General features: G+C 68.4%; 105 protein-coding genes, 1 tRNA gene and 2 pseudogenes (2 of these 108 only partly in view). 65 read left to right on the top strand and 43 right to left on the bottom strand.

Annotated elements, in window-relative coordinates; translation table 11 throughout:
• The 6 genes from QUE68_RS02755 to QUE68_RS02780 all read left to right on the top strand — a co-directional run.
• Nucleotides 1–893, top strand: partial view of a TadA family conjugal transfer-associated ATPase gene (locus tag QUE68_RS02755; RefSeq protein ID WP_284224405.1) — the 3' portion only. Its footprint begins 274 nt before the window's first position; only the last 893 of its 1,167 coding nucleotides appear in the window; its start codon lies beyond the left edge, outside the window; its stop codon occupies nucleotides 891–893.
• Nucleotides 890–1,660, top strand: coding sequence for a type II secretion system F family protein (locus tag QUE68_RS02760; RefSeq protein WP_284224406.1), 771 nt, complete (start codon nucleotides 890–892; stop codon nucleotides 1,658–1,660). The genes QUE68_RS02755 and QUE68_RS02760 overlap by 4 nt, the downstream gene beginning before the upstream one ends.
• On the top strand, nucleotides 1,657–2,229 hold the full coding sequence (locus tag QUE68_RS02765) for a type II secretion system F family protein (protein WP_284232447.1): 573 nt from the start codon (nucleotides 1,657–1,659) through the stop codon (nucleotides 2,227–2,229). Before QUE68_RS02760 ends, QUE68_RS02765 begins: the two co-directional genes overlap by 4 nt.
• A 107-nt stretch (nucleotides 2,230–2,336) precedes the next feature.
• A complete protein-coding gene (locus QUE68_RS02770) occupies nucleotides 2,337–2,504 on the top strand; it encodes a DUF4244 domain-containing protein (protein ID WP_454786207.1) in 168 nt (55 codons plus the stop codon).
• Nucleotides 2,505–2,584: 80 nt separating this feature from the next.
• Nucleotides 2,585–2,836: a TadE family type IV pilus minor pilin gene (locus QUE68_RS02775; RefSeq protein ID WP_284224409.1), complete on the top strand. Its 252-nt coding sequence runs from the start codon at nucleotides 2,585–2,587 to the stop codon at nucleotides 2,834–2,836.
• A 16-nt stretch (nucleotides 2,837–2,852) separates the two neighbouring features.
• Nucleotides 2,853–3,167: an Rv3654c family TadE-like protein gene (locus QUE68_RS02780; protein ID WP_286275124.1), complete on the top strand. Its 315-nt coding sequence runs from the start codon at nucleotides 2,853–2,855 to the stop codon at nucleotides 3,165–3,167.
• Here QUE68_RS02780 and QUE68_RS02785 read toward each other — a convergent pair whose 3' ends face one another.
• Both QUE68_RS02785 and QUE68_RS02790 read right to left on the bottom strand, forming a co-directional pair.
• Nucleotides 3,168–4,226, bottom strand: a complete 1,059-nt coding sequence (locus QUE68_RS02785) for a PAS domain-containing protein (protein ID WP_284224411.1) — start codon at nucleotides 4,224–4,226, stop codon at nucleotides 3,168–3,170.
• Between the two features lie 252 nt (nucleotides 4,227–4,478).
• Nucleotides 4,479–6,806, bottom strand: coding sequence for a DEAD/DEAH box helicase (locus tag QUE68_RS02790; RefSeq protein ID WP_286275727.1), 2,328 nt, complete (start codon nucleotides 6,804–6,806; stop codon nucleotides 4,479–4,481).
• Nucleotides 6,807–7,004: 198 nt separating this feature from the next.
• Here QUE68_RS02790 and QUE68_RS02795 point away from each other — a divergent pair, with 198 nt between their 5' ends.
• The gene (locus tag QUE68_RS02795; RefSeq protein WP_286275125.1) at nucleotides 7,005–7,595 is read left to right on the top strand and encodes a hypothetical protein; all 591 of its coding nucleotides are present in this window, start codon (nucleotides 7,005–7,007) and stop codon (nucleotides 7,593–7,595) included.
• Nucleotides 7,596–7,728: 133 nt separating this feature from the next.
• On the top strand, nucleotides 7,729–10,548 hold the full coding sequence (gene topA / locus QUE68_RS02800) for a type I DNA topoisomerase (protein WP_286275126.1): 2,820 nt from the start codon (nucleotides 7,729–7,731) through the stop codon (nucleotides 10,546–10,548).
• Here topA and QUE68_RS02805 read toward each other — a convergent pair.
• Complete coding sequence (locus QUE68_RS02805; RefSeq protein WP_284224415.1) at nucleotides 10,545–12,143, bottom strand: adenylate/guanylate cyclase domain-containing protein; 1,599 nt, start codon at nucleotides 12,141–12,143, stop codon at nucleotides 10,545–10,547. The two genes, topA and QUE68_RS02805, sit on opposite strands and share 4 nt — an antisense overlap.
• Nucleotides 12,144–12,236: 93 nt before the next feature.
• Here QUE68_RS02805 and QUE68_RS02810 point away from each other — a divergent pair, with 93 nt between their 5' ends.
• Both QUE68_RS02810 and QUE68_RS02815 read left to right on the top strand, forming a co-directional pair.
• Complete coding sequence (locus tag QUE68_RS02810) at nucleotides 12,237–13,457, top strand: DNA polymerase III subunit delta' (protein WP_286275127.1); 1,221 nt, start codon at nucleotides 12,237–12,239, stop codon at nucleotides 13,455–13,457.
• A gap of 72 nt (nucleotides 13,458–13,529) precedes the next feature.
• Nucleotides 13,530–13,605 (top strand) — tRNA-Thr (locus QUE68_RS02815).
• Nucleotides 13,606–13,614: 9 nt separating this feature from the next.
• Here the strand turns inward: QUE68_RS02815 and QUE68_RS02820 are convergent.
• Together QUE68_RS02820 and QUE68_RS02825 are read right to left on the bottom strand one after the other, a co-directional pair.
• Entirely contained in the window at nucleotides 13,615–13,995 is a 381-nt protein-coding gene (locus tag QUE68_RS02820) for a carboxymuconolactone decarboxylase family protein (RefSeq protein ID WP_286275128.1), read from the bottom strand.
• 10 nt (nucleotides 13,996–14,005) lie between these two features.
• On the bottom strand, nucleotides 14,006–15,916 hold the full coding sequence (locus QUE68_RS02825) for a hypothetical protein (protein WP_286275129.1): 1,911 nt from the start codon (nucleotides 15,914–15,916) through the stop codon (nucleotides 14,006–14,008).
• On the opposite strand from QUE68_RS02825, the gene QUE68_RS02830 reads away from it, so the two are divergent.
• Nucleotides 15,882–16,829, top strand: a complete 948-nt coding sequence (locus QUE68_RS02830) for an NAD-dependent epimerase/dehydratase family protein (protein WP_286275130.1) — start codon at nucleotides 15,882–15,884, stop codon at nucleotides 16,827–16,829. The two genes, QUE68_RS02825 and QUE68_RS02830, sit on opposite strands and share 35 nt — an antisense overlap.
• Nucleotides 16,830–16,877: 48 nt before the next feature.
• Here QUE68_RS02830 and QUE68_RS02835 read toward each other — a convergent pair whose 3' ends face one another.
• Genes QUE68_RS02835 through QUE68_RS02855 form a run of 5 tightly spaced genes read right to left on the bottom strand, consistent with a single transcriptional unit; the run spans nucleotide 16,878 to nucleotide 24,470 of the window.
• Nucleotides 16,878–17,219 (bottom strand): DUF2304 domain-containing protein, encoded by a 342-nt coding sequence (locus QUE68_RS02835; protein ID WP_286275131.1) that lies wholly within the window; start codon nucleotides 17,217–17,219, stop codon nucleotides 16,878–16,880.
• Complete coding sequence (locus QUE68_RS02840; RefSeq protein WP_286275728.1) at nucleotides 17,216–17,905, bottom strand: glycosyltransferase family 2 protein; 690 nt, start codon at nucleotides 17,903–17,905, stop codon at nucleotides 17,216–17,218. The genes QUE68_RS02835 and QUE68_RS02840 overlap by 4 nt, the downstream gene beginning before the upstream one ends.
• 36 nt (nucleotides 17,906–17,941) lie before the next feature.
• On the bottom strand, nucleotides 17,942–19,237 hold the full coding sequence (locus QUE68_RS02845; RefSeq protein ID WP_286275132.1) for a hypothetical protein: 1,296 nt from the start codon (nucleotides 19,235–19,237) through the stop codon (nucleotides 17,942–17,944).
• A complete protein-coding gene (locus QUE68_RS02850) occupies nucleotides 19,204–20,547 on the bottom strand; it encodes a M1 family metallopeptidase (RefSeq protein ID WP_286275133.1) in 1,344 nt (447 codons plus the stop codon). Before QUE68_RS02850 ends, QUE68_RS02845 begins: the two co-directional genes overlap by 34 nt.
• On the bottom strand, nucleotides 20,544–24,470 hold the full coding sequence (locus tag QUE68_RS02855) for a Pls/PosA family non-ribosomal peptide synthetase (RefSeq protein ID WP_286275134.1): 3,927 nt from the start codon (nucleotides 24,468–24,470) through the stop codon (nucleotides 20,544–20,546). Before QUE68_RS02855 ends, QUE68_RS02850 begins: the two co-directional genes overlap by 4 nt.
• A gap of 113 nt (nucleotides 24,471–24,583) precedes the next feature.
• On the opposite strand from QUE68_RS02855, the gene QUE68_RS02860 reads away from it, so the two are divergent.
• From QUE68_RS02860 to lhgO, 3 genes are all read left to right on the top strand, one after another.
• The gene (locus QUE68_RS02860) at nucleotides 24,584–24,979 is read left to right on the top strand and encodes a hypothetical protein (protein ID WP_286275135.1); all 396 of its coding nucleotides are present in this window, start codon (nucleotides 24,584–24,586) and stop codon (nucleotides 24,977–24,979) included.
• Between the two features lie 526 nt (nucleotides 24,980–25,505).
• A complete protein-coding gene (locus QUE68_RS02865; protein WP_286275136.1) occupies nucleotides 25,506–26,804 on the top strand; it encodes an acyltransferase family protein in 1,299 nt (432 codons plus the stop codon).
• 31 nt (nucleotides 26,805–26,835) lie between these two features.
• Nucleotides 26,836–28,047 carry an L-2-hydroxyglutarate oxidase gene (gene lhgO / locus QUE68_RS02870; RefSeq protein ID WP_286275137.1) on the top strand — a complete coding sequence of 404 codons (1,212 nt, stop codon included), beginning with the start codon at nucleotides 26,836–26,838 and terminating at the stop codon, nucleotides 28,045–28,047.
• On the opposite strand, the gene QUE68_RS02875 is transcribed toward lhgO, so the two are convergent.
• From QUE68_RS02875 to QUE68_RS02890, 4 genes are all read right to left on the bottom strand, one after another.
• The gene (locus QUE68_RS02875; protein WP_286275138.1) at nucleotides 28,029–29,177 is read right to left on the bottom strand and encodes a serine hydrolase domain-containing protein; all 1,149 of its coding nucleotides are present in this window, start codon (nucleotides 29,175–29,177) and stop codon (nucleotides 28,029–28,031) included. The genes lhgO and QUE68_RS02875 overlap by 19 nt on opposite strands.
• 41 nt (nucleotides 29,178–29,218) lie before the next feature.
• Complete coding sequence (gene alc / locus QUE68_RS02880; RefSeq protein WP_286275139.1) at nucleotides 29,219–30,253, bottom strand: allantoicase; 1,035 nt, start codon at nucleotides 30,251–30,253, stop codon at nucleotides 29,219–29,221.
• Between the two features lie 29 nt (nucleotides 30,254–30,282).
• Nucleotides 30,283–30,804, bottom strand: a complete 522-nt coding sequence (locus tag QUE68_RS02885) for a 2-oxo-4-hydroxy-4-carboxy-5-ureidoimidazoline decarboxylase (protein WP_284232469.1) — start codon at nucleotides 30,802–30,804, stop codon at nucleotides 30,283–30,285.
• Nucleotides 30,805–30,905: 101 nt separating this feature from the next.
• Nucleotides 30,906–31,394, bottom strand: a complete 489-nt coding sequence (locus QUE68_RS02890; protein WP_284232471.1) for an inorganic diphosphatase — start codon at nucleotides 31,392–31,394, stop codon at nucleotides 30,906–30,908.
• A 138-nt stretch (nucleotides 31,395–31,532) separates the two neighbouring features.
• Between QUE68_RS02890 and dacB the strand changes: the two genes are divergently transcribed.
• The 5 genes from dacB to QUE68_RS02915 are packed head-to-tail and all read left to right on the top strand — an operon-like array spanning nucleotide 31,533 to nucleotide 37,851.
• Nucleotides 31,533–32,939 carry a D-alanyl-D-alanine carboxypeptidase/D-alanyl-D-alanine endopeptidase gene (dacB, locus tag QUE68_RS02895; RefSeq protein ID WP_284232474.1) on the top strand — a complete coding sequence of 469 codons (1,407 nt, stop codon included), beginning with the start codon at nucleotides 31,533–31,535 and terminating at the stop codon, nucleotides 32,937–32,939.
• A complete protein-coding gene (locus QUE68_RS02900; protein ID WP_286275140.1) occupies nucleotides 32,936–33,997 on the top strand; it encodes a zinc-dependent metalloprotease in 1,062 nt (353 codons plus the stop codon). Before dacB ends, QUE68_RS02900 begins: the two co-directional genes overlap by 4 nt.
• Entirely contained in the window at nucleotides 33,976–34,938 is a 963-nt protein-coding gene (gene tilS, locus QUE68_RS02905; RefSeq protein ID WP_284232477.1) for a tRNA lysidine(34) synthetase TilS, read from the top strand. The genes QUE68_RS02900 and tilS overlap by 22 nt, the downstream gene beginning before the upstream one ends.
• A gap of 20 nt (nucleotides 34,939–34,958) precedes the next feature.
• Nucleotides 34,959–35,585 (top strand): hypoxanthine phosphoribosyltransferase, encoded by a 627-nt coding sequence (gene hpt, locus QUE68_RS02910; RefSeq protein WP_284224435.1) that lies wholly within the window; start codon nucleotides 34,959–34,961, stop codon nucleotides 35,583–35,585.
• Between the two features lie 31 nt (nucleotides 35,586–35,616).
• A complete protein-coding gene (locus QUE68_RS02915) occupies nucleotides 35,617–37,851 on the top strand; it encodes a molybdopterin-dependent oxidoreductase (RefSeq protein WP_284224437.1) in 2,235 nt (744 codons plus the stop codon).
• Nucleotide 37,852: 1 nt separating this feature from the next.
• Here the strand turns inward: QUE68_RS02915 and QUE68_RS02920 are convergent, their stop codons facing one another.
• Entirely contained in the window at nucleotides 37,853–38,602 is a 750-nt protein-coding gene (locus tag QUE68_RS02920; RefSeq protein WP_284224438.1) for an SIMPL domain-containing protein, read from the bottom strand.
• A gap of 10 nt (nucleotides 38,603–38,612) precedes the next feature.
• Nucleotides 38,613–39,587 (bottom strand): alpha/beta fold hydrolase, encoded by a 975-nt coding sequence (locus QUE68_RS02925; RefSeq protein WP_284224439.1) that lies wholly within the window; start codon nucleotides 39,585–39,587, stop codon nucleotides 38,613–38,615.
• Between the two features lie 136 nt (nucleotides 39,588–39,723).
• Between QUE68_RS02925 and ftsH the strand changes: the two genes are divergently transcribed.
• The 24 genes from ftsH (at nucleotide 39,724) to QUE68_RS03045 (ending at nucleotide 68,047) form a co-directional block, all read left to right on the top strand.
• On the top strand, nucleotides 39,724–42,078 hold the full coding sequence (ftsH, locus tag QUE68_RS02930) for an ATP-dependent zinc metalloprotease FtsH (protein WP_286275141.1): 2,355 nt from the start codon (nucleotides 39,724–39,726) through the stop codon (nucleotides 42,076–42,078).
• Nucleotides 42,079–42,095: 17 nt separating this feature from the next.
• Complete coding sequence (gene folE, locus QUE68_RS02935) at nucleotides 42,096–42,698, top strand: GTP cyclohydrolase I FolE (RefSeq protein ID WP_284224441.1); 603 nt, start codon at nucleotides 42,096–42,098, stop codon at nucleotides 42,696–42,698.
• Nucleotides 42,695–43,576 (top strand): dihydropteroate synthase, encoded by an 882-nt coding sequence (gene folP, locus QUE68_RS02940; protein WP_284224442.1) that lies wholly within the window; start codon nucleotides 42,695–42,697, stop codon nucleotides 43,574–43,576. The genes folE and folP overlap by 4 nt, the downstream gene beginning before the upstream one ends.
• Nucleotides 43,569–43,949: a dihydroneopterin aldolase gene (gene folB / locus QUE68_RS02945; RefSeq protein ID WP_284224443.1), complete on the top strand. Its 381-nt coding sequence runs from the start codon at nucleotides 43,569–43,571 to the stop codon at nucleotides 43,947–43,949. The genes folP and folB overlap by 8 nt, the downstream gene beginning before the upstream one ends.
• Nucleotides 43,946–44,461 (top strand): 2-amino-4-hydroxy-6-hydroxymethyldihydropteridine diphosphokinase, encoded by a 516-nt coding sequence (gene folK / locus QUE68_RS02950; protein WP_284224444.1) that lies wholly within the window; start codon nucleotides 43,946–43,948, stop codon nucleotides 44,459–44,461. Before folB ends, folK begins: the two co-directional genes overlap by 4 nt.
• Nucleotides 44,461–44,937 carry a DUF3180 domain-containing protein gene (locus tag QUE68_RS02955; RefSeq protein ID WP_284224445.1) on the top strand — a complete coding sequence of 159 codons (477 nt, stop codon included), beginning with the start codon at nucleotides 44,461–44,463 and terminating at the stop codon, nucleotides 44,935–44,937. The genes folK and QUE68_RS02955 overlap by 1 nt, the downstream gene beginning before the upstream one ends.
• 68 nt (nucleotides 44,938–45,005) lie before the next feature.
• A complete protein-coding gene (locus QUE68_RS02960) occupies nucleotides 45,006–46,400 on the top strand; it encodes a DUF6779 domain-containing protein (RefSeq protein ID WP_284224446.1) in 1,395 nt (464 codons plus the stop codon).
• 78 nt (nucleotides 46,401–46,478) lie between these two features.
• Nucleotides 46,479–47,438, top strand: coding sequence for a Rossmann-like and DUF2520 domain-containing protein (locus QUE68_RS02965; protein WP_284224447.1), 960 nt, complete (start codon nucleotides 46,479–46,481; stop codon nucleotides 47,436–47,438).
• A complete protein-coding gene (gene panC / locus QUE68_RS02970; protein ID WP_284224448.1) occupies nucleotides 47,435–48,379 on the top strand; it encodes a pantoate--beta-alanine ligase in 945 nt (314 codons plus the stop codon). The genes QUE68_RS02965 and panC overlap by 4 nt, the downstream gene beginning before the upstream one ends.
• A gap of 4 nt (nucleotides 48,380–48,383) precedes the next feature.
• Complete coding sequence (locus QUE68_RS02975) at nucleotides 48,384–49,172, top strand: type III pantothenate kinase (protein WP_284232479.1); 789 nt, start codon at nucleotides 48,384–48,386, stop codon at nucleotides 49,170–49,172.
• 93 nt (nucleotides 49,173–49,265) lie between these two features.
• A complete protein-coding gene (locus QUE68_RS02980) occupies nucleotides 49,266–51,749 on the top strand; it encodes a GcvT family protein (RefSeq protein ID WP_286275142.1) in 2,484 nt (827 codons plus the stop codon).
• Nucleotides 51,746–52,879, top strand: coding sequence for an N-methyl-L-tryptophan oxidase (gene solA / locus QUE68_RS02985; RefSeq protein WP_284232481.1), 1,134 nt, complete (start codon nucleotides 51,746–51,748; stop codon nucleotides 52,877–52,879). Before QUE68_RS02980 ends, solA begins: the two co-directional genes overlap by 4 nt.
• Complete coding sequence (locus QUE68_RS02990) at nucleotides 52,876–54,093, top strand: aromatic ring-hydroxylating oxygenase subunit alpha (protein WP_286275143.1); 1,218 nt, start codon at nucleotides 52,876–52,878, stop codon at nucleotides 54,091–54,093. The genes solA and QUE68_RS02990 overlap by 4 nt, the downstream gene beginning before the upstream one ends.
• 3 nt (nucleotides 54,094–54,096) lie before the next feature.
• Nucleotides 54,097–55,590, top strand: a complete 1,494-nt coding sequence (locus QUE68_RS02995; protein ID WP_284232485.1) for an aldehyde dehydrogenase family protein — start codon at nucleotides 54,097–54,099, stop codon at nucleotides 55,588–55,590.
• 36 nt (nucleotides 55,591–55,626) lie between these two features.
• On the top strand, nucleotides 55,627–57,189 hold the full coding sequence (locus tag QUE68_RS03000; protein ID WP_284232487.1) for an APC family permease: 1,563 nt from the start codon (nucleotides 55,627–55,629) through the stop codon (nucleotides 57,187–57,189).
• Entirely contained in the window at nucleotides 57,182–58,759 is a 1,578-nt protein-coding gene (locus QUE68_RS03005; RefSeq protein WP_286275144.1) for a GMC family oxidoreductase, read from the top strand. Before QUE68_RS03000 ends, QUE68_RS03005 begins: the two co-directional genes overlap by 8 nt.
• Nucleotides 58,760–58,794: 35 nt before the next feature.
• Nucleotides 58,795–60,585 (top strand): putative nucleotidyltransferase substrate binding domain-containing protein, encoded by a 1,791-nt coding sequence (locus tag QUE68_RS03010; RefSeq protein ID WP_286275729.1) that lies wholly within the window; start codon nucleotides 58,795–58,797, stop codon nucleotides 60,583–60,585.
• Between the two features lie 10 nt (nucleotides 60,586–60,595).
• The gene (locus QUE68_RS03015; protein ID WP_284232491.1) at nucleotides 60,596–61,405 is read left to right on the top strand and encodes an IclR family transcriptional regulator; all 810 of its coding nucleotides are present in this window, start codon (nucleotides 60,596–60,598) and stop codon (nucleotides 61,403–61,405) included.
• Nucleotides 61,406–61,455: 50 nt separating this feature from the next.
• On the top strand, nucleotides 61,456–62,964 hold the full coding sequence (gene lysS, locus QUE68_RS03020) for a lysine--tRNA ligase (RefSeq protein WP_284232492.1): 1,509 nt from the start codon (nucleotides 61,456–61,458) through the stop codon (nucleotides 62,962–62,964).
• Between the two features lie 111 nt (nucleotides 62,965–63,075).
• A complete protein-coding gene (lsr2, locus tag QUE68_RS03025) occupies nucleotides 63,076–63,417 on the top strand; it encodes a histone-like nucleoid-structuring protein Lsr2 (RefSeq protein WP_284224458.1) in 342 nt (113 codons plus the stop codon).
• A gap of 263 nt (nucleotides 63,418–63,680) precedes the next feature.
• Nucleotides 63,681–66,227, top strand: coding sequence for an ATP-dependent protease ATP-binding subunit ClpC (gene clpC1, locus QUE68_RS03030; protein WP_284232494.1), 2,547 nt, complete (start codon nucleotides 63,681–63,683; stop codon nucleotides 66,225–66,227).
• Nucleotides 66,228–66,450: 223 nt separating this feature from the next.
• Nucleotides 66,451–66,666 carry a CbtB domain-containing protein gene (locus tag QUE68_RS03035; protein ID WP_284224460.1) on the top strand — a complete coding sequence of 72 codons (216 nt, stop codon included), beginning with the start codon at nucleotides 66,451–66,453 and terminating at the stop codon, nucleotides 66,664–66,666.
• Nucleotides 66,667–66,688: 22 nt separating this feature from the next.
• Nucleotides 66,689–67,489, top strand: coding sequence for a CbtA family protein (locus QUE68_RS03040; protein ID WP_284232496.1), 801 nt, complete (start codon nucleotides 66,689–66,691; stop codon nucleotides 67,487–67,489).
• 6 nt (nucleotides 67,490–67,495) lie between these two features.
• A complete protein-coding gene (locus tag QUE68_RS03045) occupies nucleotides 67,496–68,047 on the top strand; it encodes a histidine phosphatase family protein (protein ID WP_284224462.1) in 552 nt (183 codons plus the stop codon).
• Between the two features lie 4 nt (nucleotides 68,048–68,051).
• Here QUE68_RS03045 and QUE68_RS03050 read toward each other — a convergent pair whose 3' ends face one another.
• Nucleotides 68,052–69,413, bottom strand: a complete 1,362-nt coding sequence (locus QUE68_RS03050; protein WP_454786416.1) for a serine hydrolase — start codon at nucleotides 69,411–69,413, stop codon at nucleotides 68,052–68,054.
• A 20-nt stretch (nucleotides 69,414–69,433) separates the two neighbouring features.
• Nucleotides 69,434–69,745 (bottom strand): mycobilin-forming heme oxygenase MhuD, encoded by a 312-nt coding sequence (mhuD, locus tag QUE68_RS03055; protein ID WP_284224464.1) that lies wholly within the window; start codon nucleotides 69,743–69,745, stop codon nucleotides 69,434–69,436.
• A gap of 69 nt (nucleotides 69,746–69,814) precedes the next feature.
• Between mhuD and QUE68_RS03060 the strand changes: the two genes are divergently transcribed.
• Nucleotides 69,815–70,585, top strand: coding sequence for an alpha/beta fold hydrolase (locus QUE68_RS03060; RefSeq protein ID WP_284232501.1), 771 nt, complete (start codon nucleotides 69,815–69,817; stop codon nucleotides 70,583–70,585).
• Here the strand turns inward: QUE68_RS03060 and QUE68_RS03065 are convergent.
• The gene (locus tag QUE68_RS03065; RefSeq protein ID WP_284232504.1) at nucleotides 70,559–70,780 is read right to left on the bottom strand and encodes a hypothetical protein; all 222 of its coding nucleotides are present in this window, start codon (nucleotides 70,778–70,780) and stop codon (nucleotides 70,559–70,561) included. The two genes, QUE68_RS03060 and QUE68_RS03065, sit on opposite strands and share 27 nt — an antisense overlap.
• A 71-nt stretch (nucleotides 70,781–70,851) precedes the next feature.
• Between QUE68_RS03065 and QUE68_RS03070 the strand changes: the two genes are divergently transcribed.
• A complete protein-coding gene (locus QUE68_RS03070; RefSeq protein ID WP_284232506.1) occupies nucleotides 70,852–71,820 on the top strand; it encodes a helix-turn-helix domain-containing protein in 969 nt (322 codons plus the stop codon).
• A 9-nt stretch (nucleotides 71,821–71,829) separates the two neighbouring features.
• Here the strand turns inward: QUE68_RS03070 and QUE68_RS03075 are convergent, their stop codons facing one another.
• The gene (locus tag QUE68_RS03075; protein WP_284232508.1) at nucleotides 71,830–73,179 is read right to left on the bottom strand and encodes an adenylate/guanylate cyclase domain-containing protein; all 1,350 of its coding nucleotides are present in this window, start codon (nucleotides 73,177–73,179) and stop codon (nucleotides 71,830–71,832) included.
• A gap of 9 nt (nucleotides 73,180–73,188) precedes the next feature.
• Entirely contained in the window at nucleotides 73,189–74,085 is an 897-nt protein-coding gene (locus QUE68_RS03080; RefSeq protein WP_284230621.1) for an HhH-GPD family protein, read from the bottom strand.
• Between the two features lie 28 nt (nucleotides 74,086–74,113).
• Here QUE68_RS03080 and QUE68_RS03085 point away from each other — a divergent pair, with 28 nt between their 5' ends.
• The 3 genes and pseudogenes from QUE68_RS03085 to QUE68_RS03095 all read left to right on the top strand — a co-directional run.
• Nucleotides 74,114–74,734 (top strand): carbonic anhydrase, encoded by a 621-nt coding sequence (locus tag QUE68_RS03085; RefSeq protein WP_284224469.1) that lies wholly within the window; start codon nucleotides 74,114–74,116, stop codon nucleotides 74,732–74,734.
• Between the two features lie 59 nt (nucleotides 74,735–74,793).
• Nucleotides 74,794–75,582 carry a hypothetical protein gene (locus QUE68_RS03090; RefSeq protein WP_284224470.1) on the top strand — a complete coding sequence of 263 codons (789 nt, stop codon included), beginning with the start codon at nucleotides 74,794–74,796 and terminating at the stop codon, nucleotides 75,580–75,582.
• A gap of 69 nt (nucleotides 75,583–75,651) precedes the next feature.
• Nucleotides 75,652–76,073: pseudogene (locus tag QUE68_RS03095) on the top strand (MFS transporter); the annotation flags it as partial.
• Nucleotides 76,074–76,088: 15 nt separating this feature from the next.
• Here the strand turns inward: QUE68_RS03095 and disA are convergent.
• From disA to QUE68_RS03110, 3 genes are read right to left on the bottom strand one after another with little or no spacing between them, the layout of a single operon-like run.
• Nucleotides 76,089–77,207: a DNA integrity scanning diadenylate cyclase DisA gene (gene disA / locus QUE68_RS03100; RefSeq protein WP_284230624.1), complete on the bottom strand. Its 1,119-nt coding sequence runs from the start codon at nucleotides 77,205–77,207 to the stop codon at nucleotides 76,089–76,091.
• On the bottom strand, nucleotides 77,198–78,607 hold the full coding sequence (gene radA / locus QUE68_RS03105; RefSeq protein ID WP_284224471.1) for a DNA repair protein RadA: 1,410 nt from the start codon (nucleotides 78,605–78,607) through the stop codon (nucleotides 77,198–77,200). Before radA ends, disA begins: the two co-directional genes overlap by 10 nt.
• Before the next feature lie 45 nt (nucleotides 78,608–78,652).
• Nucleotides 78,653–79,246 (bottom strand): hypothetical protein, encoded by a 594-nt coding sequence (locus QUE68_RS03110; RefSeq protein WP_284224472.1) that lies wholly within the window; start codon nucleotides 79,244–79,246, stop codon nucleotides 78,653–78,655.
• 306 nt (nucleotides 79,247–79,552) lie between these two features.
• On the opposite strand from QUE68_RS03110, the gene carD reads away from it, so the two are divergent.
• The 4 genes from carD to rlmB all read left to right on the top strand — a co-directional run bounded on the left by carD (nucleotide 79,553) and on the right by rlmB (nucleotide 83,002).
• Nucleotides 79,553–80,041 (top strand): RNA polymerase-binding transcription factor CarD, encoded by a 489-nt coding sequence (carD, locus tag QUE68_RS03115; protein WP_284224473.1) that lies wholly within the window; start codon nucleotides 79,553–79,555, stop codon nucleotides 80,039–80,041.
• Between the two features lie 44 nt (nucleotides 80,042–80,085).
• On the top strand, nucleotides 80,086–80,601 hold the full coding sequence (gene ispF / locus QUE68_RS03120) for a 2-C-methyl-D-erythritol 2,4-cyclodiphosphate synthase (protein ID WP_284224474.1): 516 nt from the start codon (nucleotides 80,086–80,088) through the stop codon (nucleotides 80,599–80,601).
• Between the two features lie 62 nt (nucleotides 80,602–80,663).
• Entirely contained in the window at nucleotides 80,664–82,061 is a 1,398-nt protein-coding gene (gene cysS, locus QUE68_RS03125; RefSeq protein ID WP_286275730.1) for a cysteine--tRNA ligase, read from the top strand.
• Between the two features lie 2 nt (nucleotides 82,062–82,063).
• Complete coding sequence (gene rlmB / locus QUE68_RS03130; protein ID WP_284224476.1) at nucleotides 82,064–83,002, top strand: 23S rRNA (guanosine(2251)-2'-O)-methyltransferase RlmB; 939 nt, start codon at nucleotides 82,064–82,066, stop codon at nucleotides 83,000–83,002.
• Between the two features lie 82 nt (nucleotides 83,003–83,084).
• Here the strand turns inward: rlmB and QUE68_RS03135 are convergent, their stop codons facing one another.
• From QUE68_RS03135 to bluB, 4 genes are read right to left on the bottom strand one after another with little or no spacing between them, the layout of a single operon-like run.
• Nucleotides 83,085–84,323, bottom strand: coding sequence for an SLC13 family permease (locus QUE68_RS03135; RefSeq protein ID WP_286275732.1), 1,239 nt, complete (start codon nucleotides 84,321–84,323; stop codon nucleotides 83,085–83,087).
• Nucleotides 84,320–85,240, bottom strand: a complete 921-nt coding sequence (locus tag QUE68_RS03140) for an MBL fold metallo-hydrolase (RefSeq protein ID WP_284224478.1) — start codon at nucleotides 85,238–85,240, stop codon at nucleotides 84,320–84,322. The genes QUE68_RS03135 and QUE68_RS03140 overlap by 4 nt, the downstream gene beginning before the upstream one ends.
• Nucleotides 85,240–86,004 (bottom strand): LamB/YcsF family protein, encoded by a 765-nt coding sequence (locus QUE68_RS03145; protein ID WP_284224479.1) that lies wholly within the window; start codon nucleotides 86,002–86,004, stop codon nucleotides 85,240–85,242. The genes QUE68_RS03140 and QUE68_RS03145 overlap by 1 nt, the downstream gene beginning before the upstream one ends.
• A complete protein-coding gene (bluB, locus tag QUE68_RS03150) occupies nucleotides 85,992–86,678 on the bottom strand; it encodes a 5,6-dimethylbenzimidazole synthase (RefSeq protein WP_454786210.1) in 687 nt (228 codons plus the stop codon). Before bluB ends, QUE68_RS03145 begins: the two co-directional genes overlap by 13 nt.
• A gap of 18 nt (nucleotides 86,679–86,696) precedes the next feature.
• Here bluB and QUE68_RS03155 point away from each other — a divergent pair, with 18 nt between their 5' ends.
• Complete coding sequence (locus QUE68_RS03155) at nucleotides 86,697–87,518, top strand: sulfurtransferase (RefSeq protein WP_284224480.1); 822 nt, start codon at nucleotides 86,697–86,699, stop codon at nucleotides 87,516–87,518.
• Here QUE68_RS03155 and QUE68_RS03160 read toward each other — a convergent pair.
• From QUE68_RS03160 to QUE68_RS03170, 3 genes are read right to left on the bottom strand one after another with little or no spacing between them, the layout of a single operon-like run.
• Entirely contained in the window at nucleotides 87,505–88,365 is an 861-nt protein-coding gene (locus QUE68_RS03160; RefSeq protein ID WP_284224481.1) for a metal ABC transporter permease, read from the bottom strand. The genes QUE68_RS03155 and QUE68_RS03160 overlap by 14 nt on opposite strands.
• The gene (locus QUE68_RS03165; protein ID WP_286275145.1) at nucleotides 88,358–89,164 is read right to left on the bottom strand and encodes a metal ABC transporter ATP-binding protein; all 807 of its coding nucleotides are present in this window, start codon (nucleotides 89,162–89,164) and stop codon (nucleotides 88,358–88,360) included. Before QUE68_RS03165 ends, QUE68_RS03160 begins: the two co-directional genes overlap by 8 nt.
• Before the next feature lie 9 nt (nucleotides 89,165–89,173).
• Nucleotides 89,174–90,097 carry a metal ABC transporter solute-binding protein, Zn/Mn family gene (locus QUE68_RS03170; protein WP_284224483.1) on the bottom strand — a complete coding sequence of 308 codons (924 nt, stop codon included), beginning with the start codon at nucleotides 90,095–90,097 and terminating at the stop codon, nucleotides 89,174–89,176.
• 252 nt (nucleotides 90,098–90,349) lie between these two features.
• Here QUE68_RS03170 and QUE68_RS03175 point away from each other — a divergent pair, with 252 nt between their 5' ends.
• Both QUE68_RS03175 and QUE68_RS03180 read left to right on the top strand, forming a co-directional pair.
• The gene (locus QUE68_RS03175) at nucleotides 90,350–90,556 is read left to right on the top strand and encodes a hypothetical protein (RefSeq protein ID WP_284224484.1); all 207 of its coding nucleotides are present in this window, start codon (nucleotides 90,350–90,352) and stop codon (nucleotides 90,554–90,556) included.
• Between the two features lie 22 nt (nucleotides 90,557–90,578).
• Entirely contained in the window at nucleotides 90,579–91,679 is a 1,101-nt protein-coding gene (locus QUE68_RS03180) for a LacI family DNA-binding transcriptional regulator (RefSeq protein ID WP_284224485.1), read from the top strand.
• Between the two features lie 58 nt (nucleotides 91,680–91,737).
• Here the strand turns inward: QUE68_RS03180 and otsB are convergent, their stop codons facing one another.
• Nucleotides 91,738–92,493 carry a trehalose-phosphatase gene (gene otsB, locus QUE68_RS03185; RefSeq protein WP_284224486.1) on the bottom strand — a complete coding sequence of 252 codons (756 nt, stop codon included), beginning with the start codon at nucleotides 92,491–92,493 and terminating at the stop codon, nucleotides 91,738–91,740.
• A 30-nt stretch (nucleotides 92,494–92,523) separates the two neighbouring features.
• Nucleotides 92,524–93,210 (bottom strand): cholesterol catabolism transcriptional regulator KstR, encoded by a 687-nt coding sequence (kstR, locus tag QUE68_RS03190; RefSeq protein ID WP_284224487.1) that lies wholly within the window; start codon nucleotides 93,208–93,210, stop codon nucleotides 92,524–92,526.
• Between the two features lie 199 nt (nucleotides 93,211–93,409).
• Here kstR and QUE68_RS03195 point away from each other — a divergent pair, with 199 nt between their 5' ends.
• Complete coding sequence (locus QUE68_RS03195) at nucleotides 93,410–95,545, top strand: acyl-CoA dehydrogenase (RefSeq protein WP_286275146.1); 2,136 nt, start codon at nucleotides 93,410–93,412, stop codon at nucleotides 95,543–95,545.
• On the opposite strand, the gene msrB is transcribed toward QUE68_RS03195, so the two are convergent.
• The gene (msrB, locus tag QUE68_RS03200) at nucleotides 95,542–96,051 is read right to left on the bottom strand and encodes a peptide-methionine (R)-S-oxide reductase MsrB (protein ID WP_284232518.1); all 510 of its coding nucleotides are present in this window, start codon (nucleotides 96,049–96,051) and stop codon (nucleotides 95,542–95,544) included. The genes QUE68_RS03195 and msrB overlap by 4 nt on opposite strands.
• A 113-nt stretch (nucleotides 96,052–96,164) precedes the next feature.
• On the opposite strand from msrB, the gene msrA reads away from it, so the two are divergent.
• Entirely contained in the window at nucleotides 96,165–96,911 is a 747-nt protein-coding gene (msrA, locus tag QUE68_RS03205) for a peptide-methionine (S)-S-oxide reductase MsrA (protein WP_284224490.1), read from the top strand.
• 27 nt (nucleotides 96,912–96,938) lie between these two features.
• Here msrA and QUE68_RS03210 read toward each other — a convergent pair whose 3' ends face one another.
• Nucleotides 96,939–97,487 carry a hypothetical protein gene (locus tag QUE68_RS03210; RefSeq protein WP_284224491.1) on the bottom strand — a complete coding sequence of 183 codons (549 nt, stop codon included), beginning with the start codon at nucleotides 97,485–97,487 and terminating at the stop codon, nucleotides 96,939–96,941.
• Between the two features lie 42 nt (nucleotides 97,488–97,529).
• Nucleotides 97,530–98,588 (bottom strand): ferredoxin--NADP reductase, encoded by a 1,059-nt coding sequence (locus tag QUE68_RS03215; RefSeq protein WP_284224492.1) that lies wholly within the window; start codon nucleotides 98,586–98,588, stop codon nucleotides 97,530–97,532.
• 179 nt (nucleotides 98,589–98,767) lie between these two features.
• Here QUE68_RS03215 and hsaA point away from each other — a divergent pair, with 179 nt between their 5' ends.
• From hsaA to hsaB, 4 genes are read left to right on the top strand one after another with little or no spacing between them, the layout of a single operon-like run.
• Nucleotides 98,768–99,952 carry a 3-hydroxy-9,10-secoandrosta-1,3,5(10)-triene-9,17-dione monooxygenase oxygenase subunit gene (gene hsaA, locus QUE68_RS03220; protein WP_284224493.1) on the top strand — a complete coding sequence of 395 codons (1,185 nt, stop codon included), beginning with the start codon at nucleotides 98,768–98,770 and terminating at the stop codon, nucleotides 99,950–99,952.
• Nucleotides 99,952–100,854: a 4,5:9,10-diseco-3-hydroxy-5,9,17-trioxoandrosta-1(10),2-diene-4-oate hydrolase gene (hsaD, locus tag QUE68_RS03225; protein ID WP_284224494.1), complete on the top strand. Its 903-nt coding sequence runs from the start codon at nucleotides 99,952–99,954 to the stop codon at nucleotides 100,852–100,854. The genes hsaA and hsaD overlap by 1 nt, the downstream gene beginning before the upstream one ends.
• Nucleotides 100,851–101,750, top strand: a complete 900-nt coding sequence (gene hsaC, locus QUE68_RS03230) for an iron-dependent extradiol dioxygenase HsaC (RefSeq protein WP_284224495.1) — start codon at nucleotides 100,851–100,853, stop codon at nucleotides 101,748–101,750. The genes hsaD and hsaC overlap by 4 nt, the downstream gene beginning before the upstream one ends.
• A gap of 10 nt (nucleotides 101,751–101,760) precedes the next feature.
• Nucleotides 101,761–102,324 carry a 3-hydroxy-9,10-secoandrosta-1,3,5(10)-triene-9,17-dione monooxygenase reductase subunit gene (gene hsaB, locus QUE68_RS03235; protein WP_284224496.1) on the top strand — a complete coding sequence of 188 codons (564 nt, stop codon included), beginning with the start codon at nucleotides 101,761–101,763 and terminating at the stop codon, nucleotides 102,322–102,324.
• An 82-nt stretch (nucleotides 102,325–102,406) separates the two neighbouring features.
• Here hsaB and QUE68_RS03240 read toward each other — a convergent pair whose 3' ends face one another.
• Together QUE68_RS03240 and QUE68_RS03245 are read right to left on the bottom strand one after the other, a co-directional pair.
• Nucleotides 102,407–103,189: an alpha/beta hydrolase gene (locus tag QUE68_RS03240; RefSeq protein WP_284224498.1), complete on the bottom strand. Its 783-nt coding sequence runs from the start codon at nucleotides 103,187–103,189 to the stop codon at nucleotides 102,407–102,409.
• Nucleotides 103,190–103,207: 18 nt separating this feature from the next.
• The gene (locus QUE68_RS03245) at nucleotides 103,208–104,119 is read right to left on the bottom strand and encodes a LysR family transcriptional regulator (protein ID WP_454786211.1); all 912 of its coding nucleotides are present in this window, start codon (nucleotides 104,117–104,119) and stop codon (nucleotides 103,208–103,210) included.
• 128 nt (nucleotides 104,120–104,247) lie between these two features.
• Here QUE68_RS03245 and QUE68_RS03250 point away from each other — a divergent pair, with 128 nt between their 5' ends.
• The 3 genes and pseudogenes from QUE68_RS03250 to QUE68_RS03260 form a co-directional block, all read left to right on the top strand.
• Nucleotides 104,248–105,597 (top strand): MFS transporter, encoded by a 1,350-nt coding sequence (locus QUE68_RS03250; protein ID WP_284224500.1) that lies wholly within the window; start codon nucleotides 104,248–104,250, stop codon nucleotides 105,595–105,597.
• Nucleotides 105,594–106,340: a 3-hydroxybutyrate dehydrogenase gene (locus tag QUE68_RS03255; protein WP_284224501.1), complete on the top strand. Its 747-nt coding sequence runs from the start codon at nucleotides 105,594–105,596 to the stop codon at nucleotides 106,338–106,340. Before QUE68_RS03250 ends, QUE68_RS03255 begins: the two co-directional genes overlap by 4 nt.
• 1,194 nt (nucleotides 106,341–107,534) lie before the next feature.
• A pseudogene (locus QUE68_RS03260) lies at nucleotides 107,535–108,674 on the top strand (putative bifunctional diguanylate cyclase/phosphodiesterase); the annotation flags it as partial.
• Nucleotides 108,675–108,769: 95 nt separating this feature from the next.
• Here the strand turns inward: QUE68_RS03260 and QUE68_RS03265 are convergent.
• Genes QUE68_RS03265 through fadD3 form a run of 5 tightly spaced genes read right to left on the bottom strand, consistent with a single transcriptional unit; the run spans nucleotide 108,770 to nucleotide 114,528 of the window.
• Nucleotides 108,770–109,945, bottom strand: a complete 1,176-nt coding sequence (locus tag QUE68_RS03265; RefSeq protein WP_284224502.1) for a pyridoxal phosphate-dependent aminotransferase — start codon at nucleotides 109,943–109,945, stop codon at nucleotides 108,770–108,772.
• A 10-nt stretch (nucleotides 109,946–109,955) separates the two neighbouring features.
• The gene (gene ipdE2 / locus QUE68_RS03270; protein ID WP_284224503.1) at nucleotides 109,956–110,897 is read right to left on the bottom strand and encodes an acyl-CoA dehydrogenase IpdE2; all 942 of its coding nucleotides are present in this window, start codon (nucleotides 110,895–110,897) and stop codon (nucleotides 109,956–109,958) included.
• Entirely contained in the window at nucleotides 110,894–111,853 is a 960-nt protein-coding gene (locus QUE68_RS03275) for an acyl-CoA dehydrogenase family protein (protein ID WP_284224504.1), read from the bottom strand. The genes ipdE2 and QUE68_RS03275 overlap by 4 nt, the downstream gene beginning before the upstream one ends.
• Before the next feature lie 9 nt (nucleotides 111,854–111,862).
• Nucleotides 111,863–112,993, bottom strand: coding sequence for an acyl-CoA dehydrogenase family protein (locus QUE68_RS03280; protein ID WP_284224505.1), 1,131 nt, complete (start codon nucleotides 112,991–112,993; stop codon nucleotides 111,863–111,865).
• A complete protein-coding gene (fadD3, locus tag QUE68_RS03285) occupies nucleotides 112,993–114,528 on the bottom strand; it encodes a 3-((3aS,4S,7aS)-7a-methyl-1,5-dioxo-octahydro-1H-inden-4-yl)propanoate--CoA ligase FadD3 (RefSeq protein ID WP_284224506.1) in 1,536 nt (511 codons plus the stop codon). The genes QUE68_RS03280 and fadD3 overlap by 1 nt, the downstream gene beginning before the upstream one ends.
• Before the next feature lie 47 nt (nucleotides 114,529–114,575).
• On the opposite strand from fadD3, the gene ipdE1 reads away from it, so the two are divergent.
• A protein-coding gene (ipdE1, locus tag QUE68_RS03290; RefSeq protein WP_284224507.1) for an acyl-CoA dehydrogenase IpdE1 crosses the window boundary here: on the top strand, nucleotides 114,576–115,343 show its 5' portion. It continues 381 nt past the right edge of the window; only the first 768 of its 1,149 coding nucleotides appear in the window; the start codon lies at nucleotides 114,576–114,578; its stop codon lies off the right edge, out of view.

Raw genomic sequence — 115,343 nt, forward strand, 5'->3', positions numbered from 1 at the left:
TCCGCTTCGACGACGAGGCGGCGGTGCGCCGGCTGGCCCAGCGTCTGGCGCTGGCCGCGGGGCGCCGTCTGGACGAAGCGCAGCCCTGGGTCGACGGTCAGCTCACCGGCGTGACCGCAGGCGGCTGCACCGTCCGGCTGCACGCCGTACTGCCTCCCATCGCTCCCGCGGGCACGTGTCTGTCGCTGCGCGTCCTGCGGCCGGCGACACAGGACCTCGCGGCACTCGTCGCCGCGGGCGCCATTGCCGACGAGGTCGTGACGGTGGTGCACGACCTACTCTCGGCGCGCCTGGCCTTCCTCGTCTCGGGCGGCACCGGCGCAGGGAAGACGACGCTCTTGTCCGCCATGCTGGGCGCCGTGGCGGCCGACGAGCGGATCGTCTGCGTGGAGGACGCGCCCGAGTTGGCGCCGCGGCATCCCCACCTGGTCAGCCTCGTCGCCAGGTATGCCAACGTCGAGGGCGTCGGCGAGGTGACGGTCCGCGACTTGGTGCGCCAGGCGTTGCGAATGCGTCCCGACCGCATCGTGGTTGGTGAGGTCCGTGGCGGCGAAGTGGTCGACCTGCTCGCGGCGCTGAACACCGGCCATGACGGTGGCGCGGGCACCGTGCACGCCAACAGCCCCGCAGAGGTGCCCGCGCGGCTCGAGGCGCTCGCCTCCGTCGGCGGGCTCGGACGCTCCGCGCTCCACAGTCAGCTCGCCGCCGCCGTACGGGTCGTACTGCACGTCGGCCGCGATCGCAACGGAACGCGGCGCCTCGAGGAGATCGCCGTCCTGCGTCGCGGCGACGACGGGATGGTGTCCGCGGTCAGCGCGTGGCATGCCGACCGCGGCTTCGCGACGGGCATGGAGCGGCTTGCCAGCCTGCTGTCTGCACGGGGAGCGTCGTGACGGTCGCGGCGTTGGCCCTTGCCCTGGCCCTTCTGGTGGCGCCAAGACCTCCGCGGCACCGGTTCGTCGCCACCAGATCGCCACGATGGATCCGCCCGGCGGCCGTGCTCGCGGGTGCGGGCGTGATCGCGGTCCTGGCGCCGGTCGGAGCGACGCTCGCCGGAGCGCTGGTTGCGGCGACGGTCATGTTGCGCCGCACCGGTTCCCGCCACCGGGCGCGCCGCGCTGAGGAGTCCTCGGCCCTGCAAAGTGCGCTGACGGTGTTGGTGGGGGAGTTGCGGGTCGGTGCGCACCCGGTCGTGGCCTTCGAGTCGGCGGCGGCCGACGTGGCGGGGCCCGTCGCGATCGCGTTGCGGTCGGTTGCGGCTCGCGCGCGGTTGGGGGCGGACGTGGCGGCCGGTTTGCGTTCGGTAGCAATGACTTCCACGGTGCCGGGCTACTGGGAGCGGCTGTCCGCCAGTTGGCTGCTGGCTCAGACGCACGGTTTGGCGATCGTCGCGCTCGTCCGCGCGGCGCAACGTGACATCGTCGCGCGGGAGCGGTTCGCCTCCAGCGTGGCCGCCGGGATGGCCGGCGCGCGGGCGACCGCGGCGATCCTGGCCGGACTGCCCTTCCTCGGCGTCGCGCTCGGCCAGCTCATCGGTGCACGGCCGCTGCGCTACCTCCTCTCCGGCGGTACCGGCGGCTGGTTGCTAGTGATCGGTGTGACGCTGGCGTGCGCCGGGCTGTGGTGGTCTGATCGCATCACCGACCGGGTGCTCGGATGAGTCTGGCGGCGGTGCTGCTGGCGTTGGCGGTGCTGCTCACCGGCGGTCGGGTGCGGAACTCGAGGCGGGATCCCGCCGCCGCAGGGCCGTCACGGTCGGCGGCCGTTCGGTCGAACGATCCGCTTGCCGTGGCGTCGAGCCTCGACGTGTTCGCCGCGTGTCTGTCGTCCGGCATGGCCGTGCCCGGGGCGGCGCGGGCCACGGCACCGTTCGCCCCACCGTCGCTGGCCGTCGTCCTCCAGCGCGCGGCCGAACTGCTGGCGCTGGGCGCCGACGCGGCCACGGCCTGGTCGACCGCGGGCGCGACCGGTGACGATCACGTCGACGCGCTGTGCAGTCTCGCGCGCCGGTCGGCGGCCTCGGGAACCGCCTTGGCGCAGGCGGTCTCCGAGCTGGCCGATCAGTCTCGACTGGACGCCGCCGATTCCGCGCGGGCGGCCGCCGAGAGGGCATCGGTGCTCATCGCCGGTCCGCTCGGTCTCTGCTACCTGCCGGCGTTCGTATGCCTGGGGATCGTCCCGGTGGTGGTCGGACTGGCCGGCGACGTATTGCAGTCCGGAGTGTGGTGACCGAGGGCGTAGCGCGCGGAGGGACCGCGGGCCGTGGAGGGAAGAAATGAGGAAAAGCGATGTCGAAGAGATCGAAAGATATTCTATTGCAACGGTTTCAAGCGAGGATGATCGTGCTCGCGATGGACGATTCCGGTATGTCCACCGTCGAGTACGCCATCGGGACGATCGCCGCCGCGGCGTTCGGGGCGATCCTGTACACCGTGGTGACCGGCGATTCGATCGTGAGTGCACTGACGAACATCATCACGCGGGCACTGAACACCAACGTCTAGGTCTTGGCGGGGACTCTGGTGGTGTCACCGTCGAGGCGGCGTTCGCGGTCGCCGCACTGGTCGTCGTGCTGGTGCTGTGCATGGGAGGACTCGCGGCGGTGGGGATGCAGGTGCGGTGCGTCGACTCCTCGCGGGAGGCCGCGCGGTTGGCGGCCCGCGGTGACCAGGGCGCCGCCTCGGACGCCGTGCGCAGGGGTGGGCCCGCAGGTGCGGAGTTGGTGCTGCGGCGCGACGGCGGGTTCGTCCTCGCGCGGGTCAGTGCGCGGTCGATCCTATTGCCGGGCCTCACCATCGGGGCCGAGTCGGTGGCGTGGGTGGAACCCGGCCGGTGAGCGCGGATCGGCGAGCGTGGTGGCCGCCGCGATGATGGCGATCGTGATGGCGTTGACCGTCGGTGGAGCGATGGTGGGCTCGGCGGTGATCGCCCGGCATCGCGCGCAGGCGGCGGCGGATCTGGCCGCGCTGTCGGCGGCGGGCCACCTCGCGGCGGGGCAGCAGACGGCGTGCGCGTCGGCCGCGGCGCTCACCACCGCGATGTCGGCGACGCTGGCGTCTTGCACGGTCGAGGATCTCGACGTCGTGGTGACCGCCGAGGTTGCCGTCGGGCTCGGTCGTTGGGGTGTCCATGCGGCGAGGGCAGCCGCCCGCGCCGGGCCCGCCTGACTAGGACCGCGCGGTCTTCTCCGCGCGCGCCTTGGCCCGACGACCCTTGCGCGACGGCACGTTCAGCTCGTCCTCGGTCGGCAGGCGCAGGGACAACATCCCGGCGTAGGTGTCGTCGTCGATCTCGACGCGGTGAGCGGTGACGTGAATCGGCGTCCACCCGCCGTCGTGCGCCCGCAACCGCAGCACGTGGGACGCGACGCCGGAGTCGAAGGCGGTGGCCATCTCCGACAGGTACACGCCGTCGTCGGGATGGACGATCAGTTCGCCGTCGTCGCGGGCGTGCCATTCGTAGAACGGACACGGTTCGTCGAGCCACTTCAACAACTTCCACGTCTTCAGGTCGACGAGTGCGCGGTGGACACCGGGCTGGGCCAGACCGTCGAGGAGGCGCTGCCCGAGATCGTCGGGGTGCTCCGCGGAGGCGTCGCGGACACCGCGCCAGTTCATTGCCCGGCAAATCAGGCGGTCACGCCCGGTGTCGTCGGGCTCCTGCAAAACCCGGGCGGCGAATCCGACGGTGATCGGGTGGCCCTTGTAGTCGGTGATGTCCCAGGTACTACAGAAGGTGCGGCCCGCCTCGGGCTTGATGGCTACGGCCAACACCCGCGCCTCGCTTGGATTCAGGCTCCGTGCGGGGAGATCCTCGGCAAACGCCCGCCCCTGAGTGGCCTCGACGGTGGGGTCGAGCCCGCTGTTCATCAACGATTCCGGCGTGTCCGTGGCGATCCCGTTGGACAGATCCCACTTCAACGGGCCGGGCAGGATCCGGTCCGGGGGATCCTCGTGCGGCGATCCGCTCCAGATGTGCACGCCATGAATGCGGCCATCGGTCATCTGCACCACCTCGGTGCGAATCACCCGATCGCTCTTGGGGGTCAGGCTGCTGAGCGGCTTGCCCGCATGAACCGCCTCGTTGATGGCCGTCTGAATGGCCATCAGATTTGGGTTCCTTCGCAGGAAGGCGCTGATGGGGACCAGGTTCTTGGTGTGCTGACCCTGTGCGACGACGGCCGGTTCGGCGCCAAGTGTCTCCACCAGGAGCCAGTCTTGCGTCATGGCGGCATCCTACCGTCGGGTAGGCCTGGCCCCACCGCATCGAGTGGCCAGCGTCACTACCCTCGTGGAACCGTTGCGGACACCGGCTGGCACGCGGTACTTTGCGCGTGCGCCCGGGAAACCGGGATTGAGAGCGGATCGTGTCGTCCGACCGTTCCTCGCAGTCGTCTAGGCGTTTGGCGTGCGTTGACTAGCGCCCGTCGCCGCGCCGTGGCAGACGTCCGTCGAGGGGTGGGTCGTCGCCACGGCGGGTCACGCCGCGGTCTCCAACGCGCCGAGCACGAGTCGTAGCACCGCCACGGCGCCAGCCTTGTCGAGTGGGTCGTTTCCGTTCCCGCACTTGGGCGATTGGACGCACGACGGGCAGCCCGCCGGACATTCGCACGCCTCGATCGCCGATGCCGTCGCGTCCCACCAAATTCCGAGCTGGCGGTATCCGCGGTCGGCGAAGCCCGCTCCACCGGGATGGCCGTCGTAGACGAAGATGGTCGGCGTTCCGGTCTCCGGTCCCACCGCCATCGACACCCCGCCGATGTCGCCGCGGTCGCAGCTGGCCACCAGCGGGAGCAGTCCGATCGCCGCATGTTCGGCAGCATGTAGTGACCCGGGCACCCGCGTGTCGGCAATGCCGCTGCGCTGCAACATCTCCGGCTCGATCGTGCACATGACGGCCATCGTGTCGAGCGAGTGAGTGGGCATGTCGAGGTCGACGAAGTCGATGACCTCGCCGTTCAGCCGCCTCCGTAGATAGCCGATCACGGTGTGGCTCACGCACACCGGCACCAGTCCCACGGTGACGGCGCCGAGCGTGCGGCGCTCACCGGTGCCCGTCACGGTCACGTCGGTGAGCTCCCTGGCCGACGTCGAGTAGCCGGGATCGTCGGCACGCACGAAGGCGATGCCGTCCTCGAAGTCGAGGGAGTCGACGACGTAGCTCTCCCCCTGGTGCAGGTAGACCGCGCCCGGGTGTACCGACGACGGCGCCTGACCCGCTCCGGTACTTCCCAGCATGCGACCCGTTCCGGTCTCCACGATCGCGATCTGCCCGCCCGAGGAGCCCCGGATGTCAACGGCCGGATGCGGATCCAGTCCCGGCGCGGGGAAGTAGCCCGCCGGTCGTCGCCTCAGCAGGCCGTCGTCGACGAGCGTGCCCGCGACCGCTTCGGCGTCCCACATCCGTACCTCGGCCTCGGTGAGTGGCAGCTCCGTTGCCGCGCAAAGGAGTTGTGGCCCAAGGACATACGGATTGGACGGATCGATCACGACCCGTTCGATGGGCCTGTCGAGCAGCGCGGCGGGGTGGTGCACCAGGAACGTGTCCAGCGGGTCATCCCTGGCGATCAGCACGATCAGGGCGCTCTGTCCGCGTCGCCCGGCCCGGCCCGCCTGCTGCCAGAACGAGGTGACCGTGCCGGGGAACCCGGCCAGGACCACCGCGTCGAGACCGGCGATGTCGACCCCGAGTTCGAGTGCATTGGTGGTGGCGAGCCCGCGCAGCTCGCCGTCGGTCAGGGCCCGCTCCAGGGCCCGCCGGTCCTCGGCCAGGTACCCGGCGCGGTAGGACGCCACCAGCCCGGACAGCTCTGGCGCGACCTCCTCGAGCCGGGCCCGCGCGCCGAGGGCGGTGAGCTCGGCTCCGCGTCGCGACCGGACGAACGTCAGCGTGCGCGCGCCCTCTGCGATCAGATCGGCCATCACCCGGCCCGCCTCGGACCCGGCGGATCGCCGGACCGGGGCTCCGTTCTCACCGATGATGTCCGCCCGCAGGGCCGGCTCCCACAGGGCCACCGTCCGGCCGCCCTGCGGTGAGCCGTCGTCGGTCACCTCGGCCACCGCGTGCCCCAACAGCTCCGAGGCGGTCGCCGCGGGCAACGACGTGGTGGCGCTGGCGAAGATCACGGTGGGGCCCGAGCCGTCGGCCGGTGAGTAGCGCTCGCACAGGCGCACCAGGCGGCGAAGCACCATCGCCACGTTGGACCCGAATATGCCTCGGTAGTAATGACATTCGTCCACCACGACGTACTTCAGATTGCGCAGGAAGACCGCCCAGCGGGCGTGGTTGCGCAGCAGCGAGAGGTGAATCATGTCGGGGTTGGAGAAGATCCACCGCGATCGCTCGCGGGCGAACCGTCGCGCGTCGGTCGAGCTGTCACCGTCGTAGGAGCTGGGTGCGACGTCGGTGAGCCGTTCGACCGCGTTCGTCAGCGACTGGGCGGCCCGCAGTTGGTCGTGCCCGAGCGCCTTGGTCGGGGCGAGGTACAGCGCCCTGGCGCGCGGGTCCGCCGCGAGCGTCGTCAGGATCGGCAGTTGGTACGCGAGCGACTTGCCGGAGGCGGTTCCCGTACTGATCACCACGTGGCGACCCGAGTGGGCGAGATCTGCGGCGGCCGCCTGATGGGTCCAGGGCTCGGCGACGCCCCGGTCGCGGAAGGCGTGCACGACGTCCGGGTCGGCCCACTGCGGCCAGGGCTGCGAGCGGGCCCGGCGGGGAGCGAGGTCGGCGACGTGACGCAGCGGGTGCTCGTCGGGCCTGATCCCGTCGACGGCACAGGCGAGCAGCTCCCGGCCGAAGTCGGAGATCTCTCCCGAAATCGCGTCGACCACTCCTTCGGACACCTACCTTCCCTGGAGAATCCTAGGTGGCGCACCCCGACGGCACCGCCCGTCGCCGCGAGGGTGCCACACGGGACCGACCAGCGGCCCCGTGGCGCAACTGGTGGGCCGCAGCTGCGGCCCGGTGTCGTGGCACGGATGCCTGGCTGGCCTAGTGTCGGGATCGTGAGCCAGCTGTCCTTCTTCTCGGCAGAGGCGGTGCCCCCCGCGGTCGCCGACCTGACCGGGATACTGGCTGCGCCGGGACAGATCGTGCTCGTCGGCCAGGGCGATGATCGCGCCGCCCGCTTGTCGGTGGTGGTCGATGAGCTGTGGCGGGCGGAGGCGCTGGCGGAGATGATCGCCGAGGCCGGCCTCGAGCCGGAGATCGGCCGCACCGACGAGGACAACCCCTTGGTCCGCACTGCGCCCGACCGGCGACTGTCGGTGATCGCGACGAACTGGACCCGAGGCGCCGTCAAGACCGTGCCGCCGCAGTGGTTGCCCGGTCCGCGGGAGCTGCGGGCGTGGACGCTGGCCGCGGGCACCTCCGAAGTCGACCGTTATCTCCTTGGGTTGGATCCGCACGCGCCGGACACGCATTCCGCACTGGCCTCGGCAATGATGAGGGTGGGAATCGCGCCGACGTTGATCGGCACCCGCGGGACGCGCCCGGCGCTTCGGATCAGTGGTCGCAGGCGGCTATCGCGCCTGGTAGAGAACGTAGGGGAGCCCCCGGGCGACAGCGAGGCATTCCGCCATTGGCCGCACACCTGAGGGGCGCCGGTGTGGGAGCCAGTTTGCGTAGGCTCGCCGGGAGTGCGAAATTGTCAGGTGCCGTGGGCTGGTGGGACCGCTGATTCAGTGGTCACGCGTCCGCCGGCAGCGGAGAAGTGGAGCGTAAACAGAGTTGGCTGACCAGGACAGTGGCAGCGGCAACCGCGGGATCAGGCGACTCGTCATAGTCGAGTCGCCTACCAAGGCGCGCAAAATCGCCGGGTATCTGGGGTCCAACTACATCGTCGAATCGTCGCGTGGACACATTCGCGACCTCCCACGCGCCGCGGCCGACGTCCCCGCCAAGTACAAGTCGGAACCGTGGGCGCGGCTCGGGGTGAACGTCGACGCCGACTTCGAACCGCTCTACATCATCAGTCCCGAGAAGAAGAGCACCGTCACCGAGCTCAAGAGCCTGCTCAAGAACGTCGACGAGCTCTACCTCGCGACGGACGGTGACCGTGAGGGCGAGGCCATCGCCTGGCATCTGCTCGAGACGCTGAAACCGACCATTCCCGTCAAGCGGATGGTCTTCCACGAGATCACCGAGTCGGCCATCCGGGCGGCCGCCGACGACCCTCGCGACCTCGACATCGATCTGGTCGACGCGCAGGAGACCCGGCGCATCCTCGACCGGCTCTACGGCTACGAGGTCAGCCCCGTGCTGTGGAAGAAGGTGGCCCCGAAGCTGTCCGCCGGCCGAGTGCAGTCGGTGGCCACCCGGATCATCGTGCAGCGCGAGCGTGAGCGCATGGCGTTCCGCAGCGCCGGCTACTGGGACGTCACCGCGGAACTGGACGCCAGCGTCTCGGACGCCCAGGCATCCCCGCCCCGGTTCACGGCCAAGTTGAACTCCGTGGACGGCAAGCGGGTCGCCAGCGGCCGGGACTTCGACTCGCTCGGAGGGGTCCGCAAGCCCGACGAGGTGCGGGTGCTGGACGAGGCGTCGGCGTCGGCCCTGGCCGGCGGACTGCGGGGGGCCCAGCTCTCCGTGGCGTCGGTGGAGCAGAAGCCCTACACCCGCCGGCCGTATCCGCCGTTCATGACCTCCACGCTGCAGCAGGAGGCCGGCCGCAAGCTGCGGTTCAGCTCGGAGCGCACGATGAGCATCGCTCAGCGGCTGTACGAGAACGGCTACATCACCTACATGCGTACCGACTCGACGACCCTGTCCGAGACGGCGATCAACGCGGCCCGCAACCAGGCCAGGCAGCTCTACGGCGAGGAGTACGTCCATCCGACGCCCCGCCAGTACACCCGCAAGGTCAAGAACGCGCAGGAGGCCCACGAGGCGGTCAGGCCGTCCGGTGACGTCTTCCAAACCCCGGGACAGTTGCACTCCGCGCTGGACAACGACGAGTTCCGGCTCTACGAGCTCATCTGGCAGCGGACGGTCGCCTCGCAGATGGCCGATGCCCGCGGAACGACGCTCTCGCTGCGCATCGCTGGTGAATCACGTACCGGCGAGCAGGTCGTGTTCAACGCCAGCGGCCGCACCATCACGTTCCCGGGCTTCCTGAAGGCCTACGTCGAGAGCCTCGACGAGCAGGCCGGCGGCGAGGCCGACGACGCCGAGAGCCGACTGCCCAACCTGACGCAGGGGCAACGCGTCGACGCCTCCGACCTGACCGCCGACGGGCACACCACCAGCCCGCCGGCCCGCTACACCGAGGCGTCGCTGATCAAGTCGCTCGAAGAGCTCGGCATCGGTCGGCCGTCGACCTACTCGTCGATCATCAAGACGATTCAGGACCGCGGTTACGTCCACAAGAAGGGCAGTGCGCTGGTCCCGTCGTGGGTGGCGTTCGCCGTCATCGGGCTGCTCGAACAACACTTCGGGCGCCTCGTCGACTACGACTTCACCGCGGCCATGGAGGACGAGCTCGACCAGATCGCCTCGGGTAACGAACGAAGGACGAACTGGCTCAACAACTTCTACTTCGGCGGCGATCACGGGGTTGACGGCTCGATTGCCCGCGCAGGTGGGCTCAAGAAGCTGGTCGGCGGCAACCTCGAAGAAATCGACGCGCGAGAAGTCAACTCCATCAAGCTGTTCGACGACGATCAGGGGCGGGCGATCAACGTCCGCGTCGGCCGCAACGGGCCGTACCTGGAGCGAATGGTCGTCGACGAGGACGGCGAACCCGGAGAGCTCAAGCCGCAGCGCGCCAATCTGAAGGACGAGCTGACCCCCGACGAGCTCACCCTCGAGCTCGCCGAGAAGCTGTTCTCCACACCGCAGGAGGGCCGCAGCCTCGGCGTCGACCCGGCGACGGGTCACGAGGTCGTCGCCAAGGACGGCCGCTACGGCCCCTACGTCACCGAGGTGCTGCCCGCGCCGCCGGAGGAGCCGGACGACGGTGCGCCGGCGAAGAAGGGCAAGAAGCCTCCGGTCGGCCCGAAGCCGCGTACCGGTTCGCTGCTGCAGTCGATGGACCTCGAGACGGTGACGCTCGAGGACGCACTGAGGCTGCTGTCGCTGCCGCGGGTGGTCGGCGTCGACCCCGCAAACGGCGAGGAGATCACCGCGCAGAACGGGCGGTACGGTCCATACCTCAAGCGCGGCACCGACTCTCGCTCACTGGCCAACGAAGACCAGATGTTCACCGTCACCCTCGACGAGGCACTCAAGATCTACGCCGAGCCCAAGCGGCGCGGCAAGCAGGGGGCCGCGACGCCGCCCCTTCGCGAGTTGGGTACCGACCCGGTGTCGGAGAAGCCGATGGTGATCAAGGACGGCCGCTTCGGTCCGTACGTCACCGACGGCGAGACCAACGCCAGCCTGCGCAAGGGCGACGACGTCATGTCGATCACCGATGGCAGGGCATCCGAACTGCTGGCCGACCGTCGCGCGCGGGGCCCGGTGAAGAAGAAGGCGCCCGCGAAGAAGGCGGCGAAGAAGACGCCCGCCAAGAAGGCGCCCGCGAAGAAGGCCGCAGCCAAGAAGGGCTAGGACTCGACGGACTCGACTCGGCTCGGGATGTTGCTGGAGACAGCAAGATTGAGCGGCCGCGCCAACTGCGTCGGAGCGCTCCGGCCACGCAGCTCGACGATCTCGCCGACGTCCCAGCACAGTGCCTCGGCGTCGAGGGCGCCGCTGACGGCGATCGCCGAGGCCAGCACGTGGCCTTCCTCGAGCTTGGCCAGTTCGGTGAGGCGGGCGGCCTCGTTGACGGGGTCGCCGATGACGGTGTACTCGAAGCGGGCCTGGGCGCCGATGTGCCCGGCGATGGCCCGGCCCGCGGAGACGCCGATGCCGAATTCGGTCTCGCCCAACACCTCCAGTAGTTCGTCGTGCAGCTCGCGGGAGGCGGCCAGCGCCCCGCCGGACGCGTCGGGGTGTTCGATCGGTGCGCCGAAGATCGCGAGCGCGGCGTCACCCTGGAACTTGTTGACGAAGCCGCCGTGCCGGTTGACGCTATCGACGATGACGCGGAAGAACTCGTTGAGCAGGCTGACGACCTCGGCCGCGGGTCTGGTCGAAGCGAGCTGGGTGGACCCGACCAGATCGACGAACAGTACGGCGACGTCACGTTCCTGGCCGCCGAGCTCCGTGCCTCGCTCGAGGGCGCGACGGGCGACGTCCTCCCCGACGTAACGGCCGAACAGGTCCCGAAGTCTTTGCCGTTCGGCCAGATCGCGGACCATGTCGTTGAAACCGGCTTGTAGCAGTCCCAATTCGCTGGCGTCGTAGATCTGCATGTGGGCGTTGTAGTTGCCACGTTGGACTTCGCCGAGGGCCCAGCGCAATTGGCGCAGCGGATCGGCGATCGACATCGCCACCAGCACGGTGCCCGCCAGCCCGATGACCAGTGCGGCGATGGCCAGCAGCAGGATCGGCGTGTTGAGCCGCTCCGCTGGTGCGGTCAGGATCTCGAACTTGCTGGCCACCAGCGCCAAGACGATGGCCAGGATCGGCACGCCGGTGGACAGCACCCAGGTGAGCACCTGGCGCTGGATGACGCCGGGCGCCCGGAAGTTCTCCGGGACACCCCCGCGGAGGGCGGCGACGGCGACGGGCCGCAGCACGCGCTCGGACTGCAGGTAGCCGATGATCGCGGTGGCGGTCGCGCCCAGCGCGGTGGCGACCGCGACCACGGGCGCGGAGCGGCTGGCCACCGGCCAACTGGCCGCGATGAACACGATGGATCCCAGGCACCAGTTCGAGACGCTGATGACGGACCGGTAGTAGGGCATCCTCAGGGCCCGCACGCGGGCCAGCGCCGTGACGTTGGGGTCGCTACCCCCGAGCAGGCTGTCGCGGCGTTGCCAACGGATCACGGGGAGCAGCAGCCGCAGCGTCAGCCAGGCCGCGACGGTGAACGAGACGAACAGGTAGCCAAGGAAGATCGCCAGGTTGAACGCGGGCAGGTCCTGGAGTTGGACGCGGTCCTCGGACGGTAGCCCGAAGCGCAGGAAGCCCAGCACGAAGAGGGCACCGATGATGTCGGCCTGCAGCATGCCGAGGGTGAACACCGGCCACGGGGTGCGCGCCACCCACCGGACGAATGCGGTGATTCGCCCGATCGGTGCGGAGTGCGTGGCCATTGGCTAACCGTATCGGTCCGCAGGCACCGATACGGGCCCTGCAAGTCGCCATCTTGGGCTGGTGTCGCCGACGAGCACTAGGGTGACCTCTCGATGAGCGGTGTTTTCTCGCGTCTGGTGGGCCAGGACGCCGTCGAAGCAGATTTGGTGGGCGCGGCGTGGGCAGCCCGCGGTGATTCGGCTCACAACCCGCTGGCGGCGGGGGCCTCGGGCGGCCGGATGACACACGCGTGGCTGATCACCGGGCCGCCCGGTTCGGGTCGATCCATCGCCGCGGTGTGCTTCGCGGCGGCCCTGCAGTGCACGTCCGAGGGCGTTCCCGGGTGCGGTGAGTGCCGCGCCTGCACGACGACCATGGCGGGTACGCATGCCGACGTGCGGCGGATCATCCCCGAGGGTCTGTCGATCGGCGTGAAGGAGATGCGCGACATCGTGCAGATCGCGTCACGTCGGCCGGGCACCGGACGATGGCAGGTCGTGGTCGTGGAGGACGCCGACCGGCTCACCGAGGGCGCCGCGAACGCACTGCTCAAGGTCGTGGAGGAACCGCCGGCGTCTACGGTCTTCCTGCTGTGCGCGCCGTCGGTCGATCCGGAGGACATCGCGATCACGCTGCGGTCGCGCTGTCGCCACGTCGCGCTGGTGACGCCTCGACTCGAAGCGATCGCCCAGGTGTTGATCGACACCGACGGTATCGGCGCTGACGATGCCAGGTGGGCGGCCTCGGTCAGCGGCGGTCACGTCGGCCGGGCGCGTCGGCTGGCCACCGACGAGCAGGCCAGGCACCGCAGGGAGCGCGCGCTGGGGCTTGCCAGGGATGCGGCGACGCCGGCCCGGGCGTACGCGGCCGCCGAGGAGTTGGTGGCCACCGCGGAGGACGAGGCGAAGGCGCTCACCGGGGATCGCAACGAGGCCGAGACCGAGGAACTGAGGACGGCGCTAGGTGCGGGCGGCACGGGCAAGGGCGCCGCCGGAGCCCTGCGAGGTGCCACGGGCGCGCTGAAAGACCTTGAGAAGCGCCAGAAGTCGCGACAGACGCGGGCGTCGCGGGACGCATTGGACCGGGCTCTGATCGACCTGGCGACGTACTTCCGCGATGCGCTGCTGGTGTCGTCCGGGGCGGGCGGAATGCAGGCCAACCATCCGGACATGGCCGACAAGGTGGCTGCGATGGCTGCGCACGTTCCGCCGGATCGGCTGCTGCGCTGCATCGAGGCGGTGCTCGGGTGTCGCGAGGCGCTGGCGGCGAACGTCAAGCCCAAGTTCGCCGTCGACGCCCTCGTCGCCACCGTCGGCCAGGCGTTGCGGGGCTGACTTTGGGGACTGGGCACCGGCTCACGTAGACTCGTCCCGCCCTGATCCGACGTGCGCGTCGGGCGGGTGGTTGCCGCCTTAGCTCAGTCGGTAGAGCGTCTCACTCGTAATGAGAAGGTCCCGGGTTCGATTCCCGGAGGCGGCCCCACGGGGCAGTTCACCCGTCGGCGAGCGCCTTCGCGGCGACGTTGCGCGCCGTGGCCGCCGCGGGAAAGCCGGCGTAGCCGCTGGCGTGATAGACCACCTCGGCCAGTTCGTCGTCGGTGAGCCCGTTGGTGCGTGCGATCCTGAAGTGGGCGGCGAGTTCGTCGGAGGCGCGCAAGGCGATCAGGATGCCCAGGGTGACGAGGCTACGGTCGCGGCGACTGATGCCTTCGCGGGTCCACAGTCTGCCGAAGACGCTCTCCACGCCGATGTCCATCAGTTCGGGCGCGAAGCCGTCATGACCGAAGTCGACCTGATCGTTGGGGCCGTCGGGAAGGACGCCCGGCAGGAGCTCGCGGAAGACCTGCAAACCCTCGTCACGTAAGTTAGTCACGCTTACGATCCTAGGGCGGGGCGACGTACCCCACGGGGCCCGACGCCAGGCACACCGACAGCGCCGAGGTGTTGGCACTGGCCAGCACGGCGTCCCCGGCACCGGACAGGCGCACGAAGACGCGGTTCAGACCGGGATGCACGGGCACTCGCGTGGGCTCGCCGTCGGACAGCGCAAAGGTCATCGAACCGTCGCTGTTCGCCAGATAGTTGATCTCGGCCGTCCACTCCGTCGGAAGCATCGGGCCGTCGAGAGGCATGCGGACCGGGGCGTCGGGTTGGACGAGATACCCGCACTGTGGCTTCGGCCCGGCCATCGTGTGCCGCACCCAGGTCACCTGCGCGTCGACGAGGTGCCCCTTGCGGTCGAACGTACGCAAATTCGTTGTGCTGGTGCTGAATTCGGGTCTATCCCGGACCAACGCGAACACGTGGCTGAAGAGGTTGTCCGGCCACGCGAAGCGTTGCAGGATCAGCGGGTCGACCTCCTGGTCCAGCAGGGGTGCGGCGGTGGCCGCGTTCGCCGCCGCGAGACTCGTCAGCGCGTTGGCGACGTAGCTCCGCGTCGGGTTGTTCCGCCAACTGGCCGTGAACGTGACGGTCGAGTACGCGCAGCTGACCACGAACAGCGCCGCCACCGAGACGACGAGGCCGGTGCGCACGCGCGAGGCGTCCAGCCGGGCTGACGACACCCGGTTCGGCGCGCAGAATCCGATGGCCGCCAGCAGCGTCAGGAACACCGCCAGGTCGGGCAGGTAGCGCAGCGTCTGGGCCAGTTCGATCGCGGTGAACCGCGACGACCGCATGAGGTAGATCGGCAACTGGCACGCCACGACGTAGCCCGCGGCCGCCAACCACAGCAGGCGGGCGTGCTCCTTGCGGGCCACCGACACCGCGATCACCGCCACCAGCACCAGCCAGCCCACCACCATGACGGGCCACTGCGGCAACGCCCATGGCGACGATGGCGCCCAGCGCTCCCAGTCCCACGGGCCGCCGATCAGACCGGGCACGATGCCGTGGGTCACCGACCGGACGAGCAGGTCCCCGGTCATGGGGAGGTCGAGCGTCCAGCGCCGCTGGTCGACGACGAGGAGGTAGAGCCCGATCCACCCGGCCGTCAGCGCTCCGGATGCGATCCACAGCCGCAGACCGCCGTGCCACACCGTCTTCACCGCGTTGCGGTCGCCGAGGACGTAGGCGAGTAGGGCCGTCGCGGCGAACGCGGCGAAGGGGATGACCGCCGCCTTCTCGAAGAACAGCAGACCGACGAGGAACACGATGGTCCCGGTGAGCGCGTAACGCTGATTGCCCGTGCGCACCAACATGATCGCGTCGGCGCTCACCCACGCCATTGCCGCGATCATCGGCAGGGCGTTCAGCGCCGCGGCCCACCACGCGAACGCGGGCAACCCCAGCGGGGTGAACAACGCGAAGGTCAAGGGGATCAGCAGTACCGGGCGCCACCCGAGGATGACGTGAAGCGCCCGCAAGATCGCCAGCGAGGCCACGAGTTGCAGCGCTACCAGGCTGAGAGCGGGCCAGATCCACTCGAACGGGGCGAGTTTGGCGATGCCGCCGGCGACCAGGAACGCGGCGGGCATGACGTGACCATCGTGATCGTCGAACAGGTAGGCCGGTGACCAGAGGTCGTGGGTGCCCGCGCGGGCGATCAGGATGAGGTCGTCCCAGTAGAAGTAGCCGCTGAACGCCAGCCACGCCCGAACGGCGAGCTGCAGCACGATCAGCGCGACGGCGACCCCGACGACCCAATTGGTCCCGAGTCGCTGCGCACCAAACCGCCGAATCACCGCTGCCGACTGTACGGACCACCTAGGGGGCGAAGCGACGCGGGAAAAATCCAGCTGGCGTCGGTAAGGTGACCCGGTGCGGACACTGGTGACGGGGGCGGCGGGTTTCATCGGATCAACGCTGGCAGATCGGCTGCTGGCCGACGGTCACAGCGTGATCGGCGTCGACGACCTCAGCTCGGGCAACAGCGCCAACATCGTCGGGGCGGAACGGTTCGACGCCTACGAGTTCGCCAAGTCCGACATCGTCGACGCCGACCTGCTGGGGTTGCTCACCGACAGCAGGCCCGAGGTGATCTTCCACCTGGCCGCGCAGATCTCGGTGAGTCGCTCGGTGACCGACGCGCAGTTCGACTCCAGCGTCAACGTCGTCGGGACCGTACGGCTCGCGGAGGCCGCGCGCAAGACGGGTGTCCGCAAGATCGTGCACACCAGCTCCGGTGGCTCGATCTACGGCGTGCCGCCGGTATATCCCACCGACGAGGACGTGCCCGTCGATCCGGCGTCGCCCTATGCCGCCAGCAAGGTGTGCGGCGAGGTGTACCTGAACATGTTCCGCAACCTGTACGGCCTCGACTGCTCACACATCGCGCCCGCCAACGTCTACGGGCCGCGTCAGGATCCGCACGGTGAGGCGGGTGTGGTGGCGATCTTCGCCAAGGCGCTGCTGTCGGGCGGGCCGACGAAGATCTTCGGCGACGGCTCCGACACGCGCGACTACGTGTTCGTCGACGACGTGGTCGACGCGTTCGTTCGGGCCAGCGGCGAGGCGGGCAGCGGGCAGCGCTTCAACGTCGGCACCGGCGTGGAGACCTCGACGCGTGACCTGCACTCGGCCATCGCCGCCGCGGCCGGTGCACCCGATGCGCCGGAGCTGCATCCGCCCCGCCTGGGTGACGTGCGCCGGTCGTGCCTCGACAGCGGTCGCGCCAGGGACGTCCTCGGTTGGGTGCCCGCGATGGCGGTCGCCGACGGCATCGAACGAACGGTCGACTTCTTCCGCTCGCAGGCCCACCCCGAGTGATTTCGGCGCGGAAACGGTCGCTCAGCGATCGAAAGCGCGCCGAAATCGCTAACGGGGGCCGGGGGCCCGGGCGCCCTCGAGCGCGACGGCCCGCGCCAGCTGCGCGTACTTGAGCTCGAGGTCCTTGAAGCGCATGTAGGTACTGATAGTGGTGAACAGGAACGCGATGATCAACGCGTACTCCAGTAGGTCGGCACCGCGGGCGACGCCCAACCAGTTCGCCACCACGGTCGTGTCGTCCGGCCGGACGATCGCGTAGATCGCGAGGACGACGAACAACACGTAGCCGACCTTCACCCACGCCCGGGACAGCGCGCTACGCCGGGACCGCAGCAGGTAGACCAGCAGCGTGACGATGGCTGCGATCAGCAGCACCTGAATCCAGTTCATCGACGCATCCTCCTTCGCAGCAGCCCGTCGAAGACGATGTTGACGCCGTTGACCAACGGCTGCCCCTTGGACATCGAGTAGTCGGTGTAGAGGATCTCGACGGGCTCCTCGGCCACCCGCCACCCGTTGTCGACGATCTCGGCGATGATCTCGCTGGCGTGGGCCATGCCGTTCATCGTCAGATTCAGGCCGTCGGCGACGGTGCGGTTGAAGACCCGCAGCCCGTTGTGCGCGTCGGTGAGTCGCAGCTTGCGGCTCGCGGGGCTCAGCTTGGCGATCAGCGGGAACAGCAGCCGCCGCAGCACCGGCATGTCGACGGGTGCACTGTCGGCGAACCGCGTCCCGACCACGATGTCGACGTCGTCGTTGGTGAGCCGCCCGATCATCCGCAGCACGTCCGCGACTCGGTGCTGACCGTCCGCGTCGAATGTCGCGAAGATCGCGGCCCCCGGCTGGCTGCGGGCGTATTCGACGCCGGTCTGGATGGCCGCCCCCTGGCCCAAGTTCACCGGATGGCGGACGACGTGGGCGCCTGCCCGCCAGGCCCGTTCGGCGGTGTCGTCGCGGCTGCCGTCGTCGACGCACACCACGTTGGCGAAGGCGGAACGGACGTCGGTGACGACGTCGGAGATGACGGTCGCCTCATTGAAGGCGGGGATCACGATCCACACGCCTTCGGCACGGATGTCGGAGGGGCTGTTGATGGAGGAGAACCTACACGTTCAGGGTGCCGGGACCCTGGCAAGCGCGACCAGGTGTACGACGATGCCCACCAGCGGTCCACAGAGCAGTGCGACGACGGTCCTGGTCTCCAGCGCCAACGGCAGGAGCAGCAGCAAAGTGGACGCCAGCGTGGCGCTGATCCACCCCGCGGCGTAGGCCCGGTGCATGGCCGCGGCGACCGTCGCGGCGCCGGTCAACGTCAGCAGCGCGATTGCGACCGCCGCGGTCGTCGTCCACGCCAGCAACGCGCCGCCCGCCTGATACGCCGGTCCGAAGGCGGTGCGCAACAGCCACGGACCGAGCAGACCGGCGAACAGGACCGCCGCGGCGCCGAGCACCGCCAACGCCGCGACCGGCGCCACCAGCGACCGCAACCTCCGCTCGCGTTGGTCGACGAAGTGCGCGATCAGGTTGCCCTGCATCGCGGTCAACGGGACCAGCAGTGGCGCGCGGGTCAGCGTCACGGCGAGGATGACGACACCGCCCGCCGCGCCGAGGTCGGCCGACGTCGCCTTGAGCAGCACGGGGAAGCCCATGATGAGAATCGCGCTGGCACCCGCCGCGGCGATCGAATGCGAGGCGCCGCGCAGGAAGGTGAACAACGTGCCGGGGGTGAGCAGTCGCGCCGCCGCCCGCGTCGTCGGTGAGGCCAGCAGAAGCAGCAGCCACGCGACGGAACCGGCGACCGTGGCCCACAGGTATCCGACGAGCCCCCAACCGATCAGGAAGGTGGCCGTCGCGATCGCCACCCGGCCGACCGCATCGCCCACGATCAGCGAGCCGTACTGGCTCCAGCCGTCGACCCCGGCCAGCACCCCGAGCAGCGTCGCGTGCATGCAGAACCCCGCGATGCCCGCGCTGAGCAGGCCGACGCTGAGCCACTGCGCGTCGACGAAGACGTGACCGGACCACAGCGCCGCACTCCCCGCGACCGCCGCCGCGGAGACCACGCCGACCAGCGCGGCCACCCACATCGGGTGAATCCGCGGACCGTCCGACGGCGGGGCGTGCCTGGCCTGTCGCACCTCCCGGGTGGACTCCTGCAGCAGGCCGTTGGCGGCGCCCGCGAGCAGTCCGAACGCACCCCAGAACACGGCGAACACCGAGAAGCCCTCGGGTTCCAGGTCACGCGCGGCGAGGTAGAGCACCGCATAGCCGCAGACCGCGCTGATGACGGTCGCCGAGCCGACCCGGATGACGCTGCTCCTGGTGACGGGTCCACGAGAGAGATCAACGGGGACAGCTGCTGGCGCGCCGTCGGTCACAGGTCTGGCACGCCCGTCGAGTACAGCCATGCCTGCCATAGCGGCCGCAGGGATTCGTCGGCGTAGTTGGCGGCGAGCCCGGTGAAGTCGTCGGTGACCGCGGTGGCGTGCCGGTGCCGAGTCGTCCAGTCCCGCAACAGCTTGAAGAAGTTCTGGTCACCGATCGTGCCGCGCAGCACGTGCAGTGTCAGCGCCCCCCGCTTGTAGACGCGATCGTCGAACATGTCGCGTGCCCCTGGGTCGGACAGCAGCAGATTCTGCGGTGAGTTGCGCAACCGCTGGTGGTAGTGCCGGGCGTGCTCGTCGGCGGTGCGCCCGCCCGCGTCCTCCGACCACAGCCATTCGGCGTAGCAGGCGAACCCCTCGTGAAGCCAGATGTCGCGCCATCGCCGTGCGGTGACCGAGTTCCCGAACCACTGATGCGCGAGCTCGTGGGCGATCAGCCGTTCCGCGCCGCGGGACCCGTCGCAGTGGTTGGCACCAAAGATCGAGATACCTTGTGCCTCAAGGGGAATCTCGAGATCGTCGTCAGTGACCACGACGGTGTAACCATTGGCCAGTGGGTAGGGGCCGAACAGCTTGACGAAGAGCTTCATCATTTGGGGCTGACGGCCGAAGTCATGGTCGAAGTTGCGTTGCAATCGTTGTGGCAGAACGGCATTCATCGGCACGGGCTTGTTGGACAGGTGCTGCTGCCCGTACGGACCGATTTGCAAGGTCACCAGATACGTCGAGGTGGGCTCTGGCTGCTCGTAGGTCCAGGTGGTCATGGCGGCCCTGGTGCGGCGGGATTCCAGCTTGCCGTTGGCCACCGCGTAGTACGGGTTCTCCGTCGTGATCGCGATGCGGTAGCTGGCCTTGCTGCTCGGGTGGTCGTCGCACGGGAACCAGGAGGCGGCGCCATTGGGCTGTCCCGCCACCAGTGCGCCACTGGTCAGTTCCTCGAATCCGACGTCACCCCAGAGGGATCGGATGGGCTTCGGGGTCCCCACGTAGCGCACGGTGATCGACAGTGCGGCCCCGGCGGCCAGCGCCGAGGACAGCGTGATGTTCAGCTTCCCGCGCGTCCGGCCGAAGTGCGCGGGCCTGCGGCCGTTGACGGACACCTTCGACACAGTCAGCACCTCGGACAAGTCGAGACTGAACGTCTTCAGCGACGCGAGCGTCACCGCGGTGATGGTGGCCGACCCAGCGAGACGGTTGATGTTGACCTTGTACTCGAGGTCCAGTTCGTACCGCGAAACCCGGTAGCCGAAGTTGCCGTTGCCGGGGATGTACGGGTCGATGACGGGTGGGGTGCCCCGTACCGCCTTCTTCAAACCCCGGTCGCTCCGCGTCACGCGGCAGTGACTTCCGTGGTCTTCGTCGACTTCGCTCCGGACCCGCCGCGCTTCTTGCGGCCCGCGCCCCAGGGCGCGATGGGGTTGCCCTGCCAGCGGGACGACGCAGGCACCTCGTCGCCGCGCATCACCAGCGAGGCGGGCCCCACCGTCGCACCCGCACCGATCTTGGAGGCGGGCAACGCCACGCAGTGCGGCCCGAGCGTGGCGCCGTCCTCCAGGGTGACGGTGTCCAGTCGCATGATCCGGTCGTGGAAGAGATGGGTCTGCACGACGCAACCGCGGCTCACCGTCGCACCGGAGCCGACCGTGACGAGGTCCGCCTCGGGCAGCCAGTACGTCTCGCACCAGACGCCCTTGCCGATCGACGCGCCAAGAGCCCGCAGCCATAGGTTCATCACCGGGGTCCCGCTGGCCGCCCGAGCGAACCACGGCGCGGCGACGGTCTCGACGAAGGTGTCCGACACCTCGTTGCGCCACACGAACGACGACCACAGCGGGTGCTCGACGGCGGTGATCCGCCCGACCACCAGCCACTTGGCGATCACGGCGATGGCACCCGCGACGATCCCGGCCGCCAGGATGACCAGACCGCCCATCAATGAGGTTGCGGGCCAACCGAATTCGGCGACCAGCGCCTGCAGCGAGCCAAGTACGGCGACACCGATCGCGAACGTGACGATTACGGGCAGCAGCCGACACGTCTCGACCATGCCGCGCATGATCTTCAGCTTGCGCGACGGGTGGAAGGTGCGCAGGACGTCGGCCGCCGTCGGCTGCCGACGCAGACGGATCGGCGGGCTGCCCAGCCACGACGAGCCGGCCTTGGCCTTGTGCGGCGTCGCGCTGAGCACCGCGATGAGCCCGTCGTCGGGCACCCGCCTGCCCGGCTGGGTGATACCGGAATTGCCGAGGAACGCCCGCTTGCCGATGGTCGCGGTCGCCACGTGGATCCAGCCGCCCCCGAGTTCGTAGGACGCGACCATGGTGTCGTCGGCGAGGAAGGCGCCGTCCTCTACGACGGTGAACTTCGGAGTCAGTAGCGCGGTCGAGATCTCGGTACCCCGTCCGACCCGCGCGCCGAGCACTCTCAGCCACGCTGGGGTCAGCAGGCTGGCGTAGATGGGGAAGAGGTAGTTGCGGGCAGCGTCCATCAACCGTTCGGTGGCCCACAGCTGCCAGCCGACCCGGCTTCGCACGGGGTGGTAGCCCTCGCCCAGGCCCAGGGCCATCGCCCGCACGCCGAGCACGGTGAGCAGCGCGTAGACGACCAGCGCGACCAGGGTGGCCACCGGTGTCCAGGCCAACGCGGGCAGGATCGCGTCGGTCAGCGACGCGGTGTCGCGGATCGCCCAGCCGATGACCGCCAGGCCGGCGCCGAGGGCCACCAGTGGGACGGCGCCGAGCAGGATCGAGGTCACACCGAACACCGCCATCCAGAAGGGCGCGCGGGGCGGCCGTTCACTGGGCCACGGATGCCGGGCCTTGCCCGACTTCGCGGCGGGCGATCCCTTCCAGTACTGACCGGCCTTGACCTTGCCGATCACCCCGGAGCCGGGCGCGACGTCGGCGTTCTTGCCGATCACGGCGCCCGGGAACAGCGTGCTCCGGGCGCCGACGGTGGCGTCGTTGCCGACGGTGATCTCCCCGACGTGGAACAGGTCGCCGTCGATCCAGTGCCCGGTGAGGTCCACCTCGGGTTCGATGGAGCAGCGGTGCCCGAGCTTCAGCATTCCCGTGACGGGCGGGGAGGAGTGCAGGTCGACGCCCTTGCCCACCTTGTTGCCCAGTGCGCGGGCGTAGTACACCAACCATGGTGCGCCCGCCAGGTTTTCAGCGCCACTGGCCTCGCCGAGCCGCTCGGCGAGCCACACCCTCAGGTGGACGGTGCCGCCGCGGCGGTAGGTGCCGGGCGCAAGGCTGCCGATCAGAGTGCGGGCACCGACCACCGCGATCGCCATGCGGCCCAGCGGCGTGACGAAGACGATGAAACCGACGAGCAGCAGCCACCAATCGACGGGCACGGCCCACGACGACGGCCGCACTTCGGCGACGACGTTGTTGAGCAGCGCCAGCCAGATCACCCACTGCATGCCGGTCAGCGTGGCCAACGGCACGGACGCGATGACCTGCGCCAGCTCCGTCAGCCGGGATACCGGTGCGACGACCCGGGGCTCGACGGCCGATGCCGGATCGAGTTCGTCGAGGTACCCGGCGAGCGAACCGAGCCGGGGATGGTCGTAGAGGTCCGCAACCGTCACCTCGGGGTAGCGCGTCCGAAGTGCGGCCACCAGCTGAGCCGCGGACAGCGAGCCGCCGCCAAGGGCGAAGAAGTCCTCCTCGGGTCCGCCGACCGGGGCGGCGAGCACGTTCCGCCAGAGGCCGGCCAACCAGCCGGTGGTGCCGGTCAGCTCCGGGTTGGCGTCGTCGTCGGCGGAGTCTTCCAGGGGCCATGGGAGCGCGTTGCGGTCGACCTTGCCCGACGTCCTGGTCGGCAGTTCGTCGAGGAGTACCAGCCTGGGCACCAGCGCGGCAGGCAACGATTCGGCCAGGGCCGCGCGGGCGGCCGCCATGTCGAAGTCGGGGTCCGCGCTGGCGATGTATCCGACCAGCAGGGGGGTGCCGCTCGCCGTCCGGCGCACGGCCGCGGCACCGCCACTGACACCGGGCAGGTGCACCAGCGCCGAGTCGACCTCGCCGAGCTCGATCCGCCTGCCGCCGACCTTCACCTGGTCGTCGGCCCGGCCCTGGAAGTAGAGGCCGTCGCCCTCGAGGCGGACGAGGTCGCCGCTACGGTAGGCGCGCGACCACCCCAGGGTGTCCATCGGCGCGTACTTCTCGGCGTCCTTCTCCGGATCCAGGTATCGGGCCAGGCCGACACCGCCGATCACCAGCTCGCCGATCTCGCCGAGGGCCACCGGGGTACCGCCCTTGTCGACGACGGCCAGGTCCCAGCCCGGCAGCGGCAGCCCGATGCTGACAGGACCCGTCCCCTGCAACCGGGCCAGGCACGCGACGACGGTCGCCTCGGTCGGGCCGTAGGTGTTCCACACCTCACGACCCTCGACGGCGAGGCGATCGGCGAGTTCGGGTGGGCAGGCCTCCCCGCCGAAGATCAGCAGCCGCACCGCCTCGAGCGCTTCGGCGGGCCACAGCGCGGCCAGCGTCGGCACCGTCGACACCACCGTGATGTCCCGCGCCACCAGCCAGGGCCCCAGGTCCATTCCGCTGCGCACCAGCGAGCGCGGGGCGGGCACCAGACAGGCGCCGTACCGCCATGCCAGCCACATCTCCTCGCAGGACGCGTCGAAGGCCACCGACAGTCCTGCCAGCACCCGGTCGCCCGGCCCGATCGGGTTGTCGCGCAAGAGAACTCGGGCCTCGGCGTCGATGAAGGCAGCGGCATTGCGATGGGTCACCGCGACACCCTTGGGGGTTCCCGTCGAACCGGACGTGAAGATGATCCAGGCGTCGTCGCGAACCATCGGGTCACCGGCGCGCCAGCCGCGGGACGAGCCGGGACCGCGGATCAGCCCCTGTTCGGTGATGATCGCCACCACCCCGGCCTCGCCGAAGACCAATTCGGCGCGCTCCTGCGGGTCGTCGGCGTCGACGGGCACGTAGGCGGCGCCGGCCGCCAGAGCCGACAGGATCGCGACGTAGAGCGCGTAGCTGCCGGACGGCATCCGGATGCCGATGCGATCGCCGCGACCGATCCCGCGGGCGGCCAGCCATCCCACGCTCTCCTCGATGTCGGCGATCAGCTCGGCGTAGGTCAGCTGAACGTCGCCGTCGTCGAGGGCGGGCGCGTCGGGGTGCCGCTCGGCGGTTTCGCGGAGGATGTCGATCAGGGTTCGCGGTGGGGGCGCAGACGGTGACAAGAGGTATTGCGCAGGGATCTCCGGCCGAGCGTCCGTTGTCACGTGTGCAATCTACTAACCCCAGCACCCGTACTCGTCCACGCCGCGCGCCATCGATCGATTCGGCGTGATCGCAACCATCGCAGCGCATCGGCGACGGCTCTATCGTCCCCACGGTGCGGCTATTCGTGGTGGACGGGTCCGGGAACGACTGGAACGAGTTGACGACGGGCGGTGAAACCACCGTCAGGCTGGCGGAGCCGGACCTGAAGAGGGCTCAGCGGGGCCGCGCGCGAATCAGATCCGATCGGCGCGACGTCGAGGTGATCCTGGACATCACGGTGGCGGTCGCTCCGGACTTCCATTCGGTACGTGAGCTCGCGGCCGTCGACGACGGGACGCTGCGCTACGTCGGTACGGTCGACGGTTTGACCGGTCTCATCTTCGACATCGAGGCCGCGGGGGTAGCCGACGGAGTGACGCTGATCGCAGCGTCACCGCGGATCGACCTGCGACGGCTCGGGCACGACGTCTTGCAGCGGCTGGTGGCGCGAGGTCAGCGGACGGCCTGATCGGCAAGTCCTGACGGGGTGCCGGCCGGCGGACGGAAGTTGGCGGTCAGCAAACACGTCCTAAACGGTCGGACGTTCGCCGCCCGCACCAGTAATCGACCTCGCGGCCGCGCCGTCTTCGCGCCCATTGCCGTCGCTGGGCCGGCTCCGGTAGCCAGGGGTCGCACCGAGTCAGCTCGATGCCTGATCATGGTCTGGCAACACGGTGCTCACCAGTTGCCATTTGCATTCGACGGAATCGGCAATCTATTTGCCACCAATTTCACGCTACGTCGAGGATCGTGCGCTTTATGCACGAATTCGGCGGAACGGCTATCCTTTTTTCGGCGCCGCCAACTCGGATGGCACGTCGCGGTCCCACAGTCGGTCGGGCAAGGGTTGCGGAGTTTCGAATCGCGCGTTCCCAGCAAGGGGAATCGCCCGGTTCGCGAAAGCCGACGTCCGACATTCACGGGTCCCGCGTCGGTGCAACGTAAAGGCGTTCGCGAGATGGCGACACGAGGTGAACGGTGAGGTGCAATACCCAATGACGCAGGATGTGAGCAGGAGCACAGCTGCACCGACGCCGGGAACAGCGCCCTCGGGTCCCGCGCGGGCCCGCATCATCGGCTTGGACGGCGTCCGCGGACTCCTATGTCTGATGATCGTCGTGACGCACGTAACTGGCCATTACTCACCGAAGACTGCGGCCACCTGGCAGACGAATGTCTTTGGATTCTCCCTCGTTTACTTCTTCGTTCTCAGTGGTTTCTTACTGTCGCTGCCGTTCATTCGCAATCTCGTGAAGGAACGGACCGTCTCGGCGCTGCCGAATGTGACGGATTACGCGGTGCACCGGCTGGCCAGAATCATGCCGGCCTACATTCTGATCTTCCTGTTCGTGAACTTCGTTCTCCAGGTCGCCTACGTGCAGAACCCGACGCTGCAGGCGTTGGGCACCGACGACGGCACGGGCATGATCACCGACCCCGGAATGCTCATCGCCAACCTGACCCTGACCCAGTCGTACTTCCCGGCGTACATCCAGACCGGGATCAACCCGTCGTGGTCGCTGAGCCTGGAGTACGCGTTCTACGCCTCGCTGCCACTGCTGTTCGTCGTCGTCTTCAAGATGCGCAAGCGGATGAACGTCAACCCACTGATCCTGGCCACCGTGGTGCCCGGGATCCTGCTCGTGATCGGGCTCGTGGGCCGGGCATTCATCCCGCTCGTGTTCTCGCACGCGGGTACGTCGGACTTCCTCTTGCTCAACTGGGGGCCGAACTGGGCGGCGGTATTCACCAAGAGCTATCTGACGAATGCCGACAACTTCGCGCTCGGCATGTTCGCCGCGATCGCGTTCATCGCCATCGAACGGGGTGAGGTTCCCGAACGGCTCGCGCGAAGGGTGCGGATGATCAGCGCGATCGCCATCCTTCCGATGCTGCTCCTCTGTGGCGTGCTCCTCGTCTTCGCCAGCCAGTTCGTCACGGCTGCCGTCGCCGTCGTCGCCGCGCTGATGATCCTCATCATCGTGGCGCCGCTGGCCCGCCACCAGAAGACCAGGCTCGCAACGGCGCTCGACTTCAAGCCCATTCGATTCGTGGGCGAGATCTCGCTGTCGACGTATCTCTGGCACTACCCGGTCCTGCTGATGCTGGGCCGGATCGGCTGGATGGCCGGCGACACGCTGCCCGGAATGCTGTTGAACATCGTGCTGGTCCTCGCGGTCACCCTCCTCGCGGGCTCCTTCACCTACTACCTCATCGAGAAGCCGGCGATGAACTACGCCAAGCGCGTGCGGTCGAAGAAGAAGCCCGCGGCGCCGGGGCCCGCCACCGCCTGACTGCCGCTTCCAGTTCGTACTGTGCGAAGCAATGAACCGACATCGCTACTGCGTCATCGGAGCCGGCATCGTCGGGCTCTCGACGGCACACCACCTGCTGGTCGCCGAGCCCGACGCCACCGTCGTCGTGCTCGATGGCGCAGCGTCGGTCGCCGCCCATCAGACCTCCCACAACAGCGGTGTCATCCACTCCGGCATCTACTACGAACCCGGCAGCCTGAAGGCGACCTTCTGCAAGGCCGGCGAACGGGCGACCAAGGAGTTCTGCGCTAGCCATGGAATCGCCTTCGACGAATGCGGGAAGTTGATCGTCGCCACCTCGACTGCAGAGCTGGCGCGCCTGACCGCTCTCGAGGAACGGGCCGCGGTCAACGGCATCACGTGTCGACGGGTCGGGCCCGATGAGCTGGCCGAGCTCGAGCCGAACGTCACCGGCCTCGGCGCGCTGCACCTCCCGCGGACGGGAATCGTCGACTACCGGCTCATCGCGCACCGGCTTGCCGACGCCGTCCGCGCTGCGGGTGGCCAGGTGCACACCGGCCAACGGGTCGTCGCCATCCGAGAAACCGCGGCCAGCGTAGCGATCTCGACGGAATCGACCACCGTGACGTGCGACCGGTTGGTGGTGTGCGCCGGTCTTCAGGCGGATCGCCTGGCGGAGCTGGCGGGGGTGCCGGCCGACGTCCAGGTGCTGCCCTTTCGGGGTGAGTACTTCCAATTGCCCTCTGCAAGAGGGTCTTTCGTGCGACGGTTGATCTATCCGGTGCCCGATCCCGAGCTGCCCTTCCTTGGCGTCCATCTCAGCCCGACCATGTCCGGTGCCATCACCGTCGGGCCGAACGCCGTCCTGGGACTCGCCCGGGAGGGGTATCCGAAGTTCTCGCTCGACCTGCGTGACGTCGCGAGGATGGCCGCTTTTCCCGGTTCGTGGCGAGTGGCGGCGGCCCATGTCCGCCTCGGCGCTCGGGAGATCGGCAACTCGCTGTCCAAGCGCAGGTATCTCCGCGAATGTCGGAAGTACGCACCGGGATTGACGGTCGACGACCTGCTTCCGCGCGAAGCGGGGATTCGCGCGCAGGCCGTTCGCAGGGATGGTTCGCTGGTCCACGACTTCGTAGTCGAGCGCACCGACCGGATGATCCATGTGCTGAACTCCCCGTCACCGGCCGCGACGGCCGCCCTACCCATCGGACGCCATCTCGCCGGGCTGGCGACCGGGGCGGGTCAGGAAAGGGCGTCGTAGATCAACGTCGTGTAGCGGGCCGTGCGCTCCGAACCCTCGACGCCGGGCCCCATCTTGTTCATGACGTAGGCCGTGGTCATCCGACGGTCGGGGTTCATCGTCTCCCACGAACCACCCCAGCCGCCCCAGAAGCAGATCTTCTCGTCGGGGATGTACGGAATGGTCTCCAGCTGAGGCAGTCCGAATCCGAGACCCCACCGGATCGGGTGCAGGGCAAGCACGAGATCCGGCCCCTCGCACTGCACGTCGAAGATCTTCTCGATGGTCTTCGGCTGAAGCAATTGGACGTCACCGACGTTGCCGCCCAACGAGATCGCCGACAGAATCCTGGTGAGTGCGCGCGCATTGGTGTGACCGTTGGCGGCACCGATGTCGGCCGCCCGCCACGCATCGGTGTTGGCCACCGTGGGGTCGGGCGCGGGCCCGGTGAACGTCTTCAGCATCTGTTCGGTCCACTGGTCCATCGGCGGGATGCCGTCCATCGGGTTCGTGGCGGGGATGATCTCCGCTATTCGCGGCGCGTCCGCAGCCGTCGCGCCAATCTGGAAGTCCGCGCCCAGCGGCCCGGCGATCTCCTCGGCGACGAACTGCTTCAGCGTCCTTCCGGTGACCCGCCGCAGCACCTCGCCGATGAGGTGGCCGTGGGTCAGCGCGTGATAACCCGAGGCAGACCCTGGCTTCCACCACGGCGCCTGCGCGGCGAGCGCGGCCGTCGACTTCTCCCAGTCGTAGACGTCCTCGACGACGACCGGCTGATCCCACCCCGAGACACCCGACGAGTGGGACAGCAAATGACGGAAGGCGATGTCGCCCTTGCCATTCGCGCCGAACTCCGGCCAGACGTTGGCGACCAGGGTGCCGGGTTCGATCAGGCCGCGGTCGATCAGCATCAGGCCGGCCAGCGCAGTGACCGTCTTGGTCGACGACCAGACGTTGACGATGGTGTCCTTTGTCCACGGCATGGTCTTGCCCGCGTCGGCGTAGCCGCCCCAGATGTCGACGACGGTCTCCCCGTCGATGTCGATCGTGATCGCGGCGCCCACCTCGTCGCCGTTGGCGATCGCCTCGCCGAAGGCGTCGAACAGTCTCTCGAAGCGGGTATCGCAATGGCCCTGAACCAGATCGTTCACGCGATCATCATGCGCCGAAGTCGGCGCGCCGAGTGCCCGAATCAGGCGCTGGCGTTCCACGCCTCCCGGAGGTGCTGCAAGCCGTCGTCGGTGAGGCCGCCGAACAACCGCAGCCGCGCCATCCCGCCGTCGGGGTAGATGTCGAGCCGCGCATCAGTGATCGGCCGGTGGTCGTCGATCAGGAAGCGGTGCCTGGTGTCGGGCTGCAGATCGGTGGCCGGCAGCAGCTCGAACCACTCGCCGTCACCGTCGCGCCCGGACAGTCGGCCGACACCGGGGGCATTGCCGACGAAGTACGACGTGTCGAGGACGGCGGCGTTGAGCGTGCCACGGCTGGCCAGATGTACCTGTACCCAGTCGTTTCCAGAGTCGCGCCGACGCGAGGTCTCCCAGCCGTCCCCCATGGTCTGCGCGGTCCCCGGCAGCAGCAGATTGTTCGGCGAGCTGTAGAACATGTTGGAGCAGGCCGTGATCCGGCCGCCGTTCTCCAGTGCGGCCAGGTCGATCGTCATGTCTTCGGCGAAGTCCGGGTTCAGCAGACCCTCGCCGTGCACGCGGAAACGCGCCACCCCGCCGTCGGGGTAGATGGTCAGGCGCACGTGCGTCCACCGCCGCGGAGAGTCCACCTCGAACGGGTTGTGGGTGTCACCGTTGACATCCGAACGCGGCACCAGCGTCGTCCATTCGGTCTTCTCGACGAGTTCGGTGACCGACGGATACCCGTCGGCGTAGGCCCCCTCGACCGAGATCTGCGGAGGGTAGTTGCCGGTGAACCACGCCGTGTCGACGACGACGCCACGGACCAGGCCGGGCACTCCCAGTCGCACGATCACCGAGTCACGGGAATCGGGTTGCAGACCGCGCCGTCGGCGGGTCTCCCAGCCGTCGTAGACCTGGCCCTTGTGCCCGAACGTCGCGGGCCGGAACTCGGCCGCGCCCGGCTTGATCAGATTCTCCTTCTCGGCGAACAGATCGTCGTTGGCCCACACCACGGCGCCGCCCGCGGAACGTGCCGCAAGGTCGGGAAGTGACAGGAAGTGCGAGTGCGCTCGGTTCTTCTCAGACGGGGTGCTCACTCAGGTGAGCCTAAATGAGCACGAATCGGCTACCAGTTCTGGTAGCCGCCTTCCGGTCCGAGCATGCGCTCCAGACGTGAGCGGTTGATCTTCGCCAATTCGTTGCGAACGACCTTGCGCTCGGTCTCGACGTCGTTGTGCAAGCGGTCGGAGACCGACGCGAGGACGGTGTGCGCGTCCATCGCACCGCAGCACATCACGAAGCCGAATCCGAACTTCTCGGCGTACGCGCGGGCCGAGTCGCCGAGCTGCGCCATCACGGCCGCGTCCTCGTCCCACACCGAGCACTGTTCTGCCTGGCTTTTGTCGCTGCGCGGGCGGCGGCCCACGTCGGGGCAGGCGTCCAGGATCTGGTCGACCGCGGATTCCGAGAGCGCGAACAGCAGCGCGTCGGCCTTCCGGAACAGCGCGTCGTGGTTCTCGTAGGGCCGGCCGTAGGCCAGGTGACGGGACATGGTCATGCTGTTGCAGCACTCGTAGAGCGCATGCACCGCCTTGCGCTCCGACAACGCATTGAATGCGTCGAGGCCGATTCCCTGGTGTAGCAACACACGGCCATGATCGATTGCCCACGCGACACGCGGGTTACCCCGTGTTACGGGCGTGCTAAATCACCCGGCGGCCGCAGGAAGCCGCAGGTCAGCGCAGAGTGCTAGTGCCCCGACGACTTGAACCGCTCCACCGATCGCGCCAACTCGGCTTCGGCCTCGGCGCGGCCCGCCCAGTCGGCGGCCTTGACGAACTTGCCCGGCTCGAGGTCCTTGTAGTGCACGAAGAAGTGCTTGATCGCCTCGAGCTCGAACGGCGGTACGTCGGCGAGGTCCTGGATGTGGTCCCAGCGGGGATCACCCGCGGGTACGCACAAGAGCTTGTCGTCACCGCCGGCCTCGTCGGTCATCTTGAACATCGCCACGGGCCTGGCCTCGACGATGGCACCGGGGAAGACCGACTCGGGCAGCAGCACCAGGGCGTCCAGCGGATCGCCGTCCTCGCCGAGGGTGTTCTCGAAGAAGCCGTAGTCGGCCGGGTAGCCGAACGCCGTATAGAGGTAGCGGTCGAGTTTGACCCGGCCGGTCTCGTGGTCAACCTCGTACTTGTTGCGTGACCCCTTGGGGATCTCGATGACGACGTCGAACTGCACCGGCTCGGCTCCTTCGTCTCTGCACAGCATCCTGGGGTCGCCTGGTGACGACGCGGGTCCACCTTAGACGAGCGGTAACCTCTCAATCGTGGGGTCTGCGCAGCGGGCCCAGGGATCAGGAGGGCGACCATCGGACTCGTGCGGCCCACCCGGTGGCGTCGATCCACCCACGTGTGGGTGGGCGTCGTGGTGCTGCTTCTGGTCGCCGCGGTCGTCGCCGCGGGTGCTGTCGCGACGTCGCGAGGTAGCTCGGCCAGCGAGGCAAGGGTCGCCGTCGCGCCCCGACCCGCACCAGCCGCGGTCGAGCCGGCCGTGACCCCGCTGGCCGATTCGGCGCCCGTTCCCACCCCGGCGGGTTTGACGGCGATGCTGGCGCCGTTCGTGGCCAGCCCCGACCTCGGCGCCCTGACCGGGCGCATCACCGATGCGATGACGGGTAAGCAGCTGTGGGCGCTGGGTGCCGACGTGCCGATGCAGCCGGCGTCGACCAACAAGGTGCTGACGGCGGCGGCGGCGCTGCTGACCCTGGACCGAGACGCCCGCCTCACGACGACGGTGGTTGCCCCCGACCAGGCGGCGTCGCCGGGGCTCCTCGTACTCGACGGTGGCGGGGACCCGACGCTGTCCGCCGCCGGTAAGGACGTCGACACGTGGTACCGCGGGGCGGCCCGCGTCAGCGACCTCGCCGACCAGGTGCGTCGTTCCGGCGTCACGCCCAGGGTGGTTCAGGTGGACGTCAGCGCCTACAGCGGCCCCACGATGGCGCGCGGCTGGGATCCACTCGACATCGACGGCGGTGACATCGCGCCGATGGAGGCCGTGATGCTCGACGGCGGCCGCACCCAGCCGGTGAGTGTCGACTCGGCGCGCTCGCGAACCCCGGCGCTGGACGCGGGCCGGGCGCTCGCGATAGCCCTTGGCCTCAACCCGGCGACCGTCACGGTGCGTCCGACGCCCGCCACGGGGGACCAGATCGCCTCCGTGCAGTCACCTCCGCTGATCGAACGGGTACGACAGATGATGAGCGAGTCCGACAACGTGATGGCCGAGTCCATCGGCCGCGAGGTCGCGGCTGCCGTCGGCAAACCCCAGAGCTTCGACGGGGGCGCCCAGAGCGTGCTCGGCCAACTGTCCAAGGCGGGAATCGACATCGATGGAGCCACCCTGATGGACTCGAGCGGCCTGTCCGTCGACGATCGTCTGACCGCAGAGACTCTCGACGGCGTCATCAACGCGGCGGCGGCCGATGCGACCCTCACCGCCAACCACGAACTGCGCCCACTGGTGGACCTCCTGCCGATCGCCGGCGGCAGCGGCACGCTGTCGAACCGCTTCCTCGACACGGACGCAGGCCGTGCGACGGCCGGGCTGCTGCGGGCGAAGACGGGTTCACTCACGGGCACCAACGCGCTGGCCGGGTTCGTCACCGACGCCAGCGGCAGGGTGCTGACGTTCTCGCTGATCTCCAACGACGCGGGACCGACGGGACGCACGGCGATCGACGCAGTGGCCGCCGCGCTGCGGTCCTGCGGGTGCGGCTCGTGAGCGGCTCGTCGTCGGTCGCCGTCGGTCACGCCGTCGACTGGGAGTTCGCCGCCACGGTCGGTGCCAAGTTGGTCAGATCCGCGCCGCCGGTCACGGAGTACACCAAGCGCCAGGCGGTCGACGAGCTGGCGGCGTCCGCGCGCAACGCCGAGGGGCCGGTCCGAGACGTCACGGGCCTCAACGAGGGCGCCGCGATCACCGAGGCCAGGGTCATCGACCGATCCGAATGGGTCAGGGCGGCAACGGAATCCATGCGCGCCATGATCGGGGGCAACCAGGGCGGCGCGTCCGGGGGCGCCATCACCCGGCGGATCACCGGCGCACAGACCGGTGCGGTGCTCGCGTTCGTCTCGTCGGGAATCCTCGGCCAGTACGACCCGTTCGCCTCGAATGGCGGTGAGCTGCTGCTGGTGTATCCCAACGTGATCGCCGTCGAGCGCCAACTCCGCGTCTCGCCGGCCGACTTCCGCCTGTGGGTCTGTCTGCACGAGGTCACCCACCGCGTTCAGTTCCGCGCCAATCCCTGGCTGGCCGAACACATGTCGACGTCGTTGGCGGTGATCACCGACGACAGCGGCCAAGAGCTGACCCAAGTGGTCGGCAGGCTTGGCGAATTCGTCAGGAACAAGCGGTCTGGCGCGGACGGGACGGCTCACGAACCCAACTCGGAGGGCATGGTCGGCCTGCTGCGCGCGGTTCAGTCCGAACCGCAGCGCAAGGCCCTCGATCAACTGCTCGTGCTCGGCACGCTGCTCGAAGGTCATGCCGACCACGTCATGGATGCGGTCGGGCCCAAGGTGGTTCCCTCGGTGGCGGTCATCCGGCGACGGTTCAACGAGCGGCGGCAACGCAAGCAGCCACCGCTACAACGGGTGTTGCGGTCGCTGCTGGGCTTCGATGCGAAGCTCAGCCAGTACACCCGCGGGAAGGCCTTCGTCGACCACGTGGTGGGCGCGGTCGGGATGGATGCCTTCAACACGGTCTGGACGAATGCCGAAACCTTGCCGCTACCAACCGAAGTCGACGAGCCTCAGCGATGGATCGACAGGGTCCTCTAGCCGCGGTGCGTACGGCGGTCGACACGTTCGCCCGCACCTACTGCGCTGACGACGAGCGGTGGTGCGTGGCGTTGTCGGGCGGGGCCGACTCGCTGGCCCTCACCGCGGCCGCCGCGCGGGTGCGCCCCACCGTCGCGCTGATCGTCGACCACGATCTGCAACCGGACTCCGCGGTCGTCGCGGCCAGTGCGCGCGATCGGGCGTTTGAGTTGGGATGCGTTGCAGTGCAGGTGCTTCGGGTTGGCGTTGGCCTGGAGGGTGGGCCAGAGGCGGCTGCACGGAACGCGCGTTATACTGCGCTCGACGTGGCCCGGGGCGGTCTGCCCGTGCTGATCGCGCACACGCTCGACGACCAGGCCGAGACCGTTCTGCTCGGCCTCGGCCGCGGATCGGGCGCGCGGTCGATCGCCGGCATGCGACCGCACGACCCGCCCTGGGGCAGGCCGCTTCTCGGGATTCGCCGCGCCGTAACGCTCGGCGCCTGCGCGGAGCTGGGGCTGCTGCCATGGCACGACCCGCACAACACCGATCCGAGGTTCACCCGCGTCCGGCTTCGCACCGAGGTGCTGCCACTGCTGGAGGACGTGCTCGGTGGCGGTGTCGCCGAGGCCCTCGCGCGGACGGCCACGGGGTTGCGCGAGGACAACGAGGCCCTGGACGCGCTGGCAGCCGACGCGTTGGCCGCGGCCGTTGGCGGCGACGGCCTCGGCGTCACGGCGCTCGCCGTACTGCCGCCGCCGATCCGGCGGCGGGCCATCCGCCGGTGGCTGCTCGACGGCGGCGCCAGCGGCCTCACCGACGGCCAGATCCGCGACGTGGACCGACTGGTCGTGGACTGGCGCGGTAGGGGAGGTGTCGCGGTAGGTTCGTCGCTGCGCAACCAGAGGCTGGTCGCCTGCCGTCACGACGACATGCTGGTGCTTCGCGTCGAACCCGTATAGCGCCGTGTCGATCGGGCCACGTGTTGGTCGTCGGCGCACTGACATGGCACGCTATTGCCGTGCCCGAGCCATCTGCCGCGGACCCTTATCCCGGCGACATCGAGTCGGTGCTCCTGTCCGAGGCGGAGGTGAAGGCGCGCGTCGCCGAACTTGGTGCCGAAGTGGGTGCGAAGTACCGCGAATCGATCGGTCCGGACGGCCAAGACCTGCTGCTGGTGACCGTCCTCAAGGGCGCGGTCATGTTCGTCACGGACCTCGCGCGGGCGATTCCACTTCCGACGCAGCTGGAGTTCATGGCGGTCAGTTCGTACGGCTCGTCGACATCGTCGTCTGGCGTGGTTCGCATCCTCAAGGATCTGGACCGCGACATCCACGATCGCGACGTGCTCATCGTCGAGGACATCGTCGACTCCGGGCTCACGCTGTCCTGGCTGCTGCGCAATCTCGCGACCAGGCATCCGCGGTCGCTGCGGGTGTGCACGTTGCTGCGCAAGCTCGATGCCGTGCGCACCGACGTGCCGATCGAGTACGTCGGCTTCGACATTCCCAACGAATTCGTCGTGGGTTACGGGCTCGACTACGCGGAGCGCTACCGCGATCTGCCCTACATCGGCACACTGCACCCGAAGGTGTACGAGAACCGCTGAGGGACGCCGACCCGGCGGGCACAATGCAGGCATGGTCACCTCCAGAACCGCGTTGAGAATCTGCCCGCTCTGCGAGGCCACGTGCGGATTGACCCTGACCATCGACGACGCGGCCGGGACGGTCACCGGTGCGCGCGGCGATCGCGACGACGTCTTCAGCGCGGGCTACATCTGCCCCAAGGGCGCGAGTTTCCCGCAGCTCGACGGCGACCCGGACCGGCTGACCCGGCCGCTCGTCCGCCGGGACGGTGAACTGGTCGAGACCACCTGGGACGAGGCGTTCGCCGCGGTGGCGACGGGGCTGGGCGCCGTGCTGGCCGAGCACGGTGGACCGTCGGTCGCCCTGTACGCCGGCAACCCGAACGCCCACACCATCGCCGGAGCGCTGTACGTGCCGTTGATCATCCGCGGTCTCGGCACCCGCCAGGTCTACTCGGCGAGCACCCTCGACCAGATGCCGAAGCACGTCGCGCTCGGGCTGATGTTCGGCAATCCGATGGCCTTCACGGTGCCCGACCTCGACCGCGCCGAGCACCTCGTCGTCATCGGCGCGAATCCACTGGTGTCCAACGGCAGCCTGGCGACCGCGGCCGACTTCGGCGGCAAGCTCAAGGCCATGCGCAAGCGTGGTGGCCGGTTGACGGTCATCGATCCGGCGCGCACCCGTACCGCCGAACTGGCGGATCGTCACATCGCGCCCCGGCCGGGTACGGATGCCGCGCTGCTGTTCGCCATCGTGCACACGCTCTTCGACGAAGCCCTCGTCGACCTCGGCGACTTGGCCGACCTCGTCGAGGGAGTCGACCAAGTCGATTCCCTGGCAAGGGAATTCGCCCCCGAGCACGTCGCCGATCACTGCGGTGTCGCCGCCGAGGAGATCCGCACCGTCGCGAGGGAGATCGCGGCGGCGCCGTCGGCAGCCGTCTACGGCCGGATGGGCACGTCCACCGTCGAGTTCGGCACCCTCGGGACCTGGCTGGTCGACGTCATCAACGTGCTGACCGGCAACCTGGACCGCGCCGGCGGGGCGATGTTCCCGCAGTCGCCGGTCGGTGCGGCGGCCAGACCCCCGCGGCCCGGTCGCGGATTCGCCACCGGACGCTGGCACAGCCGCGTCTCCGGCTACCCCGAGGTGCTGTCCGAGATGCCGGCCGCAGCGCTGGCGGAGGAGATCGAGACACCGGGTCCGGGTCAGGTGAAGGCGATGATCAGCATCGCCGGCAACCCGGTGTTGTCCGCGCCCGACGGCGACCGGTTGAGCCGCGCCCTGGCTGGCGTGGACTTCATGCTCAGCGTCGATCCGTACCTCAACGAGACGACGTGTCACGCCGACGTGATCCTCCCGCCACCACCGCCGTCGCGGAGCGCGCACTATGACGTCGCGCTCGCCGGTGCGTCGGTACGCAACAACGCGCGGTACTCGCCGCCGGCCCTCCCGCTGGCCGAGGGCCAGCCCGACGAGCCCGAGATCCTGTCCCGCCTGGCGCTGATCCTGGCCGGCCTGGGGCCCGATGCCGACCCGGCGCTGGTGGACGAGCAGGTGATCGCCGCGACGCTGAGCAAGGAGACCAACGATCCGGACTCGCCGGTGGCCGGACGTTCGGTCGACGAGATGACCGCGATGCTCACTCCCGGGCGTGGGTACGAGCGCCGCCTCGACATGATGTTGCGGCTGGGCCCCTTCGGGGACGCGTTCGGAGCGAACGCCGACGGTCTCACGCTGCAACGCCTGAAGTCCGCACCGCACGGCATCGACTGCGGAGCGCTCCGCCCGCGGCTGACCGAGGTGCTGCGCACCCCGTCGGGCAAGGTGGAACTCGCGCCGGTCGCGGTCGTCGACGACGTCGCGCGGCTGCGCGCCTCCCTGGATCGCGGGTCCGACGGCTTCGTGTTGATCGGCCGCCGTCACCTGCGGTCCAACAACAGCTGGATGCACAACGTGCCGTCACTCGCCGGCGGCACGAATCGCTGCTCGCTACGGATTCATCCCGACGATGCCATCGAGCTGGGGATCGTCGACACGGCCCGCGTCAAGGGCCCCGGCGGTGAGTTCGAGGTCCCGGTCGAGATCACCGACGGTATTCGGCGCGGGGTGGTCTCGCTGCCGCACGGCTGGGGTCATGACCGCAGCGGTACCGGCCAATCGGTGGCAGCCGAGCATCCCGGGGTCAACGTCAATCAGCTCAACGACGGCCAGACGCTCGACCCGTTGTCGGGAACGGCGGTGCTCAACGGCATCCCGGTGCAGATCGCTCCGGTGGGTTGACTCAGCCGAGTTCCCACACGACCGTCACGGAGAACCCGACGGTCTGCTGTCCCGGTGACAGCGGCACGGCCTCGGCCGCCACGTCGAAGCGGACCGGCGACGGCATCGGCGGAGGGGCGCCACTTCCGGTCTCGGAGATGGACAGCACCTTGCCGAGGTCGAGGCCGGACAGGTCCGCGTACTGCTGAGCGCGGTTCTTCGCGTCCTCGAAGGCGCCGCTGCGAGCATCCTTGACCAGCTGCGAATCGTCCTCGATGGAGTAGGTCACCGAGTTGATCCTGGTGTTGTCCCCGCCCGTGGTGGTGATCGCGCCGAGGACCTGCGGCCCGTTCTCGATCTTGCGGACCTTCACGTCGATCGAGTTACTCGACTGGTAGCCGACGATCGTGGTGTTGTCCGAGCCGCCGTATTGCGGCTGCAGCGTGACCGTCGTCGTGCTGATGTCCTTGCGGTCGACGCCCTGGCCGACCAGCGCGTCGATCACGGCGTTCGCGCGGCCGCTGGTCTGGTTGGAGGCACCGATGGCGTCGGGTGCCGTCGCGGCGATCGAGAGGCTGACGGTCAGCGTGTCCGGGGTGCCGTCCACCTTGCTCTCACCGACGACGGTGACCTGGCGGGGGGCGGCCGTGCCGGGCACTGCCGCCGGCGCCGAGGTGGCGTCACAACCCACGATGCCGACGACGGCGAGGGCCGCTCCGGCGATCGCGAACAACCTGGTCAACGTTCTCGAAGGCTTCGGCGGCTTCGGCATGACCCGCACCCTACCGTCGGGCACCGTCGGGATCGGCGAGAAACTCGAGCAGCGCGGCGTTGACCTCGGCGGGCCTCTCCTGCTGTAACCAGTGGCCGGCGCCGTCGATCAGTACCTCCCGGTACGGTCCGGACACGACATCGAGGACGCGATCGCGAGGGGTCATCGCCAGGGCTGGGTCCGCGGTGCCGCCGACGAAGAGCGTCGGGACGGCGATCGTCGCCGAGGGCGTGGTTGCGGTCAGCTCCCAGTTTCGGTCGAAGTTGCGGTACCAGTTCAGCGGTCCGGTGAATCCCGTCCTGGTGAATTCGGCGACGTAGTGGTCCACCTCGTCGGGGGTGATCCACCCGGGGAGACCGTCGGGTTCGGGCAACCGCTCGATGAAGCCCGCGGGGCCGGGTGTCGCCATCTCTACGAAGACGTTGGTGTGGTCGGTCGACCGGATGCCGCCCATCAGTCTGCGCATGGTGCGGGCGGGGTCGTCGGCCAGCTCGGCGTCGGCGGGGCCTGGCTCTTGGAAGTAGAGGATGTAGAAGAAGTCGTCGCCAAAGGCCTTGCGCCACGCTTCCGTTGGCGGGCCGAGCGGCCGGGGCGTCGGCGGGACGCTCAGGGTGGCGCACGCCGAGATCCGGTCCGGGTGCAGCAGAGGGAAGTTCGTCGCCACGACGGAACCCCAGTCGTGCCCCACGATCACCGCCGTCTCGGCGCCGACGTCGTCCAGCAGGCCCGCGATGTCGCCCGTCAGCGCCACGATGTCGTAGTCCTCGACGGCGCGCGGCACCGACGAGCCGCCGTAGCCGCGCTGATCGGGGGCCAGCACGTGATACCCCGCGGCGGCCAGCACCGGGATCTGATGCCGCCACGAGAAGGCGAGTTCGGGAAAGCCGTGGGCCAGGACGACCAGCGGCGCGCCACGGTCACCCGCCTCCGTCACCCGCAACGTCACGCCGTTGGTGTCGATGAACCGTTCGGTCGATGTGGGCACGTCTCCAGCCAAGCACAGCCGCCGGGAACCTTCCGTCGTTGTTCTAGCGGTAGCCTGAACCCACCAACCTGCGCTCATCGGAAGGACGTGGCCGACTGGAGTCTCCTCCGAGTCTCGCCGGCCAAACAGACAACGAATGAAACGTAAGAACGTCATCCGCACCCTCACCGCGATAGCGGTCGTGCTGCTCCTCGGTTGGGTCTTCTTCTTCTTCAGCGACGACACCCGTGGGTACAGCCCCGTGGACACGTCGGTGGCGATGAGTCAGATCAACGGCGACAACGTCAACGCCGCGCAGATCGACGACCGCGAACAGCAGGTCCGGCTGGACCTCAAGAACGGCAACGGCGACACCGAGGACAAAGACAAGGTCATCGCGAAGTACCCGAACGGGTACGGGGTGCCGCTGTTCGACGCACTGAGCGCGAAGAACATCAAGACCAACACGGTGGTCAACGGGGACGGCGTCTTCGGTTCACTGCTGTTCTACCTCCTGCCCCTGCTGTTGTTCGTCGGGTTGTTCGTGATGTTCTCCCGCATGCAGGGTGGCGGCGGCCGGATGGGCTTCGGCTTCGGCAAGTCCAAGGCCAAGCAGCTGAACAAGGACCTGCCCAAGACCACGTTCGCCGACGTCGCAGGCGTCGACGAGGCGGTCGAGGAGCTCTACGAGATCAAGGACTTCCTGCAGAACCCGACTCGGTATCAGGCGCTGGGCGCCAAGATTCCCAAGGGCGTGTTGCTCTACGGTCCGCCGGGAACCGGCAAGACGCTGCTGGCCCGCGCGGTTGCCGGCGAGGCCGGCGTGCCGTTCTTCACCATCTCCGGCTCTGACTTCGTCGAGATGTTCGTCGGCGTCGGCGCCTCCCGCGTCAGGGACATGTTCGAGCAGGCCAAGCAGAACAGCCCGTGCATCATCTTCGTCGACGAGATCGACGCCGTCGGACGGCAGCGCGGCGCAGGTCTCGGCGGCGGGCACGACGAGCGCGAGCAGACGCTGAACCAGCTGCTCGTCGAGATGGACGGTTTCGGCGAGCGCCAGGGTGTCATTCTCATCGCGGCGACCAACCGACCCGACATCCTCGATCCGGCGTTGCTGCGCCCAGGCCGCTTCGACCGTCAGATCCCGGTATCCAGCCCCGATCTGGCCGGCCGGCGGGCGGTGCTCAAGGTCCATTCGGCGGGCAAGCCGATCGCCGAGGACGCCGATCTCGACGGCCTGGCCAAGCGCACGGTCGGCATGTCCGGCGCCGACCTGGCCAACGTGATCAACGAGTCCGCCCTGCTGACCGCCCGCGAGAACGGAACGATCATCACCGGTGCCGCGCTGGAGGAGGCCGTCGACCGCGTCGTCGGCGGGCCGCGCCGCAAGGGCCGAATCATCAGCGAGCACGAGAAGAAGATCACCGCCTACCACGAAGGCGGTCACACCCTCGCGGCCTGGGCGATGCCCGACATCGAGCCGATCTACAAGGTGACGATCCTGGCCCGCGGCCGGACCGGAGGCCACGCGATGTCGGTGCCCGAGGACGACAAGGGCCTCATGACGCGCTCGGAGATGATCGCTCGTCTGGTCTTCGCGATGGGCGGCCGCGCGGCCGAGGAGCTGGTGTTCCGCGAGCCCACCACGGGGGCGTCATCCGACATCGACCAGGCCACCAAGATCGCCCGCGCCATGGTGACCGAATACGGCATGAGCGCCAAGCTGGGTGCCGTCCGCTACGGCACCGAGCACGGCGACCCGTTCCTGGGTCGGTCGATGGGTGTGCAGGCCGACTACAGCCACGAGGTCGCTCAGATCATCGACGACGAGGTGCGCAAGTTGATCGAGGCCGCGCACACCGAGGCGTGGGAGATCCTCACCGAATACCGCGACGTCCTCGACGTCCTGGCCGGTGAGCTCCTGGAGAAGGAGACGCTGCACCGGGTCGAGCTGGCGGCCATCTTCTCCGACGTGAAGAAGCGCCCACGCCTGACCATGTTCGACGACTTCGGCGGTCGGGTGCCGTCGGAGAAGCCGCCGATCAAGACGCCGGGCGAGCTCGCGATCGAGCGGGGCGAGCCCTGGCCGCCGCCGATGGAGGAGCCGGCCTTCAAGGCGGCGATCGCCGCGGCGAGCAGGGCGAACGAGGGGCAGAACGGCGCCCACGGCACCAACGGCAACGGACAGGCCAACGGTCACGGCGGAAGTCGCGTCGGCGCCAACGGCGCACCGGGTGGCCCGACGCAACCGAACTACGGGGCACCCGCTGGCTGGCACGCCCCGGGCTGGCCGCCGCCAGGACCGGGCCAGTATCCGCCGCCGCCGCCGTCCGGCTGGGGCCCGCCCCAGCAGCAGGGTGGCTACCCACAGCCGTACCAGCCGCCCTATCCTCCGTATCAGCCGTACCCGCAGCCCGGGCAGCCTGCCCCTCGCGGCGGCGCACCCGCGCCGAACCCGTACGACGACGACAAGGGCGCCGGCGACGGGCCCGCCACGCCGCCCGGCGGCTGATCCGACAGGAGGCTCCGATGACGAAGCCTGGTTCACCCTCGTTCGTCCCCGCCGAGTTCGATCAAGCGCGGGCGGAGAAGGCCGTACGGGAGCTGCTGTACGCCATCGGTGAAGACCCCGACCGGCATGGCCTGATCGACACGCCGGCCCGCGTGGCCCGGGCCTACCAGGAGATGTTCGCCGGGCTCTACTCCAATCCCGACGACGTCCTCAACACCACCTTCGACGAGCAACACGACGAGCTCGTGCTGGTCAAGGACATCCCGATGTACTCCACGTGTGAACACCACCTGGTGTCGTTCCACGGGGTCGCCCACGTCGGCTACATCCCCGGTGCCGACGGCCGCGTCACCGGCCTGTCCAAGCTGGCCAGGGTCGTCGACATGTACGCCAAGCGCCCGCAGGTGCAGGAGCGGCTGACGGGACAGGTCGCGGACGCGATCATGCGCAAGTTGGACCCCCGCGGGGTCATCGTCGTCATGGAGGCCGAGCATCTCTGCATGGCGATGCGCGGTATCCGCAAGCCCGGTGCGACCACCACGACCTCGGCAGTGCGTGGACAGTTCAAGACCGACAAGGCATCGCGCTCCGAGGCGTTGGATCTCATTCTGCGGACGTGAGTACCACGCGCGTGCAGGTGATGGGCGTCGTCAACGTCACCGAGGACTCCTTCTCCGACGGCGGCCTGTACCTCGACCGTGAGCGCGCCGTCGCCCACGGGTTGGCCCTCACCGCTGCCGGCGCGTCGATCATCGACGTCGGCGGCGAGTCGACCCGACCCGGTGCCACCCGCGTCGATGCAGCAGTGGAGAGCGCCAGGGTGCTGCCCGTCATCAAGGACCTTGCGGCACAGGGTATTACGGTGAGCATCGACACCATGCACGCTGCGGTCGCGCGGGTGGCGTTGGAGAATGGCGCGAAGATCGTCAACGACGTGTCCGGTGGCCGCGCAGACCCCGACATGGCGCCCCTGGTGGCCGAGGCCGGCGTGCCGTGGATCCTGATGCACTGGCGGGCGGTCGGCGCCGAACGCCCGCACGAGGTACCCCAGTACGGCGACGTGGTGACCGAGGTCCGCGACGAGCTGCTGGCCTCGGTCGACGCCGCGGTCACCGCAGGCGTCGATCCTGCGAACCTGGTGATCGACCCGGGGTTGGGCTTCGCCAAGTCCGCCGAGCACAACTGGACGTTGTTGGCGGCGCTACCCGAGTTCGTCGACTCCGGCATCCCCGTGCTGGTCGGCGCCTCCAGGAAGCGGTTCCTCGGAGCGCTCCTGGCCGACGGTGAGGGAGGGCTGCGCCCGCCCGACGGTAGGGAGACCGCGACCGCGGTGATCTCCGCCCTGGCGATGATGCACGGCGCCTGGGGCGTGCGGGTGCACGACGTGCAGGCCTCGGTCGACGCACTGAAGGTCGTGGAGGCGTGGTCCGGCGGGCTGGAGCGCAGCGACCGGGGAATCGACTCCGTGGCTCCCCAATGGAAAGGTGAACGTGGCTGACCGAATCGAGTTGCGTGGCTTGGCCGTTCGCGGTAATCACGGCGTCTTCGACCACGAGCGGCGCGACGGTCAGGACTTCGTCGTCGACATCACGGTGTGGATCGACCTCGCCCCGGCCGCCGCGAGCGACGAGTTGGCCGACACCGTCGACTACGGCGCGTTGGCTCAGCTCGCCGCCGACGTCGTGGCCGGGCCGCCGCGGAACCTGATCGAGACGGTCGCCGCCGAGATCGCCGACCGGGTGATGGCCGACGAGCGGCTGCACGCCGTCGAGGTCGTCGTGCACAAACCCGACGCCCCGATTCCGCTGACGTTCGCCGACGTCGCGGTGGTGGCGCGGCGATCCCGGCGCGGCATGCGGGCCGCGACGTGACCAGGATCGTGCTGTCGATCGGTTCGAACGTCGGTGATCGCCTCGCGCACCTGCAATCGGTGGTCGACGGTCTGGGGTCCGCCATCCGCGGCGTCTCCCCGGTGTACGAGACCGACGCGTGGGGCGGCATCGAGCAGGGGGCGTTCCTCAACGCGGTCCTCATCGCCGAGGACCCGTCGCTCGGTTGCCGCGACTGGCTACGCCGCGGCCGGGAACTCGAGCAGGCCGCCCAGCGCACGCGCGATCAGCATTGGGGGCCAAGGACTCTCGACGTCGACCTGGTCTCCTGCCACGACGGCCCCGACGAAGTGTCCAGCCGCGACGAGGAGCTGACCCTGCCCCATCCCTACGCCCACCAGCGAGCGTTCGTCCTGACGCCGTGGCTCGCCCTCGACCCGGCGGCGACCCTCACGGTGAACGGCACGCCGCTTCCCGTCGCCCAGTTGCTGGCCGGTCTGGACGCCACCGAACGCGACGGCGTCCGGCTGGCGGATCACGTGCTGGTGAGCTGATGGGCCCGACCCGCAAACGTGACCTGACGGCCACGACGGTTCTTCTCGCGATCGTCGGCTACGTGCTGGTGAGCCTGACGTATCGCTGGTTCCCACCGATCACCGTCTGGACGGGGCTGTCCCTGCTGGGCGTGGCAGCCGTCGAGGCGGGTTGGGGGTTCTACGTCAGATCCAAGATCGGCGACGGGAAGATCGGCGACGGGCCGGGCTGGCTGCATCCGCTGGCCGTCGCGCGCGCCGTGATGATGTCGAAGGCATCGGCGTGGGTGGGGGCTCTCGTCCTGGGTTGGTGGGTGGGCGTTCTCGTCTACCTGCTGCCCAGGCGTAGCGGGCTCAGAGTGGCGGCCGAGGACACCGCGGGGGTGGTCGTGGCCGCGGTGAGTGCACTGGCGTTGGTGGTCGCCGCCCTCTGGCTACAGCATTGCTGCAAGTCACCCGACGAGCCGCCGGAGGATGCCCGCGGTGAGCTTCCATGAGCAGCTGACCAGGCGAATCGCCGACGCGGTCGATACGCGATGAGACCCGGCGCAGGTACAGTCGGCGCATGACCGAACCGACTCGTGGGGTCCGCGCGCGACGCGGAAACCGCAGGCCGGGGTCGTTGCTGCTGACGGCGTTGCTGGTGCTCGCCATCGTGGCCAGTTCGGCGCTGGTCTTCACCAACAAGGTCGAGTTGTTGAAGCTTGCCGTGATCGTATCGCTGTGGGCGGCGGTGGTTGCTGCGTTCGTCTCGTTCATCTACCGGCGGCAGGCGGATCTCGATCACGCCAAGTCGCGCGACCTCAAGCTGGTGTACGACCTGCAGCTGGATCGCGAGATCTCCGCGCGGCGGGAGTACGAGTTGTCCATCGAGGCTCAGCTGCGCCGCGAACTCGCCTCAGAGTTGCGGGCACAGACATCCGACGAGGTGGCCAGTCTCCGTGCCGAACTCGCGGCGCTGCGCGCAAACCTCGAGATCATCTTCGACACCGACCTGCAGAGCCGGCCGGCCATCGAGAACGAACGCACCACCGTGCACCGCTTCGGCAATTGGGATGCCGTACCTCAGCAGCAGGTATCGGCGCCGGAGCGTAGTCAGCGAAGCACCAGCCCCGGCCGGGTGATCAGCAGTCGCATCGACACCGAGACGCCCGAGGACAGCGACCCCAACACCGAGGAAAGCCCGATCATCGACGTGCCCGTCGAACCCCACCCGCCCGAGGACGAGTGGTCTCCGGAGGTACTGGGCGGTGCGCATCGCCGACCGTCCGAGCCGGAACCGGACGATGGCGGGTGGCGACCGCCTCCTTCGCAGGACGAGCCCCAGCCCCCGGGCCGCCGACGCGCACCCGAACCCGAGTCGGTCCCGGTCTCCGACGGTCGGCAGCCGTGGTCGCCGGTGGACGTTCCCGCACCGCCACCGCCGCCTCCGCCTCCACCGCCACCTCCACCCCCGCCGCCGCCACCGCGTCGAGAGGAGCCGGAACGTGTCGCCAGGCACGCACCGACGGGATCCGGGTGGCAGCCCGTGCCGGCCGAGGGGCAGTACATCCCCGCCGGGGTGCCGGGAAGCAACTGGGCCTCCCCGCCCGTCGTGGAACCGGACGCACCGCCGGCCGCGCCGCCCCCGGCACCGGCCATGACCCCGCCGCCGACCGAGGCGACGAGGCCGGGTCGGCACTACACCGCCGACGTTTCCGATGCCGAAGCGGCGAGGCGAGCCCGCCACTCGGCCGCCGCCGAGGTCGACCCCGGGCGTCGTACCGCCCCGACCCTCGCGACTCCCGCGTCGGCACCGCCGGAGGCCCCGGAGGCGGCGACCGCCCGCCATCGCGGAGCCGACGAGGCAGAAGAATCCGCCGGCCAGCACATTGGCGGCCAGCCGGTCTCGGAGCTCATGGCGCGGTTGCAGGCGAATGCCAGCACCGGCGGTGGCCGTCGCCGTCGTCGCGAGGAGTGAGCTAGTCTCGAGCCGACCGTCCGGTACCCGCTCAGCCGGGACCGGAACGCCGGACACGAGCATGCGAGGTCGTCTGCGATGGTGCAGTCCCCCGGGTACGCCTGGGGTCCCCCCGACGGACTGCGACCGGCCCGACTCACGGTGGGCATCATCTCCGCCGGTCGCGTGGGAACGGCTCTCGGCGTCGCGCTGGAACGCGCCGACCACGTCGTCGTGGCGTGTAGTGCGATCTCCCGGGCGTCGCGCCAGCGAGCCGAACAACGCCTCCCCGACACTCGGGTGCTCCCCGTTCAGGACGTGGCCGCCCAGGCGGAACTGCTCATCCTGGCGGTCCCCGATGCCGAACTCGCCGGTCTCGTCTCGGGATTGGCGGCCACGGGATCGGTGCGGCCGGGCACGATCGTGGTGCACACCTCGGGGGCCAACGGCATCGGCGTGCTGCGCCCGCTGACCGAACTCGGCTGCATCCCGCTGGCCATCCATCCGGCGATGACGTTCACCGGTTCGGACGAGGACGTCGCCCGGCTCTCTGGAGCATGCTTCGGCATCACCGCCGCCGACGACGTCGGTCATGCCGTCGCCCAGTCGCTGGTCCTGGAGATCGGCGGTGAACCGTTCGGAGTCCGTGAGGACGCCCGCGCGCTCTACCACGCCGCGCTCGCCCACGGCGGCAACCACGTCACCACCGTCCTGCTCGACGCCGTCGAGGCCTTGCGCGCCGCGCTGCGAGGGCAGGAACTGCTGGGTCAGGAAGTGGTCGGCGACGCTCCAGGGGGTATCGCCGAACGCGTCCTCGGACCGCTGGCGCGCGCGTCTCTGGAGAATGCGCTGCAACGCGGGCAGTCGGCGCTCACGGGCCCGGTGGCCCGCGGCGATGCCGCCGCGGTGACCGCTCACCTACGCGCGCTTGCCGAGGTCGATCCCGAACTCGCGCAGGCATACCGGGCCGATTCCCTGCGCACGGCACAACGCGCGCACGCTCCGGCGGCCGTGTTCGCCGCGCTCGACGATCCACCCAACGAAGGAGGTCGTGCGTGAACGTCAGGAAACCGCCCGCATTCACCGCGGGTGAGCTGAACCTCTACACCAAGATCCGGGAGGCGTCCGACGTGGGCCGGGCGCTTCGGACCACGGGGCGACGCGTCGTGCTGGTGCCGACGATGGGGGCGCTGCACGACGGCCACCTCGCGCTGGTGCGTACCGCGAAGCGGGTACCCGGCGCGGTCGTCGTCGTGTCGATCTTCGTCAACCCCCTGCAGTTCGGCGCCGGTGAGGACCTCGACGCCTACCCCCGGACACTCGACGATGACCTGGCGCTGCTGCGCACCGAGGGCGTCGAGATCGTGTTCGCGCCGACCGCGTCGGAGATGTACCCGAACGGGCAGCGGACGACCGTGCACCCCGGACCGCTCGGGGCCGAGCTCGAAGGCCATTCTCGGCCAACGCATTTCGCCGGGATGCTGACCGTCGTGTTGAAGCTGCTGCAGATCGTCCGACCGGATCGGGCGTACTTCGGGGAGAAGGACTACCAGCAGCTCGTCCTGGTGCGGCAGATGTCCGACGATCTCGACCTCGACGTGAAGGTGATCGGGGTGCCGATCGTCCGCGAAGCCGACGGGTTGGCACTGTCTTCCCGCAACCGATACCTCTCCGAGGCCGACCGCGAACAGGCGGGGGCATTGTCGGCGGCTCTCCTCGCGGGCATGTACAACGCCTCCCGCGGTACGGCGGAGGCGCTCGATGCCGCCCGCGGCGTGCTCGACGAGGTGCCCGCGCTCGACGTCGACTACCTGGAGGTGCGGGATCCGTGGCTGGGACCGGCTCCCGCCGAGGGACCGGCCCGGCTGCTGGTGGCCGCGCGACTGGGCGGCACCCGCCTGCTGGACAACATCGCCATCGACGTGGGCGCGGCAGCGGGTATCGACGGGCATTCCCGCGTCGACTCGGGGCGCAGTCACGAACTGCCCTGGAGGAACTGACGCCGTGCTCCTGGCGATCGACGTCCGCAACACCCATACCGTCGTCGGGTTGATCTCCGGCGCGGGTGATCATGCGAAGGTGTTGCAGCACTGGCGGATTCGTACCGAGGCCGAAGTCACCGCCGACGAGCTGGCGCTAACCATCGACGGTCTGATCGGTGACGATGCCGAACGGCTCACCGGGGTGACCGGTCTGTCGACCGTACCGTCGGTGCTCCACGAGATCCGGGTCATGCTGGAGCAGTACTGGTCCTCGGTGCCGCACGTCCTGATCGAGCCGGGTGTGCGGACGGGCATTCCGCTGCTCGTCGACAACCCGAAGGAGGTCGGCGCCGATCGGATCGTCAACTGCCTGGCCGTCTTCCAGAAGTACGGGACACCGGCGATCGTCGTCGACTTCGGTTCGTCCATCGTCGTCGACGTCGTGTCGGCCAAGGGGGAGTTCCTCGGTGGGGCGATCGCGCCGGGCATCCAGGTGTCCTCGGATGCGGCGGCGGCACGGTCGGCGGCCCTGCGCCGGGTGGAGTTGACGCGGCCCCGCTCGGTCGTGGGCAAGAACACCGTCGAGTGCATGCAGGCCGGCGCTGTCTTCGGTTTCGCCGGTCTGGTCGACGGTCTGGTCAGTCGTGTCCGCCAGGACGTCGACGGGTTCGGCGGCAGCGACGTCACGGTGGTGGCCACCGGGCACACGGCGCCCCTGCTGCTGCCCGATCTGCGCACCGTGGCGCACTACGACCCGCACCTCACCCTCGACGGGCTGCGTCTGGTGTTCGAGCGCAACCAGAAGCGCTAACCCCTCCCCCCTCCGCGATTTCGCGCGTTCCTGTTGACGTGTGGCTCGGCCGGGAGAATCATGTGTTGCGTACTGCGCACCGAGTTGCGCACTATGCAACAGTCGGAGGATCTCTTGGCAGCCCCCAAGGTCGTCGTCATCGGTGCGGGAATCGTCGGTAGCTCGTTGGCGGACGAACTCACGTCCCGAGGTTGGACCGACGTCACCGTGCTGGATCGCGGCCCGTTGTTCGCCACCGGTGGGTCGACGTCGCACGCGCCCGGATTGGTGTTCCAGACGAATCCGTCCAAGACCATGTCGGAGTTCGCGAAGTACACGGTCGAGAAGTTCGGCGGTCTTCATCACCCCGGCGGCTGGGCGTTCAACCCGACCGGCGGGCTGGAGGTCGCCTCGACGCCGGAGCGCTGGGCCGACCTGCACCGCAAGGCCGGCTGGGCCCAATCGTGGGGCATCCCTGGCGAACTGCTCACCCCGGGCCGCTGCGCCGAACTGCACCCGCTGCTGGACGCCGACCGCATCCTCGGCGGCTTCCACACGCCGTCGGACGGGTTGGTGAAGGCGCTGCGGGCGGTCGAGGCGCAGGCGCAGGCGGCGACCGCCCGCGGTGCGACGTTCCGCCCGCACACCGAGGTGCTTGGCATCGTCGACGACGGGCGGAAGGTGACCGGTGTCCAGACCGCCGACGGTGTCATCGCCGCCGACGTCGTCGTGTGCTGCGCCGGATTCTGGGGCGCTCGGTTGGCCAAGCAGGTCGGCCTCGTCGTGCCGCTGGTGCCGATGGCCCACCAGTACGCGACGACGGGCCGCATCGAACCCCTCGTGGGCCGCAACACCGAGGTGGCCGAGGCCGGGTTGCCCATTCTGCGGCACCAGGACCAGGATCTGTACTTCCGCGAGCACGTCGACCGGATCGGCATCGGCTACTACGGACACGAGCCGATGCCCGTCGATTTGTCGACGTTGGCCGCCGACACCGCGGGCGAGCAGATGCCCTCGATGCTGCCGTTCACCGACGAGGACTTCGCCCCCGCCTGGCGCGAGTCGCTGAAATTGCTTCCCGTTCTGGGTGATTCGAAGATCGAGCAGGGTTTCAACGGCATCTTCTCGTTCACGCCCGACGGCTTCTCGATCATGGGTGAGCACCGCGAACTGAGCGGCTTCTGGGTAGCCGAGGCGGTCTGGGTCACGCACTCGGCGGGTGTCGCGAAGGCCACCGCGGAGTGGATCATCGACGGTGCTCCCGGCACCGACGTCCACGAGTGCGACCTCTACCGCTTCGAAGACGTCGCCCGCAGCGACGAGTTCATCATGACCACCAGCTCGCAGGCCTTCGTCGAGGTGTACGACATCGTCCACCCGCACCAGTTCCGCGAGGCGTTGCGCGGTCTTCGCACCAGCCCGTTCTACCCGCGTCAGCAGCAGCTCGGCGCGTTCTTCTTCGAGGGTGGCGGTTGGGAACGCCCCGCCTGGTATGAAGCCAATGCCCCTCTCGCCCAACGCCTCAAGGGTGAGGGTCTGGCCTTCCCGGAACGCGACGAGTGGTCGGCGAAGTTCTGGTCGCCGATCTCGATCGCCGAGGCGCACTGGACCCGCCAGCGTGTCGCGATGTACGACATGACACCCCTGACCCGCTACGAGGTCGCCGGCCGCGGCGCCGTCGGGCTGCTGCAGCGGCTCACCACCAACAACGTCGACAAGAGCATCGGCTCCGTCACCTACACCATGCTGCTCGACGAAACAGGGTGCGTACGAAGCGATCTCACCGTCGCCCGCCTCGCCGCCAACCGCTTCCAGGTCGGGGCCAACGGCCCGATGGACTTCGACTGGATCACCCGCCACCTGCCCGACGACGGCAGCGTGACCGTTCGTGACATCACCGGCGCGACGTGCTGTGTTGGCGTCTGGGGACCCGCGGCGCGCGAGCTGGTGCAGCCACTGTGCCATGACGACCTGTCGCACGGCGGGTTCAAGTACTTCCGTGCCCTCGCCACTCATCTCGGCGCGATCCCCGTGACCATGATGCGGGTGTCCTACGTCGGCGAACTCGGTTGGGAGATCTACGCCGACGCCGCTTACGGTGCGGCGCTGTGGGATCTGCTGTGGTCGGCGGGCCAAGAGCACGGCGTGATCGCGGCGGGCCGAATCGCATTCAACAGCCTTCGGATCGAGAAGGCGTACCGGTCCTGGGGCACCGACATGACGGCCGAGCACCAGCCCGCGTCGGCGGGCCTCGACTTCGCCGTCCGGATGGCCAAGGACGACTTCGTCGGCAAGGCGGCGCTGGAGCAGGCACAGCCGCCGTCGAAGACGTTGCGCAGCATCGTGTTCCACGATCCGACGGCGGTGGTGCTCGGCAAGGAGCCGGTATACCTGGCCAACGACGAGGGCAGCTGCGTCGGATACGTGACCAGCGCCGCCTACTCGGCCACGGTCGGGCGGTGCATCGCCTATGCCTGGCTGCCAACGGCCACGGCACCCGGTGACGTCGTCGCCGTCGACTACCGCGGAAGCCGCTACGGCGCAACGGTCCACGAGGAGCCGGTGGTGGATCCCGAGATGACGAGGATCAGGCGATGAACTACGACGTCATCGTGGTCGGGCTCGGCGGGATGGGAAGCGCTGCGGCCTACCACCTGGCCGCCCGCGGTCAGCGGGTCCTCGGCCTGGAGAAGTTCACCCCGGCCCACGACAAGGGGTCCAGCCACGGCGGCTCACGCATCATCCGGCAGTCCTACTTCGAGGACCCGGCCTACGTTCCGTTGCTGCTGCGTGCCTACGAACTGTGGGAGATGCTCGCCAAGGAGTCGGACCGTGAGGTGTACCGGATCACCGGTGGCCTGTTCAGCGGTCCGCCCGACTGCCTGACCGTAGCCGGCAGTCGGCGCGCCGCCGAGCAGTGGTCGCTACCGCACGACGTGCTCGATGCCCACCAGGTGAGCACCCGCTTCCCGAACTTCACGCTGCAGCCGGGTGACATCGCGGTCTACGAGGCCATGGCGGGGTTCGCGCGACCGGAGCTGACGGTGCAGGCGCACATCGACCTGGCGATTCGCGAGGGTGCGACGCTGAACTTCGGCGAGCAGGTCCTCGAGTGGACGGAGACCGCAGGCGGCGTGCGGGTCACCACCGACCGCGGCAGCTACACCGCGGGCCAGGTCGTGATCTGCCCGGGGGCATGGGCGCCGCAGCTCCTCGCCGAGTTCGGCATCCCGATCACCGTCGAGCGCCAGGTGCTGTACTGGCTCGATCCCGTCGGGGGAACGGCAGCCTTCGAGAACCAACCGATCTTCATCGACGAGAACGCCGCGGGCATGCAGGTTTACGGCTTTCCGGCGATCGACGGGCCGGCGGGCGGTGTGAAGGTGGCGTTCTTCCGCAAGGGCATCGTCTGCACACCCGAGACGATCGACCGCGAGGTGCATCCCGACGAGATCGCCGAGATGCGCACGCGGGTCGCCGACCTGCTGCCGGCCCTCGATGGACCCTGCTTGCACTCCGCCACCTGCATGTACTCCAACACGCCCGATGAGCACTTCGTCATCGCCAGGCATCCGGATTCGACGAATGTCACCGTGGCGTGCGGATTCTCCGGCCACGGCTTCAAGTTCGTCCCCGTGGTCGGTGAGATTCTGGCGGACCTGGCGATGACCGGCACCACCGAACACCCCATAGCTCTCTTCGACCCACGGAGGCTGGTGACGCCATGACGGGCTCCCTCCCACCCCTGCTCGTACCGGACGTTACCGAGAGCCCCGCGCTCATAGCCACACTCGGCGGCGACTTCTACACCAGTGCAACGATATTCGAAGCCGAGCAGGAGCAGATCTTCGAGAGCATGTGGTTCTGTGCCGCCAGGTCCGCTGAACTCGCCAAACCCGGACAGTTCAAGACCGTCCAGGTGGGCCGAGAGAGCGTGCTGGTGGTCCGCGGCCGCGACGGGGCGTTGCGCGCCTTCCTCAACGTGTGCCGCCACCGCGGGGCGACGCTGTGCACCGAATCCTCCGGCGAGGTCAAGCGAAGTCTGCAGTGCCCGTACCACGCCTGGACCTACGCGCTCGACGGCAAACTCATCGCGGCACCCAACCTGGCGTCGTTGAAGGATGCTGCGGGTGAGGGCATCGACCGCTACCGCTACGGCTTGGTGCCCGTCGCGCTGACCGAATGGCTCGGTTACGCCTGGGTCTGCCTGGCCGACGACCCGCCGTCGTTCGCCGCCGAGGTCGTGGGGGAGGCCACCCGCCGGCTCGGTGATCCCGCCGCCATCGACCACTACGCCATCGATGAGCTGACCGTCGGTCGCCGGATGGTCTACGACGTGGCCGCAAATTGGAAGTTGATCGTCGAGAACTTCATGGAGTGCTATCACTGCGCCACCATTCACCCCGAACTCACCGAGGTGCTCCCCGAGTTCGCCAAGGGACTGGCCGCGCAGTACTACGTCGGCCATGGCGCTGAGTTCGGCTCGGAGGTCACGGGTTTCACCATCGACGGGAGCGCCGGTTTCGACGTCCTACCCGGTGTCACCGAGGACCAGGACCGGCGGTACTACGCCGTCACCGTCAAGCCGACGGTGTTCATCAACTTGGTGCCCGACCACATCATCTTCCACCGGATGTATCCGATGGCTCCCGACCGCACCATCGTCGAATGCGACTGGCTCTACACGCCGGAAGTGGTGGAGCAGGGTCGCGACGTGTCCCGCTCGGTCGAGCTGTTCCACCGGGTCAACGAGCAGGACTTCGCCGCGTGTGAACGCACCCAGCCCGCAATGTCGTCACGCGCCTATCGCAACGGCGGTGTACTCGTTCCTTCCGAACACCACATCGGGGAGTTCCACGAGTGGGTAGTGTCCCGAGTCGGCGCCCGGAGCCGCCCCGGCGGCGACATCGGGCTTGGGCCCCACGCCAGCGACGGGAGGTGACATGTGAACGGTGAGCCCGACCTCTACATCGGTGGTCGGTGGCGTCATGCGTCCGATGGCGGAACGCGGGACATCGTCAACCCGGCCGACGGCAGCGTGGCCGCCGTCGTCGACGAGGCGACCGATACCGACGCCCGTGATGCCGTCGGTGCCGCCCGCGCGGCCTTCGACGAGGGATCATGGCCCGCGACGCCGGTCGCCGAACGGTCGGCCCTGCTAGACCGGATCGCCGACCTACTCCAGCGCGACAAGGAGAAGCTCGCTTCACTGGAGACCCGCGACACCGGAAAGACCCTGGTGGAGAGCAGGATCGACATCGACGACGTCACGTCGGTGTTCCGCTACTACGCCAAGCTGGTGGGGGTCGAGGCGGACCGGGTCATCGACGTCGGCGACGCGACCATCATCAGTCGCGTCGTCCGCGAACCCATTGGCGTCTGCGTACTCATCGCGCCGTGGAACTATCCGCTGTTGCAGATGTCCTGGAAGGTCGCGCCCGCCCTCGGCGCGGGTTGCACGATGGTCGCCAAGCCCAGCGAGGTCACACCGCTGTCCACCATCGCGTTCGTCCACCTGCTCGAGGAGGCCGGTGTTCCCGGTGGCGTGGTCAACCTCGTGCAGGGCAGCGGCGCCGCGCTCGGAGCGGCGTTGACCGACGACGGGCGCGTCGACTTCATCTCGTTCACCGGCGGGTTGGCCACCGGACGCACCATCACCAGGGTCGCGGCCGAACACGTCACCAAGGTTGCCGTGGAATTGGGCGGCAAGAACCCGCACATCGTCTTCGCCGACATCGGCACCGGAGATGCGTGGGACGCCTCCGTCGACCAGGTGCTGACCGGTGTCTTCCTGCACTCCGGGCAGGTGTGCTCGGCGGGCACCCGGCTGATCGTCGAGGAGTCGATCGCCGACGACTTCGTCGCGGCGTTGGTCGGCCGCGCCGAGAAGATCCGGATGGGCGACGGTATGGATCCCGCCAGCGAGACTGGACCGCTGGTATCCGAACAGCACCGCGCCAAGGTGGAAGCACATGTGGCGGCGGCTATCTCGGAGGGGGCAACGCTCGTCACCGGCGGCTCGCGACCCACCGACGCCGCGCTCGAGAAGGGCAGTTTCTATCTGCCAACGATCTTCGATCGGTGCGACCGATCGATGGGGATCGTCCAGGAGGAGACCTTCGGACCGATCCTGACCGTGGAGCGATTCACGGACGAAGCCGAGGCGATCAGGCTCGGCAACGACACGGAGTACGGTCTCGCGGCGGGCGTTCGTACGTCCGATCCGGCGCGGGGCGAACGTGTGGTGCGCGCGTTGCGGCACGGCACGGTGTGGCTGAACGACTTCGGTTACTACACCGCGGCAGCGGAGTGGGGCGGGTTCGGGAAGTCTGGTAATGGTCGCGAGCTAGGACCCACTGGTCTCGCGGAATACCAAGAGCTAAAACATATCTGGCAAAACACCGCGCCGAAACCCGCAGGCTGGTTCAAAGGTGAATGACCTGCCGCGGCGAGCACGTTCAGGAAGGACCGCGTCATGGCTGTTGATGTGAGTTCGTCGGGCACCGATAGTGGTGGCCTCGACGACTTCGGTTACAAGGAGTCCCTCGACCGCAGCATTGGCAAGTTCGCCAGCTTCGCGGCCGGGGTCAGCTACATCTCGATCCTCACCGGCACGTTCCAGTTGTTCTACTTCGGTTTCGGCACGGCGGGCCCCGCCTACCTGTGGTCGTGGCCAATCGTGTTCATCGGTCAGATGGCCGTCGCCCTGTGCTTCATGGAACTCGCGGCGAAGTACCCCGTCGCGGGCTCGGTCTACAACTGGTCCAAGAAGCTCGGCAGCCGGATCGTCGGGTGGTCGTCGGGCTGGCTGATGCTCACCGCGTCCATCGTGACGATCTCCGCCGTGGTGCTGGCCTACCAGCTGAACCTGCCCCGCATCTGGAGCGGATTCCAGATCATCGGCGACGGCACCGGGGAATACGACTTCGCGGCCAACGCCGTCCTCCTCGGCAGCGTCCTCATCGCCTTCACCACGGTGATCAACGCGCTCGGCGTCAAGCTGATGTCGCTGATCAACAGCGCGGGTGTCTTCATCGAGCTGATCGCGGCGGTCCTGATCGCGGTCATCCTGGCCGCCAGCACCACACGCGGTCCGTCGGTGTTCTTCTCTACCAACGGTTATGGCACCGGGGAGAGTGGCGGCTGGCTTGGTGCGTTCCTGATCGCGTCGCTTGCGTCGGGTTACGTCATGTACGGCTTCGACACCGCCAGTTCGCTCGGTGAGGAGACCGTCGAGCCACGCCGTACCGCACCCAAGGCGATCCTGCGCGCCATCCTCGCCTCGTTCGTCATCGGCGGCGCCATCCTCGTCTTCGCGGTGATGTCGGCACCGGACCTCGACGATCCGAAGATCGGGGAGAGCACCGGCGGACTGCAGTACATCGTCGAGCAGGTGATGTGGGGACCGCTGGGCAAGGTGTTCCTGATCTGTATCGTCGTGGCGGTCACCGTCTGCACGCTCGCCGTGCACACCGCGGCCATCCGGTTGACGTTCGCGATGGCTCGGGACAACGCACTTCCGTTCGGCGACAAGCTCGCTCGCGTCAACCCGAAGACCCAGACGCCGATCATCCCGGCGATCGTCATCGGCTTGATCGCGATCCTCATCCTCGTGATCAACATCGGCCAGCCGAAGATCTTCACGGTCCTGACCTCGATCGCCATCATCATGATCTACCTGGCCTACCTGATGGTGACGGGCCCGATGCTGAAGAAGCGCTTCCAAGGCGAGTGGCCGCCAAAGGATCTCGCCGAGGGCGGCTACTTCACCATGGGCAAGTGGGGCATGGCGGTCAACGTCGTCGCGGTCGTCTGGGGCATTGGGATGGCCGTGAACCTGGCCTGGCCGCGGGCGGCCGTCTACGGTGACCCCTGGTACAACACCTGGGGCGCCTTCGTCTACATCGGGGTCATCCTCGGAGCGGGGCTGGTGTGGTACGGCGTCAAGGGGCGCCACCACATTGGCACACTGGAGTCGCACGCCGCGCCGACGAAGGCCGAGGCGGGCAACCTCGATCCGGGGCCGATCGGTGTCTGATAGCGAATTCGACACCGCAGGCACTGCGACGTTCGACTACGTGATCGCGGGCGGGGGGACGGCCGGCTGTGTGCTGGCCGCCCGCCTGTCCGAGGATCCGGACGTGACGGTGTGTCTAGTCGAGGCCGGCCCGACGGACGTCGGTGACGACAACATCCTTCCGCTGTCGGAATGGATGCACCTGCTGGACTCCGGCTACGACTGGGACTACCCGGTTGAACCGCAGGAGAAGGGCAACAGCTTCATGCGGCACGCCCGCGCGAAGGTGCTCGGTGGCTGTTCGTCGCACAACTCGTGCATTGCGTTCTGGCCGCCGGCCGAGTGTCTCGACGAGTGGGTCGAGATGGGTGCCACCGGCTGGGGTGCCGCTGAAATCCTGCCGCTGGTAAAGCGTTTGGAGAACAACGATGCGCCGGGAGATCACGGACACGACGGGCCCGTCCGCCTTCAGGACGTACCGCCGAATGACCCCTGTGGCGCGGCGGTGCTGGAGGCGGCCGCGTTGGCAGGTCTGCCGACGACGGCGTTCAACCGCGGTGAGACCGTGCGCAACGGTGCCGGCTGGTTCCAGATCAACGTGGGCACCGACGGCATCCGCATGTCGACTTCGCACGCGTACCTGCACCCGATCCTGGACTCTCGCAAGAATCTCGAGGTTCGGACCAACTGCTGGGTCTCGGAGATCCTTTTCGACGATGCCAATGGGGCCACCGGTGTGCGCTACCAGCGGCCCGACCTCACCGGCTATGACACGGTGTCCGCCCGCCGCGAGGTCATCGTCACCGCGGGGTCCATCGATACGCCGAAGTTGTTGATGCTGTCCGGAATCGGGCCCGCCGAGCACCTCACGGAGATCGGCATACCGGTTCGGGTCGACTCGCCCGGAGTCGGCTCCAACCTCGACGACCACGTCGAGGGGCTGGTGTTCTGGGAGGCGTCGCGCCCGATGGTCACCACGTCCACGCAGTGGTGGGAGATCGGCCTGTTCACCACGATCGACGAGGGTACGCCGCAGCCGGATCTGATGATGCACTACGGCAGCGTGCCGTTCGACATGAACACGTTGCGACGCGGCTATCCGACCACCGACAACGGTTTCTGCTTGACGCCCAACGTGACTCAGGGCCGGTCACGGGGAACGGTGCGGTTGCGCAGCCTGGACTTCCGGGACCGGCCGAAGGTCGATCCCCGCTACTTCACCGATCCCGAGGGCTACGACGAGCGGATCATGCTCACCGGTATTCGCCTGGCCCGCAAGATCGCCGAGCAGGCGCCCCTGAAGGAGTGGATCGCGCGCGAGCTGGCGCCCGGCCCGGACGCCACCACCGACGAGGAACTGCTCGACTACGTCCACCAGACGCACAACACGGTCTATCACCCGGCCGCCACCGCACGCATGGGCTCGGTGACGGATCCCATGGCGGTGCTCGACCCGCAGCTACGGGTCAAGGGCGTGTCCCGGTTGCGGGTGGTCGATGCGTCGGCGATGCCGAAACTGCCTGCGGTGAACCCGAACATCACCGTGATGACCATGGCCGAGAAGTGCGCGGACCTGATCCGGGGGACCTGAGCCGGTTCCTTGCTGAGCACACCCCGTTCCAGGGGATGCCGAGCGACGAGCTGGAGGAGCTCGCGGCCGGGTCATCGGCGGTCGACTTCGCCGCCGACGCCGTGATCGCCGACTACTCCGCGCAGGTGCCGCACGACGTCTGGATGGTTCGGACGGGCCACGTGGCGCTGCAAGCCGCCGACGGCTCGACGATCGACACCATCGAACCCGGTGGCATCTTCGGTTACACACCGTTGCTCACCGGCGGCGGCATGGAGTTCGTGGCGCGGGCCACCGAGCCGAGCATCCTGATCCGCCTGCCGGGGGACAAGGCCCGGGCGCAGTTCGCCAAACCCGCCGGCCTGGCCTTCCTCGCGTCGTCGGCCTGGAGCGTCACGCCGGGCGACCGGCCGGCGCTGGTTCCGGTGGCCGACGGCCGACCGGTCGGCGAGCTGGTCCGCGGCACCCCGCTCCTGGTGGCCCCCGACGTCTCGGTGCGCGACGCCGTGGTCCGGATGACCGAGCACCACGTCTCCTATGCCCTGGTCGCCCTGCCCGGCGGCGAGTTCGGGATCTTCACCGACCGCGATCTGCGGACGCGGGTGGTCGCCGCGGGGCTCTCGGTCGAGGTGCCGATCACCCGGGTGATGAGCGCACCCGCGCAGCGGGTCACCGCCGACCTGACGGCCGAGACCGTTCTGATGCAGATGCTCGAGAGCGGGCTGAGGCACATGCCGGTGACCTCGCCGCGGGGTGAGGTCGTCGGCGTGCTCGAAGACGCCGACCTGCTCGCGGCGTCGGCGCGGCAGAGCTTCATGCTGCGGCGGTCGATCGGCCTGGCCGGCGACGCCGCGGAGCTGCAGGCCGCCGCGCAAGACGTCACGCACGTCGCCAGCGCACTGTTCCGCAGCGGGACCAAGGCGTCCGCGACCAGCGGCATCCTCTCGATCGTGATCGACAGCGTGGTTCGGCGGGCGCTGGAGCTCGCCCTCGCCGAAACGGCCGCGACGGATCAGAGTGCGTCCGTTCCGACGTCGGGTTTCGCGTGGCTGACTCTCGGCAGCATCGCCCGACGCGAGGCCATGCCGTCCTCCGACGTGGACAGCGCGCTGTCGTGGCGGGACGACCTGTCGCCGGACAGCGACCTGTTGCGGGCGATCGCCAGGCGCACCCACGCCATCCTCGACGGCTGCGGGCTGCCGTCGGACAGCAACGGCGCGATCGCCGCGAGCCCGAACTTCGCTCGCTCACAGAGCGCGTGGGCGGCCGCGGCCAAGGGGTGGCTCCAGGATCCGTTGGTTGGCAAGGGGCTTATCCTGTCCTCGCTTCTGCTCGACGGCCGGGTGGTGTGGGGAGATGCCGTCCTGCACACCGTTCCCGCGGCGTACCGCAGGATGCGCGCCGAGCACCCGAACGCGCTGCGGCTGCAACTGCTCGACGCGCTGTCGGGACGGGTCCGCACCCGTTCGCTGCGCGACGTGCTGTCGCGTCGCGGTGGCACGTTCGACCTGAAGAGCCACGCCGTGACGCCGATCGTGAACCTGGCGAGATGGGGTGGGCTGGCCGGTGACGTCGCCTCCGCGTCGACGCCCGCACGGCTGTCGGTGGCGGCGGCGACCGGAGCGCTCACCGAACGGGATGCCGCCACCCTTGGCGAGGTCTTCGGCATGGTGCAGCGGTTGCGGATGACCCACCAGGTCGAGCAACTCTCGGCAGGCCACAGTCCAGGCGACGTCGTGACGATGTCGGAGCTGTCACCGCTGAACCGAAGCCTTCTCAACGACGGCCTGCGTGAGATCGCAGCCGTCCAACGACGTGTCGGCAACTTCGGCATGCCCGCCGTATAGGGTCATTTCGATGGCACTGGCACAGAGCGGCGGGTCGACCGAGGACGGGACGCGGTCGGGCACCGTGCAGTCCGTGGACCGTGCGCTCGTGTTGCTGGAAATCCTCGCGACATTGGGTCAGGCGGGTGTCACCGAGATCGCCGCCGAGCTCGGAGTGCACAAGTCGACCGTGTCGCGGCTGATCTCGGTGCTGGAGGCCAGGGGCTACGTCGAGCAGCTCTCCGAGCGGGGCAAGTACCGGTTGGGTTTTGCCGTCGCGCGGCTGGCACGCTCCACCAGCGCCCAGCTCGACCTGGTGAAGCAGAGCCAGGCCGCGTGTGACGCGTTGGCGCTGGAATCCGGTGAGACCACGAATCTGGCGGTGCTCGACGAGGACCGGATCGTCAACGTCGCCGAGGCGATCGGTCCCGCCGGGATCGCCCTGCGGACCTGGGTCGGACAGAGTTGTGCCGCGCACGCCACGTCCAGCGGGAAGGTGCTGCTGGCCGGTCTCGACGCCGACGAGCTGCGGAGGCGACTGGGCAGCCGGCTGGAGCCGTTCACCGACGCGACGTTAACCGGGCGGTCGGAGCTCGAGGCCGAGCTCGCGGTGGTCCGCGAGCGCGGCTGGGCCAGCGTCCGAGAGGAGCTGGAGGTCGGCCTGAACGCGGTCGCGGCGCCGGTCCGCGACGCCGACGGCGTGGTGGTGGCGGCGCTGAGTGTCTCCGGGCCGGCGTATCGGTTGAGCGAGGACGAGTTCGACGCCACCGCCAAGCGCACCATCGCGACGGCCGAGGTGATCAGCAGACGGCTCGGCTGGATCGCGATCACGGCGCGCTAACCGTCGCCTCGCGGACGTCGCCGCCCCCAAATCGCCTAGGCTGGCACGTCGTGAGCTCAGCAGATGTTCCCGAAGACGATCTACCCGAACAGTTCCGCATCCGCCAGGAGAAGCGCGCGCGGCTGCTCGCCGAGGGCCGCGATCCGTACCCGGTCGACGTGGCCAGGACGCACACGCTCGCCGAGCTGCGCGAGCAATACGCCGACTTGGCGGTAGACACCGCGACCGGGCAGATCGTCGGCATCGCCGGTCGGGTGGTGTTCGCGAGGAACAGCGGAAAGCTGTGCTTCGCCACGCTGCAGGAGGGTGACGGCACTCAGCTGCAGGCGATGGTCAGCCTGGACGGCGTGGGCCGAGAGTCCTTGGACGCGTGGAAGTCCGACGTCGATCTCGGTGACATCGTGTTCGTGCACGGTGACGTGATCAGTTCCCGGCGGGGCGAATTGTCTGTGCTTGCCGATTCTTGGCAAATCATTTCGAAGGCGTTGCGCCCCCTTCCCGTGGCGCACAAGGAACTTAGTGAGGAGTCCCGGGTTCGGCAGCGTTACGTCGATCTGATCGTGCGGCCGGAGGCGCGCACCATTGCTCGGCAGCGAATCGCCGTCGTCCGCGCCGTGCGGTCGGCCTACGAACGGCGCGGATTCCTCGAAGTCGAGACGCCCATCCTGCAGACCCTCGCGGGTGGTGCCGCCGCGCGCCCATTCGTCACGCACTCCAATGCGCTCGACACCGATCTCTTCCTTCGTATCGCGCCGGAGTTGTTCCTGAAACGGTGTCTGGTGGGCGGATTCGAGAAGGTGTTCGAGTTGAATCGCGTCTTTCGAAACGAAGGCGCGGATTCCACGCATTCACCGGAATTCGCGATGCTGGAGACATATCAGGCCTATGGCACCTATGACGATTCCGCGACTGTGACGCGCGAGATTATTCAAGAGGTGGCCGACGAGGCCATCGGCACTCGAAACGTACCGCTGCCCGATGGCACGACCTACGACCTCGACGGCGAATGGGCCACCGTCGAAATGTATCCGTCGTTATCTGCGGCCCTCGGCGAGGAGATCACCCCCGAGACCGACGTCGACCATCTTTGGGCGATTGCCGATGCCCGCGGTGTGGAGATCCCCCGCGATCGTGGTTTCGGGCACGGCAAGCTCGTCGAGGAGTTGTGGGAACACGCGGTCGGGGCCACCCTCTGGGCGCCGACCTTCGTGCGTGACTTTCCCGTCGAGACCACGCCGCTGACGCGCGCTCACCGCAGCATTCCCGGCGTCACCGAGAAGTGGGACCTCTACGTCCGTCGCTTCGAATTGGCGACCGGATACTCCGAGTTGATCGACCCCGTGGTGCAACGTGAGCGGTTTGCCGCACAAGCGAAGGCCGCAGCCGCGGGCGACGACGAGGCGATGCTCCTGGACGAGGACTTCCTCGCCGCATTGGAGTACGGGATGCCACCTACCACGGGCACCGGAATGGGAATCGATCGCTTGTTGATGGCCCTGACGGGCCTGACGATTCGGGAGACCGTTTTGTTCCCGATTGTGCGCAGGCACGGAAGCTGACGGCAGTTTTCATACCTTTGTGTTGAATTGCGAAGGTTCCTATGCAAACATTGTTCAGGGTTTCGAGCGAAGTGTGACTGCGCGCCCGCACGGAAGGGTTCAGTGTGAGCCATGGCAAAGAAGGTAACTGTCACCTTGGTCGACGATTTCGACGGTGAAGGTTCTGCCGACGAGACCGTTGAATTCTCACTCGACGGAGTGAGCTACGAGATCGACCTTTCGTCGAAGAATGCTTCGAAGCTTCGGAATGATCTGAAGCAGTGGGTGGAGGCCGGCCGCCGGGTCGGGGGCCGTCGTCGAGGCCGTGCGGCCAGCTCGGGACGCGGCCGGGCGTCGATCGACCGCGAGCAGAGCGCCGCCATTCGGGAATGGGCGCGCCGCAACGGCCACAGCGTTTCCACGCGCGGGCGCATCCCGGCCGACGTGATCGACGCATTTCACGCGGCAACGTAAGCGCTGATTGCCAGCGCCCGGATCGGGTGAGCAGTTTCGCTAGCGGCGAAGCATTCGCTCACGGTCGGTGGAAACGATCCGCGCGAACACGGCGTTGGGCTGTATGCAGCGCGAGAGACTTTGCCGCCGGCCTTTTCACCAGGAGAGGACAAGCGGGGCAGCCCACGCCACCGCCCACTACAGTGGACGGCAGGTGCAGAGCACGGCCCGCCGTGCAGGCTTATTCAGGCGCTGCGCTATCTACGGAGGGCAGGTAACCACCGATGTTCGAACGCTTCACTGACCGCGCACGGCGCGTCGTCGTCCTGGCTCAAGAAGAGGCCAGGATGCTCAACCACAACTACATCGGCACCGAGCACATCCTCCTTGGCCTCATTCACGAAGGCGAGGGTGTCGCGGCGAAGTCGCTGGAGTCGCTGGGCATTTCCCTCGAGGGTGTCCGCAGCCAGGTCGAGGAGATCATCGGCCAGGGCCAACAGGCGCCGTCCGGGCACATCCCCTTCACCCCGCGCGCCAAGAAGGTGCTCGAGCTGAGCCTGCGCGAGGCGCTGCAGCTCGGCCACAACTACATCGGTACCGAGCACATTCTGCTCGGCCTGATTCGTGAGGGCGAGGGCGTTGCGGCCCAGGTGCTCGTCAAGTTGGGTGCCGAGCTGACGCGCGTGCGCCAGCAGGTGATCCAGCTGCTCAGCGGCTACCAGGGCAAGGAGACCGCCGAGACCGGCACCGGTGGCCGCGGCGGCGAGGCGGGCAACCCGTCGACGTCGCTGGTGCTCGACCAGTTCGGCCGCAACCTGACCGCCGCCGCGATGGAGGGCAAGCTCGACCCCGTCATCGGCCGCGAGAAGGAAATCGAGCGGGTCATGCAGGTGCTGAGCCGCCGCACCAAGAACAACCCGGTGCTGATCGGCGAGCCCGGCGTCGGCAAGACCGCCGTCGTCGAGGGGCTGGCGCAGGCCATCGTGCATGGCGACGTGCCCGAGACGCTCAAGGACAAGCAGCTCTACACCCTGGACCTCGGGTCCCTGGTGGCGGGCAGCCGCTACCGCGGTGACTTCGAGGAGCGCCTGAAGAAGGTGCTCAAGGAGATCAACACCCGCGGCGACATCATCCTGTTCATCGACGAGCTGCACACGCTCGTCGGTGCGGGTGCCGCCGAGGGCGCGATCGACGCGGCGTCCATCCTGAAGCCGAAACTCGCCCGCGGTGAGCTGCAGACCATCGGTGCCACCACGCTCGACGAGTACCGCAAGTACATCGAGAAGGACGCCGCTCTGGAACGACGCTTCCAGCCGGTGCAGGTGGGTGAGCCGACCGTCGAGCACACCATCGAGATCCTCAAGGGTCTGCGGGACCGGTACGAGGCGCATCACCGGGTGTCCATCACCGACGGTGCCATCGTCGCGGCGGCCACGTTGGCCGACCGCTACATCAACGACCGGTTCCTGCCCGACAAGGCGATCGACCTGATCGACGAGGCGGGCGCGAGGATGCGCATCCGCCGGATGACCGCTCCGCCAGACCTGCGCGAGTTCGACGAGAAGATCGCCGATGCCCGCCGGGAGAAGGAGTCCGCGATCGACGCGCAGGACTTCGAGAAGGCGGCCAATCTGCGCGACCGCGAGAAGACTCTCGTCGGTCAGCGTGCCGAGCGTGAGAAGCAGTGGCGCTCAGGTGACCTGGACGTCGTGGCCGAGGTCGATGACGAGCAGATCGCCGAGGTGCTCGGCAACTGGACCGGCATCCCCGTGTTCAAGCTGACCGAGGCCGAGACCACGCGTCTGCTCCGCATGGAGGACGAGATCCACAAGCGGATCATCGGACAGGAGGACGCCGTCAAGGCGGTGTCCAAGGCCATCCGCCGCACGCGCGCCGGCCTGAAGGACCCCAAGCGCCCGTCGGGCTCGTTCATCTTCGCCGGCCCGTCCGGTGTCGGTAAGACCGAGCTCTCCAAGGCGTTGGCGAACTTCCTCTTCGGCGACGACGACGCGTTGATCCAGATCGACATGGGCGAGTTCCACGACCGCTTCACCGCGTCGCGGCTCTTCGGTGCCCCTCCGGGGTACGTCGGCTACGAAGAGGGCGGCCAGCTCACCGAGAAGGTGCGCCGCAAGCCGTTCTCGGTCGTGCTGTTCGACGAGATCGAGAAGGCGCATCAGGAGATCTACAACACCCTGTTGCAGGTCCTCGAGGACGGCCGCCTCACCGACGGCCAGGGCAGGACGGTGGACTTCAAGAACACCGTGCTGATCTTCACGTCCAACCTCGGCACCTCCGACATCAGCAAGGCGGTCGGTCTCGGCTTCACCCAAGGTGGCGGCGAGAACAACTACGAGCGGATGAAGCTCAAGGTCAACGACGAGCTGAAGAAGCATTTCCGCCCGGAGTTCCTCAACCGCATCGACGACATCATCGTCTTCCACCAGCTGACGAGGGAAGAGATCGTCCAGATGGTGGAGTTGATGATCGCCCGCGTCGGCAACCAGCTCAGGGCCAAGGACATGACCATGGAGCTGACCGACAAGGCGAAGGCACTGCTGGCCAAGCGTGGCTTCGACCCGGTGCTGGGCGCACGGCCGCTGCGTCGCACGATCCAGCGCGAGATCGAGGACGCGTTGAGCGAGAAGATCCTCTTCGACGAGGTCGGCCCCGGTCAGCTCGTCAAGGTCGACGTCGACAACTGGGACGGCGAGGGTGCGGGCGAGGACGCGGTGTTCACGTTCGTCGGTGTGCCCCGGCCCATCGTCGACGAAGATGCGCCGGACCTGGCCAAGGCAGGCGCGACGGGAACCGTGACCACCTCGGAGTGACGCGGCACCACTGATCGCCGAGATGGGCGGTACCCCGAAGGGGGTGCCGCCCATTTTCGTCGTGTAGGGGTTAGCCGAGGGCCGGTGTGTGCCTATGATGCTCAGGTAATCGACGGACGAAGGAATGCTGGTGAAAATCCAGAGCGGTCGCGCCACTGTGAAAGTCAGACCCGACGTTCGTCACCTCTGATACGGGACGCGAATTCCCGAAAGGACACTTGACATGACTTCTTCCGAAACCCACCAGAGCGCTTCTCGCGCACTGGACTTCTCCGCCACCAAGGCCGCCGTGTGGCTGTCGGCGACCGCCTTCCTCGCGCTGCTGATGCTGTACTTCGTCGGCATGGACCAGGGCGCGACGTCGATCTTCGGCAGCGACACCCACGTGCACGAATTCCTGCACGACGCTCGTCACCTCCTCGGCTTCCCCTGCCACTGACGCGCCGGGAGTAGTCCACACGATGGAGAAACAGATCATCGGGCGCGGCCTCCTGGCCGGCGCCCTCGCTGGTGTGCCCGCCTTCGCCTTCGCCCGGATCTTCGTCGAACCGGTCGTCGAGCGTGCCATCGGCTTCGAGGACGGGGTCGGGACCGCCCACGAGTCGATGCACGGGTCGGGGCACGACCACGGCCACGGGATTGAACTGTTCACCCGCGGCGTGCAGGCCAACGTCGGCATGGGCTTCGGGGTGTTGGCGTTCAGCGTCGCGATGGGTGCCTTGTTCGCCGTGGTGTTCGCCGTCGCCTACGGCCGGATCGGCAACGTGTCGGCCCGGGTGCTGTCGGTGCTCGTCGCCGGTGCGATGTTGTTGAGCCTGTACGTCATACCCGCACTGAAGTACCCGGCCAACCCGCCCGCGGTAAGCCTCGAGGAGACCATCCGTCAGCGCACGCTGCTGTATCTGCTGATGGTGGTGGCGTCGGCGGCGCTTCTGGTGGGCGCGGTGTACCTCGGCCGTCGACTGGTGTCCCGCCTCGGGGCCTGGAATGCCACCTTGGCCGCGGCGGGCGGCTACCTGGTCGCGATTGCCGTGGTGATGCTGGTCCTGCCGACGACCGACGAGACGCCCGGCCCGCTGCGCGACGATGCCGGCAACATCGTCTACGAGGGTTTCCCGGCTGACGACCTCTACGAGTTCCGGCTGTTCTCGCTCGGAGTGCAGGTCGTCATGTGGGTGACCATTGGTCTGGTGTTCGCCGCGTTGATTGCGAAGGTTCTCGACGGCAGGCGGACCAACGTGGGGGTCGGCCTCGACACGTGAGTGAGCGTGAGTGAGATCGTCCGGCTGACCCTCGTCTCCCACGCGATGACGGAGGCGATGGCGGCCGGACGGTTTCCCAGGGACGAGCCCCTCAGTGCCCTCGGGCAGCGGCAGGTCGACGCCACCGTCGACCTCGGTGTGGTCGACGCCGCACTGTGTGCGCCCGAGAAGCGGACCAGGCAGACCGCCGAGCTGCTCGGGTTGCGTGCGGAGACGGAGCCTCGACTCGCCGATCTGAACTGCGGCGGCTGGCGGGGCAGCGTCCTCGGTGGTGTCGGCCCTGCCGAGCTCACGCTCTGGCTGACCGATCCGACGCAGGCGCCGCACGGTGGCGAGTCGGTCGTGAATCTCGTGACCCGAGTGGGCAATTGGCTGGATTCATTGTCCGACCGCCGCGGCCGGATCGTGGCCGTCACCCATCCGAGCGTGGTGCGCGCCGTCATCCTCGTTGCACTGAACGCGCCGCCGAAGTCGTTCTGGCGCATCGACGTCGGCCCGGTCAGTCGCACGGTCCTGCATCTCCGCGGGCACGCGTGGACGTTGAGGTCGACGGGCTGATGACTCAGGCGGGCTGGATCAGCGCGAACGCGCCCTGGGCAATCGACAGGAGCCAACTGGCCGCCGTCAAGCTGCGGAACTTCGGCCAGTTCAACTGGAAGCTGACCACCCACGGCTGACCCGTGCGATCGACGGCATACCAGCTAAAGGCGATGTCGCCAGGGAGATTTCCGCCCTTGGCGCCGATGTAGGTCCACGCCGTCTCGTCGAGTTCGATGCCGGGAGTGGCCGAAAGGATGTCCCGCACCGGCGCCGCGGGCCCGACCGCGGCCGTTTGCAGGGCGGCGTGCACCCGGCAGATGTCCGTCGCGGTGCCGTACCACTCCGCGCCGTACGGCGAGGCGGGCGTGTGGGTACGCTCCGGGTCCGGTTCGTAGTGGCGGGAATTCGTCTGAGCGATGATCTGCGCCCGGCCCTGCGGTGACGCTTCCTTCCACTGCTCGCGCAGATCGGGTTCACCCCAGCCCACCGAGAAGAGCTCGTGGGTGTTGGGGAAGGGTGTCATGCTGGCGGGGTCGTGATGTCCCGCGTGCACGAGCGCCCGTTGCATGGCCCCGGGGCCGAGGCGTGCCATCAGCAGGTCCGTGGCCATGTTGTCACTGGCCGAAATCATCTGCTGCGCAGCGTCTCTCACGGACACGCGAGAGCCCGGTGGCAGATCTTCGAAGCCGGCGGACCCGACGGCCTTTGCCTCCTTGGTGATGGTCAGCTGATCGTCCCAGCCGACGGTGCCGGCGTTGACCGCGTCCGCGATGGCCAGCAGCACGTACAGCTTGAAGATCGAGGCGAGCGGCAGCGAATCGTTCACATGGGTCCCGGCCACCATCGTGCACGTGCCGTCGGTGACCTTCGACGCCTGATACGAGTAGTGCGCCCCAGACTGCGTGAGCACCGCGTCGACGTCGGACCACTGCGTGATCCGCGGCTTCTGCAGCGTGACCTGGAACCGGTCGACCATCCCGGCGTCATTGGTACGCAGCTGGATGTCTTGTCCGACGCCATAGGAGGTCAACAGGTGCAGGGTCGACTGTCCGGCGCCGTAGTCGATCCCACTGACGGTGAAGGGCCTGTCCCACCACATCCGGTCCATCATGAAGGCGACGTCGTTCACCTGTGGTGCCGCGGCGAGCGTCGCCACGTTCACCGGTCCGATGGGCCACTCGGAGTTGAGCATGTCGACGGTTTGCTTGGCACGCAGCCCCTGAGGGGTGTTGGTGTCGATGTGGGCGCCGTAGGCAGCCTCGGCCGGTGCGGCCGGTCCGCTGTGGGCGCATCCGCAAGCCAGGGCGACGACGAGGGCGCATGTCACCGCGATCGCAGTTGCCCGCCGTCGGGCCTGGCTACGCGGGCGAGCCGGTCCCCGCAAGATATGCCCCCATGTTGTCGCTACGCTCCCGCCCGCTGAACGTCCAACACGACCTCGAACTCGAGCAGCGATGCACCCGTGGCGACGGGATTCGCCCGCTGACCCGCGTGGGCCTCGACTGCCGGGCCGCTGGCCCAGGCTTGGAAGGCCTCCTCGGACTCCCAATGGGTGACGACGAAGTAGCGGTCTTCGCCCTTGACGGGACGCAGTAGCTGGAACCCAAGGAAGCCGGGCTGACCATCGACGGCGTGGGCGCGGTTGGCGAAGCGCTTCTCCAACTCGGGGCCTGCGTCGGGCGGTACCTCGATCGCATTGATCTTCACGACGGACATGGGCTCTACGTTACCGGTTCGTTATCCCGGATCGTCGTCAGTCACCCGGGCCCTGCCAGGATGTCGGGCATGCGTTCCCCCCTGCTGACCGCTCGCGGTGGCCGGGGGGAGCCGATCGTGCTGGTGCACGGACTGATGGGGCGCGGTACGACCTGGTCGCGTCAGCTGCCGTGGTTGACCGAACTGGGGGAGGTGTACACCTACGACGCGCCGTGGCATCGGGGCCGCCACATCGAGGACCCGCATCCCGTCAGCACCGAGCGGTTCGTCGCCGACCTGGCAGACGCCGTCGCCGAACTCGGGCGGCCCGCCAGGTTGGTCGGACATTCGATGGGTGGCCTGCACTCGTGGTGCCTCGCGGCCGCGCGTCCCGATCTGGTGACGGCGCTGGTCGTGGAGGACATGGCGCCCGACTTCCGCGGCCGGACCACCGGACCGTGGGAGCCGTGGCTCCATGCGCTGCCCGTCGAGTTCACCTCGGAGCGCGCGGTCTACGACGCCTTCGGGGATGTCGCCGGGCGGTACTTCCTCGAGGCGTTCGACCGGACCGCCACCGGATGGCGATTACACGGCAGGCCCGAGAGGTGGATCGAGGTCGCCGCGCAGTGGGGCACCCGCGACTACTGGCAGCAGTGGCGCGCCGTTCGCGCGCCCGCCCTGCTCATCGAGGCGGAGAACTCCGTTACTCCGCCCGGCCAGATGGCGGAGATGCAGGCGACCGGTCAACGGGCCACGCATCTGCGCGTGCCCGGCGCCGGGCACCTCGTGCACGACGACGCCGCGCGGGAATATCGCGCTGCAGTGGAACCGTTTCTAGCGGCGTTCGCCCTGCGCACCTGACGCAGGCCACGAAGGAGTCTTTTCGAACCTGGTACGGGCTGCGTCGGCGTCGTGCTGGACGCGGTACCAGTCGGGATCGCCGAACTGGTTGATGAGGTGGCCACGAACCGCGTCGTGACGATGACTGGCCCAGCTGAGCAGGGCGGCGAGCGCGAACGGGGCGGACAGGACGAGGAAGGCAAGTATCACGTTCATGGCAGCAATTGTGTGTCCGCGAATATTCCGCCAACAGTGGCAGTGCAGACATGGTGCGTTAAGATGCTGCCATGATTGAGAGCGTCTCGACGCTGGTGCTGGACGGTGTTGCCCCGTTCGAACTCGGCGTGATCTGCGAGGTCTTCGGCATCGATCGCACCGCCGACGGCGTGCCCAACTTCGACTTCAAGCTGTGTGGTCCCGAAGCCGGCAAGCCGCTCCGGATGACCGTCGGGGCGCACCTGACTCCCGACCACGGACTCGACGGCCTGATCGGCGCGGACCTGGTGGCCATTCCGGCCATCTCGGCTCCGTACCCGCCGGAAGCCCTCAATGCCATTCGCGTCGCCGCCGCATCCGGGTCGATCATCCTGACGGTGTGCTCGGGGGCCTTCGTCGCCGGTGCGGCCGGGTTGCTGGACGGCCGCAAGTGCACCACCCACTGGATGCACGCCGACGAACTGGCGGCACTGCATCCGACGGCCGTAGTCGATCGAGACGTGCTCTTCGTCGATGACGGCAACCTCATCACCAGTGCGGGCACGGCGGCGGGCATCGACGCGTGTCTGCACCTGGTACGACGCGAGCTCGGCAGTGAGATCACCAACATCATCGCCCGCCGGATGGTCGTACCGCCGCAGCGCGACGGCGGCCAGCGGCAGTACATCGACCAGCCCATCCCCATACGATGCTCCGAAGGTTTTGCCCCGCAACTGGATTGGATCCTGAGTAATCTGGACGTGCCACATACGGTCGCCTCGCTCGCCAGGCGAGCCAGCATGTCCGCCAGGACGTTCGCGCGCAGGTTCGTCGACGAAACCGGTCGCACCCCGATGCAGTGGGTCACCGATCAGCGGGTGCTCTATGCGCGACGACTGCTCGAGGAAACCGACCTCGACATCGACCGGGTCGCCGACAAGTCCGGATTCGGTACGGCGACCTTGCTGCGGCACCACTTCAGGCGCGTCGTCGGCGTCACGCCATCGGACTATCGTCGCCGGTTCGCTTGCGACGACTCTGTCTGTGCCGCAACGGCTTAGGCCGGGGCGTCAGGGGGTGTAGACGCACCAGGTGCCCGGGACACCCTTGAGTTGGTAGGCGCCGCGGTCGGTGAACGCGCGGTGTGAACCGGTCACGATCTCGCGCACCGTCGAGGACACCAGGACCTCGCTCGGATCGGCCAGGGCGGCGACGCGCGCGCAGATGTGAACTGCCATCCCCGCGATGTCGTTACCCCGTACCTCGACCTCGCCGGCGTGGATGCCAGCCCGCACTTCGATGCCCAGCGTCCGGATCGCGTCGACGATCGCCACCGCACAGTCGATGGCGACACTGGGACTGCTGAACGTCGCGACGAAACCGTCACCGGCGGTGTTCACTTCGCGGCCACCGAAGCGCAGCAGTTCCCTGCGCACCACCGTGTCGTGCCCGTCGAGCAGGTCGCGCCAGTGTTCGTCGCCCAAACTGGCCGCCCGCTCGGTGGACGCGACGATGTCGGTGAACACGATCGTCGTGAGGACTCGCTCGAGGTCGGTGCTGCCTCGCCTACCGGTGATGAACTCCTCGATCTCGGCGAGGATGGGCGTCGCGTCGCCGACCCAGTACAGGCTGTCCGCTCCGGGAAGTTCGACGTAGCGCGCCCCGGCGATGTTGTCGGCGAGGTAGCGGCCATGGCCGACCGCCACGAACGAGGACTGCGCGCGGTGCACCACCAGCGTCGGCGACGTGATCAGCGGAAGCCTTTCCCGCGCATCGGCATCGACGAGCGCCTGACTGGCGCGTCGGGCCATGCTCGGTGAGGCTGCCCGATTGCCCGCCGCATCCCACCACGCCCGGAACGCCTGATCGTGGGACACGGACGGAGCGACGAGTTGCAGGATGTCGAAACCTTGCTCGACGGCATCCGGTTCCATCGCGACCGTGGTGAACGGACTGGTGCCACTGCGCGGGATACCGACGTCATAATCGGGCGCCCACAACGCCCGCGCGCTGGCAGTGAGCAGGATGAGGCCTGACAGTCGCTCGGGCCGGTCGCTGGCGAGGATGAGCGCGCTGATGGCGGTGAAGCCAGATCCCATCACCGTGACGCGTTCGCATCCGACGGCGTCCATCACCGCGATCGCGTCCTCCGCCCAGCACGCCGGCGTGATCTTGTCCGCACCGATGCGCGAGGACATGCCCATGCCGCGATGGTCGAATCGGATGACTCGGCAGAAAGTGGACAACCGCCGGTAGAACCGGGACATGGAGGGCTCGGCGTCGATCGAGTCGATCGGGATGAAGGGTCCCGGCATCACCAAGAGATCCGACGGACCGTCGCCGAGCACCTGGTAGGCAATGTCCAAGTCGCCCCGCGATGCGTATCGAGTCCGCGGAGCCCGCGAGACGGGTACGACCACACTGCCAGGCTAGTTCACCGGTGTGGGGTCCCCCCCGCCTCCACCACCTTCACCGGCGAGTGCGAACAAGCCCTCGGCCGTCTGTTCGACGAGACCGTCGGTCAGCAGAGAGTCGAGCGCCCGGTCGCGCTGGGCGGGATCCGACAACCACGCCACGTCCAGCTGACTTCGGCGCACCGGAGTGTCGTTGCCGCGCAACACGTCCAGGAGTCGGCCGCGCACCTGGCGGTCGGTTCCGGCGAACTTCTGCACGCGCCGGGCCGGCTCGGTCGACGGCGGGTACCCGGCGGACCGCCACGAGCAGACGCTCAGCGGGCACACCCCGCAGCGGGGTGAGCGCGCGGTGCACACGATCGCCCCCAGCTCCATCAACGAAATCGAAAACCCAGGTGCACGTTCATCATTCGGGAGAATGGCATCGACCTCGGCGAGATCGCGGACGCTGGCGGGTGAATCCGCCCGACCGTGCACCACCCTCGCGACCACGCGTCGCACGTTGGTGTCCACGACCGGGACGCGCTGACCGTAGGCGAAGCAGGCGACGGCGCGCGCGGTGTAGGCGCCGACGCCGGGCAGGGTCAGCAGGGTGTCAACGTCATGGGGTACGACGTCACCGTGCTCGCAGGCGATGACGATCGCGCACTCGTGCAGACGCTTCGCCCGGCGCGGGTACCCGAGCTTTCCCCAGGCCCGCAGCACGTCGGCGGCACTCGCCGCCGCAGTCGCGGACGGAGTCGGCCATCGTGCCACCCAGTCGCGCCAGATCGGCTCGACCCTCGCAACCGGGGTCTGCTGCAACATGAACTCGCTGACCAGGATCTGCCACGCCGGCACGCCGGGCCGCCGCCACGGCAGGTCCCGCTGTTCTCGTGAATACCACACGAGAAGTTCACTCGCGTCGACCATCAGGGTCGACTCCATGCACAATGTCGCAATGCCGAACACGAGCCCGATAACCGCATGGAAGGCACTCAGCGAGGGTAACGACCGCTTCGTCGCCGGAACTCCCGAGCATCCCAGCCAGAGCATCGACCACCGTGCCAGCCTCGCCGATGGGCAGAAGCCGACCGCAGTGGTGTTCGGGTGCGCCGACAGCCGGGTGGCCGCCGAGATCATCTTCGACCAGGGCCTCGGGGACATGTTCGTCGTCCGGACCGCCGGCCACGTGCTGGATTCGGCGGTGCTGGGCTCCATCGAATACGCGGTCACGGTGCTCAACGTGCCCCTGATCGTCGTCCTTGGGCATGACAGCTGCGGAGCGGTCAAGGCGACGCTGGCAGCGCTCGACGACGGCGCGGTGCCCGGTGGCTACGTGCTCGACATCGTCGAACGCGTCACCCCATCGATCCTGCTGGGCCGCAAGGAGGGCCTGACCAGGGTCGACGAATTCGAGGCGCGTCACGTCACGGAGACCGCCAAACAGCTCGTCAGCCGGTCGAAGGCGATCTCCGACGGCGTCGCCTCCGGAACCCTGGCGATCGCCGGTGTCACCTACCACCTCGCCGACGGACGGGCCTGCTTGCGCGAATCCGTGGGCGACATCGGCGCAGGCTAACTGGCGACACGCCGGGCAAGGTCGGACGACTATGTGTGACCTGCCCTTACCGTAGATTCGTGCTGGAAACTGAACCGCTTGGCCCGTTGCCGCCGGAGATCTATCGGCGCAGGCGGTTTCTCGCGCTTGGTGTTGGGGCGCTAGTCATCGTCATCGTGATCGCCGTCGTCGTGGTGGTGTTCACCAACAGCACCGGCGGAGACTCGGCCGGTACGCAACCCACTACGTCGGCCGCCGCGTCCTCCCCGCAGCTCCCCGGGGCGAACCCCGAGGTCAAGACCCCGATCCTGCCGCCCGCCCAGCAATCGCCGGCCCCCACTCCGACGCCCGTCGAGGCCGTCGTACCGCCGCCGGTCCTCAAGGAGGGCGACGACTGCCCCGACTCCACCCTCGCGGTCAAGGGCATCACCAGCCAGCCCGACTACGTCGTCGGCGATCAGCCGAAGTTCACCATGGTCGTCACCAACATCGGCCTGGTGGCGTGCCAGCGTGACGTCGGGGCCGCGGTGCTGGCGGCCTACGTGTACGGACTCGACAACAATCGGCTCTGGTCCAACCTCGACTGTGCGCCGTCGAACGAGACGCTGGTCAAGACGTTCAACCCCGGCGAGCAGGTGACCACCGAGGTGACCTGGACCGGTATGGGGTCGGCGGCGAACTGCCCGCTGCCACGGCAACCGATCGGGCCGGGGACGTACAACCTGGTGGTCCAACTGGGCAATCTCCGGTCGGCGACGGTGCCCTTCGTCCTTGCCGAACCGGCCGCCGCGGGCGCAGGTGAGGCACCGCCAGCCCCCGCGGACGTCCCCGCCCCCGCCGAGGAGACCCCGGCACCGGCAGGCAACTGACGCCTTCGGCGCCGATCGCCGCGGGGCCTGCGGATTGTTTACCTCCCCGCAACGGGGAAGGGTTACTCCGCTGGGTCGGTCGCCTTCGGGGTCCTGACCTACCCGCTGTTTCTGTTGTGACCTCGGGATCGCTGACTGCCGCGATCACGGCGCACGCCGCCCTGGCGGCGATCGAGGCAGTCTTCGCATCCGCGGCACTGTCGGCGGGTGCGGAGTTGTTCGCCACCCGGGTGCGCTCCAGCGGCTACGCCATCGGCTACAACACGTCGGTCGCGGTCTTCGGCGGAACGACGCCCTACATCGCCGCATGGCTGGTGGCCACCACCGGCAGCGTCATTGCGCCCGCCTACTACGTCATCGCCGCAGCGATCATCACTTTCGCGACCATTCTGACGATGCGCGAGACCGCCGGTCGCCCGCTCCAGCAGCTGGTCGGGGAGAGGGCACCCAGCTCACCGGCGATGCGCGGCCGAGTCAGTGACGGGCGGTAGCGCCAGCCGACTCGGTCAGGCCAACTGGTCGGCGATCGTCGACTCGGCGAGCTGGGACAGCCCCTCGCGGATGTGCCTGGCCCACATCGAGCCGATCCCGTCCACGGACTGCAGATCGTTGGCGCTGGCAGCAAGGACACCCTGAAGCGAGCCGAAGGAACGGACCAAGAGGTCGACGTGCGCGAACTGGAGCCTCGGGATGCCGGCCATCGCGCGGTAGCCGCGGGAACTCATGGCGGAGTCCTGCGCCTCGAGCGTCGACGGATAGCCGAAAACCCTTGCCAGAGCGGTGAAGTCGAGTAGCTCGTTATCGCTGAGGGTATCGAGTTCGTCGAGCGTGGCCACCACCTGCGCCGTGGACGGTGGATCCGGCGCGGCATGGTAGTCGCGCGCGATCAGTTCGCGGGCGGTGTCGTTGTCACCGACCAGCTCCTCGAGCTGCAATTTCAGCTGGCGCCCGTTGGTCCCCAGTTCGACGACGTCGGCATCGATCTCGAGGCTGATGCGGCGCACCATCTCCAGCCGCTGTGCCACGGTCATCACGTCGCGCAACGTGACGAAGTCCTCGATCTCGGCCGTCGAGAGCTGACGGTTGACCTCGTCGAGCCGCGCCTTGTAGCGCTCCAGCGTCGCAATCGTCTGGTTGGCGCGCGAGAGGATGGTCGCCGAATCGGGGACGACGTGCCGCTCACCCTCGACGTACACCGTCACGATGCTCATCGAATGGCTAACGGAGACAACGGGATAACCAGTCTGTACGGCGGTGCGCTCGGCGGACCGGTGCCGCGTGCCCGACTCTTCGGTGGGGATCGACGGGTCGGGCACCAGCTGGACGTTGGCGCGCAGGATGCGGGTGCCGTCGCTGGACAACACGACGGCGCCGTCCATCTTGGACAGCTCGCGCAGCCGGGTGGGTGCGTAGGCGACGTCGAGGGCGAAGCCGCCGTCGCAGATCGCCTCGACCGAGTCGTCGTACCCGAGGACGATGAGAGCGCCGGTGCGGCCACGCAGAATGCGTTCCAGCCCGTCCCGGAGTGCGGTTCCCGGCGCGAGCTGACCGAGGGTCTCCCGCAGCGTCGGTCGAGCGAGTTGCACGACGTTGCCGCGCGTTGTCCTGGCAGCCTTCACGGCGATCGACCCTTCCTGCTCCGGCCGCCATTGTCCGCGATGGTCCGCAGAACCCGCAATGCCCCCGAGATGTCGTCGGCCGGCATGACGGTCAGACCGGCGGGAACGTCCTTGCAACCGGGCGGCACGATGGCAGTGCTGAACCCGAGGCGGGCCGCTTCGGCGAGGCGCCGGTCCATGCCCGTCACGCGGCGGAGGTCGCCCGCGAGGCCGACCTCGCCGATGGCCACCACCGTCGTCGGCATCGGGATGTCGGAGTAGGACGAGGCGATCGCCAACGCGACCGCCAGATCCGAGGACGGATCCGTGAGCCGCATCCCGCCGACCGTCGACAGGTAGATGTCGTTCTGACCGACGTTCAGCTTGGCGCGCTTCTCCAGGACCGCGGTGATCATCGCCGCCCGCGCGGAGTCGATACCGCTGACCGCGCGACGCGGATTGCCCGCGGAGGCCGAGCCGATCAGGGCCTGCACCTCGCCGATGAGCGGCCGTTTGCCGTCGAGTGTCACCGTCACCGAGGTGCCGGATACCGGTTGCGGCCGCTGGTCCAGGAATAGACCCGACGGATCGGCGACGCATTCGATTCCATTGTCGTGCAACAGGAAACAGCCAACCTCGTCGGCAGCGCCAAAGCGGTTCTTCACGCCGCGCACCATTCGCAGGGCCGATGTCCGGTCACCCTCGAAGTGCAGCACGACGTCGACGAGGTGCTCGAGGGAACGCGGTCCCGCGATGGCGCCATCCTTGGTCACGTGGCCGACGAGGATGATCGCCACGCCGGTGGTCTTCGCCGCCATCGTCAGGGCCGTGGTCACGGCGCGGACCTGGGTGACGCCGCCAGGGACGCCGTCGGCCTCGGTGGTCGACATGGTCTGCACGGAGTCGACGACGATCAGGGTCGGCCGGACTTGTTCGATGTGGCCGAGCGCGGTCTGCAGATCTGACTCGGCGGCGAGGAAGACCTCGTCGTGGGTGCAGCCGGTGCGTTCGGCCCTCATCCGGATCTGGCCCGCGGACTCCTCGCCGGAGAGGTACAGCGCCCGACGCCCGGTCATCGCCCACCGGTGCACGACCTCCAGCAGCAGCGTCGACTTGCCGACCCCAGGATCACCGGCCAGCAGCGTCACCGAGCCCGGCACGAGGCCCCCACCGAGAACGCGGTCGAGTTCACTGACTCCGGTGCCGAAGTGCTTGGTGGATCCCAGGTCGATCGAACTGATCGGCACGGCGGGTGAGCTGGGTGCGACGGCACGCGATCCCGAACCCGCGATCGGGGTCAGGACCGCGATCTCATCGACCGTGCCCCAACTGCCGCAATCCGGGCATCGACCAACCCACTTGGCGGTGACGTGTTGGCACTCCGAACAGCGGTGTTGGGACCGTGCCTTCGAACTCACCTTCGCCACGTGCTGACGGTATCCGTCGGCACCGACAGAACGTCGGCGTCGGAGCTAGCCGCCGTTCGTGTCGGTTTCGCCGCTCGCCTGGGCCGGGGCCTCGCGGCGGGGTGCCTCGCCCGCGGAGATCGGCACGACGAGCTCCTTCTGGCCCGAACGCTCGAACGTGAAGGTGAACGGGTAGTTGAGCCCGTTGCTGATCGGTTGGGTCAACTGGACCGAGGCCTGCGCGGTCTCGGCTGCCTCGGTGGCGTCCAGCGGGCTCGGCGTACCGTCGGGCGTCCCGACCACCAGGGTCCCGCCGGCGGGCACCTGGAGGTCGCCGGTCAGGCGCACGGTGCCGATGCCGGAGGTGATCGAGACCAGGCGATCACCGGTCTCGGTTGACTCGTTGACCGCGACGAACAACAGCTCGACGTCACCGCCGGGGCGCACGTAGTCGGAGGTCTGATCGACGCGCAGGTGGACGTTGCGCAGCGCAATCCCACTGGAGGAGTCGCCCACCCAGGCGAGGGTGCCGTTGACCGCAGGCTGCTGACTGGCCGTCTGCGAGATCTGGCCGGCGCTGCAACCGGACAGGGTGAGGACCGCGGCCGCGCCAAGAGCGGCCAGTGCGACGGCGGAAGACCGGGTTTTCAAGGGCGTCACTCTGGCCTCCTGCTCGGGCGACGGGACGGCCGTGAGGAACGTCCCGTGTGTCGACTATGCAGAGTAGTAGGTGGTGGTGACGGGTGGAAGTCGAGGGTTGACCCGGGGCGCGAGATCGCTGGCGAGGTGCGGTCTTCGGCACCTCGCGATCAGTCGGCGCGGGTTTGCCGAACTGGGTGGTTGTTGCATGGATTCTTTACGGTGTCAACCCCTAGTCTTCACCTGCCGTGCCCCTGACCTGCATAGTTGCGCAACGCGTGTCTTAGCCCCGTGCTAACATTGGTTTGTGAAAGGGGCTCGAATCTGATGATTTTCAAGGTCGGAGACACCGTTGTCTATCCACATCACGGTGCTGCATTGATCGAGGCGATCGAAACCCGGACCATCAAGGGCGAGCAGCGAGAGTATCTCGTCCTCAAGGTCGCTCAGGGCGATCTCACCGTTCGAGTTCCCGCCGACAACGCGGAGTACGTCGGCGTTCGTGACGTGGTGGGTCAGGAGGGTCTCGACAAGGTCTTCCAGGTCTTGCGTGCTCCCCACACCGAGGAGCCGACCAACTGGTCGCGCCGCTACAAGGCGAACCTCGAGAAGCTGGCCTCCGGTGACGTGAACAAGGTCGCCGAGGTCGTTCGCGATCTGTGGCGTCGTGATCAGGAGCGCGGGCTGTCCGCGGGCGAGAAGCGCATGCTGGCCAAGGCGCGGCAGATTCTGGTTGGTGAGCTGGCTCTGGCCGAGAACACCGATGAGGAAAAGGCCGAGAGCATGCTCGACGAAGTTCTGGCCGCCGCTTCCTGACGTCCTCGGGCGCGTCCGTTGGACGGTAGTGAAACGGCGTGCGGATGACGATGAACTTTAGGGTTGGTCTCGGCACCGACGTACACCCGATCGAAGCTGGTCGGCCGTGCTGGTTGCTGTGCCTGTCATTCGATGATGCCGACGGTTGTGCGGGGCATTCCGATGGAGACGTTGCCGCGCATGCTCTTTGCGATGCGCTGCTGAGCGCTGCCGGACTCGGCGACCTCGGCAGTGTGTTCGGGACCGCCCGCGCCGAGTGGCGAGGCGTCAGTGGATCGGACATGCTGCGCCACGTGCGGGGCCTCCTGCGGACCAACGGTTTCCGCGTGGGCAACGCGGTCGTCCAGGTGATCGGCAACGAGCCGAGGGTCGGACCACGTCGCGACGAAGCGCAGCAGTTGCTGTCCGAACTCCTGGGTGGTCCGGTATCGGTATCGGCGACCACCACCGACGGGCTCGGTCTCACCGGCCGCGGGGAAGGCCTGGCGGCGATTGCGACCGCTCTGGTAGTTGCCGACGAGCGCTCGCGCGAGCAGCAGGCAACCGGGGTTGACGATTGACGCCTGACGGGCCGGTAAGCTGGCCCGTCGTGACCGTTCCGCCCCTGCGACTCCACGACACCATGACGGGTGTGGTGCGTGACTTCGTCCCGTTGCGCGACGGCCATGCCTCGATCTACCTGTGTGGCGCCACGGTCCAGGGCTTGCCCCACATCGGCCACGTCCGCAGTGGTGTCGCGTTCGACGTGCTGCGTCGCTGGCTGACCGCGAAGGGCTTCGACGTCGCCTTCATCCGCAACGTCACCGACATCGACGACAAGATCCTCAACAAGGCTGCCGACGCCGGCCGGCCGTGGTGGGAGTGGGCCGCCACCTACGAGCGCGCGTTCACCGCGGCGTACGACGCGCTGGGCGTGCTGCCGCCGTCGGCCGAGCCGCGGGCCACCGGACACATCACGCAGATGGTCGAGCTGATCGAGCGCCTCCTCGCCGAGGGGCACGCCTATACCGGTGACGGCGACGTGTACTTCAACGTCTTGAGCTTCCGCGACTACGGCAAACTGTCCGGCCACCGCATCGACGACGTGCACCAGGGCGAGGGCGTCGCGACGGGTAAGCGCGACCCGCGCGACTTCACGCTGTGGAAGGGCGCCAAGCCGGGCGAGCCGTCGTGGCCGACGCCGTGGGGCCGCGGCCGCCCCGGCTGGCATACCGAGTGCGTCGCGATGTGCGAGACGTATCTCGGCCCGGCGTTCGACATTCACGCCGGCGGAATGGACCTGGTGTTCCCGCACCACGAGAACGAGATCGCCCAGGCGCGTGCCGCGGGTGACGACTTCGCCCAGTACTGGATGCACAACGGCTGGGTCACCATGGGTGGCGAGAAGATGAGCAAGTCGCTGGGCAACGTGCTTGCGATCCCGGCCGTGCTCCAGCGTGTCCGACCCGCGGAACTGCGCTACTACCTAGGCAGCGCGCACTACCGGTCGATGTTGGAGTTCTCCGAGAACGCTCTTCAGGATGCGGTCAAGGCCTACACCGGTGTCGAGGAGTTCCTGCACCGGGTGCGTAGTCGCGTGGGAACGATCGTGCCCGGTGACTGGACCGTGAAGTTCGGCGCCGCGCTCGACGACGATCTGGCCGTGCCCGCGGCGCTGGCCGAGGTGCACGCCGCGCGCGCCGAGGGCAACCGCGCCCTCGACGCGGGCGATCACGACATGGCGATGACCCACGCGAGGTCCATCAGGGCGATGATGGGCATCCTCGGCTGCGATCCGCTCGACGAGCGTTGGGAGTCGCGCGACGAGACGTCGGCTGCCCTCGCTGCGATCGACGAACTGGTCCAGTGGGCGCTGGCGGGTCGCGCTGCGGCCCGCGAACAACGAGACTGGGCGCAGGCCGACGAAATCCGCGACCGGCTCAAGGCGGCCGGCATCGACGTCACCGACACCGCCGACGGGCCGCAGTGGGCGCTTCTGGACGCAGACGGCAAGTCGGGTTCGCCCGACAGAGGGGCATAGCAATGGCAGGCAATTCCCAGCGGCGCGGAGCGGTGCGCAAGGCAGGCACGAAGAAGGGTCCGACCATCGGCTCGGGCGGCGTGCGTCGTCGCGGGCTGGAGGCCAAGGGCGCCACCCCGCCCGCCAGCGCCCGGCCACACCACCCCGCGGGCAAGCGGGCCGCGACGGCCGCCCGCAAGGACCAGGGGCGCCACAAGAAGACCGACGAGACCGAGGTCGTCCTCGGGCGCAACCCCGTGTTGGAGTGCCTGCGTGCGGGGGTGCCCGCCACCGCGCTGTGGGTGGTCCTCGGAACCGAGTCCGACGAACGGCTCACGGAGTCGGTGCAGCGGGCGGCCGACAAGGGCATCGCGATCCTCGAGGTGCAGAAGCACGATCTCGACCGCATCAGCTCGAACGGGCTGCATCAGGGCATCGCTCTGCAGGTGCCGCCCTACGACTACGCGCACCCCGACGACCTCCTGCGGGCGGCGACCGCGGATGCCACGCCCGCCCTCCTGGTGGCATTGGACAACATCTCCGACCCCCGCAACCTGGGCGCCATCGTCCGATCGGTCGCGGCGTTCGGTGGCCACGGCGTCCTGATCCCGCAGCGCCGTTCGGCGTCGGTGACCGCCGTTGCGTGGCGGACGAGTGCGGGCGCCGCGGCGCGGCTCCGCGTCGGGCGGGCGACGAATTTGACCAGGACGCTGAAGAGTTGGGCCGACGAGGGCCTTCTGGTGGTGGGTCTCGACGCCGACGGTGACACCCAACTCGACGAACTGGACTGCCGGGGACCGATGGTCGTCGTCGTCGGCTCGGAGGGCAAGGGTTTGTCACGGCTGGTGCGCGAGAACTGCGATGCCATCGTGTCGATCCCGATGGCCGGGCCGACCGAGTCGCTGAACGCGTCCGTCGCGGCGGGCGTGGTGCTGGCGGAGATCGCTAGGCAGCGGCGCTAGAGGCATCCACCGCCGGGTTTGGTGATAGGCGAGGAAGACGTTCAGCGCATCGAGCGCACGCAGGGACTGGGGTGAGGCCACGTCAGACCCCGATCAGCTGGATCGCCGCCCACAGACCGACGACCGCGACCCCGAGCGTGACCGGGACCGTAAGGAGCCCGACGCGACTGAACTCGAGGAAGCTCGCGGGGAGGCGTTCGCGCTGAACCACGCTGCGCCACAACAGGTTCGACAGTGACCCGGGATAGGTGAGGTTGGGTCCGACGTTGACCCCGATCAACACCGCGAGCACTGCGGCCGGTCCAATCCCCGCGACCAGCGGCAGCAGGACGAGCACGGCGGGCAGGTTGTTGACGACGTTGGACAGCAGCGCAGCGGCGACGGCGATGCCGAGCAGCGCGGGCAGCGTGGTGCCCGACGGCAGCACGTGGCGCATCGCGTCGTCGAGGCCGTGCGCCATCACCGCGGTCACCACGACGCCGAGGCACAGCACGAACGCCAGGAAGGGCACGTTGGCGGCCACCGTGATGCGTGACACCGTCGTGGTGCGGCGGATCAGCCCGCGCGCCCCGAGCACGACCGCACCCGCAAGCGCTGCCCAGGCCGGGGCGATGTCGAGAAGCGACGTCACGGCAAAACCGGCCAGGGTCAGGGCCAGCACGACGAGGACGAAGATCGGCAACTCCGCCGGCGGAGGAGTGACCGCGGCGGCGGGCTCCTCGCGCAGATCGCGACGGAAGAACCAGCGCAGCAGAACGTATTCCGCAGCGATCGCGAGGAGCCAGGGCAACGCCATCACGGCGCTGAAGTGAGCGAAGGTCAGACCCGCCGCACTGAAGGCGAGCAGGTTCGTCAGGTTGGACACCGGTAGCAGCAGGGACGCCGTGTTGGCCAGGTGCGCGGTGGCGTAGGCGTGGGGGCGCGACGGGATGCCGAGTGTGCGGGCCGTGGTCAGCACGACCGGGGTCAGCAGTACGACGGTCGCGTCGAGGCTGAGGACCGCGGTCGTCGTCGCGGCGATGGCGAAGACCGTCCCGAGGAGCCGCTGCGGTCTGCCCGTACTGCGGCGGGCCATGGCGACCCCGGCAGCGTGGAACAGACCTTCGTCGTCGCACAGTTTCGCCAACACCAGCACCGCGGCGAGGAATCCGACGACGGGCAGCAGTTCGGTGATCTCGGCCAGGGATTCGTCGAGCGTGACCACCCCGAGTGCGATGAGCAAGCCCGCCGCCGGCACGGCCGCCACGGCTTCCGGCCAGCCCCTCGGCCGGAACATGGCGAACGCCAGCACCACCGCCAGCGCGACGAGCGCTAGCGTCAGATCCACGGGTCAGCACGTTCCCAGAGTGTCGGAAGATGAAGGGGCACCTCATCTTCGGCTGCCAGCCCGGTCAGCATTCGCATCGATGCGTCGAGGTCGTCACCGGCGTAGGGCAGCGCGCGTAGCGGCTCGTGCAGCGGGCGGAAGAAGTCATCCCAGTGGATCAGCACGACTCGCCGTGCGCCGACCGTGCGCACCGCCTCGTTCCAGTAGTTGATCAGGTAGCGCTCGGGCTGCAAGCCCAGTTGTCCCACCCCGAGATAGACGACGTCGGCACGATACCCCCGAAGGGCACCGGGGACGAAGCCCGCACTTCCGATGACGAGCATCCGACGGTCCGACGCGCGATGGTGGATCAGCGTCGACCACGACTCTCCGCATCGGTAGGCCGACGCCTTGACGGGTGGTACGACCGGGCCGCCGATGACGCCGGGGAAGCGATCGGGTGGGCAGTGGTCACCGACGACGAGCGTGACGTCGAAGGCGCCCAACGACACTGGTTCCCCGGGGGTGACGACGACGAGCCGGTCGTCGGATAGACCGGCGCCACGGCCGAGGTGGGCGGCCGACGTACCGCCGACCAGCTTCGCGCCCGTCCGCTGGGCGACCACCGCCGAGTCCATCGCATGGTCGTAGTGGGTGTGGACGGGCAGGACGGCGTCGAGACGTTCGACGCCGAGACGGGTCAGGCATCCCTCGATACGGGGGAGCGACGGGACCAGCTTGCGCAAGCCGACGGTCGGCAGCGAGGGGCGGGTGAAGAAGCCGTCGGTCAGCACCGCCGAATCGCCATCGTCGATGAGCAGTGTGGTGACGCCCGCCCAGGTCACGGTGAGCGGGGACGACGGTGTGGCCGCCGGTTGGTCGAACCGACCGCGGTAGTCGGCGAGATCGGGCCGGCCGAGCTTGAGCCGCATCAGGTGAACGCCCGCAATGCGACGCCCTCCGCGGTGAGCCGATCGCGGACGGCGGTGGCGATCTGCACGGCACCCGGCGAATCTCCATGCACGCAAATGGATTCCACGGTGATCGGGATGGTGGATCCGTCGATGGCCGAAACGTTGCCGTGGCCGACCATCGACGCCACCCGGTCCGCGATCAGCTCGACGTCGTCGAGGACGGCACCGGGTTCGCGCCGTGACACGAGTCGCCCGTCGGGCTGGTAGGCCCGGTCGGCGAAGGCCTCCGGCACGGTCCGCAGGCCGTGGTGCTCGGCCGCGGCGAAGAATGCCGATCCGGCCAGGCCCAGCACCGGCAGGCGGGGATCCACGGCCCGCACCGCCCGGGCTACCGCAGCCGCCTGACCATGATCGGTGACGATCGTGTTGTACAGCGCCCCATGCGGTTTCACGTAGCTGACCAGCGATCCCGCCGCGGTGGCCAGCGCCTGCAGCGCACCGATCTGATACATCACGTCGGCCGCGAGGTCCTCGGGTGTCATGTCGATGTATCGCCTACCGAAGCCGGCGAGGTCGCGATAGCTCACCTGTGCTCCGATGCGAACCCCGCGTCGTGCTGCGGCCTCGCACACGCGCAGCAGGCCGGCCGGGTCGCCGGCGTGGAAGCCGCATGCGACGTTGGCACTGGTGACGACGTCGAGCATGGCGTCGTCGTCGCCGAGGCGCCACACCCCGAAGCCCTCACCGAGGTCGGCGTTGATGTCGACGGTCACGGCGGACACGTCGGCAAGCCTACGGTGGCGACGGGCGCATCCGACCAGCCGTTCTCCGAGACGAACTCGGCCAGCGGCCGGCCGACCGTCCACCGATCGATCTCGAGCACCGGGCGGTCGGGGAAGTCGGGCACCGGACCCAGGCACAGGATCGCCACCGGTTCGGCGTCGTCGGGCATGCCGAGCAAGGCACCGAGCCGAAGCGGATCGAAGATCGACACCCAGCCCATGCCCAGACCCTCCGCCCGCGCCGCCAGCCACAGATTCTGGATGGCACACGACACCGAGGCCAAATCCATCTGCGGCAGGGTCCGTCGACCGAAGACGTGGCGGCCTCGATCGTCACCGAGGGCGACGACGAACAGTTCGGCGCACTCGAGGATGCCCTCGACCTTCAGGCGGAGGAACTCGGCGGCGCGCGCTCCCAGGGCCTGCGCGGTCCGTTCGCGCTCGTCGGAGACCAGGCCGTGGATGCGCAGCCGCAGCCCGTGGTCGGTGATGCGGAGGAACCGCCAGGGCTGCATCAGTCCGACGCTCGGCGCGGCGTGTGCGGCCCGCAGCAGCCGGGTCAGGACGTCATCGGGCACCGTGGCGCCCGCCACGAAGCGCCGCATGTCGCGGCGTTCGTCGATGGCCCGGTACACCGCCCGCTTCTCGTCCGGGCTGAACGCGTGCTCGGTCACGGCGGTCAGCGTACGTTCATGGGCGTGCGCACCGAGGTACTGGTCACGGCAAGCGAACTGCGGCAGCTCATCTCGAGTTCGGAGCCGCCGGTGATCCTGGACGTTCGCTGGCAATTGACGCAGCCGGACGGCCGGGCCGCCTACGAGGCGGGCCACGTTCCCGGTGCGGTGTACGTGTCGCTGGAGGACGAGCTGACCGATCACGGCGTGCCGGGCCGGGGCAGGCACCCGTTGCCGTCGGGGACCGCGCTGCAGGCCGCGGCGCGGCGGTGGGGAGTGAATGCCGGGTGCGCGGTCGTGGTCTACGACGCCTGGAACCGGGCGGGCTCGGCCAGGGCCTGGTGGGTGCTCAAGGCGGCGGGTCTCGACGACGTGCGCATCCTGGACGGCGGTCTGGCCGCGTGGACGGGCCCCCTGGAGACCGGCGTGGTCATGCCCGACCCCGGCGACGTGACCACCGCCCACGACGACCTGTACGCGGGTGGCATGCCGACGTCGAGTGCCGATGACGCCGCCGGGTTGGGCCATCGGTTGGCCGACGCGCGGGCGCCGGAACGGTTTCGCGGGGAGGTCGAGCCCGTCGACCCCGTGGCCGGGCACGTTCCCGGCGCCGTCAACGTGCCGAGCACCTCGCTGCTCGCCGCCGACGGGACGTTCCTTGCCGCCGACGACCTCGGCATTGCGCTGGCCGGTGTCACCGGGGCGTACTGCGGGTCGGGTGTCACCGCCTCGGTGGTGGTGGCGGCCGCCGCAGTGACCGGCACCGACGTCGCCCTGTTTCCCGGGTCGTGGTCGCAGTGGTCTGGCGAACCCGCCCGTCCCGTCGCTATCGGCGACTGACGCGCCGGCCGCCGATCGCCCAGCACAGCAGGAAGATCGCGAACGAGATCGTCGTGACGAACACCGAGACCGGGACGCCTGGGGCCAGCGACAGCACGATGCCGCCGACGGCCGAGATCTCGGCGAAGACGACCGAGGCGACGATGGCCGCCCCGGGGGCCTTGAAGATGCGGGCCGCGGCGGCGGCCGGTGTGATCAGCAGTGACATCACCAGGAGGGCGCCGACGATCTGGACGCCCTGGGCGGCGGCGATCCCGACGAGGGCGGCGAAGACGATGCCGAGTGCGCGCACCGGCACCCCGCGCCCGGCCGCCACGTCCGGGTCGACGGTGGCGAAGAGCAGGGGCCGGTAGCTCACCGCCAGCACGGCCACGACGAGCACCGTGATCACGCTGAGCAGCGTGAGCCCGGAGTAGCCGACGCCGACGATTTGCCCCGTCAGCAGGGCGAAACTGGTTCCCGTTCGACCTGGATAGAGGTGGATGAACAGCACCGCGAGGCCGAGGCCGAAGGCCATCACGACGCCGATCGCCGAGTCGCGTTCGCGCGCGCGTTGGCCCAGGACGCCGAATAGTATTGCAGCCAAGGCACTTCCGACTAAGGCGCCGAGCCCGACGTTGAAGCCGGTGAGCAGCGCGAAGCTCGCCCCTGTCAGTGACAGCTCGCTGGATCCGTGGACCGCGAACGACATCTGCCGCATCACGATGAACGGCCCGATCAGCCCGGCGAGCAACGCCAGCAGCGCCGCGGCGATCAGCGCCTGCTGGACGAAGTCGCGCCGAAGCAGGTCTGCGGTGACGTCGAACGCGAACAGGTTGGCCAGCAGCTCGACCAAGCGGTCAGGCATGGTCGTGTCCGCTGGCATGGCCCGAGTGATCGTGTGGGTTCTCGCAGTGTTCGCCGACGACCACGTACTGTCCGCCGATCTTCACGACCGCGATGTCGGCCCGGTAGAGCTCCGAGAGCGTCTCCGACGTCATCACCTCGGCCACGGTGCCGACGCGGAAGCGACCGTCCACGAGGTAGAGCACGCGATCGACGTACGGGAGAACGGGATTCACCTCGTGCGTGACGAACAGCACGGCGGTGCCCGAATCCCGGCGTCGCTGGTCGATGAGCGCCGAGACGAGTCGAGCGTTGGCCGGGTCCAGGTTGAGCAGCGGTTCGTCGCACAGCAGCAGCGCCGGGTCGGTCGCCAGCGCCTGGGCGATGCGGACCCGTTGCAGCTCGCCGCCGGACATCACGCCGACCGGGACCTCGCCGAGGTGAATTCCGTTGACCTGCTCCAGGGCCCGGGTCACGACAGCGCGTCGGGCCGTCCGCTGGCGTGGGCCGGTGATGCCCCACCGGTGCCCGTCGTACCCGAGCCCGACCAGGTCACGTCCGCGCAGGGTCAGTCCGCCGTCCATCGAACGGTGTTGTGGCACATAGCCGATACCGCCCGACACCTCGGCGGTGCCCCCGCTGAGCGGGACCTGACCCAGCAGGACCTGCAGCAGGGAGGTCTTGCCCGTGCCACTGGGGCCGAGCACGGCGAGGAATTCGCCTGCGCGCACCGTGAGATCGAGGTGGTCCCACAGGACGCGTGCGCCGAAGGCGAGGCGGGCGCCGGAGAGTTCGACTACGGGCGAGTCGTCAGTCGCCACGAAGCGACCCTATCGCGTCACTGCCGGAGCGCGGTCCAGCTGGTCGGCCAGGTCCTGGACCGTCTTGCGCTGCCACTGCAGGTAGTCGAGGCCGTCCTGCAGCGTCTCGGTGACCATGACGAGGGGAACGCCTGCCGTGCCCGCGGCATTCTGGATCTGGTTCGTCACCGGTGACTCGGTCTGCTGGTTGACCACGACCGCCGACACCTGGCGGCCGTCGATCAGGTCCAGCATCGCCGCGACGTCGGCGGGCGAGGGATCGTCACCCTCTTCGGCGGCGTTGGCGAACGACTCCGGGGTGCGGTCGGTGATGCCGGCCCCGGCCAGCAGGTAGTGCGCCACGGGTTCGGTGGAGACGACGGCGGCACCGGGATGCTCGAGCCCGATTCCCCTCTCGGTTTCGGCGATGGCGTCGGTCGCGGTGCCGAAGGTGGCCGCATTCTTGCGGTAGGCATCCGCGTTCGCCGGGTCGTCGGTGGCGAGGTGGTCGGCGATGCTGGAGGCCACCGCCTTGGCCGTCGCGAGGTCGTAGAACACGTGCTCGTTCGCGGGCTGGCCGTCGGACTGAGCCGGCGTCAGGGAGTACGCGTTGACGGCGGTGACGCCCTGGTGCTCGAGCAGGATGTCGTCGGCCCACTGGTCGTAGTGGCCGCCGTTGTAAACGACCAGCGTCGCATCGGTGATCGCAGCGGCATCCGATGGTGTCGCCTCGTAGGAGTGCGGGTCGTCGGTGACACTGTCGAGGATCGAGCGCACGTCGGCGTGCTCACCTGCGACCGCCTTGGCGACGCTGCCCCACACGTCGGTGGTGGCGACCACCGTCGGGCGGCCCGACGGGTCCGGCGACGAGGCCGTTCCACAGGCTGCGACACCGAGACCGAGCAGGGTGAGAGTCAGTGCCAGTGCGGTGCGAACGGGGGCGCGAAGGGCCACGTCTCGATCTCCCTCATGTTAATGAAAACCATTTCCATTAGAGCGTAGGGCATCGGCTGGGGACGCGCAAAGCCCAGTGCCTGGACGCGCGGGGCGACACCAAGGGGTCGCGGAGCGCTGAACTCTAGGGGAATCCCCGATTCGCCCGGAGCTGGTTGAGGTTCATCATTGCTCGACGACGTCACGAGGGGGACGACGGCGCGGGGGGTTCCGAACCGTCTCCTGGCGTGTCCGAAGTCAAGGGTCCGGCCCATGGAGGTCCGGATTGCCAGGGCGGAGCTCGGGATGGTGTCGTCTGGGGGGTCGACGCCAGCCGCGGGGGAGGGCTCCATCGTTGCCTGGTCGGGGTCCGGCGAATCGTCGGACCCCGATCAGGCAGCCGACGACGGCGCGACGGGTGCAACCGGGCGGCTCATCGCCGGTGTGCGCCACGCGGACAGCGTCCTGACCGGCCGCTGATCGATCCGCTAGCGTCTGCACCATGTCCAGAGGTCCTACGCCACGTCGGCGGGCAACCCTGGCTTCACTGGCCGCCGAGCTCAAGGTGTCGCGGACCACGATCTCCAATGCCTACAACCGCCCGGACCAACTGTCGGCCGACCTTCGCGAACGCGTGCTGGCGACCGCCAAGCAACTGGGCTACGCCGGACCCGATCCGGTCGCCCGCTCGCTGCGCACCCGCCGTGCCGGCGCGGTCGGCTTGATGCTCACCGAGCCGCTGAACTACTCGTTCCGCGACCCTGCGGCACTCGACTTCGTCGCCGGCCTCGCCGAATCGTGTGAGGAGGTGGGCCAGGGTCTCCTCCTGGTCGCAGCCGGTCCGAATCGCAGTGTCAGCGACGGTACCGCCGCGGTCCTGTCGGCTGGCGTCGACGGATTCGTCGTCTACTCGGCGTCCGATGACGATCCCTATCTCCAGGTGGTCACGCAACGTGCGCTACCGATCGTCGTCGTCGACCAACCCCAGGACGTGCCGAACGCATCGCGGGTGTGCATCGACGACCGCGCCGCCATGCGCGGCGTCGCGGAGTACGTCATCGGGCTGGGGCACCGGGACATCGGGCTGCTCACGATGCGGCTGGGACGTGAGTGGCCGCACGGCGACGCCCCCGCCGCCGTCGCCGACCTGGATCGCACGCGTACCCCGCACTTCCACGTCCAGCGGGCGCGCATCCAAGGCGTGCGCGATGCAATGGAAGCTGCTGGGCTGCAGGGAAGTTCGTTGACGGTCGTGGAGAGCTACGAGCATCTGCCGACGTCGGGCGGCCGGGCGGCCGAACTGGCCCTCGAGGTCAATCCCCGGATCACGGCGCTGATGTGCAACACCGACGTACTCGCCCTCTCGGCGATGGATCATCTTCGCGCACATGGCATCTACGTCCCGGGGCAGGTCACCGTGACCGGCTTCGACGGTGTGCCGGACGCTCTCGCACGGGGCCTGACCACCGTCAAGCAGCCCAGCGTCGAGAAGGGCCGCCGCGCCGGTTACCTGTTGCACCGGCCGCCTCGTTCGGGCCTGCCCGTCATCGAGGTGCTGGAGACGGAGCTGGTGCGCGGCCGGACGTCCGGTCCTGCCGCCTAGTGTGCGTCCAGATCGTGAAAATGCTCCAGAACAGGCGAATTCGCGATCTCAGCGCACACTAGCGCCGTCGCTCCACCAGGTAGGCCAGCGTCTCGGCGACGTCTTCCGGGGACGCGACCCGGTAGCGCGCGAGCGTGTCACCCGCGCCGACCTTCACGCCCACGTCCGTGTCGAGCATCCGACGAAACGCCTTCTCGTCGGTGACGTCGTCACCAAGGAAGACCACCGCCGTGGCGTCAGTCTGTCGACGCAGGAGATCGACAGCCTCGCCCTTGTCGGTGGTTATCACGGCGAATTCCAAAACCCGCTTGCCCGACGTGATTTCGACACTCAATGCCTCACCGATCGCCTGCGCTGCGGCCAGCGCCGCAGCTCCGTCGGCTTCGGAGGCATTGCGCACGTGAAGCGCGACGCTGGCGGGCTTGGTCTCGACGGTGACCCCCGGCCGCCCGTGGGCGATCGCGGAAAGTTCGGCGGCGATCCTAGACAACAGCGCCTCGTCTACCTCGAGGGCGAAGCCGCTGTCGAATTCCGCGCCGTGGCTCCCGACCAGGTGCACGCTCGACGGCATCCCCGAGTACTCGCGCAACACCGCCAGCGCACGCCCCGACACCAGTGCGGCATGGGTGGACGGAAGCGCCGCCAACGCGATCACGGCCTCTGCCGCAGCAGCCAGCGGGCGCGCGTCGGCGGGATTGTCGACGATCGGGGCGAGGGTGCCGTCGAAGTCGGAGGCGACGAGCAGGCTACGTGTCGCGGCCGCCTCATCCAGCGCACGCACGAGGTCGGCAGGCAGATGTGTCGACTGGCTCACTCGACGAGCCTTTCACTCCGGCCCGCCGAATCAGATCTTGGGGTGTTCCCCGTCGCCGATCAGCAACCGGACCGCCAGATCCAGCCGCTTGCTGACGTCGGTCGCCGAGGCCCGGCGGGTTAGCCACGCCAGCAGGTTGGACAGCCACACGTCAGAGATCACGCGGGCGATGTGGAATTGGTCCTCGGTGGGCTCACCGTCGCTCATCGCGCGGGCGAACATCGAGTCCATCAACTTGCCGACGTGATCAACCTCACCCGCCGCGGAGGCGTCGGCGAACACGAAGGCCCTCGTCATGGCCTCGGTGAGCAGGGGGTTGCGCTGCATGGAGCGGTTCAGTTTGCCGACCATGATGTTCAGCCGCTGGTACGGCGTGCCGCCCGCCAGCGAGGCGCGGTCGGTCTTGGCGTCGATGCGTTCGAACTCGCGGCCCAGGGCGGACACCAGCAGGTGGACCTTCGAGGGAAAGTAGCGGTAGAGCGTGCCCACCGCGACGTCGGCGCGTTCGGCGACCGCACGCATCTGAACAGCCTCGTAGCCGCCCTTCGAGGCGATGGCGAGAGTGGCGTCGAGGATGCGCTTGCGTCGTTCGCGCTGCGCCTCGGAGCCGAGTTCGGACTCGGCGAGAACGGCCACGTTCATCACCTGGCGAGGGCCGGCGGTCGAATCTGACCCCGAACCTGAGCTTGTTGCTGCTGGCAGCGAAGAGCCGGACATGCGGCAGGCATCTCCTTCGTAGTACGCACTAGGGGAAAACGATACGCACGCGGATCAGGAATCTTCCACCTCCGTGCCCCCGGACAATCGACGTGTCCTGCTGTAATGGCAGTCGACTTGACGTTGGAACGCTGGCACCATTAGAACACGTTCTAGTGAGAAGCACGGCCTTCTCTCCCAGGTCAAGGAGGGCCCGACGATGGTGCATACCGGTTCCATACCCGCCACCGGCACGGAGGAACAATTTGCTGCGCGCGAGCTCGTCAGGAGTTGGGCCGCGTCGTCGGGCGCCATCACCGCGGTGCGCGCCGTCGAGCAGGGCGATCCCGAGGCATGGCGCAGCACGTATGACGGGCTGGCCCAACTCGGCATCTTCGGCGTGGCCGTACCCGAGGACCTCGGCGGCGCGGGCGGCAGCGTGGAAGACCTGTGCGTGATGGTCGACGAGGCCGCTGCGGCCCTGGTGCCCGGGCCCGTCGCGACCACGGCGCTGGCCTCGCTGGTGATCACCGACGAGAAATTGCTCGACGCGCTGACGTCCGGTCAGCGCACTGCGGGGGTGGCGCTGCGCTCCGACATCGTCTTCGACGGTGAAACGGCAACCGGCACGGCGAAGTTCGTCCTGGGTGGTCTGGTCGACGGCATCCTCGTCCTGCCTGCCGGCGATGCGTGGCTCTACGTGGACGCGACCGCCCCGGGGGTGACGGTCGAACGGTTGGAGGCCACCGACTTCTCGCGGCCGCTGGCTGCCGTCGAGCTGTCGGCGGCGCCCGCGACCAGGATCGACCTGCCGTCGCAACGGGTCGTGGACCTGACGGCGACGCTGCTGGCCGCCGAGGCCGCCGGGGTGGCGCGCTGGCTGCTCGACGCGGCCACCGAATATGCGAAGGTGCGCGAGCAGTTCGGCAAGCCGATCGGCAGCTTCCAGGCCGTCAAGCACATGTGCGCCGAGATGCTGCTGCGGTCCCAGCAGATCGCCGTGGCCGCAGCCGACGCCGCAGCCGCCGCGACCGAAGCCAACCCGGAGCAGTCGTCCATCGCCGCCGCGGTCGCCACCGCCATCGGTATCGACGCCGAGAAGGTCAACGCCCGCGACTGCATCCAGGTGCTGGGCGGTATCGGCATCACCTGGGAGCACGACGCGCACCTCTACCTGCGGCGCGCCTACGCCAACGCCCAGTTCCTCGGCGGCAGGTCTGCGTGGCTGAGGCGTTGCGCGCGGCTGACCCGCGACGGCGTCCGCCGTCAGCTCCACCTCGACGTCAGCGAGGGTGAGGACATTCGGGCCGAGGTCGCCGCGATCGCCGCCGGCATCGCCGCGCTTCCGGCGGAGAAGCGGCAGGCTGCCCTCGCAGAGGCGGGGCTGCTGGCACCGCACTGGCCCAAGCCGTACGGACGCGAGGCGTCGCCTGCCCAACAGTTGGTGATCGATCAGGAGCTCGAGGCAGCGGGCGTGGTGCGGCCCGACCTCTCCATCGGGTGGTGGGCGGCGCCCACCATCCTCGGCCAAGGGACCCCCGAGCAGATCGAGAAGTTCATTCCCGGCACGCTCGACGGTGGCGTGTACTGGTGCCAGCTGTTCAGTGAGCCCGGGGCCGGTTCTGACCTTGCAGCCTTGCGTACCAAGGCGATTCGTACCGAGGGCGGCTGGCTGCTCACGGGGCAGAAGGTGTGGACGTCGAATGCCCACCGCGCCGACTGGGGCATCTGCTTGGCGCGGACCAATCCCGACGTTCCCAAACACAAGGGCATCACGTACTTCCTGGTGGACATGCGTTCGCCGGGCATCGACATCCGTCCGCTGCGCGAGATCACCGGCGAAGCCCTCTTCAACGAGGTGTTCTTCGACGAGGTGTTCGTCCCCGACGAGATGGTGGTCGGTGCGGTCGACGGCGGGTGGCCGCTGGCCCGTACGACGCTGGCGAATGAGCGCGTGGCGATCGCCGCAGGCGGGGCGCTGGACAAGGGTATGGAGCACCTGCTCGAAGTCCTCGGCTCACGGGACGGGAACGGCGAGGTCGACTCCGCGGAGGTGGATCGACTCGGTGGGCTCATCGTCGCGGCTCAGGTCGGGGCGCTGCTCGACAAGCTCATCGCACAGATGGCCGTCGGCGGCCACGACCCCGGCGCGCCGTCGAGCGTCCGCAAGCTCATCGGCGTGCGATACCGGCAGAACCTCGCCGAGGCGATCATGGACTCCCAGGACGGGGCGGGCATCGTCGATTCACCCGACGTGCGCTACTTCCTGAACACCCGGTGCCTGTCGATCGCGGGCGGCACCGAGCAGATCCTGCTGAATCTCGTCGGCGAGCGGCTACTCGGGCTCCCGCGCTAGGCGGGGCCGGAAGCCGTCCTGAACGTGAGGGCGGCACCGTTCATGCAGTAGCGAAGGCCGGTCGGTTCCGGGCCGTCGTCGAAGACGTGACCGAGGTGCCCGCCGCAGCGGCGGCACCGCACCTCGGTGCGGCTCACACCGAGGGTGTCGTCGCGCTTCTCGATCACGGCGTCGTCGAGCGGCTGCCAGAAACTCGGCCAGCCGGTGCCGCTGTCGAACTTGGTGCTCGACGCGAAGAGATCCAATGCGCAACCCGCACAGGCGAACACACCCGAGCGGCGCTCGTCGTTCAGCGGGCTGGTGTACGGCGCCTCGGTGCCCGCGTTGCGCAGTACGTCGTACTGGTCGGAGGTCAGCAGCGTGCGCCACTCGGCATCGGAATGGCCCACCTCGAACACCTCCGTCGAGTCGCGGGGAGTGTCGGCCCCGGCAATGTCGCGCAGTGAGCCGCACCCCGCGAGGACGCCGACCATCGCGCCGGTCAACAGGAAGTGCCGCCGGTTCATCTCTGCAACGGTAGGCCGCTCGAGCTACCGGAACCGGTTCGCGAAGGCCCTCCGTCAGCCTCCGGTAACAACCGCGGCCCCCATACCGGTCCGCGGCGCAGGACACTGGACCCATGATGGTGAACCGCGCGAGGCTGACCCTGGGTGGTGCCCTCGTGGTGCTCGGCGTGGCTGGGGCGGGGTTCCTCGGCGTGCAGTCCGGGACCATCGCCAGCCCGGCCGTGCTCACCGGCATCGGCACGGCATCGACATTCGTCGTCCCCGCCCCCGACGTCGACGAACCGATGGCGGCACCCGGCACGCAGGAGACCGCCGTGCTCGCGGGCGGGTGCTTCTGGGGTGTTCAGGGTGTCTTCCAGCACGTCGACGGTGTCACTCAAGCGGTGTCCGGCTATGCGGGTGGGGAACAGGCCACGGCCGACTACGACACGGTCAGCACCGGCACCACCGGGCACGCCGAGTCGGTCCGGATCTCCTACGACCCGCAGAAGGTGACCTTCGGTCAGCTTCTGCGGATCTACTTCTCCGTCGTAGCGGACCCGACCCAGCTCGACCGGCAGGGGCCCGACGAGGGCACGCAGTACCGCTCGGCGATCTTCGCGCAGGACGCCACCCAGCAGCGCGTCGCGGACTCGTACATCTCGCAGCTCTCGTCGGCCGCGGTGTTCCCCGGTCCCATCGTCACCAAGGTCGAGCCGAACACCGGCTTCTTCCCCGCCGAGGCGTACCACCAGGATTACCTGAACTCGAACCCGTCGAGCATGTACATCGCGATGAACGACATGCCCAAGGTCGAGGCGCTTCAGCAGTTGTTCCCCGACGAGTACCGCGCTCAGCCGGTGCTCGTCGGCACCGACTAGGCACGGACTGGAAAAGCCTGGCGGCCGTCAGGCGTACGTGGTCTGGGCGCAGGCGGTCGGCGTGGTGAGGTTCACGCTGCCGTACACCACCTGAATGAACGCGCACACGATGTAGTCCGCGTCCGTCTTCGGCTGTCCGGTGGCCCAGTCGACCGTCCGGGTGTTGCCGTGCACCATGAACTTCTCGGGCGGGCCGCCACCGAAGTACACGGTGGGGAATTCGACGGGACCGATCGACTTCATCATCCGCGTGTTGGGCGCGTTGAAGTCCGAGTCGAGGTAGACCAGTCGGTTGGACGACCGCAGGGTGGTGTTCTGCCTCGCGTAGAAGTCGTTGGGGAACGGGATGAAGGCGCCGTCCGCGCCGCGCAGGTTCGCCGCCGTGTCGAAGTAGCACTGATTCTCCGCCTTCACGCAGGTGGCGGTGGTGTGCATCTCGAGGGTGGTGAGCCCGTCGATCGGGATCGAGCTGGTCGCGGTCTTCGTCGCGGCGCCCGACGGCGCCGTCGGCGTGACACAGGCGAGTGCCAGCAGGGTCGCCGCCACCGTCGCGAGAGTCGAGCCCAGCCGCGTCACGTTGCTCCTAGGAGATCGGTCCAGCGAATGTTAGCTCGCACGTCATTCGTCATAGGTGACTTCGACGAGATCCGACGCCGGCTTGGCCTGGCAGGCGAGGATCAGACCCTCGTCGAGGTCGGAGGCTTCCAGGACGTCGTTGACGTCCATGTCGACCTTGCCGCTCTTGACCAGCACTGCGCATGCGCCGCAATGACCTTCGCGACAGGAGAACGGCGCATCGAGACCCTTGTCGAGCATCACGTCGAGCAGCTTGGCGTGGCGCGGCCACCGGATCTCCTGGGTCGCACCGTCGAGGGTGACGACCGCCGTCGCCGGACCTTCGTCGCTCTCGTCCTCCTCGATGACCACGGCAGCAAACGGATCCGACGTCAACGACTTGAACACCTCGATGTGGACGCGCGCCGGTGCCGCACCCGCCGCCAGCAGCGCCGCCTCCGCCGCCGCCATGAACGGACCGGGCCCGCAGATGAACGCCTCCCGCTCGACGTACGGCCCGACCAGGTTGCCCAGCGCGGCCGTACTCGGCAGACCCTGCACGGTTTCGATCCAGTGCACGACCGTCAGGCGGTCGGGGTACCGCGCCGCCAGCTCGCGGAGACCGGCTGCGAAGATCACCGACTTCTCGTCGCGGTTGGCGTACACCAGGGATACCCGGCCGCTGCCCTCCGATAGCGCCGACTTCAGGATCGCCATCATCGGTGTGATGCCGCTGCCGGCGGCCAACAACAGGAAGTCGGTATCGAGTGTCCGAGGGACGAAGGTGCCCGACGGCGCCAGGACGTGCAGGCGCATGCCCGGGTGGGCGTTGTCGCACAGCCAGTTGGACGCGTAGCCGCCCGCCGTGCGCTTGACGGTGACGGTCAGCGCGTCATCGGTGAACGGCGAACTGCACAGGGAATAGCAGCGCGCCACCGAACCGGTTCGGTCGCTGGGCACCCGCAGCGTGAGGAACTGGCCGGGTTCGTGGCGCAGGCGCTCGGCGGGGATCTGAGCTCCGTCGGGCACCTCGAACACCAGCGATCGTGCATCGGCGGTTTCGTCGATGACGTCGGCCAGTTGCAGCTCGAGCACGTGGGTGCCGAGCGGCTCTTCCATCACGGTCGATCCTCCATCTGTCGATGACGCCGGTTGGGGCGCCTCACGGCCAAAACTAGAACACGTTTCAAAAACGTTCTTTCGCAGGTCTAGCGGTCATAGGAATGCGTTACTCGACACAAATCGTAACGTGTTCTAATCTTTGTACAGATCGTGTCGGCCCCAACTGCCCGGAGGCAACAGTGACGTCCATTGAACAACGCGACGTGCAGTCGGTCCTAGACGGCATCGATGACTTGTTGCCGCTCATCGCCAAGCGCGCGCAAGCGGCCGAGGATCTGCGTCGCATTCCCGACGAGACCATCGCCGAACTCGACCAGGTCGGTTTCTTCAAGCTGCTGCAGCCCGAGCAGTGGGGCGGCCTGCAGTGCGATCCCGCCCACTTCTACGAAGCGGTCCGCAGGCTCGGTAGCGCGTGTGGCTCGACCGGTTGGGTCAGCTCGATCATCGGCGTGCACAACTGGCACCTCGCCCTGTTCGACCAGCAGGCACAGGACGAGGTCTGGGGTGACGACGCGACGGTCCGCGTGTCCTCCTCGTACGCGCCGATGGGTGCCGGCGTCGTCGTCGACGGTGGGTACCTCGTGAGCGGTGCCTGGCAGTGGTCCTCGGGTTGTGACCACGCGACGTGGGCCTTCCTCGGCGGCCCAGTCATCAAGGACGGTCGTCCGGTCGACTTCGGCAGCTTCCTCATCCCGCGTAGCGAGTACCGCATCGACGACGTCTGGCACGTCGTCGGCCTGAAGGCCACCGGCAGCAACACGGTCATCGTCAAGGACGTCTTCGTGCCGAAGCACCGCTTCCTGTCCTACAAGTCGATGAATGACCGCACCGCGGGTGGTCTGCAGAACAACACCGCACCGGTGTACAAGATGCCTTGGGGCACAATGCATCCCACCACCATCACCGCACCGATCATGGGGATGGCCTACGGCGCCTACGACGCACACGTCGAGCACCAGGGCAAGCGCGTTCGCGCGGCGTTCGCGGGGGAGAAGTCCAAGGACGATCCCTTCGCCAAGGTGCGCATCGCGGAGGCCGCCAGTGACATCGACGCGGGCTGGCGTCAGCTGATCGGCAACGTCAGTGACGAGTACGCACTGCTCCAGGCGGGGCAAGAGATTCCGTTCGAGCTCCGCGCCCGCGCACGTCGCGATCAGGTGCGCGCGACGGCCCGGGCGATTTCGTCCATCGACCTGCTGTTCGAGGCGTCCGGTGCCACGGCGCTGGAGACCGACAAGCCCGTTCAGCGGTTCTGGCGCGACGCCCATGCCGGTCGGGTGCATGCCGCCAACGAGCCGGAGCGGGCCTACCTCATCTTCGGAAACGAGGCGTTCGGGCTGCCTCCCGCGGACACGATGGTGTGATGACCTCCTTCGCTCAGGAACTCGAGAACCAGCAGGAGGTCACCTTCGAGTCGACCTCCCGCTTCGCGCAGGTCCGCGAGGACATGCGCCTGCACTATCACGAAGCAGGCGTGGGCAATTCGCAGACCGTGGTGCTGTTGCACGGCGGTGGGCCCGGGGCGTCGAGCTGGTCGAACTTCGCCAAGAACATCGCCGTGGTGGCCAGGCACTTCCACGTGCTCGCCGTCGACCAGCCGGGGTACGGACTGTCGGACAAGCACACCGAGCACGAGCAGTACAACCGCTACAGCTCGACCGCGCTCCTCAACCTGTTCGATCACCTCGGCATCGAACGCGCTGCGCTGGTGGGTAATTCGCTGGGTGGCGGCACGGCCGTCCGGTTCGCACTCGACAACCCCAAGCGGGCGGGCCGGCTGGTGCTGATGGGCCCGGGCGGGCTGAGCGTCAACCTCTTCGCGCCCGATCCCACCGAGGGCGTCAAGTTGCTCGGTAAGTTCACCGTCGATCCGACGCGCGAGAACATGGAGAAGTTCCTGCGCATCATGGTCTACGACCAGAAGCTGGTCACGCCGGAGCTGATCGACGAGCGGTTCGCCATCGCCAGCCAGCCCGAGTCGCTGGCCGCCGCCCGCGCGATGGGAAAGTCCTTTGCGGGCGCCGACTTCGAGCTCGGCATGATGTGGCGCGACGTGTACAAGCTGCGCCAGCCCACGCTGCTGATCTGGGGCCGCGAGGACCGGGTCAACCCGCTCGACGGCGCTTTGATGGCGCTCAAGCAGATCCCGCGGGCGCAGTTGCACGTATTCGGGCAGTGCGGGCACTGGGCGCAGCTGGAGAAGTTCGACGAGTTCAACGAGCTGACGATCGACTTCCTCACCGAGTCGAAGGAGGCAAACAAGTGAGCATTCAGTCACTGGGGTATCTACGGCTCGAGGCCACCGACGTATCGGCTTGGCGGGAGTACGCGCTCAAGGTGCTGGGCCTCGTCGAGGGCAAGGGCGCCACCGACGGTGCGCTCTACCTACGCATGGATGAGTTCCCGGCCCGCCTCATCGTGGTCCCCGGTGAGCGCGACAGGTTGCTCCAGTCCGGGTGGGAGACCGCCAATGCTGCCGCGCTGCAGGACATTCGGTCCCGGCTCGACATCGAGGGCACGCCGTACAAGGAGGCCACCGCCGCCGAGCTCGCCGACCGTCGCGTCGACGAGATGATCGTCTTCGACGACCCGTCGGGCAACACCCTGGAGATCTTCCACGGCGCGGCGCTCGAACATCGGCGCGTCGTCAGCCCCTACGGGCACAAGTTCGTCACCGAGGAGCAGGGGCTGGGCCACGTCGTGCTCACCACTCGTGACGATGCGGAGTCGCTGCACTTTTACCGTGACGTGCTCGGCTTCTCGCTGCGCGACTCGATGCGGTTGCCGCCCCAGCTGGTCGGCAGGGAACCCGGTGACCCGCCCGCGTGGCTGCGCTTCTTCGGCGTCAATCCCCGGCACCACAGCCTCGCGTTCATGCCCGGCGAGACGCCGAGTGGCATCGTGCACCTCATGATGGAGGTCGGCAATAGCGACGACGTCGGGCTCTGCCTCGATCGCGCGCTGCGGCGCAAGGTACCCATGTCGGCGACTCTCGGCAGGCACGTCAATGACAAGATGCTGTCGTTCTACATGAAGACCCCCGGCGGGTTCGACGTCGAATTCGGTTGTGAGGGACTCGAAGTCGACGACCACGGCTGGGTCGCGCGGGAGAGCACCGCGGTCAGCCTATGGGGTCACGACTTCAGCATCGGCTTCAAGTAGGCGTCCGGGAGTGAGCGCCGACATCGATCCGCGCACGTTCCGACACGTGCTCGGCCAGTTCTGCACCGGCATCACGATCATCACGACGGTGCACGACGACGAGCCCGTCGGGTTCGCCTGTCAGTCGTTCGCCGCGCTGTCGCTGGACCCGCCGCTGGTGCTGTTCTGCCCGACCAAGGTGTCACGGTCATGGCAGGCGATCGAGGCCAGCGGCAAGTTCTGCGTCAACGTGCTTCACGAGAACCAGAAGGACGTGTCGGCCCGCTTCGGTTCCCGGGAACCCGACAAATTCGCCGGAATCGATTGGCAGCTATCGGCTCTGGGTTCACCAGTGCTCGGCGGCACGCTCGCGCACATCGACTGCGAGGTTGCCTCCGTGCACGACGGTGGTGACCACTTCGTCGTCTTTGGTGCGGTGCACTCGTTGTCTGAGGTGTCTCCCGAGAAGCCGCGACCGCTGCTCTTCTACCGCGGCGAGTACACCGGCATCGAACCCGACAAGACCACGCCCGCGCAGTGGCGTGACGACCTCGACGCGTTCCTCACGACGACGACGGCCGATACCTGGCTCTAGCCAGCCGGTTACCGCTGCGCCGTCAACACCGCGATCGAGTTGGCGATGATGTCGGCGGTCGACCACACCCCCGCCGCGCGGGTTAGCCGAGGTGGGAGTCGATGAAGTCCACGATGTCGGCGGCGACGCGCTGGTGGGTGACGTCGTTGAGGATGTCGTGGCCACCGCCCTGGATCTCGTCGAGCGTCAGCGGTTCGATCTGCTCGGCATACGCCCGCAGCGCGCCGACGGGTGCGATCGGATCGTTGCTGCCGTGCACCGCGAGCGTCGGCACCGCCAGCTTGGGCAGCCTGGCCCCGAAGGTGTCCCACCCCCGGTCCAGTTCACGCGCCAGTGGGCCGCCGTCCGCGTCGACGAACGCCAGCGGGTCGTTCTCCATCGCGTCGAGGTAGAACGGGTCGGCGGACAGCTGGCTGGGAGCGATCTCGAACGTCGAGTCCGCGTCGACCAAGCCTGGCACCGGAACGAGCGGCGCACCGGAGATCACCCCGGCGCGTTGACGGTCCGGCGCGTCGAGCAGTCGGAACAGTGTGACGACGGCGCCGAACGAATGCCCCTGCGCCACAATGGGAATGTCGGGCGTCTCGTCGAGGGCGAGCTCGGTCAGCCGATCTGCCAGTGCTGCGCTCGCCTCCAGCGAACGGAAGTCTCCGCGGTCGCCCGCGGTCAGCCCGTGCCCGAACTGGTCGACCGCCCACAGGTCGATACCCGCCGCGTTGAGGGCGAACGCGTACCGGTGGTACAGACCGGTGTGCTCACCGAAGCCGTGCAGGAAGATGACCGCGGCGCGCGGTTCGGGCGCGGCCCAGTGGCGGTAGTAGGCCCGGCCCTCCGCGTGGGATGAATCGGTCTCCAGGAATGGCATGGCCCGAGCCTAATTCGCTCAGGCGCTGGCGGCGACGCCGAGGAGCACATCGCGCTGATCCGCCATCCGGGTCCTGATCGCATCGATGAGCACGCCGACCTCCGGCCGTCTGAGCGTTTCGTGACGAGCCACCAGCCAGTAGCTCAGCAACAGGCCGACGTCGTCGGGGAGCACGCGGACCAGGTCGTGGTGGCGGTCGGCCATGAAGCACGGCAGCAGACCGAGCCCGGCGGCTGCCCGCGTTGCCTCGACGTGGACGAAAACGTTGGTGGAGGTGACCGACTCCCGCATCCAGGGGGCGAAGGTGCGGGCCAGGTCGAGGTCGTCGACCTGAAGCATGGAGTCGATGAAGTAGACGAGCGGATGGGCGGTGAGGTCGGCCCGGGATGCGGGTGCGCCGTGCTGGTTCAGGTATCCGCGGGATGCGTAGAGGCCCAGCCGGTAGTCGCCGAGCCGGGCGGCCTCCGCGCGATGCACCTGCGGCTCGCCCACCACGACTTCGATGTCGAGACCCGACCGCTGCTGCGTCGCCCGCCGGGTGGCCGTGACGAGCTCGACGGCGACCTTCGGGTGACGCTGCTGGACCTGCGCCGCCGCGGGTACGGCGATGTATGCGCTGAAGCCGTCGGTCGCCGACATCCGGACCACCCCCTCCAGCATTCGGGCGCCGGCGGGGCCTGCCAGTGACCGGACCGCGGACTCGACGGACTCGGCTGCCGACAGGGCCTCCCGTCCGAGGTCGGTGAGCTCCCACCCTCCGGCGGAGCGGGCGAGCAGCCGGCCGCCGACCGCCTGCTCCAGGGCCGTGATGCGGCGCGAGATGGTGGTGTGGTTGATGCCGAGTTCCTCGGCGGCGAGGACGAACCGGCCCGATCGGCCGACCGCCAGCAGGACCAGCAGATCATCGGCGCTGATCTTGGAAGCGGTCATTTCTGCATTTTCGCAGACACCTGCTGCAGTGTTGGGCATTGCAGCTCCCGAGAAGTGCACGAATACTTAGTCGACGTGTGGGACGCGTCACATGTGGGTAGTGCAGCAACGGCAGAAGGAGGACGTCGATGAGCAAGCCGATACCGAGCGGACTGCGGCGGGTCGTCGCCGCCTCGATGGCGGGCACGGTCGTGGAGTGGTACGAGTTCTTCCTCTACGGCACCGCCGCCACGATCGTGTTCAACAAGATCTTCTTCTCCGAGACCACCAGTGAGCTCAACGCGATCTTCCTGGCGTTCGCCACCTACGCGGTGGGCTTCATCGCGCGACCGGTCGGCGGCGTGGTGTTCGGCCACTACGGCGACAAGTACGGTCGCAAGAAACTTCTCCAGTTCAGCCTGCTGCTGGTCGGCGCGGCCACGTTCCTGATGGGCTGCCTGCCGACGTTCGGCCAGATCGGCTACTGGGCGCCGGGGCTGCTGGTGGCGCTGCGGTTCATCCAGGGATTCGCGGTCGGCGGCGAATGGGGCGGTGCGATCTTGCTGGTGGCCGAGCACAGCCCCGACAAGCAGCGTGGGTTCTGGGCCAGTTGGCCGCAGGCCGGCGTGCCGATGGGCAACCTGCTTGCCACCATCGTGCTGCTGGTCCTCACCGGGACACTGTCCGACGCGGCGTTCCTGTCCTGGGGGTGGCGGGTGGCGTTCTGGCTGTCGGCCGTGGTCGTACTGATCGGCTACTACATCCGGACCAAGGTGACCGATGCGCCGATCTTCGTGGCCGCCCAGCGGGAAGCCGAACAGATCAAGGCGACGTCCTACAGCGTCGTCGAGGTGCTCAAGCGCTACCCGCGCGGCGTCTTCACGGCGATGGGGCTGCGGTTCGGCGAGAACATCATGTACTACCTCGTCGTCACCTTCTCCATCACGTACCTGAAGGTCCAGGTGGGCGCGGACACCAACTCGATTCTGCGTTACCTGCTCGTCGCGCACTTGGCGCACTTCGCCGTGGTCCCCTTCGTCGGGTACCTGTCGGACCGCTTCGGGCGACGTCCCGTCTACATGGTCGGTGCGGTCCTTGGAGCCACCTGGGGTTTCTTCGCCTTCCCCATGATGAACAGCGGCAACTACGTCATCATCACGGCCGCGGTCACGCTGGGCCTCGTCATCCATGCGTTCATGTACGCCCCGCAGCCAGCCATCATGGCGGAGATGTTCCCGACCCGCATGCGGTATTCCGGTGTCTCCCTTGGCTATCAGGTGACGTCGATCGTGGCGGGCTCGCTGGCGCCGCTCATCGCGGTGAAGCTGCTCGACATCTACGACTCCTCGGTGCCGATCGCGATCTACCTTGCCGTGGCCTGTGCCATCACCTTCGTCGCGGTGCTGGTGGCCCGCGAGACCAACGGCATCGACCTCGAGTCGCTCGACGTCGCCGACGCCGACGAGGTCGCAGCGGAGCGTCGGGCGACCGTCGGATGACCGATCTGGCCGGGCGCACGGCGCTGGTGACCGGTGGCGCGAGCGGCATCGGCGCCGCCTGTGCACGAGAACTCGCGAACCGCGGAGCCACGGTCACCGTCGCCGACGTCGACGAGGTAGCGGCAAAGGCCCTGGCGGACGAGATCGGCGGGCACGCCTGGGGGGTCGACCTGCTCGACGTCGGCGATCTGGAGGATCTACGTCTGGACGTCGACGTCCTCGTCAACAACGCGGGCGTACAGACCATCGACCCGATCGTGGAGTTCGCGCCGGAACGCTTCCGCTCCATGCTCGCCCTCATGGTCGAGGTCCCGTTCCTGTTGATCAGGGCGGCGTTGCCGCACATGTACGACGCGGGTTTCGGTCGGGTCGTGAACATCTCGTCGGTGCACGGGCTGCGCGCATCCGAGTTCAAGGTGGCCTACGTCACCGCCAAGCACGCGCTGGAGGGCCTGTCCAAGGTGACTGCCCTCGAGGGCGGACCGCGCGGGGTGACCAGCAACTGCGTGAACCCCGGTTATGTGCGAACGCCGTTGGTGACCAAGCAGATCGCCGATCAGGCTCGCACCCATGGGATCGATGAGCAAGAGGTGCTCGAGCGGATCTTGCTCTCCGAGAGCGCCATCAAGCGACTCGTGGAGCCCGAAGAGGTGGCGTCCCTCGTCGCCTGGCTGTGCAGCCCGGCCGCGGGGATGGTCACCGGGGCGTCCTACACGATGGACGGCGGCTGGAGCGCGCGCTAGGTGCATCGCGCCGCCCGGCTGTACCTTTGATCTTGGATCTGGCAAACTTCGGACGGACCTCCTCCACGATCCGTCGCGGGGGTTGTCGAGGGCTGGTTTCGACATCGAACCGAGGTGGCGTTGATGCAGTCTCCGCTGGCGCCGACATCGGCACAGAAACCGAGGGTTGACTTCGCGCAACCGCTTTCGTACTTGCCAGGCCGGTTGTTTTTGACGTCTTCGTCAGTAGAGATGCCGCCGAAGGTTGGGACGGCGTTGGCCGCACTTCTGGTCGGAGTCATGGTTTACGGCGGCATGACGATCGTGCGCAGCAATGCCACTCTGATTACGCTGACCGGTCAGTGGCTCTATCCGTCCCTCATGTTGGGGGCGGCTGGAGTGGTTGCCGCGCGCGCGTGCGTGCGACGCGATGAGCGGGGGGTCTGGTGGTTGATCGCTGCCGGTATGTCGATACCGGCGGTGCGCAACTTCCTCTACCCGGCCTTTGGCCCGATGAGCTCGCTGCGCCCACTGTGGCTGCTGTTCTATGCACTGATGTTCGCCGGGCTGCTACTCCTGCTGCGGATTCGGGTGGGACGACTGCCCCTCGCCCTTTCGCTAGATGCCATCATCGTCGGCTCGGCGGTGGCCGCGTTGGCGGCGATCGCCTTCGGCCCATACGGCGCGGCCACCAGTGAATCTACAACCGAAGTGGTTCTGGCACTGGCATTTCCGGTCGGGGACCTGTTGTTGGTGGCACTCGCCGCGGGGGCACTCTCGATGCTTGGTTGGCGGGCCGACCGGAGGTGGGCGCTGCTCGTCGTCGGCTTTGCGTTCTATGCCGTTGCCGACACGCTCTACATGTTTTACGTCGCCGATGGCTCCTACCTGCGTGGCAGCTGGTTCGACGCGCTGAGGCCCGCGGCGGCACTCCTGGTGGCGGTCGCCAGCTGGACGACATCGCGAGGTCAGACCGGCCACCCCCCCAGACGGGCTACCGCGGTTCCACAGCTGCTGTTCACAGTCGTGCTGATGGGACTTCTCATCATCGGGTACGACGCCAGACTGCCGCGGGTTGCGTCGGTCCTGGCCACGTGTGGTCTGGTCGCCGTCGCGGCCAGGCTCGCCGTGGCGTTCCGCGAGATCAGCCAACTCGTCGACAGCCACCGCCACTCGATGACCGACGATCTCACGAAGTTGGGCAACCGGCGGGCGATGTCCACGGCGTTGAGCACGGCATCGCTGGCTCATTCGACTCAGACCGGGAACAGCCCGGGACCCGGGATGCTCCTGATGGACCTCGACCACTTCAAGGAGATCAACGATTCGTTCGGGCATCACGTCGGCGATGAGCTGTTGTGTCGGGTGGGCGAGCGGCTCACCCGGTCGACGCGAGCGGGTGACGTGCTGGCCCGCGTTGGGGGGGACGAGTTCGCCATCCTGCTGCCCGCCGGGGTGGAACTCGACGAGGCCGAGGAGATCGCTGCCCGGATCGTCGAGGCACTGCACGAACCGTTCGTCCTCGATGAGGTGACCGCGCGTGTGGAGGCGAGCATCGGCATCGCCCTCTGTCCGGCCCACTGCAGCGAACCCGAGGATCTGCTGCAACGCGCGGATGTCGCGATGTACAGGGCCAAGGAACTCCCCGGTCGCGTTGCGTCCTACGACAGCACCCAGGACGCACGACGGGTCGACGAGCGACGGATGATCGGCGAGCTGCGCACGGCGATCGGCAACGGACAGATGACGTGCCACTACCAACCGAAGATCCGGGCCGGTGACGGCAGTGTGCACAGCGTCGAGGCGCTGGTGCGTTGGCAGCATCCCTCAGGGGCGTTGATGGCGCCCGACGAATTCCTGCACTTTGCCGAGAGGGGCGGGCTGATGCGGCCCCTGGCGACCTCGGTCCTTAATCTCGCCCTCGGACAGGTGCAGGCATGGCGCAAGCAGGGAATCGAGATGACCGTCGCGGTGAACCTCTCGGCCACCAACTTGCTCGACGTCGATCTGGTGTCTCACGTCGGTGATCTGCTGCGCGCCTACGAGGTTCCTGCCGACGCGCTGATCCTCGAGCTCACCGAGGGGGTGCTGACCTCCAACTCGCCGCGGTCGTACAGCGTGGTCGAGGCGTTCCAGCGGCTGGGCGTCAAGTTGTCCATCGACGACTTCGGCACGGGTTGGTCGTCGCTGGCTCGCCTACAGGAGATGACGGTGGACGAGCTGAAGCTCGACCGAGTGTTCGTGGGACGGGTGGCGGATGATCCGCGGTCGATCGCCATCGTGCGCTCAACGGTCGCGCTTGCCCACAGCCTGGGTGCATCACTCGTCGCCGAGGGCGTCGAGGATGCCGCGACCCTGGCTGCGCTTCGCGACTACGGGTGCGACATCACCCAGGGTTACGTCCACTGCCCTCCGCTGCCCCCTGACGAGCTGGATCGGTGGCTGAACGGTCACGGGTGGCCTGCGGCAGCCAGCCACGGCCCCATCCGCCGCAGCGCCTCGGCGACGTCGGACGTGGCGCCCGCAAAGGACAACCGCACGTACCCGCCGCCGTGCACGGTGTCGAAGTCGATCCCCGGTGCAATGGCTACGCCGGTGTCGGACAACAACTTCGCGCAGAAGTCCAGCGAGTCCGTCGAGTAGTCGGAGATGTCGGCGTAGACGTAGAACGCCCCGTCCGCCGGTGCCAGCCGGGGCAGTCCGATCTCCGGCAGGCCACGCAGCAGCATCTCCCGGTTGATCGCGTACTGGCCGACTAAACCGTCGGCTTCGGCGGCGGACTCGGAGGTGAACGCCGCGACGGCGGCGAGTTGCGGCAGCGTGGGTGGACAGATGGAGAAGTTGCCGGTCAGCCGGTCGACCGCCCGCGCCAGGGCCTGCGGCACCAGAAGCCAGCCGAGCCGCCATCCGGTCATCGCGTAGTACTTCGAGAAGCTGTTCACCACGATGGCTTCGCGAGAGGTCTCCCAGGCGCAGCTGGTCGCTGGAGCGCCGGGGTACACCAACCCGTGATAGATCTCGTCGCTGACCAACTGGACACCGCCGGCCTCGCACCACGCCGCGATCGCGGCCAGCTCCGCGGGCGGGATCACGGTGCCCGTCGGATTGGCCGGACTGGCGAGCACCACGCCCTGCAACGGCGGCTCGATCGCGGCGAGCATCTCGACCGTCGGCTGGAATCGGGTCTCGGGGCCGCACGGTATCTCGACGACCTCGCACCCCAACGCCGAGAGGATGTTGCGGTAGCACGGATAGCCGGGGCTCGTCACGGCCACGCGGTCGCCAACGTCGAAGGTGGCCAGGAAGGCGAGCAGGAATCCGCCGGTGGACCCGGTGGTCACGACGACGTCCTCGGGGCCGACCGCCACGCCGTAGCGATCCAGATACGACGCCGCGATGGCCTCGCGCAACTCTGGAATGCCCAGCGCCACGGTGTATCCCAGGTTGTGCCGGTCCAGGGCGACCGCAGCGGCGGCGCGGATGGGGGCGGGCGCCTGGGCGCTGGGCTGCCCAGCCGAGAGATTGACCAGGTCGCCGTGGGTGCGCTGGCGTTCGGCCGCGGCCAGCCACACGTCCATCACGTAGAACGGCGGTATCCCGGCGCGCAACGCGACACGATCACTCACCTACACCAGGCTAGAGCACCTCGGATTCGAGGCGACGCAGGTAGTCCCGGGGCGGCCCGAGCAGCTGTGCGCTGCCATGTGCCCGCTTGAAGTACAGCTGAATGTCGTACTCCCAGGTGATCGCCACACCACCGTGCATCTGGACGGCTTCGGCGGCGACGGCGGTGAACGCCTCACTGGCCGACACCCGGGCCAATGCCGCGGACGTCGCGGACGGCTCGGACACCGCGTCGTCGACGACCGCTCGCGCCGACTGCACCAGCACGTACATGTCGGCCATCCGGTGCTTGAGCGCCTGGAAACTACCGATCGGCCTGCCGAACTGGACGCGCTCCTTGGTGTAGGCGACGGTCAGGTCGAGGCAACGGCTGGCCGCGCCAATCTGTTCGGCCGCCAACAGGATTGCCGCGGTATCGGCCAGTCCGGGGTCCGGGCCGATCGTCACCACGTCGCCGGGCGTCACGCGGGCCAGCCTGCGGGTGGGATCCATCGCGACGACGGGTTCGGCGGTGAACCCGGTCCAGCGGCTCAGCTTGCCGTCGGCGACACCGACCACCACGTCGGCGACGTCACCGCCCACGACGTAGTCGGGGTCGAACACGACCGCGCCGATCGACTCGCCCGTGGCGAGCCGTTCCAGCGTCTCGGCATCGGGCTCGTCAGCGGCCAGCAGAGCAAGCTCGGCGAGCGTCGTGCCCAGCAGCGGGGTGGGCACCAGATTGCGTCCCAGTGTCTCGACGACGACTGCCGCGTCGGCGAGTTCACCGCCCGCCCCACCGAACTCCTCCCCGATGACCAGGGCCGCCGCGCCGACCTGCTCGCACAGCAGCACCCACAGCGCCTCGTCGTAGCCGCGTTCGGAGACCATCGCCCGACGCACCGCCTCGGGTGAGGCGTGCTTGGTGACCAGCGATGCGACCGTGTCCCGCAACATCTCCCGTTCTTCGGTCACGATGCGAGCGCCTCCAGTACCCGGCGGCGGTGCCAGGTCGGGTCGCCCCACGCGGACCTAAGCGCATGGACGCGCAGGAGCAGCAGCGAGAGGTCGTGCTCCTGGGTGTATCCGATGGCGCCGTGCGTCTGCAGCGATGTCCTGGCCGACAGCAGCGCGGCGTCGGAGGCGGCTGCCTTGGCGGCGCTGACGTCGCGCGCGGTGTCGGGTGATCGGTCGGTGAGCGAGAGCGCCGCACCGTAGACCAGCGGTCGGGCCAGTTCGATGGCGATGTGCACGTCGGCCAGCGCGTGCTTGATCGCCTGATACGAGCCGATCACCCGGCCGAACTGGGTGCGTTGCTTGGCGTAGGCGACCGATCCGTCCAGCATCGCCTGGCCCGCTCCGATCAATTGGGCGGCGGTGACCAACGCACCGAACTCGAAAGCTCTTGTCGTATCGGCACTTCGCGGCTCTCCGGTGGCGGTGACGTCGAAGAGGCGGCGAGCCGGGTCGACGGAGGCATGCTGCTCGCCGGCCTCGGCGGTGTGCACCTCGCCGTCGGTGGCCAACAGAACGAGACCGGCAATGTCGGCATCCACGGCCCGCGGCACACGCGGCGGCATCGCGACCGTGGCGATGAGCTCACCGGCGGCCAGCGCGCCGCTGCGTTCGTCATCGGCGAGCAGGATCGGTGCGACCGCGATCGATTCCGCCACGGGCCCCGGAACTCCCCAGCGGCCGAGGCGCTCTGCGGCCACCACCAGGTCGACGGCATCTGCGCCGATACCGTCGAACTCCTCGGGTACGGCCAATGCCGTGATGCCCAGATCCGCGAGCGTCGCCCACACCTTTCGGCCGGGGCCGGTATCGCCGGCGGACCAGGCGCGGATGGCGGCGGGCACGTCGGCGGCCGCCAGGGCACCGTCGATGCTGGCGGCGAAGTCACGCTGAGATTCGTCCAACTCAAAGTGCACGGTGATTTCTCATTTCGGTTCCCGGGGGAGGCCCAGCAGCCGCTCGGCGATGATGTTGCGCTGAATCTCGTTGGTGCCGGCGTAGATCGGGCCACCGAGGGCGAACAGCAGACCATCGGTCCAGTGGTCGACGAGCTCACCGTCGGCGCCACGTAGATCGAGCGCGGTCTGGTGCAGGGCGACGTCGAGATCCGACCAGAACACCTTGGTCACCGACGATTCGGCGCCGAGTTCACCGCCTTCGGTCAGCCGGGTGACGGTGCCGAAGGTGTGGAGTCGATAGGCCTGCGCCTTGATCCACGCGTCCGCGACGCGATCGGCGTAGGCGGGGTCGCGGTCGACCTGCCAGGCCTTCACCAGACGTTCGGCGGGCGCGAGGAAGCGGGCCGGACTGCGCAGCGACATCCCGCGCTCATTGCTCGACGTGCTCATCGCGGCGCTCCAGCCGCCGTCCACGGCTCCGATGACGTCCTCGTCGGGGACGAACACGTCGTCGAGGAAGATCTCCCCGAAACCGGTGTCCCCGCCCAGTTGGGCGATCGGCCGTACGGTCACCCCGTCGGCGCGGAGGTCGAACATCAGGTAGGTGAGCCCGCGGTGCCGTTGGGCGGCCGGGTCGGTGCGGAACAGTCCAAAGGCGCGGTCGCCGAACGGGGCTCGCGAACTCCAGATCTTCTGGCCGTTGAGCCTCCAACCGCCGTCGGTCCTGGTGGCGGTCGACCGCAGCGACGCCAGGTCGCTGCCGGACTCGGGTTCCGACCACGCTTGGGCCCAGATCTCCTCGCCGCTGGCCATCTTGGGCAGCACGCGCCGCTGCTGCTCCTCGGTGCCGTGGGCGAACAGTGTTGGGCCGAGCATCGAGGTGCCGTTCGCGCTGGCGCGACCCGGCGCTCCCGCGCGGAAGTACTCCTCCTCGTAAACGATCCACTGCAGCAGCGTCGCGTCCCGGCCGCCGTACTCCTTGGGCCAGGCGATGACCGACAGGCCCGCGTCGAACAGCACCCTGTCCCAGTGACGGTGCTGCTCGAATCCCTTCGCGGTGTCGTAGGACTCCGTCGGGAAGTGCGATCGGTTGGCCGCGAGGAACTCGCGCACCTCGGCGCGGAACTCTTCGGTGTCGTCGTCGAACGTCAGGTCCATCAACTGGTCTCTCGCAGCAGCGGTTTGACCACTTTTCCTCCAGGGTTTCGCGGTAGCGCATCGACGAAGGCCACCGATCGGGGTGTCTTGAAGTTCGCGAGATGCTGACGGGTGTGGGCGATGACGGTGGCCTCGTCGAGCTGGTGGCCAGGCTTGACGACGATGAACGCCTTGCCGACTTCGCCGAGCCGGGTGTCGGCCACGCCGATCACGGCGCTGTCGGCGACGCCGTCGAGGCGCGCGAGGACCTGCTCGACCTCGGCGGGGTAGACGTTGAAGCCGCCGCAGATGTACATGTCCTTGAGGCGGTCGGTGATGCTGAGATTGCCGCGCTCGTTCAGTCTTCCGACATCGCCGGTGTGCAGCCAGCCGTCCTCGTCGATGGCGGCGGCGGTGGCCTCGGGGTCGTCGAGATAGCCGAGCATCACGTTGGGGCCGCGCAGCAGGACCTCGCCCGCGCCGTTCTCGTCGGGCGCGTCGATCATCAGCTCGAAGTCGGCGATCGGACTGCCGCACGTCGTCGCGACCGTGACGGCATCGTCGTCGGCCCGGCACATCGTCCCGAAACCGCTTGCCTCCGTAAGCCCGTACGCCGTCAGCACGATGTCGATGTCGAGTTCGTGCTGCATGCGTTCGATCAGCACGACGGGGACGACGGCCGCGCCGGTGACGGCGAACCGCAGCGACGTCAGGTCGTAGTCGCCGCGACGGGGATGGTCGAGCAGGGTCTGGTAGATCGTCGGCGGGCCCGGCAACACGGTGATCTTCTGGTCCTGGACCGCGCGCATCGCCTGCTCGGGGTCGAACGTCACCTGCGGGATCAGCGTGGCGCCGGTCTGCAGGCAGGCCAGGATGCCCGCCTTGTAACCGAAGTTGTGGAAGAAGGGGTTGATGCACAGGTAGCGGTCATCGCTGGTGAGCTGACCGCACGCCGCCCACGCCGCGGGTGCGTCGAGGGACTGCCGGTGCGCGCACAGCACGCCCTTGCTGCGCCCGGTGGTGCCGGAGGTGAACAAGATGTCGGACACGTCGTCCGGGGTGACGGCGGCGGACCGGGCGTCGGCGGCCTCGAGATCGGTGCCGCGGGCCACGAATTCGTCCCAGGTGCCGTCGGCCTCCCGGACGGGCACCCGAACGATGTGCCGCAGGGCGGGCAGCGCCGCACGGTCGAGTTCGGTGGTCCGGTCGGATCCGAGGAACTCGCCCATGGCGATGAGTAGCGGCGCGGAGGTGCGGGCCAGGATGTCGGTGGCCTCACTGGCGGTGTAGCGCGTGTTGAGCGGAACGACGACAGCGCCCGCGTAGTGCGTCGCGAGGCACGCGACGACCCAGTGCCAGGTGTTGGGCGACCAGATCGCCACCCGGTCGCCGGCGTTCACACCGAGGTCGATCATCGCCGCCGCGGCACGCCTGACCTCGGCCCTGAGTTCGGCGTAGGTGAGGGTCCGGTCCTCGGTGACGAGCGCCTCGTGGTCGGAGAATTCGCCGCTGACTCGGTCCAGTACGCCGGGAACGGTCCTCGGCTGGCTCTCCATCGAGACTCCTCTAACAAAGCAAGTGCTTGGTAGGTTAGCCTACAGGGGTGATAGAGGTCCAGGAGTTCCGGGCCGAGGTCCGGCAGTGGCTCACCGACAATCTCGTCGGCGAATTCGCCGCGCTCAAGGGGCTCGGCGGGCCGGGTCGGGAGTACGAGGCGTTCGACGAACGACTCGCGTGGAATCGGCACCTCGCCGCCGCAGGCCTGACGTGTCTGGGGTGGCCCGAGGAGCACGGTGGGCGCGGTCTGTCGGTGGCGCACCGCGTCGCGTTCTACGAGGAGTACGCCCTCGCCGACGCCCCCGACAAGGTCAACCACCTGGGCGAGGAACTGGTCGGTCCGACGCTGATCGCCTATGGCACGCCCGAGCAGCAGAAGCGCTTCCTGCCGAAGATCCTCGACGTCACCGAGCTGTGGAGTCAGGGGTACTCGGAGCCGGGTGCGGGCAGTGACCTCGCAGGAGTGTCGACGTCCGCGGAGCTGGTCGGCAACGAGTGGGTCATCAACGGGCAGAAGGTCTGGACGTCGCTGGCGCACTGGGCGCAGTGGGTGTTCGTGGTCGCCCGTAGCGAGAAGGGCTCCAAGCGGCACGCCGGCCTGTCGTATCTCCTCGTCCCGCTGGACCAACCCGGCGTCGAGATCCGGCCCATCGTTCAGCTGACGGGCGACTCGGAGTTCAACGAGGTGTTCTTCGACGATGCCCGCACCGACGCCTCCATGGTCGTGGGTGAGCCCGGTGACGGCTGGCGCGTCGCGATGGGCACGTTGGCCTTCGAGCGCGGCGTCTCGACGCTGGGACAGCAGATCCGTTAT

The sequence above is a fragment of the Mycolicibacterium sp. TUM20985 genome (assembly GCF_030295745.1).
In the GTDB taxonomy this organism is placed as follows: Bacteria; Actinomycetota; Actinomycetes; order Mycobacteriales; family Mycobacteriaceae; genus Mycobacterium.

Bases quoted from the DNA above. Each gene is read 5' to 3' on its own strand.
- QUE68_RS02765 (WP_284232447.1), top strand. From the start codon at position 1,657: ATGAGTCTGGCGGCGGTGCTGCTGGCGTTGGCGGTGCTGCTCACCGGC.
- QUE68_RS02770 (WP_454786207.1), top strand. From the start codon at position 2,337: ATGATCGTGCTCGCGATGGACGATTCCGGTATGTCCACCGTCGAGTAC.
- QUE68_RS02775 (WP_284224409.1), top strand. From the start codon at position 2,585: ATGGGAGGACTCGCGGCGGTGGGGATGCAGGTGCGGTGCGTCGACTCC.
- QUE68_RS02785 (WP_284224411.1), bottom strand. From the start codon at position 4,226: ATGACGCAAGACTGGCTCCTGGTGGAGACACTTGGCGCCGAACCGGCC.
- QUE68_RS02805 (WP_284224415.1), bottom strand. From the start codon at position 12,143: ATGGCCACGCACTCCGCACCGATCGGGCGAATCACCGCATTCGTCCGG.
- QUE68_RS02810 (WP_286275127.1), top strand. From the start codon at position 12,237: ATGAGCGGTGTTTTCTCGCGTCTGGTGGGCCAGGACGCCGTCGAAGCA.
- QUE68_RS02825 (WP_286275129.1), bottom strand. From the start codon at position 15,916: ATGAAACCCGCCGCCCCCGTCACCAGTGTCCGCACCGGGTCACCTTAC.
- QUE68_RS02835 (WP_286275131.1), bottom strand. From the start codon at position 17,219: ATGAACTGGATTCAGGTGCTGCTGATCGCAGCCATCGTCACGCTGCTG.
- QUE68_RS02845 (WP_286275132.1), bottom strand. From the start codon at position 19,237: ATGGCTGTACTCGACGGGCGTGCCAGACCTGTGACCGACGGCGCGCCA.
- QUE68_RS02865 (WP_286275136.1), top strand. From the start codon at position 25,506: ATGACGCAGGATGTGAGCAGGAGCACAGCTGCACCGACGCCGGGAACA.
- lhgO (WP_286275137.1), top strand. From the start codon at position 26,836: ATGAACCGACATCGCTACTGCGTCATCGGAGCCGGCATCGTCGGGCTC.
- tilS (WP_284232477.1), top strand. From the start codon at position 33,976: ATGGATCGACAGGGTCCTCTAGCCGCGGTGCGTACGGCGGTCGACACG.
- QUE68_RS02915 (WP_284224437.1), top strand. From the start codon at position 35,617: ATGGTCACCTCCAGAACCGCGTTGAGAATCTGCCCGCTCTGCGAGGCC.
- QUE68_RS02920 (WP_284224438.1), bottom strand. From the start codon at position 38,602: ATGCCGAAGCCGCCGAAGCCTTCGAGAACGTTGACCAGGTTGTTCGCG.
- ftsH (WP_286275141.1), top strand. From the start codon at position 39,724: ATGAAACGTAAGAACGTCATCCGCACCCTCACCGCGATAGCGGTCGTG.
- folE (WP_284224441.1), top strand. From the start codon at position 42,096: ATGACGAAGCCTGGTTCACCCTCGTTCGTCCCCGCCGAGTTCGATCAA.
- QUE68_RS02955 (WP_284224445.1), top strand. From the start codon at position 44,461: ATGGGCCCGACCCGCAAACGTGACCTGACGGCCACGACGGTTCTTCTC.
- QUE68_RS02960 (WP_284224446.1), top strand. From the start codon at position 45,006: ATGACCGAACCGACTCGTGGGGTCCGCGCGCGACGCGGAAACCGCAGG.
- QUE68_RS02965 (WP_284224447.1), top strand. From the start codon at position 46,479: ATGGTGCAGTCCCCCGGGTACGCCTGGGGTCCCCCCGACGGACTGCGA.
- QUE68_RS02980 (WP_286275142.1), top strand. From the start codon at position 49,266: ATGCAACAGTCGGAGGATCTCTTGGCAGCCCCCAAGGTCGTCGTCATC.
- solA (WP_284232481.1), top strand. From the start codon at position 51,746: ATGAACTACGACGTCATCGTGGTCGGGCTCGGCGGGATGGGAAGCGCT.
- QUE68_RS02990 (WP_286275143.1), top strand. From the start codon at position 52,876: ATGACGGGCTCCCTCCCACCCCTGCTCGTACCGGACGTTACCGAGAGC.
- QUE68_RS03000 (WP_284232487.1), top strand. From the start codon at position 55,627: ATGGCTGTTGATGTGAGTTCGTCGGGCACCGATAGTGGTGGCCTCGAC.
- QUE68_RS03010 (WP_286275729.1), top strand. From the start codon at position 58,795: ATGCCGAGCGACGAGCTGGAGGAGCTCGCGGCCGGGTCATCGGCGGTC.
- QUE68_RS03015 (WP_284232491.1), top strand. From the start codon at position 60,596: ATGGCACTGGCACAGAGCGGCGGGTCGACCGAGGACGGGACGCGGTCG.
- lsr2 (WP_284224458.1), top strand. From the start codon at position 63,076: ATGGCAAAGAAGGTAACTGTCACCTTGGTCGACGATTTCGACGGTGAA.
- clpC1 (WP_284232494.1), top strand. From the start codon at position 63,681: ATGTTCGAACGCTTCACTGACCGCGCACGGCGCGTCGTCGTCCTGGCT.
- QUE68_RS03035 (WP_284224460.1), top strand. From the start codon at position 66,451: ATGACTTCTTCCGAAACCCACCAGAGCGCTTCTCGCGCACTGGACTTC.
- QUE68_RS03040 (WP_284232496.1), top strand. From the start codon at position 66,689: ATGGAGAAACAGATCATCGGGCGCGGCCTCCTGGCCGGCGCCCTCGCT.
- mhuD (WP_284224464.1), bottom strand. From the start codon at position 69,745: ATGTCCGTCGTGAAGATCAATGCGATCGAGGTACCGCCCGACGCAGGC.
- QUE68_RS03060 (WP_284232501.1), top strand. From the start codon at position 69,815: ATGCGTTCCCCCCTGCTGACCGCTCGCGGTGGCCGGGGGGAGCCGATC.
- QUE68_RS03065 (WP_284232504.1), bottom strand. From the start codon at position 70,780: ATGAACGTGATACTTGCCTTCCTCGTCCTGTCCGCCCCGTTCGCGCTC.
- QUE68_RS03070 (WP_284232506.1), top strand. From the start codon at position 70,852: ATGATTGAGAGCGTCTCGACGCTGGTGCTGGACGGTGTTGCCCCGTTC.
- QUE68_RS03080 (WP_284230621.1), bottom strand. From the start codon at position 74,085: ATGGTCGACGCGAGTGAACTTCTCGTGTGGTATTCACGAGAACAGCGG.
- QUE68_RS03085 (WP_284224469.1), top strand. From the start codon at position 74,114: ATGCCGAACACGAGCCCGATAACCGCATGGAAGGCACTCAGCGAGGGT.
- carD (WP_284224473.1), top strand. From the start codon at position 79,553: ATGATTTTCAAGGTCGGAGACACCGTTGTCTATCCACATCACGGTGCT.
- ispF (WP_284224474.1), top strand. From the start codon at position 80,086: ATGACGATGAACTTTAGGGTTGGTCTCGGCACCGACGTACACCCGATC.
- cysS (WP_286275730.1), top strand. From the start codon at position 80,664: ATGACGGGTGTGGTGCGTGACTTCGTCCCGTTGCGCGACGGCCATGCC.
- rlmB (WP_284224476.1), top strand. From the start codon at position 82,064: ATGGCAGGCAATTCCCAGCGGCGCGGAGCGGTGCGCAAGGCAGGCACG.
- QUE68_RS03140 (WP_284224478.1), bottom strand. From the start codon at position 85,240: ATGCGGCTCAAGCTCGGCCGGCCCGATCTCGCCGACTACCGCGGTCGG.
- QUE68_RS03155 (WP_284224480.1), top strand. From the start codon at position 86,697: ATGGGCGTGCGCACCGAGGTACTGGTCACGGCAAGCGAACTGCGGCAG.
- QUE68_RS03160 (WP_284224481.1), bottom strand. From the start codon at position 88,365: ATGCCTGACCGCTTGGTCGAGCTGCTGGCCAACCTGTTCGCGTTCGAC.
- QUE68_RS03175 (WP_284224484.1), top strand. From the start codon at position 90,350: ATGGAGGTCCGGATTGCCAGGGCGGAGCTCGGGATGGTGTCGTCTGGG.
- QUE68_RS03180 (WP_284224485.1), top strand. From the start codon at position 90,579: ATGTCCAGAGGTCCTACGCCACGTCGGCGGGCAACCCTGGCTTCACTG.
- kstR (WP_284224487.1), bottom strand. From the start codon at position 93,210: ATGTCCGGCTCTTCGCTGCCAGCAGCAACAAGCTCAGGTTCGGGGTCA.
- QUE68_RS03195 (WP_286275146.1), top strand. From the start codon at position 93,410: ATGGTGCATACCGGTTCCATACCCGCCACCGGCACGGAGGAACAATTT.
- msrB (WP_284232518.1), bottom strand. From the start codon at position 96,051: ATGAACCGGCGGCACTTCCTGTTGACCGGCGCGATGGTCGGCGTCCTC.
- msrA (WP_284224490.1), top strand. From the start codon at position 96,165: ATGATGGTGAACCGCGCGAGGCTGACCCTGGGTGGTGCCCTCGTGGTG.
- hsaD (WP_284224494.1), top strand. From the start codon at position 99,952: ATGACCTCCTTCGCTCAGGAACTCGAGAACCAGCAGGAGGTCACCTTC.
- QUE68_RS03240 (WP_284224498.1), bottom strand. From the start codon at position 103,189: ATGCCATTCCTGGAGACCGATTCATCCCACGCGGAGGGCCGGGCCTAC.
- QUE68_RS03245 (WP_454786211.1), bottom strand. From the start codon at position 104,119: ATGACCGCTTCCAAGATCAGCGCCGATGATCTGCTGGTCCTGCTGGCG.
- QUE68_RS03250 (WP_284224500.1), top strand. From the start codon at position 104,248: ATGAGCAAGCCGATACCGAGCGGACTGCGGCGGGTCGTCGCCGCCTCG.
- QUE68_RS03255 (WP_284224501.1), top strand. From the start codon at position 105,594: ATGACCGATCTGGCCGGGCGCACGGCGCTGGTGACCGGTGGCGCGAGC.
- QUE68_RS03280 (WP_284224505.1), bottom strand. From the start codon at position 112,993: ATGGACCTGACGTTCGACGACGACACCGAAGAGTTCCGCGCCGAGGTG.
- fadD3 (WP_284224506.1), bottom strand. From the start codon at position 114,528: ATGGAGAGCCAGCCGAGGACCGTTCCCGGCGTACTGGACCGAGTCAGC.